This window comes from Ehrlichia japonica, from assembly GCF_000632845.1.
GTDB classification, from domain to species: domain Bacteria; phylum Pseudomonadota; class Alphaproteobacteria; order Rickettsiales; family Anaplasmataceae; genus Ehrlichia; species Ehrlichia japonica.
In genome coordinates this window covers 519,045-634,387 of sequence record NZ_CP007474.1, presented here as the reverse complement: position 1 = coordinate 634,387, position 115,343 = coordinate 519,045, and the positions used below count along the sequence as shown (strand labels likewise).

The 115,343-nt window shown below is 28.3% G+C and carries 94 protein-coding genes, 4 tRNA genes and 2 pseudogenes (2 of these 100 cut by a window edge); 39 read left to right on the top strand and 61 right to left on the bottom strand.

Going from position 1 to position 115,343, the window contains the following annotated elements:
• The 3 genes from mdh to EHF_RS02560 all read left to right on the top strand — a co-directional run.
• Window positions 1-732, top strand: partial view of a malate dehydrogenase gene (gene mdh / locus EHF_RS02565; protein WP_044194875.1) — the 3' portion only. It extends 210 nt beyond the left edge of the window; the window shows 732 of its 942 coding nt (coding positions 211-942); the start codon falls outside the window, past its left edge; its stop codon occupies window positions 730-732.
• A gap of 697 nt (window positions 733-1,429) precedes the next feature.
• Window positions 1,430-1,552 (top strand): hypothetical protein, encoded by a 123-nt coding sequence (locus EHF_RS04880; protein ID WP_269493449.1) that lies wholly within the window; start codon window positions 1,430-1,432, stop codon window positions 1,550-1,552.
• 30 nt (window positions 1,553-1,582) lie between these two features.
• Window positions 1,583-1,810, top strand: coding sequence for a hypothetical protein (locus tag EHF_RS02560; protein ID WP_044194872.1), 228 nt, complete (start codon window positions 1,583-1,585; stop codon window positions 1,808-1,810).
• A 711-nt stretch (window positions 1,811-2,521) separates the two neighbouring features.
• Here the strand turns inward: EHF_RS02560 and EHF_RS02555 are convergent.
• Window positions 2,522-2,755: a hypothetical protein gene (locus tag EHF_RS02555; protein ID WP_044194870.1), complete on the bottom strand. Its 234-nt coding sequence runs from the start codon at window positions 2,753-2,755 to the stop codon at window positions 2,522-2,524.
• A 149-nt stretch (window positions 2,756-2,904) separates the two neighbouring features.
• On the opposite strand from EHF_RS02555, the gene rpiB reads away from it, so the two are divergent.
• Window positions 2,905-3,354 carry a ribose 5-phosphate isomerase B gene (gene rpiB / locus EHF_RS02550; protein ID WP_044194867.1) on the top strand — a complete coding sequence of 150 codons (450 nt, stop codon included), beginning with the start codon at window positions 2,905-2,907 and terminating at the stop codon, window positions 3,352-3,354.
• A complete protein-coding gene (gene ubiG / locus EHF_RS02545; protein WP_044194864.1) occupies window positions 3,351-4,070 on the top strand; it encodes a bifunctional 2-polyprenyl-6-hydroxyphenol methylase/3-demethylubiquinol 3-O-methyltransferase UbiG in 720 nt (239 codons plus the stop codon). The genes rpiB and ubiG overlap by 4 nt, the downstream gene beginning before the upstream one ends.
• A gap of 157 nt (window positions 4,071-4,227) precedes the next feature.
• Here the strand turns inward: ubiG and EHF_RS02540 are convergent, their stop codons facing one another.
• From EHF_RS02540 to EHF_RS02500, 9 genes are all read right to left on the bottom strand, one after another.
• Window positions 4,228-4,629 carry a cytochrome c-type biogenesis protein gene (locus EHF_RS02540; RefSeq protein WP_044194862.1) on the bottom strand — a complete coding sequence of 134 codons (402 nt, stop codon included), beginning with the start codon at window positions 4,627-4,629 and terminating at the stop codon, window positions 4,228-4,230.
• A complete protein-coding gene (locus EHF_RS02535) occupies window positions 4,613-5,677 on the bottom strand; it encodes a hypothetical protein (RefSeq protein WP_044194859.1) in 1,065 nt (354 codons plus the stop codon). The genes EHF_RS02540 and EHF_RS02535 overlap by 17 nt, the downstream gene beginning before the upstream one ends.
• Window positions 5,678-5,688: 11 nt before the next feature.
• Entirely contained in the window at window positions 5,689-6,039 is a 351-nt protein-coding gene (locus EHF_RS02530; protein WP_044194855.1) for a ferredoxin family 2Fe-2S iron-sulfur cluster binding protein, read from the bottom strand.
• Window positions 6,040-6,064: 25 nt separating this feature from the next.
• Complete coding sequence (hscA, locus tag EHF_RS02525) at window positions 6,065-7,918, bottom strand: Fe-S protein assembly chaperone HscA (RefSeq protein ID WP_044194853.1); 1,854 nt, start codon at window positions 7,916-7,918, stop codon at window positions 6,065-6,067.
• Window positions 7,918-8,391: a Fe-S protein assembly co-chaperone HscB gene (gene hscB, locus EHF_RS02520; RefSeq protein WP_232228924.1), complete on the bottom strand. Its 474-nt coding sequence runs from the start codon at window positions 8,389-8,391 to the stop codon at window positions 7,918-7,920. Before hscB ends, hscA begins: the two co-directional genes overlap by 1 nt.
• Window positions 8,348-8,779, bottom strand: coding sequence for a HesB/IscA family protein (locus tag EHF_RS02515; protein ID WP_044194846.1), 432 nt, complete (start codon window positions 8,777-8,779; stop codon window positions 8,348-8,350). The genes hscB and EHF_RS02515 overlap by 44 nt, the downstream gene beginning before the upstream one ends.
• Before the next feature lie 28 nt (window positions 8,780-8,807).
• A complete protein-coding gene (gene iscU, locus EHF_RS02510; RefSeq protein ID WP_044194843.1) occupies window positions 8,808-9,221 on the bottom strand; it encodes a Fe-S cluster assembly scaffold IscU in 414 nt (137 codons plus the stop codon).
• A gap of 37 nt (window positions 9,222-9,258) precedes the next feature.
• Window positions 9,259-10,494 (bottom strand): IscS subfamily cysteine desulfurase, encoded by a 1,236-nt coding sequence (locus tag EHF_RS02505; RefSeq protein WP_044194839.1) that lies wholly within the window; start codon window positions 10,492-10,494, stop codon window positions 9,259-9,261.
• Between the two features lie 64 nt (window positions 10,495-10,558).
• Window positions 10,559-12,127, bottom strand: coding sequence for an aminotransferase class V-fold PLP-dependent enzyme (locus EHF_RS02500; RefSeq protein ID WP_044194837.1), 1,569 nt, complete (start codon window positions 12,125-12,127; stop codon window positions 10,559-10,561).
• Window positions 12,128-12,450: 323 nt separating this feature from the next.
• Here EHF_RS02500 and EHF_RS02495 point away from each other — a divergent pair, with 323 nt between their 5' ends.
• From EHF_RS02495 to EHF_RS02485, 3 genes are all read left to right on the top strand, one after another.
• Window positions 12,451-13,173, top strand: coding sequence for an alpha/beta hydrolase (locus tag EHF_RS02495; RefSeq protein ID WP_044194835.1), 723 nt, complete (start codon window positions 12,451-12,453; stop codon window positions 13,171-13,173).
• A 285-nt stretch (window positions 13,174-13,458) separates the two neighbouring features.
• Window positions 13,459-14,994 carry a lysine--tRNA ligase gene (locus EHF_RS02490; protein ID WP_044194832.1) on the top strand — a complete coding sequence of 512 codons (1,536 nt, stop codon included), beginning with the start codon at window positions 13,459-13,461 and terminating at the stop codon, window positions 14,992-14,994.
• A gap of 128 nt (window positions 14,995-15,122) precedes the next feature.
• Complete coding sequence (locus EHF_RS02485; RefSeq protein WP_044194829.1) at window positions 15,123-15,524, top strand: outer membrane protein assembly factor BamE; 402 nt, start codon at window positions 15,123-15,125, stop codon at window positions 15,522-15,524.
• Between the two features lie 994 nt (window positions 15,525-16,518).
• On the opposite strand, the gene truA is transcribed toward EHF_RS02485, so the two are convergent.
• A complete protein-coding gene (gene truA / locus EHF_RS02480; RefSeq protein ID WP_044194828.1) occupies window positions 16,519-17,256 on the bottom strand; it encodes a tRNA pseudouridine(38-40) synthase TruA in 738 nt (245 codons plus the stop codon).
• A gap of 10 nt (window positions 17,257-17,266) precedes the next feature.
• Window positions 17,267-18,163 carry an aspartate carbamoyltransferase catalytic subunit gene (locus tag EHF_RS02475; RefSeq protein ID WP_044194825.1) on the bottom strand — a complete coding sequence of 299 codons (897 nt, stop codon included), beginning with the start codon at window positions 18,161-18,163 and terminating at the stop codon, window positions 17,267-17,269.
• 307 nt (window positions 18,164-18,470) lie between these two features.
• On the opposite strand from EHF_RS02475, the gene gyrB reads away from it, so the two are divergent.
• The 6 genes from gyrB (at window position 18,471) to nuoE (ending at window position 26,434) form a co-directional block, all read left to right on the top strand.
• Entirely contained in the window at window positions 18,471-20,867 is a 2,397-nt protein-coding gene (gene gyrB / locus EHF_RS02470; RefSeq protein ID WP_044194822.1) for a DNA topoisomerase (ATP-hydrolyzing) subunit B, read from the top strand.
• A 222-nt stretch (window positions 20,868-21,089) separates the two neighbouring features.
• Window positions 21,090-21,308, top strand: coding sequence for a hypothetical protein (locus EHF_RS02465; RefSeq protein ID WP_044194819.1), 219 nt, complete (start codon window positions 21,090-21,092; stop codon window positions 21,306-21,308).
• A gap of 9 nt (window positions 21,309-21,317) precedes the next feature.
• A complete protein-coding gene (gene nuoG, locus EHF_RS02460) occupies window positions 21,318-23,372 on the top strand; it encodes an NADH-quinone oxidoreductase subunit NuoG (RefSeq protein ID WP_044194817.1) in 2,055 nt (684 codons plus the stop codon).
• A gap of 6 nt (window positions 23,373-23,378) precedes the next feature.
• A complete protein-coding gene (gene nuoH / locus EHF_RS02455; RefSeq protein WP_044194814.1) occupies window positions 23,379-24,482 on the top strand; it encodes an NADH-quinone oxidoreductase subunit NuoH in 1,104 nt (367 codons plus the stop codon).
• 218 nt (window positions 24,483-24,700) lie between these two features.
• Window positions 24,701-25,882 (top strand): NADH-quinone oxidoreductase subunit D, encoded by a 1,182-nt coding sequence (locus tag EHF_RS02450; protein WP_044194811.1) that lies wholly within the window; start codon window positions 24,701-24,703, stop codon window positions 25,880-25,882.
• A gap of 6 nt (window positions 25,883-25,888) precedes the next feature.
• Complete coding sequence (nuoE, locus tag EHF_RS02445) at window positions 25,889-26,434, top strand: NADH-quinone oxidoreductase subunit NuoE (protein ID WP_044194808.1); 546 nt, start codon at window positions 25,889-25,891, stop codon at window positions 26,432-26,434.
• 117 nt (window positions 26,435-26,551) lie between these two features.
• Here the strand turns inward: nuoE and EHF_RS02440 are convergent, their stop codons facing one another.
• From EHF_RS02440 to EHF_RS02420, 5 genes and pseudogenes are all read right to left on the bottom strand, one after another.
• A complete protein-coding gene (locus EHF_RS02440; protein ID WP_232228923.1) occupies window positions 26,552-27,151 on the bottom strand; it encodes a DUF3023 domain-containing protein in 600 nt (199 codons plus the stop codon).
• A 1,584-nt stretch (window positions 27,152-28,735) separates the two neighbouring features.
• Complete coding sequence (locus EHF_RS02435; RefSeq protein WP_044194804.1) at window positions 28,736-30,076, bottom strand: DUF3023 domain-containing protein; 1,341 nt, start codon at window positions 30,074-30,076, stop codon at window positions 28,736-28,738.
• A gap of 649 nt (window positions 30,077-30,725) precedes the next feature.
• Entirely contained in the window at window positions 30,726-32,135 is a 1,410-nt protein-coding gene (gene gltX / locus EHF_RS02430) for a glutamate--tRNA ligase (protein WP_044194801.1), read from the bottom strand.
• Between the two features lie 473 nt (window positions 32,136-32,608).
• A pseudogene (locus EHF_RS02425) lies at window positions 32,609-33,230 on the bottom strand (carboxyl transferase domain-containing protein); the annotation flags it as partial.
• A gap of 61 nt (window positions 33,231-33,291) precedes the next feature.
• Window positions 33,292-33,362, bottom strand: a tRNA-Thr gene (locus EHF_RS02420).
• Between the two features lie 28 nt (window positions 33,363-33,390).
• Between EHF_RS02420 and EHF_RS04875 the strand changes: the two genes are divergently transcribed.
• The 5 genes and pseudogenes from EHF_RS04875 to EHF_RS02400 all read left to right on the top strand — a co-directional run.
• Complete coding sequence (locus EHF_RS04875) at window positions 33,391-33,513, top strand: hypothetical protein (protein WP_269493448.1); 123 nt, start codon at window positions 33,391-33,393, stop codon at window positions 33,511-33,513.
• Window positions 33,497-34,078 carry a DNA-formamidopyrimidine glycosylase family protein gene (locus tag EHF_RS02415; protein WP_232228922.1) on the top strand — a complete coding sequence of 194 codons (582 nt, stop codon included), beginning with the start codon at window positions 33,497-33,499 and terminating at the stop codon, window positions 34,076-34,078. The genes EHF_RS04875 and EHF_RS02415 overlap by 17 nt, the downstream gene beginning before the upstream one ends.
• Window positions 34,079-34,986: 908 nt before the next feature.
• On the top strand, window positions 34,987-35,565 hold the full coding sequence (locus EHF_RS02410) for a hypothetical protein (RefSeq protein ID WP_044194798.1): 579 nt from the start codon (window positions 34,987-34,989) through the stop codon (window positions 35,563-35,565).
• 125 nt (window positions 35,566-35,690) lie between these two features.
• The gene (locus tag EHF_RS02405) at window positions 35,691-37,223 is read left to right on the top strand and encodes an acyl-CoA carboxylase subunit beta (RefSeq protein ID WP_044194796.1); all 1,533 of its coding nucleotides are present in this window, start codon (window positions 35,691-35,693) and stop codon (window positions 37,221-37,223) included.
• 316 nt (window positions 37,224-37,539) lie between these two features.
• Window positions 37,540-37,899, top strand: a pseudogene (locus tag EHF_RS02400) (translation initiation factor IF-2); the annotation flags it as partial.
• A gap of 633 nt (window positions 37,900-38,532) precedes the next feature.
• Here the strand turns inward: EHF_RS02400 and prfA are convergent.
• A complete protein-coding gene (gene prfA / locus EHF_RS02395) occupies window positions 38,533-39,612 on the bottom strand; it encodes a peptide chain release factor 1 (protein WP_044194790.1) in 1,080 nt (359 codons plus the stop codon).
• 162 nt (window positions 39,613-39,774) lie between these two features.
• Here prfA and yihA point away from each other — a divergent pair, with 162 nt between their 5' ends.
• The 4 genes from yihA to hemF all read left to right on the top strand — a co-directional run bounded on the left by yihA (window position 39,775) and on the right by hemF (window position 43,914).
• Window positions 39,775-40,377 carry a ribosome biogenesis GTP-binding protein YihA/YsxC gene (gene yihA / locus EHF_RS02390; RefSeq protein ID WP_044194787.1) on the top strand — a complete coding sequence of 201 codons (603 nt, stop codon included), beginning with the start codon at window positions 39,775-39,777 and terminating at the stop codon, window positions 40,375-40,377.
• The gene (argB, locus tag EHF_RS02385) at window positions 40,349-41,326 is read left to right on the top strand and encodes an acetylglutamate kinase (protein WP_044194785.1); all 978 of its coding nucleotides are present in this window, start codon (window positions 40,349-40,351) and stop codon (window positions 41,324-41,326) included. The genes yihA and argB overlap by 29 nt, the downstream gene beginning before the upstream one ends.
• Window positions 41,327-41,510: 184 nt before the next feature.
• On the top strand, window positions 41,511-42,686 hold the full coding sequence (locus EHF_RS02380; protein ID WP_044194782.1) for a porin: 1,176 nt from the start codon (window positions 41,511-41,513) through the stop codon (window positions 42,684-42,686).
• A gap of 373 nt (window positions 42,687-43,059) precedes the next feature.
• Window positions 43,060-43,914, top strand: coding sequence for an oxygen-dependent coproporphyrinogen oxidase (gene hemF / locus EHF_RS02375; protein ID WP_044194780.1), 855 nt, complete (start codon window positions 43,060-43,062; stop codon window positions 43,912-43,914).
• Between the two features lie 659 nt (window positions 43,915-44,573).
• Here the strand turns inward: hemF and miaA are convergent.
• Window positions 44,574-45,476 (bottom strand): tRNA (adenosine(37)-N6)-dimethylallyltransferase MiaA, encoded by a 903-nt coding sequence (gene miaA / locus EHF_RS02370; protein WP_044194777.1) that lies wholly within the window; start codon window positions 45,474-45,476, stop codon window positions 44,574-44,576.
• Between the two features lie 120 nt (window positions 45,477-45,596).
• Here miaA and EHF_RS02365 point away from each other — a divergent pair, with 120 nt between their 5' ends.
• The 3 genes from EHF_RS02365 to serS all read left to right on the top strand — a co-directional run bounded on the left by EHF_RS02365 (window position 45,597) and on the right by serS (window position 48,701).
• The gene (locus EHF_RS02365) at window positions 45,597-46,055 is read left to right on the top strand and encodes a hypothetical protein (RefSeq protein ID WP_044194774.1); all 459 of its coding nucleotides are present in this window, start codon (window positions 45,597-45,599) and stop codon (window positions 46,053-46,055) included.
• A 94-nt stretch (window positions 46,056-46,149) separates the two neighbouring features.
• The gene (locus EHF_RS02360; protein ID WP_044194771.1) at window positions 46,150-47,355 is read left to right on the top strand and encodes a 3-hydroxyacyl-CoA dehydrogenase; all 1,206 of its coding nucleotides are present in this window, start codon (window positions 46,150-46,152) and stop codon (window positions 47,353-47,355) included.
• 74 nt (window positions 47,356-47,429) lie between these two features.
• Window positions 47,430-48,701, top strand: a complete 1,272-nt coding sequence (gene serS / locus EHF_RS02355) for a serine--tRNA ligase (RefSeq protein WP_044194769.1) — start codon at window positions 47,430-47,432, stop codon at window positions 48,699-48,701.
• A gap of 1,193 nt (window positions 48,702-49,894) precedes the next feature.
• Here serS and EHF_RS02350 read toward each other — a convergent pair.
• Window positions 49,895-51,127 (bottom strand): dicarboxylate/amino acid:cation symporter, encoded by a 1,233-nt coding sequence (locus EHF_RS02350; protein WP_044194767.1) that lies wholly within the window; start codon window positions 51,125-51,127, stop codon window positions 49,895-49,897.
• Window positions 51,128-51,405: 278 nt separating this feature from the next.
• Between EHF_RS02350 and EHF_RS02345 the strand changes: the two genes are divergently transcribed.
• Window positions 51,406-52,095 carry a VirB8/TrbF family protein gene (locus tag EHF_RS02345; RefSeq protein WP_044194764.1) on the top strand — a complete coding sequence of 230 codons (690 nt, stop codon included), beginning with the start codon at window positions 51,406-51,408 and terminating at the stop codon, window positions 52,093-52,095.
• A gap of 598 nt (window positions 52,096-52,693) precedes the next feature.
• On the opposite strand, the gene EHF_RS02340 is transcribed toward EHF_RS02345, so the two are convergent.
• Window positions 52,694-53,248, bottom strand: a complete 555-nt coding sequence (locus EHF_RS02340) for a hypothetical protein (protein WP_044194761.1) — start codon at window positions 53,246-53,248, stop codon at window positions 52,694-52,696.
• Between the two features lie 168 nt (window positions 53,249-53,416).
• On the opposite strand from EHF_RS02340, the gene EHF_RS02335 reads away from it, so the two are divergent.
• Window positions 53,417-54,718, top strand: coding sequence for a DNA recombination protein RmuC (locus EHF_RS02335; protein WP_044194759.1), 1,302 nt, complete (start codon window positions 53,417-53,419; stop codon window positions 54,716-54,718).
• Window positions 54,719-54,827: 109 nt separating this feature from the next.
• Here EHF_RS02335 and EHF_RS02330 read toward each other — a convergent pair whose 3' ends face one another.
• The 5 genes from EHF_RS02330 to EHF_RS02310 all read right to left on the bottom strand — a co-directional run bounded on the left by EHF_RS02330 (window position 54,828) and on the right by EHF_RS02310 (window position 58,113).
• Complete coding sequence (locus tag EHF_RS02330; protein WP_044194755.1) at window positions 54,828-55,109, bottom strand: DUF2312 domain-containing protein; 282 nt, start codon at window positions 55,107-55,109, stop codon at window positions 54,828-54,830.
• Window positions 55,110-55,322: 213 nt separating this feature from the next.
• The gene (fsa, locus tag EHF_RS02325; protein ID WP_044194752.1) at window positions 55,323-55,988 is read right to left on the bottom strand and encodes a fructose-6-phosphate aldolase; all 666 of its coding nucleotides are present in this window, start codon (window positions 55,986-55,988) and stop codon (window positions 55,323-55,325) included.
• A 5-nt stretch (window positions 55,989-55,993) separates the two neighbouring features.
• The gene (locus EHF_RS02320; protein WP_044194750.1) at window positions 55,994-56,380 is read right to left on the bottom strand and encodes a F0F1 ATP synthase subunit epsilon; all 387 of its coding nucleotides are present in this window, start codon (window positions 56,378-56,380) and stop codon (window positions 55,994-55,996) included.
• Complete coding sequence (gene atpD, locus EHF_RS02315; RefSeq protein WP_044195866.1) at window positions 56,380-57,849, bottom strand: F0F1 ATP synthase subunit beta; 1,470 nt, start codon at window positions 57,847-57,849, stop codon at window positions 56,380-56,382. The genes EHF_RS02320 and atpD overlap by 1 nt, the downstream gene beginning before the upstream one ends.
• A 181-nt stretch (window positions 57,850-58,030) precedes the next feature.
• Window positions 58,031-58,113, bottom strand: a tRNA-Leu gene (locus EHF_RS02310).
• A gap of 189 nt (window positions 58,114-58,302) precedes the next feature.
• On the opposite strand from EHF_RS02310, the gene mgtE reads away from it, so the two are divergent.
• Window positions 58,303-59,673, top strand: a complete 1,371-nt coding sequence (gene mgtE, locus EHF_RS02305; RefSeq protein WP_044194747.1) for a magnesium transporter — start codon at window positions 58,303-58,305, stop codon at window positions 59,671-59,673.
• Between the two features lie 413 nt (window positions 59,674-60,086).
• Here mgtE and EHF_RS02300 read toward each other — a convergent pair whose 3' ends face one another.
• Window positions 60,087-64,400 (bottom strand): hypothetical protein, encoded by a 4,314-nt coding sequence (locus tag EHF_RS02300; protein ID WP_156928263.1) that lies wholly within the window; start codon window positions 64,398-64,400, stop codon window positions 60,087-60,089.
• Window positions 64,401-64,853: 453 nt separating this feature from the next.
• On the bottom strand, window positions 64,854-67,133 hold the full coding sequence (locus EHF_RS02295) for an AAA family ATPase (protein WP_044194741.1): 2,280 nt from the start codon (window positions 67,131-67,133) through the stop codon (window positions 64,854-64,856).
• A 159-nt stretch (window positions 67,134-67,292) separates the two neighbouring features.
• Here EHF_RS02295 and EHF_RS02290 point away from each other — a divergent pair, with 159 nt between their 5' ends.
• Window positions 67,293-67,952 (top strand): TerC family protein, encoded by a 660-nt coding sequence (locus tag EHF_RS02290; protein WP_044194738.1) that lies wholly within the window; start codon window positions 67,293-67,295, stop codon window positions 67,950-67,952.
• Window positions 67,953-67,970: 18 nt separating this feature from the next.
• On the opposite strand, the gene rbfA is transcribed toward EHF_RS02290, so the two are convergent.
• The 25 genes from rbfA to rplU all read right to left on the bottom strand — a co-directional run bounded on the left by rbfA (window position 67,971) and on the right by rplU (window position 96,115).
• Window positions 67,971-68,318: a 30S ribosome-binding factor RbfA gene (gene rbfA / locus EHF_RS02285; protein ID WP_044194737.1), complete on the bottom strand. Its 348-nt coding sequence runs from the start codon at window positions 68,316-68,318 to the stop codon at window positions 67,971-67,973.
• The gene (gene infB / locus EHF_RS02280) at window positions 68,315-70,852 is read right to left on the bottom strand and encodes a translation initiation factor IF-2 (RefSeq protein WP_052349274.1); all 2,538 of its coding nucleotides are present in this window, start codon (window positions 70,850-70,852) and stop codon (window positions 68,315-68,317) included. Before infB ends, rbfA begins: the two co-directional genes overlap by 4 nt.
• A 22-nt stretch (window positions 70,853-70,874) precedes the next feature.
• Window positions 70,875-72,428, bottom strand: a complete 1,554-nt coding sequence (gene nusA, locus EHF_RS02275; protein WP_044194734.1) for a transcription termination factor NusA — start codon at window positions 72,426-72,428, stop codon at window positions 70,875-70,877.
• Between the two features lie 166 nt (window positions 72,429-72,594).
• Window positions 72,595-75,693 carry an efflux RND transporter permease subunit gene (locus EHF_RS02270; RefSeq protein ID WP_044194732.1) on the bottom strand — a complete coding sequence of 1,033 codons (3,099 nt, stop codon included), beginning with the start codon at window positions 75,691-75,693 and terminating at the stop codon, window positions 72,595-72,597.
• 74 nt (window positions 75,694-75,767) lie between these two features.
• Window positions 75,768-76,517 (bottom strand): twin-arginine translocase subunit TatC, encoded by a 750-nt coding sequence (gene tatC / locus EHF_RS02265; protein ID WP_044194730.1) that lies wholly within the window; start codon window positions 76,515-76,517, stop codon window positions 75,768-75,770.
• A gap of 20 nt (window positions 76,518-76,537) precedes the next feature.
• Complete coding sequence (ispG, locus tag EHF_RS02260; protein ID WP_044194727.1) at window positions 76,538-77,806, bottom strand: flavodoxin-dependent (E)-4-hydroxy-3-methylbut-2-enyl-diphosphate synthase; 1,269 nt, start codon at window positions 77,804-77,806, stop codon at window positions 76,538-76,540.
• Window positions 77,807-77,915: 109 nt separating this feature from the next.
• Window positions 77,916-79,970 (bottom strand): TRP75-related protein, encoded by a 2,055-nt coding sequence (locus tag EHF_RS02255; RefSeq protein WP_044194724.1) that lies wholly within the window; start codon window positions 79,968-79,970, stop codon window positions 77,916-77,918.
• A gap of 243 nt (window positions 79,971-80,213) precedes the next feature.
• Window positions 80,214-81,377: a 1-deoxy-D-xylulose-5-phosphate reductoisomerase gene (gene dxr, locus EHF_RS02250; RefSeq protein ID WP_044194722.1), complete on the bottom strand. Its 1,164-nt coding sequence runs from the start codon at window positions 81,375-81,377 to the stop codon at window positions 80,214-80,216.
• A gap of 51 nt (window positions 81,378-81,428) precedes the next feature.
• The gene (locus tag EHF_RS02245; protein WP_044194719.1) at window positions 81,429-82,856 is read right to left on the bottom strand and encodes an NADH-quinone oxidoreductase subunit N; all 1,428 of its coding nucleotides are present in this window, start codon (window positions 82,854-82,856) and stop codon (window positions 81,429-81,431) included.
• Window positions 82,857-82,877: 21 nt separating this feature from the next.
• Window positions 82,878-84,314 carry a complex I subunit 4 family protein gene (locus tag EHF_RS02240; protein ID WP_232228975.1) on the bottom strand — a complete coding sequence of 479 codons (1,437 nt, stop codon included), beginning with the start codon at window positions 84,312-84,314 and terminating at the stop codon, window positions 82,878-82,880.
• Window positions 84,315-84,330: 16 nt separating this feature from the next.
• Window positions 84,331-86,196, bottom strand: a complete 1,866-nt coding sequence (gene nuoL, locus EHF_RS02235) for an NADH-quinone oxidoreductase subunit L (protein ID WP_044194714.1) — start codon at window positions 86,194-86,196, stop codon at window positions 84,331-84,333.
• A gap of 83 nt (window positions 86,197-86,279) precedes the next feature.
• On the bottom strand, window positions 86,280-86,606 hold the full coding sequence (gene nuoK, locus EHF_RS02230) for an NADH-quinone oxidoreductase subunit NuoK (RefSeq protein ID WP_044194712.1): 327 nt from the start codon (window positions 86,604-86,606) through the stop codon (window positions 86,280-86,282).
• Entirely contained in the window at window positions 86,590-87,192 is a 603-nt protein-coding gene (locus EHF_RS02225) for an NADH-quinone oxidoreductase subunit J (RefSeq protein ID WP_044194709.1), read from the bottom strand. Before EHF_RS02225 ends, nuoK begins: the two co-directional genes overlap by 17 nt.
• A gap of 804 nt (window positions 87,193-87,996) precedes the next feature.
• Entirely contained in the window at window positions 87,997-88,173 is a 177-nt protein-coding gene (locus tag EHF_RS04735) for a hypothetical protein (protein WP_156928262.1), read from the bottom strand.
• A 466-nt stretch (window positions 88,174-88,639) separates the two neighbouring features.
• Window positions 88,640-88,777 carry a hypothetical protein gene (locus tag EHF_RS04730; RefSeq protein ID WP_156928261.1) on the bottom strand — a complete coding sequence of 46 codons (138 nt, stop codon included), beginning with the start codon at window positions 88,775-88,777 and terminating at the stop codon, window positions 88,640-88,642.
• Window positions 88,778-89,081: 304 nt separating this feature from the next.
• Complete coding sequence (locus EHF_RS02220; protein WP_044194706.1) at window positions 89,082-89,663, bottom strand: hypothetical protein; 582 nt, start codon at window positions 89,661-89,663, stop codon at window positions 89,082-89,084.
• Window positions 89,664-89,940: 277 nt separating this feature from the next.
• Complete coding sequence (locus EHF_RS02215; protein ID WP_044194702.1) at window positions 89,941-90,525, bottom strand: hypothetical protein; 585 nt, start codon at window positions 90,523-90,525, stop codon at window positions 89,941-89,943.
• A 251-nt stretch (window positions 90,526-90,776) separates the two neighbouring features.
• A complete protein-coding gene (locus EHF_RS02210) occupies window positions 90,777-91,358 on the bottom strand; it encodes a hypothetical protein (RefSeq protein ID WP_044194699.1) in 582 nt (193 codons plus the stop codon).
• Between the two features lie 264 nt (window positions 91,359-91,622).
• Entirely contained in the window at window positions 91,623-92,207 is a 585-nt protein-coding gene (locus EHF_RS02205) for a hypothetical protein (protein WP_044194696.1), read from the bottom strand.
• 253 nt (window positions 92,208-92,460) lie between these two features.
• Complete coding sequence (locus EHF_RS02200) at window positions 92,461-93,045, bottom strand: hypothetical protein (RefSeq protein WP_044194693.1); 585 nt, start codon at window positions 93,043-93,045, stop codon at window positions 92,461-92,463.
• A 200-nt stretch (window positions 93,046-93,245) separates the two neighbouring features.
• Entirely contained in the window at window positions 93,246-93,833 is a 588-nt protein-coding gene (locus EHF_RS02195; RefSeq protein WP_044194690.1) for a hypothetical protein, read from the bottom strand.
• 224 nt (window positions 93,834-94,057) lie between these two features.
• On the bottom strand, window positions 94,058-95,320 hold the full coding sequence (nuoF, locus tag EHF_RS02190; protein WP_044194687.1) for an NADH-quinone oxidoreductase subunit NuoF: 1,263 nt from the start codon (window positions 95,318-95,320) through the stop codon (window positions 94,058-94,060).
• A gap of 125 nt (window positions 95,321-95,445) precedes the next feature.
• Window positions 95,446-95,522, bottom strand: a tRNA-Ile gene (locus EHF_RS02185).
• Window positions 95,523-95,535: 13 nt separating this feature from the next.
• Entirely contained in the window at window positions 95,536-95,802 is a 267-nt protein-coding gene (gene rpmA / locus EHF_RS02180) for a 50S ribosomal protein L27 (RefSeq protein WP_044194684.1), read from the bottom strand.
• Between the two features lie 4 nt (window positions 95,803-95,806).
• On the bottom strand, window positions 95,807-96,115 hold the full coding sequence (gene rplU, locus EHF_RS02175; RefSeq protein ID WP_044194681.1) for a 50S ribosomal protein L21: 309 nt from the start codon (window positions 96,113-96,115) through the stop codon (window positions 95,807-95,809).
• Between the two features lie 192 nt (window positions 96,116-96,307).
• On the opposite strand from rplU, the gene eno reads away from it, so the two are divergent.
• Window positions 96,308-97,573: a phosphopyruvate hydratase gene (eno, locus tag EHF_RS02170; RefSeq protein ID WP_044194678.1), complete on the top strand. Its 1,266-nt coding sequence runs from the start codon at window positions 96,308-96,310 to the stop codon at window positions 97,571-97,573.
• Window positions 97,570-98,592, top strand: coding sequence for an Obg family GTPase CgtA (cgtA, locus tag EHF_RS02165; protein ID WP_044194675.1), 1,023 nt, complete (start codon window positions 97,570-97,572; stop codon window positions 98,590-98,592). The genes eno and cgtA overlap by 4 nt, the downstream gene beginning before the upstream one ends.
• Before the next feature lie 440 nt (window positions 98,593-99,032).
• Here the strand turns inward: cgtA and rsmH are convergent, their stop codons facing one another.
• The 4 genes from rsmH to EHF_RS02145 all read right to left on the bottom strand — a co-directional run bounded on the left by rsmH (window position 99,033) and on the right by EHF_RS02145 (window position 101,903).
• A complete protein-coding gene (rsmH, locus tag EHF_RS02160; protein ID WP_044194673.1) occupies window positions 99,033-99,935 on the bottom strand; it encodes a 16S rRNA (cytosine(1402)-N(4))-methyltransferase RsmH in 903 nt (300 codons plus the stop codon).
• A gap of 260 nt (window positions 99,936-100,195) precedes the next feature.
• Window positions 100,196-100,717, bottom strand: coding sequence for a 5-formyltetrahydrofolate cyclo-ligase (locus EHF_RS02155; RefSeq protein ID WP_232228974.1), 522 nt, complete (start codon window positions 100,715-100,717; stop codon window positions 100,196-100,198).
• Between the two features lie 4 nt (window positions 100,718-100,721).
• Window positions 100,722-101,444, bottom strand: coding sequence for a 16S rRNA (uracil(1498)-N(3))-methyltransferase (locus EHF_RS02150; protein ID WP_044194670.1), 723 nt, complete (start codon window positions 101,442-101,444; stop codon window positions 100,722-100,724).
• 15 nt (window positions 101,445-101,459) lie between these two features.
• Window positions 101,460-101,903, bottom strand: a complete 444-nt coding sequence (locus EHF_RS02145) for a peroxiredoxin (RefSeq protein WP_044194665.1) — start codon at window positions 101,901-101,903, stop codon at window positions 101,460-101,462.
• 145 nt (window positions 101,904-102,048) lie between these two features.
• Between EHF_RS02145 and ileS the strand changes: the two genes are divergently transcribed.
• Window positions 102,049-105,372 (top strand): isoleucine--tRNA ligase, encoded by a 3,324-nt coding sequence (gene ileS, locus EHF_RS02140; RefSeq protein WP_044194663.1) that lies wholly within the window; start codon window positions 102,049-102,051, stop codon window positions 105,370-105,372.
• 180 nt (window positions 105,373-105,552) lie between these two features.
• Here ileS and argS read toward each other — a convergent pair whose 3' ends face one another.
• Window positions 105,553-107,283: an arginine--tRNA ligase gene (gene argS / locus EHF_RS02135; protein ID WP_044194660.1), complete on the bottom strand. Its 1,731-nt coding sequence runs from the start codon at window positions 107,281-107,283 to the stop codon at window positions 105,553-105,555.
• A 371-nt stretch (window positions 107,284-107,654) separates the two neighbouring features.
• Between argS and recO the strand changes: the two genes are divergently transcribed.
• Window positions 107,655-108,389, top strand: a complete 735-nt coding sequence (gene recO, locus EHF_RS02130; protein ID WP_044195858.1) for a DNA repair protein RecO — start codon at window positions 107,655-107,657, stop codon at window positions 108,387-108,389.
• A 243-nt stretch (window positions 108,390-108,632) separates the two neighbouring features.
• Entirely contained in the window at window positions 108,633-109,196 is a 564-nt protein-coding gene (locus tag EHF_RS02125; RefSeq protein WP_044194659.1) for a hypothetical protein, read from the top strand.
• Between the two features lie 222 nt (window positions 109,197-109,418).
• On the opposite strand, the gene EHF_RS02120 is transcribed toward EHF_RS02125, so the two are convergent.
• Window positions 109,419-109,495, bottom strand: a tRNA-Pro gene (locus tag EHF_RS02120).
• A 148-nt stretch (window positions 109,496-109,643) separates the two neighbouring features.
• Between EHF_RS02120 and EHF_RS02115 the strand changes: the two genes are divergently transcribed.
• The 3 genes from EHF_RS02115 to EHF_RS02105 all read left to right on the top strand — a co-directional run bounded on the left by EHF_RS02115 (window position 109,644) and on the right by EHF_RS02105 (window position 112,456).
• Window positions 109,644-110,282: an RlmE family RNA methyltransferase gene (locus EHF_RS02115; RefSeq protein WP_084475749.1), complete on the top strand. Its 639-nt coding sequence runs from the start codon at window positions 109,644-109,646 to the stop codon at window positions 110,280-110,282.
• Window positions 110,283-110,445: 163 nt separating this feature from the next.
• Window positions 110,446-111,948 (top strand): YifB family Mg chelatase-like AAA ATPase, encoded by a 1,503-nt coding sequence (locus EHF_RS02110; RefSeq protein WP_044194656.1) that lies wholly within the window; start codon window positions 110,446-110,448, stop codon window positions 111,946-111,948.
• Window positions 111,949-112,081: 133 nt separating this feature from the next.
• A complete protein-coding gene (locus EHF_RS02105) occupies window positions 112,082-112,456 on the top strand; it encodes a hypothetical protein (protein ID WP_052349273.1) in 375 nt (124 codons plus the stop codon).
• A gap of 274 nt (window positions 112,457-112,730) precedes the next feature.
• On the opposite strand, the gene EHF_RS02100 is transcribed toward EHF_RS02105, so the two are convergent.
• Window positions 112,731-113,567: a YihY/virulence factor BrkB family protein gene (locus tag EHF_RS02100; protein ID WP_044194654.1), complete on the bottom strand. Its 837-nt coding sequence runs from the start codon at window positions 113,565-113,567 to the stop codon at window positions 112,731-112,733.
• 160 nt (window positions 113,568-113,727) lie between these two features.
• Between EHF_RS02100 and thiL the strand changes: the two genes are divergently transcribed.
• Window positions 113,728-114,675, top strand: a complete 948-nt coding sequence (gene thiL / locus EHF_RS02095; RefSeq protein ID WP_044194650.1) for a thiamine-phosphate kinase — start codon at window positions 113,728-113,730, stop codon at window positions 114,673-114,675.
• Between the two features lie 258 nt (window positions 114,676-114,933).
• Here the strand turns inward: thiL and dnaQ are convergent, their stop codons facing one another.
• On the bottom strand, window positions 114,934-115,343 hold the 3' portion of the coding sequence (gene dnaQ, locus EHF_RS02090) for a DNA polymerase III subunit epsilon (protein WP_044194648.1). 319 nt of this gene lie beyond the right edge of the window; 410 of the gene's 729 nt are visible here — the last part of the coding sequence; its start codon lies off the right edge, out of view — the gene reads right to left on this strand; its stop codon occupies window positions 114,934-114,936.

Sequence of the window (115,343 nt, the reverse complement as noted above, 5' to 3'; positions counted from 1 at the left end):
GAAGGTGCTGATGCAATTGTTGTTACTGCTGGGATAGCTAGAAAGCCTGGTATGAGTCGTGATGATCTGATTAATACTAATGTTAATGTTATAAAAGAAGTAGCAGAAAATATTGCTAAATATGCTCCTAATGCATTTGTTGTTGTAGTTACTAATCCACTTGATGTCATGGTTTTAGCTATGTATAAGTATTCAAATTTGCCAAGTAATATGGTTGTTGGTATGGCTGGGATACTTGATGCAGCAAGGTTCTCTTATTTTATTGCAAAAGAATTGAATGTATCAGTAGATAGTGTGAATTCTTTAGTATTGGGTGGTCATGGAGATCTAATGCTTCCTTTAGTAAAATACTCATCAGTTGGTGGAATATCTATTGCTGATTTAATAAAAACCAATTTGATTACACAAGATAAAATTGATGAAATTATAGAAAGGACTAGAAAAGGTGGTGAGGAAATAGTCAGTTTGTTAAAAACAGGTTCAGCTTATTATGCTCCTGCTGAGTCTGCTTTATTGATGATTGATTCTTATTTAAATGATAGAAGGTTAGTATTATCTTGTTCCGTTTATTTAAAAGGAGAATATGGAATCTATGATTTATTTGTAGGTGTGCCTGTAATTATTGGCAAAAATGGCGTAGAAAAAATAATAGAGCTTCAACTAACTGAAGAGGAAAATAATGTATTTAATAATTCTGTTATGTTAATTAAGAAGTTAGTGAGTAATATTTAGTATTTGTTGTCGGACTTTTATCTTAATCTGTCAAAATTTTAGTTATTTCTATACTGTATCCTGTGTCTTGAATAATAAGCATATCTTTTATTATTCAAGATTATAGGTGGTAGTGTTTATTATTGTGCTATTATTAATTTTAGTTTCTCATTGTAATAGTAATTTTTATAGTGTTTACTGTTAAATTAGATAATATATTTCCTAATAAGTTTATTATCTTAATATATTAATGCTATGTCCGCATACTTTACATAGGAAAAGAGCAAAAGATTAAACCTTATAAAAGAAATAATATTGTTATATTAAGGGTAATTATTAAAAGTTTCAGAAAAGTTACGACAAAAAGTTGTTATAAAGTCCCAAAAAAAATAGCAATTAGTATAAATATTTTTCATAGACCCATATTATCAACTAAGGCTACAAGTAGTATAGGATGAATACTTTAAAGAAATTAGTTCTAGAAGTGACTTAAGTTATAAAATACTGTATTGATGTCATTTAATAATTTAATAGATGTAAAATGGTTTTCTTTATTAAATAGTATTGTATAAGATTAATAGTCTATATTCTGTTCTTATGATAATCAAATACATATACAGGTAAGTAGGTTACTTATGTAGTTGCATTGGAGAAATTTAGTAATCCATAATCATATAGTTTGTGATGTAGATTTTGTGTGTGAACGTTGGCTGCAAGTATGTTGTTAGTATGTATTGGTTTAATAATGGTTATTGATGTATTAGTAATGAAAGTGGGGCATTATAAGCCTGGAATGAGAAATTTTTATAATGCTGTAAATTGGATGGAGTTATTTATATAAATTGCAATAATATATGTTATTGAGTTTGCAATGGACATCAAAACTAAAAGATTACATACAGTTTATCAAATCAGAATTAAGGGAAGTTTTTTAATAAATATTGAAAGTGTTGGTAAAGATGGATTGGCCATTTATGAAAGATATTTTTCTATAAGTAGGATAATGGTAATGTACAAAACTTTTAACTTAAGAGTTAGAAAAGAAATAAGTGTGATATACAAACGAGGTATTAGTATCATTGTAATTAGTGAAAATTAATAATTTATTTAAAAATTTTTAAAGTTGTATTGCATGTACTATATTGCTTAAGGGAAAATTTATGAACAGTGGATGTTATTATGTATATATCTGAAATAAAGATTTTAATTATGCTTTAAAATAGAAGATTTTATTAATATATAGAGATGTGATTTATAAATCTTTTTAGATCTAATGTAATGACCTATGAGAAAGTTATGTTGACGACATGTGAAGTTCTTTAAAAGTAAAAAGTAACATGTTGCTCTTAATTTATATATCAACTTTTATGTTTAAAGAAGTAGTTAATCTAATGGTAAAGCTTAAAGGATGATATCATTATAATTAATGTAGGTCAAAAATTTCTATAAATCATTTTTTACATATAGTATATGTAATGCAACTTTAAAAAATCTTTACTTGTAAATTCATGTATTATATATCTCACTACTATGTAAATACATTGTAAAAACCTTTGTATTTTGGGATTACATAGTATACCAGAAATATATTTATATGATTGAATTTAAGAAATTTCATAAGGCATTACTATATTTTTGCTAAGTAATTAAGAGGAAATTATATTATTAACTGTTAATTCTTTTCTAAATAAAAAACAGAAATACAAATATTGTAAAAAGAAAGGATAAAATGATAAAAATATTACTATATTAAACAACTATATACAGTAAAAAAAGCTAATTACCACTACATAAATAAAGATAGGTGATACTACTCACATATAACATAATTATTGTATATCTCTAGAAATACATTTTCGTATATTTCAATTTTTTTTATAAACCTTGTTACATAATATACCATATAAGCAAATTGATCTTCTGTGATTAACCCAGACTCAAAAGCCTCTATTATATTCTTTTTGAAAGCAGATACATAAGATTTAATATTATTTAAATAAGATAAAGTACATTTTATAATGTTTCCTGAATTTTCTTTACTCATATTCCAAACAAACTTACTTAAAACTTATAGTAGATTTCTTACACCATTATCTTGAATTTGTAAAGAGAAATTTAACGTTTAAGTTGTGATTGTATTTATGATATTGACTTTTCATACTATTTCATATAGATATTAAATCATGTTGAATTATGCTAACTATGCAGAAAATTTTTATTTCTTCTGATCATGCTGGGATAGAGTTAAGATTAGTTATTAAGTTATATCTAGATGGCTTAGGTTATATAGTAGAGGATTATGGTTGCATGGAATCTAGTATTGCTGTAGATTACCCGGATTATGTACAAAATGTTGTAAATTGTGTTATTAATAATACTTTAGGGTTTGGTATTCTAATATGTGGTACAGGTATTGGAATGAGTATTGTAGCAAATCGTCACAAGAAAATTAGAGCAGCTTTGTGCTACAATGTCGAAGTAGCTAGGTTAGCGCGTGAACATAACAATGCTAATATACTGTGTCTTGGAGCTAGATATGTTAGTTATGAAGAAGCTCAGTCTATAGTTTATAAATTTCTTACTACAAAGTTTTCTGAAGGAAGACATGTACAAAGAATAGCAAAAATAGATAATTATTTATGAATCAAACAATTAATCAAGATGAGTTATCAAAGTTTTCGAAGATAGCTGATAAATGGTGGGATGAAAGTGGTCCATTCAAGGTTTTGCATAAAATACATCCTTTAAGAATAAAGTATATTGTTGATTACATAAATAAGGCTATGCCTGGAGCAGATTTTAAATCATTGTCAGTTCTTGATATTGGTTGTGGAGGTGGGTTATTATCAGAGTCTATGGCGCGTTTGGGTATGAAAGTTCTTGGTATAGATGCTAGCGAAGAAAGTATTAACATTGCTAAAGCACATGCTTTAGAGCGTGATCTATGTAATTTAAATTATTGCTGCATAGATATAGAATCTTTAATTAGTAATAAGGAAAAATATGATATTATTACTGTTATGGAGGTAATTGAGCATGTTGATAATTTATCAGTGTTTATAAATGCTATAAACAATGTATTAAGTAATAATGGGATAATATTTCTATCTACATTAAATAGAACTATGAAATCTTGGTTATATGCGATAATATGTGCTGAATATATTTTTAATTTTGTTCCGCGTAATACTCATCAATGGAATAGGTTTGTCAAACCTTCAGAAATCACAAATTTATTTTTATCTAATGGTATATTTGTAAAAGACATCATGGGAATAAATTTTGATGTAATAAGAAGAAATTGGATATTATCCAATGATATTTCTGTAAATTATATTTTAACTGCACAAAAAGTTTAGTGATTTATAAAAATCACAATAAGTAATTAAGATTATTATTTAATTTTGTTAGTTGATGTGGAGAGATATATATAATTCTAATATGTTAGTTAATAAATTTTTGGATAATCAGATTATTCTTGGTATCTAATTTAATATTAAGATATAACTACTTGAATTACCTATATTTTTTATTATATATGAGTTTCATTATTACAATTATTCCTATTCCAAAGGCAAGAGTAGGTAATATCCATAACAAGTAAGTATCTGGATGATATGGCGGCATAATAGTTATTTGATTTCCATAATAATCTCGTAATTCAGTAATTATTTGATTATCATCGTAACCATTTTGAATCTTATTGCGTATCATTAAACGCATATCATAAGCTAATTGTGATTGCGATTCATAAATGGATTCACCAGAACAGATTAAGCATCTTACTATTTTAAATAGATCAATTGCACGTAATTCCATTTTATTATTGATCAATTTCTCATCTATTGAAAAAGAGTAAGCAGAAGAAAATGATAATATTAATATAATAATGAGTATTAAATTATTTTTTATTTTCACGGCTGTTCGTAGTGTTTGTAATGATTTGTATTTTTTTTATAAATTCCTCATAAGGAACTTTTCCAATAAAAATGTTAAAAGGATTTGTTACCTTACTTATCGATAATATGATATTATCATTGTCTTTTTTTTCGGAAATTGCATATATATAATCTTGCAAAGTATCAAGTATTTTATCTTTATAATGTGATTTACCATAAAATATCTCTACTAGTTGTTGTGTGATATTTTTATAACTGCTTATTTCTATTATTAATTTTTCATTATTAATCTTACTATCTATGGATAATGGGAGTGATAATTTTCCATGAATTGAAATTAATGAATTTTTGAATGCTAACACTATACTATCTATGATAGTACCGATCTCTTTAAATTCAGTATCTGACATACTTAATGTCACTATTGCATCTTTTATATTGATGTTAATATCTGTATTACTTGTGGCACTGGCATTTATTTTATATTGTAGTATTGTTAATAAATTTTCTAAAGATTTATGTTCATCAGTTTCTATATGTAATAGATTCTTGTTTGTAATATCATTATTGTTGCAGCTTATGCCATTGTCTTCATATATCATGGATGTGAAATATGCTTTTTTTTCATTTTTATTATCTAATAATAAAAATAATAGATTTTTGGATGGTTTAACTAATAATTTAAACTTATTCAGACTACATATTGACACATTGGGTGGATCATTATTTGTGATTCTCATTGAATTTTCAAATTTTAATATAGTATTATCTAGACCTAAAAATTCTAATGTGTTGCTTAGTAAATGATATTTTAATAATAATGACGGAATAAATGTATTTAATGAAGATGAATTTATTTGTAAATTTGATGTATGTATTTTTGGAATGAAAGGGAAATTTGTAATGTGTATATCATTATTAGGTGTTGCATGGATATGTGCCAGAGATTTTGATAAAGTTGCCTTTACATGAGTTGCAATAACAAGCCAAATACCTACATATAAAGATGAAATTGATGCAATCACAACTGATGATATCACAATTAATTTTTTATTAAAGTACTTCATTTTATAACTAATTAACTATTTTTTACAAAGGATATATTACGGGTTTCGGTAGGTAAAATTACACATAATCCATCAAGTTCTTTTGTTAAAATAATTTGGCATCCAAGACGTGATGTATCTGTTAGTCCAAATGCTAAATCAAGCATATCATTTTCTTCATCAGAGATCTCATTATGTTGTTCAACTATATTATACCACTTTGGTTCGATTATTACATGACAAGTAGAGCATGCTAAAGAACCTTCACATGCACCTTCTAAATCCACATTATTTCTATGTGCTAAACTTAATAAAGTTTCTCCATCGTAAGCTTCATATGTTTTTCTGCTTCCATCTGGTGAAATAAATGTTATTAATGGCACAATACACCTCCACTTATATGTCTATTTAATTACTAATATTACAGTTATCAATGGATTTATTTAAATAAAAATCCATTCGTTTTTTTATAAAATTATATGCTTGTGTCTCAACATTGTTTATGACGTCTTTAATGTTATCAGTTTTACCATTGAGTAATATTTCTTCAGCTTCTGCAATAGCATTATTAATTGTATTAAATTCTGATTCTGATATTAAGTTTTTATCTGTAATTAGTGCATTTTTGATAAGTGTAATAATTCTTTGTCCTTCGACTTTTTGCTCAGCTATTGAACGTATATGCATATCATGATCAAAATTGCCAATAGAATCCATAATATTATTTTCTACTTCCTCCTGATCTAATTCACATGTATGATTTATACTGACGGATTGTTTTATTCCTGTAGATTTTTCTTGTGCTGAAACAGTTAATAATCCATCCATATCAACTTTAAATTCTACTATAATTTTTGCAGCACCTGCAGGTAATGGTGGTATCCCTTTGAGTTCAAATTTTGCTAAAGACTTATTATGTTCTATCATTTCTCGTTCTCCTTGACAGACATGTATTTGTATAGAGCTTTGTCCATCAATGTAAGTAGTGAATTCTTGTGTTGCAGATGCAGGTATAGGTGTATTTCGTAAGATGATTTTCTCTACAATACCACCTATTGTTTCTATGCCTAGTGAAAGTGGTAGAGCATCTATTAAGACATTTTTATTTTTTATGTGTGGGTTAGATAAGTAATGAGCTTGTAATGCAGCTCCAACTGCCACTATTTTCTCAGGATCTACATCGCAAAATACTTTATTGTGAAACATATTGTTTAGCATGTCTTTAATTATAGGCATTTTGGTACTGCCACCTACTAATATTACTTTTGCAATATTACTTATATTTAGCCCTATACTATTAATTGTTGAGGTTGTAATACTTAAGGTCTGATTTAATAAATCTGATACTATACCTTGTAACTCATTCCTGCTTACTTCGCAAGAAAAGGTTTTATCGTGAATTTTAAAATTAAAACTTCCAATATGATGTGTACTTAAATATTCTTTTGCATATTTTACGTCTGGAATTAAATTATTTAGTAATTCTTTATTGAGTAATATATCATTTATACTCTCCACTTGTTGATATTTTTTATATATAAATTTTGCAAACAGGTAATCTATATCATCACCTCCTAAATTTGTATCTCCACCAGTTGCTAATACTTGAAATACTCCTTTGTATAACTTTAGGATTGAAACATCAAATGTTCCACCTCCTAAGTCGTATATCATATATATATTATTTTCACATTCTGGCTTTCCTATGCCATATGCTAATGCTGCTGCAGTAGGTTCGTTTAAAAGACGTAATACTTCAAGATTAGCAAGATGTGCTGCATCTTTTGTGGCTTTTCTTGCTGCTTCATCAAAATATGCAGGGACTGTTATAACTACTTTTTTTACCTCTAAGTTACTACTATTTTTTACAAGTTTACATAATTGTTTAAGAATTTCCGCTGATACTTCAACTGGTGTAACACATGTACCATCTTGCTTATTTATATATATATTATTATCACCTTTATCAGTTATATGAAATGGTAGCTCTGAAGATAATTTATTAATGTCTTTAGTTGATTTTCCCATTAATCTTTTTACTGAAGAAATGGTTTGATTAGAATGGTTTTTTCCTACCTGTATTTGGTTATCAGTATAACTCACTGTCGAAGGAATAAGGGATTTGCCATTGTTATCTGAAAATATAATAACTTTACCTTCACTATCAACCATAGATATTAAAGAATTAGTAGTTCCTAAATCTATTCCAAATGCTAATGTATTTATATTGGTCTTTGGGTCTGTTATATTAATTAATTGCATTAAATAATACTCCTATCCTCTTGAATTTTTTTAAGATATTTTAGTTTCATTATCTGTTTTGCAGCTTCATCAAAATCCTCTATGGCAAAAGCATCTTCCATGGCTTTAGTAGATAATAAAATTTGGTCCTGAATGTCAATATTACTTGACTCTTGTATCTTAAATATTTCTTCTACTATATGATTTATATCGTTTTTATTGGTAGTAATTCCCTTAATTTGCAATAAGTATTCTGCTCTTTTTATATAGGATTTTAAAGTTTGGTATGCTTTGTTTATTTCTGCTATCTTATCTAATGCTAATTTTTTCTCCAACTTTAAAGAAAATAAATCTGGGTGATAGTTACTTTGTAATGCTATATAATTCTGTTCTAATATTTGCATATTGATAGAAAATTGTGGTTTTAATTTAAATAGTGAAAAATAATCTTTATACATAGAAGCTTTCTCCACATCCACATCTTCCTTTTTCATTAGGATTTTTAAATATAAAACCTGAAGATATTTTATTTTCTACATGGTCCATTTCTGTTCCATTAATAAACATCATTGCCTTTGGATCAATTAATATTGTAAAATTCTCATTTTGATATTCTGCTTTAATTTCTACATCTAATAATTTGATATCATATGCATATTCAATGTTATATTTAAATCCAAAACATCCTTTTTGTTTTACCATAATCCTAATTCCAATAGCAGTACCTTCTTTTTGTTTTATAAGCTCTCTTATTTTTTTTATAGCATTTTCTGTAATAACAATGGGGGACTTACTTGCTATTTTACTATTTATATAATACCTGATCTGTGAACTACATGAATTGTTTTCATTACTGTAAGATACAGAAGTTCCATTGCTCATATCGAAACCTTACTTTAATACTTTATATCTATTCACTTGGAGACGAAAGCTTATCTTTTTTATTTGCTTGCTTCATATTATAATCGTTTATTGCAGCTTTTACAGCATCCTCTGCAAGTAAAGAACAGTGTATCTTTACTGGAGGTAAGCTTAATTCTTTTACTAATACAGTATTTTTTAGCTGTTGTGCTTCATCTATTGTCTTACCTTTTATTAATTCTGTTGCTAAAGAACTTGCTGCAATTGCAGCTCCACATCCGAAAGTTTTGAATTTTGCATCAATGATTCTCCCGTTATCATCTACTTTTATTTGTAATTTCATTACATCTCCACAACTCGGAGCTCCTACTAATCCAGTCCCAACATTATAATCTTCTTTAGGTAAAGTACCAACATTTTTAGGATTTTTGTAATACTCTAGAAGAGATTCACTATAACTCATAACATTACCTCATAATTGTAAAAATATAATAACAAAATTAGTGTGCATCCCATTTGATATTATTAAGATCTATACCTTCTTGAACCATTTCCCATAATGGGCTCATTTCACGTAGTTTTTTTATGCTGTTAACAATAAGTTCTGCAGCATATAAAATTTCTTCTTTTGTAGTAAATCTACCTATACCAAATCTAATCGATGAATGTTCTAAATCTTTATCGATGTTTAAAGCACGTAAAACGTAAGATGGTTCTAGAGAAGCTGAAGTACAAGCAGAACCTGAACTTACTGCAAGATTATTAATTGCCATGATAGTAGATTCTCCTTCAACATAGGGGAAACTTAAATTTAAGTTTCCTGCTATGCGTTGTTCATAATCACCATTTACTACAACATATGATAAATGTTTTTTTATTTCATTATATAAAATATCACGCAATTCTCTTATTCTAGTATTCTCTTCTTCCATTACTTCTTGAGCTATATGTGCTGCTTCTCCTAACCCTACAGCTAATGGAGTAGGTATTGTTCCTGATCTCATACCGCGTTCTTGCCCACCTCCGTTGATCATGGTAGTAAGTCGTACCCGTGGTTGACGTTTACGTACGTATAGTGCTCCTATGCCCATTGGAGCATATATTTTGTGTCCTGATATACTTAAGAGATCAATGTTCATTTTATTAACATCTATTGGTATTTTACCAAAAGCTTGAGCTGCATCAGTATGAAAAAATATTCCATGTTCATGGCAAATTCTTCCTATTTCTTCAATTGGTTGAATAACACCAATTTCATTATTTACCATCATTACTGACACTAATATTGTTTTATTGGTTATAGATGATTTTAGTAAGTCTAAGTTTAAGATACCGTTTTTCTGTACATCTAAGTAAGTAACATGGAATCCTTCTGTCTCTAAGTGGCGACATGAATCTAAAACACATTTATGTTCTGTACGTACTGTAATTATATGATTTCCTTTATTTTTATAAAAGTTTGCTACTCCTTTGATTGCTAAATTATTTGATTCTGTTGCTCCCGAAGTAAATATTATCTCTTTAGCTTCAGCATTTATTAAAGATGCAACCCTTTCCCTAGCTAATTCAACAGCTGATTCAGCTTTCCATCCGAAAGAGTGACTGCGTGAATGAGGATTAGAAAATTGTTTGAAATAGGGCATCATAGCTTCCAATACCCTATCATCTGTTTTTGTTGTAGATTGATAGTCAAGAAATATAGGTAATTTAATATGTTGTTGTCCTGCTTTTTCCATGTTTATAACCTATCACTGATAATATTAATGATATAATAATCTTCTAATTTTTGCATTATTCTACCTAATTTAATTTTAGTAATTGATTATTCTGATATATTTTGTACCAGCAATTGACTATTTTTGTTACCTGAGTGTCTGTTGCATCATGACTAAGACTAATTCTGATTGAATTTTTAGCTATATTGTCATCCACTCCCATTGCAGCTAATACATGAGAACGTTCTAATGCCCCAGAAGAACAAGCAGATCCACTACCAACTGCAATATTATCAATATCAAAACTTATTATTTGTATTTCGCTATTTACGTTTGGCATTGAAATGCATGTAGTATTTGGTAACCTTCGTGCATTTTTGCCAAAAATTTGAGCTTCAGGTACTAAATTTAGTATTTCACGTTCTAGTTTATCACGTAACTTCTCAATGGTAGACATTTTTTTTACAGAATCTTCTAAATTGCTTAAAGATATAGATAATAAATAGATTGATATGACATTCTCGGTACCTGCACGCAATCCTTTTTCTTGATGTCCACCTAATATTATAGGTTTTATTTTAATTTTTTTACTATTGAAAAATAATATACCAGTTCCGGCAATACTTCCAAGTTTATGTGATGAAACTGTTAATAAATCTACTCCTAAATCTTCAATATCTATATGAATCTTTCCACATGCTTGTATAGCATCTGTATGGACTATTGCACCAAATTTATGTGATATTTCTACTATTTCTTTTATAGGTTGAATAACTCCAGTTTCATTATTTGCAGTCATTATTGATACAAGAACTTTTTCATCTTTAAATTTGCGTAGAATATCACTTAACGTATCTAAGCACACTATACCATTAGAATTTACAGGAATTAATTCTGCATTTGTAGCACAATTCATAATAGATAAGTGTTCTATAGAAGAAATTAAATGTTTATAACCAGCAGTACTATTTATTACTAAGTTATTAGCTTCTGTACCAGATGAAGTAAAGATGACATCATAATTTGTCGCGTTCAATTGATTAATGGCTATTTCTCTTGTTTTCTCTATAATGCTTTTTGTATTTTGTCCTAACTTATGTGTTGATGATGGATTATATATGTTTAGAGAAGATAGGTTGTCTAGTTGATTTTTAACCATAGGAGATATAGTTGACATTGAATTATAGTCTGCATATATGTATTGATTGATATTGCTGCTTACTGTAGATTTAAAATTATTATTGACTATATCTTCTAATGAAATGCTATTCAGATATTTTTTTATATGGTTGCCTATGTTTTCCCATAAATTATGAGTAATACATCTGGCATTATTTGATAAACATCCCATGAGATCATTTTTACACCTTGTAATTTTTACATTTTCTCCTATAGATTTAAGAATAAGGTTAAGTGTAATTAAATCCGGACTTTTGTTTAAAGAATAGCCTCCACCAGGACCTTTCGTAGAACTTATTAATTCTTGCTTTTTTAATTTTACAATAATCTGTTCAAGGTATCCTTCAGAAAGAGATTGGCTATTTGCGATATGTGACATTTTTTTTGGTTGAATGCTACCTTTTAGTGTATAATACTCTTGAGCTAGCTTTGACATAAACATAATGGCATAACGTAGCCTTGTTGTAATTAACATATTAAATTTTCCAAATCTTTACCTAGCTATTCAATTTTGTTGAAACATTGTTATGAAAGATTTTTTATTACATTCAACAATTTCTTAATGTATCATTAATATACCCTATGTCAAGTAGGTTTTTATTGATCAAAAAAATATATAGAGTTAATTATTAGTTTTTTATATGTAAATTTTTATTGTATAACTTAGCATGAGTTAAAATATTTATCTGAGGTTTTGTTTTATCATAATAAAAAACTTTGTAAAGTTGAGTTTTTTTTCTTATTATCGTATACTTGAGGTTTGTGGTTTACTAATTTTTTATTTAAGGAAGTTAATTCATGAGAGAAATATTTTTTAATGGTGCAGTTGGTAAAATTGAAGGAAAATATCATCATAATAAAACGTTAGGTGCCCCACTTGCTTTAATTTTTCATCCTCATCCTCAATATGGTGGGAATATGGATAATAAAATCGTGTACAACTTATACAACATATTTGCTAATAACGGATTCTCTGTCTTAAGGATTAATTTTCGTGGAGTAGGTAAATCGTCAGGTAATTTTGAAAAAGGTATAGGTGAATTAAGTGATGGTGCAGCAGCAGCAGATTGGTTGCAAAATAATAATATGGCTTCAGCTCCTTTTTGGGTTGCTGGTTTTTCTTTTGGAGCATGGGTTGCTATGCAATTAATGATGAGACGTCCTGAAGTTGAAGGATTTATAGCAGTATCACCACCTGCAAATAAGTATGATTTTTCATTTTTATCACCTTGTCCTGTGCCTGGATTAATCGTTCAAGGTGATCAAGACAGCATTTCTGATGAATCTGCAGTATCCCAGCTTGCTGCTAGATTAAGTAATTCCATCAGAAGTGAATATATGCAATATTACGTTATAGAGAAGGCAGATCACTTTTTTCGTGACCATATGGATAAGTTTAATGAAGTTGTTGATAGTTATATAAAATTTCGCTTGTCTGAATCTATAGATAGCCGTAGAAGAGGTGTTATACATAAGAAAATAAAACAACGTCGTGTTGTTATGCATGATGATCCAGTGTAATTATTATAATATTAGGAATCATTTTTAGTTTACATAACTACTGAAAGTTTATTAATTTCCTGTTGTTTTTAGCATGTGGGTCTTATAACGAAAAGTTATGTTTTATATTCTATAAGGGTTTTCACTAGTGTTTAGTGAATAATTTGTAAGGTATTTTAAACTACTACTATAGATTTTGTTGACTAAGTTTATTTTATATATTTGTGTAATCTTGCTATATATTTTGCTACTTCATGCATTTTGTGTTATAGATAAGTGGATTATAAGCTATCAGTTTAATATATCATGATGGGACAATACAAATTTTGGCCATTTCAAGAAGCAGAAAAAATATTAAAAAAGTTTGGGGAAAAGACGGAAATTATTTTTGAAACTGGATATGGTCCTTCAGGACTTCCTCACATTGGTACTTTTGGGGAAGTATTACGTACTACAGCAATAATGAATGCGCTACGTAAAATTTGTCCTAATATTACAACAAAAATTATAGTTGTGTCAGATGATATGGATGGGTTGCGAAAAATACCTGATAATATTCCGAATAAGGATATGATAGCTGCCCATTTGGGCAAACCTCTGACTATGATACCAGATCCTTTCTGTGCTTGTGAAAGTTATGGACATCATATGAATATGTTGTTATGTAAATTTCTTAATTTATTTAATTTTGAATATGAATTTAAAAGCGCAACAGAATGTTATAGGAGTGGTTTATACAACGAAAAATTACTCTTGCTATTAAAAAATTATGATAAGGTGATGGATGTTATGTTACCTACATTAGGTAGTGAAAGACAAAAGACTTATAGTCCATTTTTGCCAATATGTCCTAAAACTTCAAAAGTATTGCAAGTACCTATTATTGATATTGATATTGAGTTAGGTACTATTTCTTACAAAGATGAAGATGAGGAAGTTGTTCAAATCCCAGTTACAGGTGGAACATGTAAATTACAATGGAAACCAGATTGGGGGATGAGGTGGTCAGCACTTAACGTAAAATATGAAGCGCATGGTAAAGATTTGCAGCCGTCTGCAGAATTATCTAGTAAGATATGTGAAATTTTAGGTAATACTCCCCCCGTTTTATTTTGTTATGAATTATTTCTTGATAAAGAAGGCAGAAAAATTTCAAAATCAAAAGGTAATGGTATATCAATAGAGGATTGGTTATCTTATGCTCCTGCTGAAAGTTTAGCGTTGTATATATTACAAAATCCTAAAAAAGCAAAAAAGCTATATTTTGATGTTATACCGCGTTCTATGGATGATTATTTATATCTAATAGATGATTATCATAACAATGCTAGTTGTGATAATCCTGTATGGCATATTCATAATGGAAATGTACCATTAATTGATAATTTTGGATTGAGTTTTTCTTTATTGCTGAATTTAGCATCAGCTTGTAATGCTGAAAATAGTGAAGTACTATGGGGATTTATTAAGAATTATAAAGGTAATAGTAATATAGAGGATAATAAAATATTATCTCAATTAGTAGATTTTTCGGTTAAATATTATCACGATTTTGTTAAACCACATAAAATTTATAAAATTCCAGATCACGATGAAAGAATTATACTAGATGAACTAAAGAATATGCTCAATGATTTTTCAGAAAATATTACGTCTGAGGAAATACAAAGTAATGTATTTTCTTTAATGAAAAAATATTGTTTTAATGATTTGCGATCTTGTTTTCAAAGCTTCTATGAAATTCTGTTAGGACAAAGTCATGGCCCTAAGCTTGGATCTTTTATAAAATTATATGGAGTAAATAATACTGTGAATTTAATTAATCAAGCATTAAAAAGATAGATATAAGAAATATGCAAAAAGAAAAGTTTATTTTTGTTTTGAGTAACAGATTTAAAAATATATGATTTATGAAATTGACCAATTAGTGAAATTATGGTAGCTTACAGGATATTTATTTTTGAGATCTTATGCTAGCTAGAGTTATTTGTATAGCTTTATTCTTATTAAGTAGTTGTGGTACTATAGTTGTTCATCATGGCTATCCTGCTTCAGAAGTTAATTTATGGAATAGTGTAAAAACTGGGGATTTAAGTAGTCAGGTTATACAGCGTATAGGTGATCCATGCATTATTGAAGAGAATGTGTGGTATTATGTTGCTTATAGCATTCATAAAAAACGTTTTTTTTCAGCAAGAGAATATGAGTCTCTTGTTTTAAAATTAACTTTTGATCCTCAGACCAATGAAGTTATAGACGTACAAAATATTAAAGTAGATAGAAAAAGTTTAACAAAATTGTTAAGAAAGAATACATCAGTTACTGGTATACATGATAGTTTACTTCGTAAATTTGATAATAAATTAAAGTAATAAAGGTTTCTATATCTATTACGTAATTTATCTTATATTTCAATGTATCATGAGTATACACTGGGTTTTGTGATTTATATCATCTATACGTGTTTACAGTAAATTACATATTGTTGGATTATTTAGTTAATATTTCTATGGTAGTGTTTATTAGAAAAAAAATAGTGTACTAAAAAAAAAGCTGAGAGTTATCCGTTGTACTTTGCAATTTGCATATTTTTTGTTTTAAATCTGCTATTAATTAAGGATAATCAATTTAATAATATATTAAAGAATCATACTATTGCATATAGATCTTACAATCACTCTCTTGCTTTTATAAAGGAAAATTTATTTATTCTTAATGGTGTAACGTGATGAATTTATAACCCAGTTTTAGCTCAGTTCTTACTTGTATTAGATCTAAAGTAATAATATCATTTGGAATAATAAGAATTTATAAGTTATCATAATGATTCAAAGTTATTATGTACAGAACTATGTGTAGAAGTGCATCATTGTCAAATTAATAAATAAAATAATTAGATATTATAAATATTTATTATATATAAGTATACTTTTCAGTGATATATCCATGGTGTCCTTTATTAATATTTCTTACATGCTAAAAGCAGTTACTATTTAATATTAAGAATTTTATGTGTTATAAAATTCAATAACTAAGAAACAAAAAAATTAGAAGTCATCTAAGTAAGAATGATTTGAATCAACAGCTTTTAAGTTCTTCTATATTGCTTATGTATGAGTTAATAATATCATATATCTATAAATTTTTGTAATAGTTAAAAATATAAATTATCTTATAGTACATTAAATATTCTCTTTAACTATCTGTATTTATATTATTATTTAATTTAAAAATTATTAGTAAAAATATATATTTCTAGTCATCAATTAAATATTTACTTTACTATTTTACTTAAGAATTATGAATGAATTTTTATATCTGGATTTAGTTTCTTTTGAAAGTATATTTTTTGTATTATATAGAATTTTAATAATCTACTTTTACAAAATATAAACCATATGGTGGTGCTGTCATACCAGCACAAGATCTATTTTTTGCTTCTAAGATACTCTTTGTGTGTTCTGGTGGGAAGTTATTCTTTCCACATTCTACTAGCGTACCTATAATAATACGTACTTGGTTATGTAAGAATGATATAGCAGAAATATGAATATTGATGTATTCGTTATTATGAATAATTTGTAAATCATCTATTGTTTTTACTGGACTCTTGGATTGACAATGTCTTGCTCTAAAACTAGAAAAATCATGATTACCTTTTATATATTCAATAGCTTGTATCATATTTTCAATATTCAAAGGATTATGTATAAGCCATGCACGATTGTGATCTATTGTTAGTGGTGAATAACGATTTATTATTCTATATAAGTAATGACGTTTTTTTGCTGAGAACCTTGCATGGAATTTATCATCTGTTTTTTCTACGCTTAATATAGCGATTGCGTGAGGTGTTAAGTGATGATTTATTGCATTTCTTACTACATATGTATCAAAATCTCTTGTGAGATCAAAATGTGCTACTTGTCCTAAAGCATGTACACCAGCGTCAGTTCTTCCTGCAACATATACTGTAGTGTGTTGTTGTGAGAATTTGAATATTGCTTTTTCAAGAATCTCTTGAATGGAATTTGATAAATGTTTTTGTTTTTGCCATCCAATAAAATTAGAACCATTATATTCTATAACAATTTTGTATCGCATTGTTGTTCATTTAGTTATTGCATAATAAATAATGTAATATGGCTTTACGCACTGCGACACCCATTTTTACTTGTAATAAAATTACGGAATTTTTTTCTGCTACGTTATTAGAAATTTCTATTCCTTTATTTGTGGGACCTGGATGCATGACTATGACGTCCTTTTTTGTATATGATAATAATTTTTCATGATTTAGCATATATAAATGAGAGTATTCTGTTTCTGAAGGAATAACGCAATTAATAATACGTTCTTTTTGTAATCTTAATAGCATTATAACATCTGCATTGCATATTCCTTTGATTAGATTGTGGTATATGTGTGATACACCGATCAAATTGCATGATAATGTTGGAGGGGCGATTAAAGCTATATTAGCTCCATATCTAGACAATAACCTTATATTTGATCTTGCAACCCTACTATGTAATATATCTCCACATATAGATATATTTAAATTATTAATATCTTTTTTTATATAACGTATAGTACAATAGTCTATTAGTGCTTGTGTTGGATGTTCATGGTGTCCATCTCCAGCATTTATTATAGAACAGTTTGGTAAATATTCAGATATTTTTTTGATAAATTGACTATATTGTGACCTTATAACAATTAAATCAGGATTCATTGCATTTATACTTAAAATAGTATCTATAATACTTTCTCCTTTATTTATAGATGATGTATTAATATTTAAGGTGATGGAGTGTGCACCTAGTGATTTTTCTGCAATTTCAAAAGAAGATAAAGTACGTGTTGAGCTTTCAAAGAATAGGTTAATGATGACTTTTCCATTTAGAATATTGTGGTTAAGATTTTTATTATTGAAATATTGCATTGTAAGGTTAAAAATAGATTCTACATCATTAGATATTAGATTACTTATTTCTAGTAATGTCTTCATTAGATTCCTACTTTTATATAAAAATACTGTTGATTGAATTATATATTTTATACATGTTATTTATAATATTTGTATGAAATTTTTTTACAATTTGATCTTCAAGTTGTTTTATAACATGAGTGAATAGCAATATATTAGGTTAGTCAATTATTTGATATTTTAGATTAGAGATTTTTAATGTTATTACTTAAAACATGCTATATGTGCTTATCATAATATACTAAACTTATAATTAAAGACTTTTTTACTTTGTCTAAAATTTTCTACGGTATATAATACCTCGTAACTTAATTAAGTATAATTTGCTATGGATGATTATAATGCAAGTTCCATTACTGTTTTAAAAGGTCTTGATGCAGTTAGGAAAAGGCCAGGTATGTATATTGGAGATACTGATGATGGATCTGGCTTACATCATATGGTATATGAGGTTATTGATAATTCTATAGACGAAGCACTTGCTGGTTTTTGTAATAAAATAGATATTGCAATTCAAAGTGATGGATCTGTTTCTGTTATAGATAATGGTAGAGGTATACCTGTAGATGTGCATGAAGATGAAGGTATATCTGCTGCTGAAGTGATTATGACACAATTGCATGCTGGGGGTAAATTTGATCACAATAGTTATAAGGTATCAGGTGGGCTTCATGGTGTTGGAGTGTCAGTTGTAAATGCTCTTTCGAGTTGGTTAGAGTTGACTATATGGCGTAATGGTAAAGAGTATTTTATGCGTTTTGAAGATGGAGCAACTGTAAAACCATTATCTGTAGTTGGTGAAAATATAACTAAAAAGGGTACTAAAATTACTTTTTTGCCGTCTAAAAATATTTTTTCGTCTGTAAATTTTAGTTATTCGACACTAGAAAATCGTATCAGAGAGCTATCGTTCCTTAATTCTAATATTAATATAAACCTAAAGGATTTGAGAGGTACTCAAGTATTAAGTTCATCTTTTGGTTTTAAGGATAGTTCTAAAATTAGTGATACAGAAGATAGAGGGACGTCTGCTTTTGTAAAGTATCTTGATCGTAATAAGACTGCTGTGACTAAAATTGTTCATATAGAAGGGATCGTGCTTGAACATGGAATCAGCTTAGAGTTGTCAATGCATTGGAATGATTCTTATTATGAAAATATGTTATGCTTTACAAATAATATCAGACAAAAGGATGGAGGAACTCATCTTGCAGGATTTAGATCAGCTATGACACGTTGTATTAATAATTATGCTGTAAATGAAGGTTTTTTAAAAAAAGCAAAAGTAAGTATTTTGGGAGAAGATGTAAGAGAAGGCTTGACTTGTGTGTTATCAATAAAATTACCTGATCCTAAATTTTCGTCTCAAACTAAAGATAAATTAGTAAGTTCTGAAGCTAGGACAGCTGTAGAGAGTATAGTATATGAAAAGCTTACAAATATTTTTGAAACTAATCCTAAACTAGCCACTAGTATTCTAGAAAGAATAATTAGATCTGCCAAAGGAAGGGAAGCTGCTCGCAGAGCAAGAGATTTAATAAAAAGTAAAAATGGTTTTGATTTTACCATTTTACCAGGAAAATTAGCAGATTGTCAGGAGAAATCTCCAGAATTATCTGAGTTGTTTATTGTAGAAGGTAATTCTGCAGGTGGTTCTGCAAAGCAAGGGCGTGATAGGCGTTCTCAGGCTGTATTATCTTTGAAAGGAAAGATATTAAATGTAGAACGTGCAAGTTTAGATCGCATATTATCATCAGCAGAAATTGCATCATTAATTACCGCAATAGGTAGTAATATTGGTACTGAAAATTTTGATATTGAAAAAGTACGTTATCACAAAGTTATCATTATGACAGATGCAGATGTTGACGGATCACATATTAGAACTTTATTGTTGACATTCTTTTTTCGTTATATGCGTGAGATAATAGAGAAAGGCTATTTATATATTGCACAACCTCCACTTTATAGGATTACAAAACATAAGAAAGAGTTTTATATAAAAAACGATGATATGCTGCATGATTATATAATTAGTAACGCGATAAAAGACCTAACTCTTACTGGAACCAAAAGTTATTCAGGTAGTAGTCTGTCTAAAGTTTTACATCAATGTATGAATATTAGTAAAATAACAAAGTCTTATGATAGGATAATTCCTCAGAATGTTTTAGAATCGTTAATTATTTTCTTTAAGAAGCATAATTTTGATTCTGCTAGTGCGATATCTAATCATTTGAACAAGGTTTTTTGTGAATATGAGTGGAATGTTGAAATACCTAAAAAAGATGAGATAAGTATTTTCAGGTTATCCCATGGATTGGTTGATAAGTACTATATTGATGATACAATAATGAATTCAGAAGATATTCAGCGTGTTATCAATATGTGTAATGAAATTGAGGATATTTTTTATAATACGCCTATTTTATCTACAAAAGACAATAATATAAAAATAAATTCACCTACTTCTTTAGTAGATAATATTATTGAATTTGGTAAAAAGGATATGACCTTACAAAGGTTTAAGGGTTTAGGTGAGATGAATGCAGATCAGTTGTGGGATACTACATTAAATCCTGAGACAAGAACACTCCTTAAAATTAAAATAGCTGATTGTGAAGCTGCTGATTCAATATTTTCAGTACTTATGGGTGATTTTGTAGAACCAAGACGTGACTTTATCAATAATAATGCTTTAAATGTACAAAATATTGATACGTAATTACATAAATAATAATAAAAAGTGTTGATATTTCAGTAATGTAGTTTGTACTAATATTTATAATTCTATATAAATTGATAAGGTTATAGTATTTTTATAACAGTAGAAAATTAAAATAAAATAACAAATCATTAAAGATTGTAACTATATAATTTATTGACGTTGGAAACTTAAATGATAAAATGTGCTATTACTTCATGATTTTATAGCTATGGGGGTATTATGGCTAAGAAAGGGGTTAAGGTTGCAAAAACAGCAAGTAAGAATAATCCATTACAACGGAAAAAAGGTACAGCTCAAAAAATGTATAATGGTAAAACTGTAAAGCCAGTTAAATATATTAATAGAGAGTTAGGCAAAATTTTTATGGCAGGTCAATATGATAATGGTGATTTAGTGCAGGATAATAACGGTAATCCTATAGAATGGGCTAGTATGTAAAGGTAGTGCGTGGTTAAATTAGTTATAGATTCTTTAGAAATAGAAGTTGAAAATGGGATGACTGTACTTCAAGCTTGTGAGATTGCTGGAATACAGATACCACGGTTCTGTTATCATGAAAGGCTTGCTATAGCAGGTAATTGCAGAATGTGTTTAGTAGAAATTGTTGGTGGTCCACCTAAACCTGCAGCTTCTTGTGCAATGCCTGTTGCAGAGGGTATGATAGTTAAAACTAATACTGACAAGATAAAAAAAGCTAGGGAAGGGGTACTAGAATTTTTATTAATTAATCATCCTTTGGATTGTCCAATATGTGATCAAGGTGGAGAATGTGATTTACAAGATCAAACCATGCTATATGGTAGAGGTAAAAGCAGATATGAAGAAGGGAAACGTGCTGTAAAAAAGAAGAATTTTGGTCCATTGATAGAAAATACAATGACTAGATGCATACATTGTACTAGATGTGTTAGATTTTTATCAGATGTTGCTGGTAGTTATGAATTAGGTACGATTGGCCGTGGTGAAAATATGGAGATAGACACATATATCTCTAAGTGTATTACCTCAGAGCTATCTGGTAATATAATAGATCTTTGTCCAGTTGGTGCGTTAACTTCAAAACCTTATGCATTTAAAGCTAGATCTTGGGAATTACGCCATTGTGAGACAATAGATGTATTGGATGCTGTATGTAGTAATATTAGAGTTGATACGCGTGGTCTAGAAGTAATGAGGATATTACCTAGATTAAATGAAAATATAAATGAGGAATGGATATCAGATAAAGCACGTTTTTCATATGATGGTTTAAAATTACAAAGGTTAGATAAGCCATATATAAGAAAGAATGGGCATCTGTTACCTGCAACATGGGAAGAAGCATTTAATATAATTGCTAAGAAAATTAGTAATACTTCTGGGAATAAGATTGCAGCAATTTCTGGAGATTTAGCAGATTGTGAATCTATGCTGCTGTTAAAGGAACTTATGCATGAATTAGGTAGTACTAATATAGAATGTAGACAAGATGGATCAATAGTACCTACTAACAGCAGAGCTTTTTATGTGTTTAATACTGGTATATCTAATATAGAAAATGCAGATTTGTGTTTATTGATTAATACAAATATAAGACTTGAAGCACCTATAATTAACGCAAGACTGCGTAAAAGGTATTTACAAGGAGGATTTAGAGTTGCGAGTTTAGGTTTATATAATAATTTTAATTATAAAGTAGAAAATTTAGGGAATAATTGTTTAGTATTAGATGATATCTTACATGAAAGAGTTCCTTCTTTTTCTGAGTTATTAAAGTATGCAAAGAATCCTATGTTGATAATAGGACAAGATGCTCTAATTGGTGAAAATGGTAATTCTATATTTACATTAGCTGCTAAAATTGCAGAAAAATTTAACATGTTAAGAAATGATTGGAATGGATTTAATGTTTTACACAAAGCTGCTGCTAGGGTAGGTGGTTTGGATGTTGGGTTTGTTCCTAATTCTAATACTAATCTAATATCTAATATAATTAATGGTATAAGTTCTGGTGAAATAGAGGTTTTATATTTACTAGGTGCAGATGAAGTAGAAATTTCTCCTTCTGAATCTTCTTTTATTATATATCAGGGACATCATGGGGATAGGGGTGCTCAAATTGCAGATGTAATATTACCTGGTGCAGCATATACTGAAAAAAATGCAACTTATGTTAATACTGAAGGTAGAGTACAGAGAACAAATATAGCTGTTTCTCCTCCTGGTATAGCAAAAGAAGATTGGTTAATTATTAAAGAATTATCAAGATATTTAAAAGTGAATATGCAATATGATACTTTAGATTGTATTAGAGATAAATTGTCAAGATTGGGAGAGCAGTTTCGTGAAGAAAATATTGGGAATTTGATTCCTAATAAGTGGACTTCAATTAATGGAAGTATTATTTTAGAAAAGAGTAGTGTATTTATTAATAAAGATTTTAATTTCTACATGACAAATCCAATTAGTCGCGCATCTATTATAATGGCAGATTGTGTAAAAGCTTTTGCAAATAAAAATTAGGTAAATATGAGTTATTATAATATTTTTTTGGATTTTTTCAGTTATATAAGTAGTGGTATTGCGTTATTCATAAAAATAATGACAGTAATAATTTCAGTTATGATATCCGTTGCTTATTTAGTATATATAGAACGTAAAGTTCTTGCAGCAATACAGCTAAGGCAAGGTCCTAATGTTGTTGGACCTTTTGGTTTATTACAGCCTTTTGCTGATGCTGTGAAACTCATTATCAAGGAACATATTATTCCTTTTAAATCAAATAAGATATGCTTTTTTATTGCTCCAATTATTACTTTTACTTTAGCTTTATTAGGATGGGCTGTGATTCCATTTGGAGCTGATGTAATGGTGAATGATGGATATGAGGTAATAATGCCTAATGCTATTGCTAATATAAATATTGGGGTATTATATATTTTGGCTATTTCTTCTCTTGGAGTTTATGGAATTATAATAGCTGGGTGGTCAAGTAACTCTAATTATGCTTTTTTAGGTGCAATCAGATCTGCGTCACAGATGATATCATATGAGGTATCTATAGGGTTAACTATAGTCACAGTATTATTAGCAACTGGATCACTAAAATTAGGAGAGATAGTTGTAGCACGGCATAATATGCCTTATTGGATAGATTTATTGCTACTTCCGATGGCATGTATTTTTTTTATTTCAGCCTTAGCTGAAACTAATAGGCATCCTTTTGATTTGCCAGAAGCAGAGTCAGAATTGGTATCCGGATATAATGTTGAATATTCATCTATGCCATTTGCATTGTTCTTTTTAGGAGAATATGCAAATATGATATTAATTAATGCAATGGCAGTAATATTTTTTTTTGGTGGGTGGTATCCACCTTTAAACATTAGCTTTTTATATATAATTCCTGGGATTGTATGGTTTATATTGAAGATAGTGGTTTTACTATTTTGCTTTATATGGATTCGCGCTACTATTCCTAGGTATCGTTATGATCAGTTGATGGGATTGGGATGGAAAGTATTTTTACCTATATCTTTGCTGTGGGTAGTATTGGTTTCAGGTATTCTAGTATATACGGATTCATTACCTAATAAAGATACAGGTAGTAAGCAATACATACTGCATGAATAGGGTTTATAAGAGAATGGAGATAAATATCTTACTTTCATTTATTGTTCTTTTATACAATAAAGTGATTTATTGTATAAATATGTTTTTATATAAATTTTACATTTGCTTATGTAATATAAAAATTATAGTTTTTCTTTATGTTTACACTAGAAGCTTGTTCTTGACATGTCCTATGTGTGCTTACATAATCTATGGTTATATATTTAGTAATTTAGTAAATGTCTGATCAAGTCAAGATTACACCAATGACTTTAAATTTCGGTCCTCAACACCCCGCAGCTCATGGTGTAATGCGTTTAGTTTTAGAAATGGGTGGTGAAGTAATAGAAAGGATAGATCCACATATTGGGTTATTACATAGAGGGACAGAAAAGTTAATAGAATATAAAACGTATTTACAAGCTTTGCCATATTTTGATCGCCTTGATTATGTATCTCCAATGTCTCAAGAACATGCTTATTCTTTATGTGTGGAAAAATTGCTAAAATGTGAAATACCAATTAGAGCAAAGTATTTACGTGTTATTTTTTGTGAATTAACTAGAATATTAAATCACTTATTGAATATATCAAGTCAAGCGTTGGATATAGGTGCTATGACACCTTTATTATGGATGTTTGAAGAAAGAGAGAAAATTTTAGGTTTTTATGAGAGAGCGTCAGGTGCAAGATTTCATTCTGCTTATATTCGTCCTGGAGGCGTAGCAGCTGATGTACCAGATGATTTAATTGATGATATATTTAAATTCATTAAAACTTTTCCTAAGTTTATAGATGATATTGACGATTTATTAACTGAAAATAGGATTTGGAAACAACGTAATGTTGATATTGGTGTTGTATCAAAAGAACAGGCCTTAGATTGGGGTTTTTCTGGGCCAATGTTAAGGGCTTGTGGCATTCCTTGGGATTTACGTAAAAGCCAACCTTACGAAATATATGAAAATTTAGAATTTGAAGTTCCTATTGGAGAAAGAGGAGATTGTTATGATCGTTACTTAGTGAGAATGGCAGAAATCAGGCAGTCGATAAAACTACTTGAACAATGCTTATATCGTCTTCCAAGTGGTCCAGTAAAAACAGATGATAGAAAAATTGCTCCACCAAAAAGGTCAGAAATGAAAGAATCTATGGAAGCATTAATACATCATTTTAAATTATATTCAGAAGGCTATAGTGTTCCAGTGGGGGAAACTTATATAGCTGTTGAAGCTCCAAAGGGTGAATTTGGTGTATACATAGTATCTGATGGAACAAATAAACCGTATCGGTGTAGAATTAGAGCTCCTGGATTTGCTCATTTGCAAGCAATAGATATGATAGCAAGAGGTCATATGTTAGCCGACCTAACAGCTATAATTGGATCTTTAGATATAGTATTTGGAGAGATAGATAGGTAATAAGTAATGTCTAATATACGGAAAAATAGCAATACAATTTGTACTGAAGAATTTAAATTTAATAAAAAAAATCTAAAATATGCAAATGATACAATTAGCAAGTACCCTCATGATAGGAAGTCTAGTGCTGTAATGGCTTTATTACATATTGCCCAGAAACAATGTGGTGGTTTTATTCCACTATCTGCTATTAGTTATATAGCAGATTTTTTAGATATGCAGCAAATACATGTATTAGAGGTAGCAAGGTTTTATTCTATGTATAATTTATCTCCTATTGGTAAATATTTAATACAAGTATGCAGGACAACTCCTTGTTGGTTATGTGGTAGTGATAATATTTTAAGATCATGCAAAGAATTACTTAATATAGATGTTGGAGAAACAACAAGTGATAATTTATTTACTTTAAAAGAAGTAGAATGCTTAGGTGCTTGTGTTAATGCTCCTATTGTACAAATCAATGATGATTACTATGAAAAATTGACTTCTGATAAAATTAAGGATATATTAATGGAAATACAAAGAAAAGAAATTTTAATCTCAGATTAATATATTTTCAATTTTATTATATTTCGAGTATAATGAACCTTTAACTCTAATTGTTATATATTATTGATATATTATAACGTCAATAAAGACCTCTGTTTTTGCACTTAATAAGTTGTGTTAAAGCTCTAATGGTTCAATGCCTTGTGTACATGTTATATAGCTCAGTGACTTTGATACAATACTAATTTTAGGTATAAATTTAAGAGCAGGATAGTCTGTAACTGTTGAAATCATTTTTGAAGTTGTGCTTAAAGCATTGTATTCATTAAAGTGTTCAAAAAAAGCATTATTAGGTAGTATTGTATATACAACATTCCCATACTCAGATGGTGTAATAGTAGTCAATGGTTTATTATTATTGTTTAATATATTACTAATAAATTTACTAAGATTACATTCTTTTACAAAAACATAAATTTTTGCATTTAGAGTGCTTTTTTGTATTTCATTTTGTGACAGTGTTAGAAAGTTAAAATATTGTAATTGTTTTATTGTATTGATAGGATACTTAATACTTAGTACAAACAGTGAATCCCCACATGGTACTATTTTTTTTTTGCTTTTATAAGTCTTTGAAAGATATATTTTTAAGGTATTACTATTTTCTGAGGTACTCCCTATACAATAGCATTTTTTACATAAAAAGGAAAAATTATTTGCTTTTCTGCACAAATGTTGATTGACATATTTTTTGATTTCTTCCTTATATTTTAACATTTTGCATAATAATTAATTTATTAATTTACTTATTTAAAATAATACATAAAAAATAATTATATAGCAATAAATATCTTTGATATAGAATAAAATTTTGCATTTTTTACTTATTTTCCTTATTGTATTGTATATATATATATATCAATATATATAGTAATTTAAAATCTGCCGACAATTGATCAGTATCATATACTTCTAATAATTTATTTCCTTAATCATTATTTTGCAGTTGCTTTTATAATAATTTATCCATGAGAACTCTATGGATTAATCCTTAGCACAGTATAGTAAACAATAGATGCTCTCTCGTATCTGTGGTTTATATCATGTATATATCTTTAAATAATAAAAGGTATTTAACTATAACACTACCATACTTGGAAATGGGGGCTAGCTAACTAATTTTTGTTGCCTTATTTTTACAGAATATAGGTTTTGACATCATATACTAGAAATATAAAGAATCTTTTAGTAAGTGTGTTCTTTTTTTTAGTGCAAACATATAGTCATTATTAGATGCTAGTATACTTTTAATAAAAACAAGAAGTAACTTATATAATTGTTTTGTAGGATATTCTCTATATAAAATCTTAAATAAGCAAAATTCATAAGCTCATATAAAATAGAATATATAATATCATTGAAAGTTACTACTTTCTGTATAGCAAAACACGTGTGCTACCCCTTAGTATTTCCTCATACTTATTGGAGAGCTATATAATCCCAATTATTTTACATAAAACTTTATATTTCTAGAATTTATTAACTAAAAAAAAATCACTATATTTCCTCAACAGGAGTAATATAAAGTTGTATCTGATAGTGCATGAAGTGTAGCAATACACCACCTTTTACCATAATAGATAATTAATGTATTTTTCTGTTCTCCTGAAAAAATATTATTGTCGTATATATTGTTTAATTCACTAAAATAATTTTTCTTTTTACCGAATATACTAGGATAAATATATCCTTATTTTTTATGTGATAATTTGGAAAATGTGTACAACAACTATCATTTTTTATTAGAGCAAATTAACCCATGATTTTGATAAAGATAAAAAATTACCTTTTAGTTAAAGCTATATGTTATTTCCTTGATGATGAAAGTTAATATATATTGTAATTGTTGCATCAAGGATTTTAATACTTACTATAAACAGGGAACCCCAACATGGTACTACTTTTTTTTTTATTATAAGTCTTTGAAAGATATATTTATAAAGTATTACCATCTTCTGTGGTATTTTACATATACAATAACATTTTTCATATAAAAAGAAAGATTATCTGCTTTTTTATATAAGTATTGATGACAGATTTTTTGATTCCTTTTCTATATACATACTTGTAAATTAACTATAGATCATTTATGATATTCATCATAGATGAGCTTTATGATTTTAATACCAGTAATAACATTATTAGCATGATATACTTGTTAAACATATACTTAATTAACAAAATATTATATGCTTAACCAGCTAAAATAGTATTTAGCATTATACTATTAATGCTAGTTTTTATTGAACACTGCTAAGGTATACTTGTACACTACTATGCGCACTACTACTTGTATTTTTTTTATTTATTCATATGGCTAACACCACTTTGATAATGAGTACTAGTACCCATAACACAGGACGGCATTTCTTCATCTATATTGTCGTGATAAATAACATCTGCTATATCTAGTTCTCGTAAAGCTTCTTTCAATCTACCTTCCTCAAGATTAGCAGGTAAGTGCTTGGATTGAGTATTATAAGGCTCAACATATATAATTTTACAACTACAGAATGGTTTGTGTGAGCCTTTTCTTGTATTTCTACAGTCACAAATAAAATTAGTAATATTATCACCGGTTACCAAGCAGTATATCATAAGCTTTGTTACATTATGTTCTATGTCTGATAAAGCAGTATCACGGATATAAGTACAATGTTGTACAGCTTGAGTTGATACGTGTGCTCTTACTAAGAATAAACTATTTCCATCTGGGTGTATTTTATTTTTAGCATGCAATATGCCACTATTATATACCTGTAAACTTCCATTACAAGTATTACCTATACAGATTACTTTTTTAATATCTATATTCTTTCCAAGTAGGCATGATACAGTTTGACATAATGTTTTGTTGCTGGCTCTCTCCAGATCATCTATATCTTGCGCTAGAGAGAGGAAATCCCGATGTCTTGCCGCCTGTACAACTTGTTGTACCTTTTCATAATTTCTTTTTTCCATCTCTAACTGTTTTTCAGCTTCCCCAGAGTATACATATACTGGATTAAAATGCTGTAAACATTTGGTAAGTCTATCCCTTTCAACAAAAAAAGGTATCTCCTCTGATGGTGAACACATAATAATACAGACAACTGAAGAATACCAAAATGGGTGAAACTCTGCTCTTGCATTTCTACAGCCGCGTACAAATTTTTTAACATTATGAGATTGTACTAAGCAATATACCATACATTGTACCATAGAGCCTGTTACAGGGTAATTATCTCTAATCTGACTATCACTTCTAAGATAACTAGAGGATACTCTACACGTTACTAAGAATAGAGATAATCCTTCTGGAATTACTTTATCTGTACCATCAGGATTTCTTCTATCAGTATATATTGTTAAACTTCCACCTGCTTGAGTATTACCTATACATATTACATCTTCCACCTTTAGATCATGCCTACCTGCCGTGCACAGAGCTTTACGTAAAGCTGCTTCACTCTCTAACTCTTTAAATTCCAACTGACTCAGTAGAGTCTCTATATCTGGTGTAGAAGGGCCTGGTGAAGCTTCTTCTACAACAAGTCCACCTTGTGCACCAGTAACAACTTCTGATTTTTTGCTAGTTCTTTCGTTAAGTTGTTTGGAACTTTCACCCCTGCCTTTGATTGCTTGTTGTAATTTTGAAAACATCTTATATAAACCACTGAATAACACACATAGTTAAGTATATGGTACTATAAAAATAGTTGTATATCAAGTAAATTGTTATTAATTTATCTATTATGGTTATTATAACAATATACATTTTAAGTTAATTTGTATATTTTTACTTACATCTTAGATTGGTTTGTATTTCACATAATTATATGCTTTTTCTTATTTCCTTGTATTATATTTTAGCATTTTGCTGAAAAAAAAGGACTACAGCATAATGAAGAAATTTTTCTTATATATTTTTCATTATTAATGATATATCACTTAATAGCTTATCATATTTATAAAACTAGTTTCTTATTTTTAGATTTATGATAATTAGTATCATTACAATTTTTTTGTAAGTGACATTATTACTTTCATCTTTTTTAATATGTATTTTCATCTGGCATATTTAGTAGTACATAATTAGATATAATTGTAGATTGAAAACCTTTCTTTATTATACTGCTAATATCGTTGATTTTGTTGTTAATAATATTACTGTCATATCTTTTGATGATTTCATTTTTTGCATTACACTAAGATTGTAGGATATTCTGAATAATTATGAAATTTTTTCGAAAGCTAAACACTAGTGTTTAAAAATTTTGAATTGCTTTCTACTAATGGTAGAATGAAAAAGTTACTTTATGTTTTGCACATATTTTATGCGTTGCAAACATTCTTTTTGTTGAAAATTAATCATAATTTCAATAATACTTGGAGCATTCATTCTTCCAATAATAGATGCACGCAAGCAATGATAAATAGTACTAATTTTTATATTCAAATTTTGTGAAATATTTTTTATCGTTGATGTTAATACACTGTTATTCCATTCGTTTTCTGGAATTTTTGATAGGTCGTCATATAAAATGGAAAATATATGCTTGTAATCCTTTATAGTAGCACTGGATTCTTGATCAATACAAATTGGGATATCTTCAACATAAAATAAGGATTCATTGGCTAGATTTACTAAACTTTTTGTCCTTTTCTTCAATTCATTTAACCCTTTTAATAGATATTCTTTTTTTTCTTTATTTATTGCATATCCTTTTTTTTCTTCTATGATTGGAATGATCATATTAAGAATTACTTTATCCTCAGTTATATTAATGTAATGATTATTTAGAAATTCAAGTTTTTTGTTATCTAGTCTTGCTGGAGATTGTCCAATGCCCTCTATAGAAAACCACCTTATTGCCTGATCTGAAGTAATAATTTCATCATTGTTATGACTCCATCCCATCCTTAATAAATAATTAAATATTGCTTCTGGTAATATACCTAAGTTTTTATATTCATGTATACCAATTGCTTGCTGTCTTTTAGATAACTTATTGCCATTTTCATCATGTATCAATGGAATATGAGCAAATTTAGGTGGATTCCATTCCAATGCGTTATATATTAATAATTGGCGTGCTGTATTTGTTAAATGATCTGTTCCTCTAATAATGTGAGTAATGTTCATGTCATGATCATCTACAACTACAGATAGAAGATAGGTTGGGGTATTATCAGAACGTAATAAAATCATATCGTCTAACTGTGTATTACTTACCGTAATGTTACCATATACTTCATCGTTAAATGATGTCATACCGTCAGTGGGACTTTTTAATCTAATAACTCTAGTGAGATTATTACTTGGTGGATTTTTATTTTTCCATCTGCAATTGTGTTTATAATATAAACCCTTTTTACTGAATTCTTCTTTTTCTTTACTTACTTCTTCTTCAGAACAATAACAATAATATGCTTTATTATTTAATATTAGTTGATTTGCAATTTCAACATGCCTTGATATATTTTTTGATTGTAATATTATTTCTCCATCATAAGGAATCTTTAACCAAGACATTGCGTTAATAATGGAGTCTATAAGTTCTTGAGATGATCTTTTCTTGTCAGTGTCTTCAATGCGTAATAAAAATTTACCATTATTACGTTTAGCATATAACCAATTAAATAAAGCTGTTCTTGCACCTCCTAAATGTAGATGTCCAGTTGGTGATGGAGCAAATCGAGTTATTACGTTATGTGACATAAAAACAATAGAATCTTATAAAAACTAGAATTGTTTTATATTTCAATGTTTTTGTAAAGCAATTATATGCAGATACATCATAAATTAACATATATAGTAACATATGACAAAGTCACCATTTTGAAATTCTCTATACTATTTGTAAATTGTAGGTTTTTAAGATTAGTGATATTATATGTTATATTTATTAGAAGAAGTGTGCAATACACATTATAAACCTAATTATATAAAACTATTACAATTCTTAAATTGATAAATTTTAAAAGAAGGAAAATAATAAAATATTTTTAATCTTAGAAACAATGCTATTGATAAATCTTTTGTAAATTTAGTATGTGATACTTATCTGTGATAATATGTTACCTATATTGATAATAAATTTATTAGTTAGAGTATTATATAAATAGTTAGTATCAAATTTTAAAAATTCTATATAAAGTCCTGTATGAAAAGCAGGAATTAGACTTATTAATAAAATCTGGTTTTATTTCATAAAATAGTCTCTCATCATACACTTTTTCTAATAATTCATACATATTATATAGAGTAGAATTATTTTTAGGTATTAATGTATTCAAAGATAAATCTTCTGTATTTACAATATCTGCAATTGATTGAGATTTTAATGACTCCATATTGTTAGATGGAATAAAATTCGTAAGTTTACGAACTTGTAATAATGCTTCAATTTTATTGTGGAATACCAGATCTGCGATACCAGTTTTACTAACATGCACTTTTGCTCCACCAAGATCTTCCTGAGTAACTTCTTCATATATAACTTTTTTTATTATATCTGGCCCTGTTACAAATATGTAAGAAGTATTACGCACCATAAAAATAAAATCAGTCAACGCCAGGAGAATAAACTGCTCCACCTGCGCAAGGCCCCATAATTAAAGATATTTGCGGGACTACACCAGATAGGTTAGCATTGCGTTGAAAGATTTCTCCATAGCCAGATAATGAATCTACACCTTCTTGTATTCTTGCTCCTCCTGAATCATTAATGTCAATTATGGGAATTCCTAATGTAGCAGCTTTATCCATAATATTGCATATCTTCTTAGCATTTGATTCACTAAGCAATCCCCCAATACATCATGCAATTATAATGTTTACAATTTTATAAAAAAATATATGCTTAATAAGTGGGTGCCGTTACCAAGAATCGAACTTAGGTACCATCATTACCAATGATGTGCTTTTCCACTAAGCTATAACGGCTTAATTAAGTTTATTTTATTTTTTTATTATGAATAAGTCAAAAAAAATTAAAAATACAAATAAAACTAAAACTTTATCTAATGCATTAAAAGCTAATCTACTTCGTAGGAAGCATAAGCAACGTCAAATGAAAGATGCCAGAACTACCTGAAGTAGAAATAATTTGTAGAACATTATCTACTGAAATTTTAAACAAAACTATATTAAATATAGAAATCAATAGATATGATTTACGTATACCAGTTACACGGGATCTATGTGATATCGCTATAGATAATTCTATATCTCAAATAACCCGGAAGGGTAAATATATTATTTTAATGCTCAGCAATCAGTATTACATAATTATACATTTAGGTATGAGTGGCAATTTGATTTGTAATGAGAATTATATTAAACAAAAAGAACATAATCAGATAATTTTTTATCTTAGTGATAATAAATTACTTACTTTTAATGACCCAAGAAGATTTGGAATAGTGATATCATTAAATTATAATCAATATACAGAATTTTTTAAAGATTTTGGTATTGATGCACTATCTGGCGAGTTTAATACTGATTATTTGTATAGTACTGTTCATAAAAAGTGTACTATAAAATCTTTATTGATGAATAACAAATTTGTTATTGGTATAGGTAATATATATTCTACGGAAAGTCTTTTTCTTGCAGGAATATCACCTAATAGACTTGTAAAAATTTATCAATTGTAGAATGCAATAGCATTATTGATAAGATTAAAAATATTTTATTATTTTCAATAGAAAATGGTGGATCAAGTATCAAGGATTATGTATCACCACTTGGAATACGAGGAACATTTCAGAATCATTTTTTAGTATATAACAGAGCAAAAAAGCGATGTTATAAGTGCAGTAATTTTATTTCAGTAACAAGTAAAAATGGTAGAAGTACTTTTTTTTGCTCATACTGTCAGTTGTAATCATTATTTTTATTCTTAATAAATGCTGTTTTTGCTAGTAAAACATAGTACTTTATAACAGTGGTTCTAAAAAATAGAATGCAGTGTTACACTAGTCAAATAATGTATATAATTAATATGTTATAAAGTGCAAGGAATTAACGAAAAAATTGAAATATTACATATGCAGGTGATTCTAAGAAAGAATATTATGCCATGTTATAAACATATTTCTAAATAACAAAAAAATGAAAAACATTCTTAAGCAGATTGTCAAAATATATGACATAATCCTCAATAAGAGCGTTATAAATATATATGTATGATTTTAATAGACAAGAATATTATTGAGTATATTTCGTCATGAACGTGCAATGTTAAAAAGTGCCTTAATAGATATGAAGAAAATATTGTACTGAAAAACAGTAAATATATATCAGTGTATCTTAATTATTAATCTTAATAGTAAAGTAACACATAGTAGTTAAATTATAAAAAAAGGCATGTTTTTTGTAGATAGGGATCTATATATGAATTTATTTAGATAGTAAGAACAGGATCACTAGGCATATTCAATAGGTTATTTTCAAATAAAACTTAATATTAAAATATTGATTATTTATATTAAAAAATTATATAGCTTTTTTATTATATTACGGCATAATCTATAGAATAATATTTGATATTTTGTGGTAGATTATGAGATCATTGATTTTTTTAGCAGATAAAAATGGCAATGCGTACTTATCTGATATGGATTTATATAAGCGCGAAGATGGCAAATTTAAGACAGACAATCCATATCTTAAAAGTTTAATATATGATCCTGAAGAGGATTTATGTACCGGTTTAGCAAATTATAATCCATATTTATATGAAGCAAGGTTTGATCGATATTGCACTATTAAAGCTAAACAATGTTTGAATGAAATTGTGATACTTCAAGGTATTGATCAACACTCCAACGAAGTATTTTTAGCTATGTCACTGGCTAAAAATGAATTTAGCTCTTTTTTAACACGTATCGAAAGTACTCCAGTATTTTATGTGAATTCAGAGAATTGTCTTGATGGAGGGTTAGTTGAAGGCCGTAGTATCAGGGAATTATTTTATAATTTGAAGACTAATGTGAGTTTTATACCTGAAGTTAATAAAGAAAAAGTTCATACACATTTGGGTTTCTTTAATGAAGATAGTAAAATGTTTGATACTGTATACTGTGTTGGGGAATTATCTAGTGTAAGCGTTACAGGATTAGGGAGTATGAAATTACTTTAACCAATATCTTAGATCATGTTCTATTTGTAAAATCTTAGTTACAAAAAGTACAAAACTTACATGTTTGATATAAATCGTGAAATGTGATAAGAGTATTCTAATATTTTTATTTCTTTTTGGATGTTATGAATTTTATAGGGTTACAAGATTTAAACAATAGGAAGTTAAAATCATATAACGGTGGTGGTTTATCTAGGATAGAAAAGCAACATCTTAAAGGTAAATTAACAGCAAGAGAAAGGTTAACTGTTTTACTAGACGATAATTCTTTTGAAGAATATGGAGCATTTGTAGAACATAGGTCCGTAAATTTTTCTATGGATAAATCTAAAATACCCGGAGATGGAGTAGTTGTAGGATATGGAACTATCAATGGCAGAAAAGTGTGTATTTATTCTCAAGATTTTACTGTCTTTGGAGGATCGCTTAGCGAATCAAATGCTAAGAAAATATGCAATGTTATGGATAAAGCTGCTACATTAGGAATTCCCATAATTGGCATTAATGATTCAGGAGGAGCAAGAATACAAGAAGGTGTAGATTCATTATCTGGCTATGGAGAAATTTTTCAACGTAATGCTAACCTATCTGGTGTAGTCCCACAAATATCTTTAATTATGGGGCCTTGCGCAGGTGGAGCAGTTTATTCTCCTGCGTTAACTGATTTTATTTTTATGGTGCGTAATACTTCTTACATGTTTGTAACAGGACCAGATGTAATAAAAAAAGTTACATATGAAGAAGTTACTCAGGAAGATCTTGGTGGAGCAAAAGTGCATGCTAGTAAAACTGGTATCGCAGATCTGGTATTCCACAATGAAATTGAAGCATTATTACAAGTTCGTAAATTTATGAATTTTATTCCATCTAACAATATGGAGTCATTAAAATCTCAATCAATTGCAGATATTGTAAATACAGAAGATTTATCTTTGAATACATTAATACCTAAAAATAATTCTACTCCATATAATATGTATGAATTATTAGAAAAAGTGTGTGATGAAAGACTATTTTATGAAATAAAACCAGATTTTGCACGTAATATCATTATAGGATTTGGCAAAATAGGTGGGTATAATGTAGGATTAATAGCAAATCAACCATTGTATTTAGCTGGATGTTTAGATATTGATGCCTCAAGAAAAGGAGCAAGATTTATACGTTTTTGTGATGCTTTTAATATTCCTATTATCACTTTTATTGATGTTCCAGGGTTCATGCCAGGCGTAAATCAAGAACATGCTGGCATTATAACACATGGGGCCAAATTATTATACGCATATGCAGAAGCTACTGTACCAAAAATTAGTGTGATAGTACGTAAAGCTTATGGAGGAGCATATATAGTAATGAATTCTAAGCATTTATGTGGTGATATTAATTATGCTTGGCAAGATGCTGAAATTGCAGTTATGGGTGCTGAAGGAGCAGTTGAAATAATATTTAGAAATGAAAAAGATAAAGATAAAATACAACATATTATTGATGAATATCGTACTAAAATAGTCAATCCCTATGTAGCAGCTTCTAGAGGGTACATTGACGATATTATTGTGCCATCACGTACAAGAGAACATTTATTTAAATCTTTGCAATTTTTGGAAAAAAAGAAAATATATAAAATTATGCGTAAGCATGATAATTTGCCTTTATAAGGTAAAATAATAATTTTCACATCTAATAACTTTTTTGTAATGTAAATTTCAGTTTAATTTTTCTTTTTTAAAAAATCTAATACACATTATTCTATATACTTTTTGTTATAACTATATAGTTTTTTATCACCAGACCTTCAATTGCTTAAATGAAATTGTACAAGAATGATAATTTTGAGTAATTATGCATTACTTTATTACCAAGATTAATAATTATGATAAACACTATTAAATGATATTGATATGTCTTTGCTATTTTTCAGTACAGCATTTTTCAATCTATTAGGGTACTTTTTGATATTTGCATGTCCATGATAAAATAAAGGCTGTTTATCATACTAGGGCATCTGAAGTACTCATAGAATCAAAGGTTGATAAAAATTGTGGGAGAGTAGTAGCAACTTTAGTAGAACAGAAAGGGATTTTGAAATATATTATTGTAAAGTATGTAATATGTTTAAATAGTGATGAAAGTAGTGAAAAGGTTGCTATTCCGTCAATGCCGGTGAAAGTTTTAGGATTAAATAATGTACCTAATTCTGGAGCTAGTTTTATTGCTGTAGATTCTGAAAAGCAGGTACTAATTAATTATAAGGCAGAATTATTTTATACAGAATTAGAAGCAATTGCTAAACCAAAAATGGATGCTAATAATATATTAACTTACAATAAGATTTACGTAATAGTATTCTTGCATATTAAAATCATACATTAATTATAACGTTAGAAACATCTCTTTATAATATTAATTATTACTAGGATAAGAATCTTAAAGAGCTATATTAAGTAGCACTATAATGGCACAGTTGTATATGTTATGATTTTAACCAGGATAAGCAGACTTAGCAGAAATAACAAGTAATCTCAAAAATTACTCATTAATTAAAAAGTTGGCCAAAAAAGAAGAATTTTATGAATAACAAAAATAACTACCTAATTAAGCATAAATTCAATAAATTAGATTTACATCACCACATTATTATAATGTAGTTTATAAATTCTTGATTATATATATTTTTAGAGCATTCAGTAAGATCAACTACTACTTAATTATTTAAGATCGCAAAAAGTTTCCATATTGATAGAGTAGAACCATTTAATGTATGCACAAATTACTAATTTTAATGTTATTAATTATAGTAATATATTTAATATTCATTCTATATGTTTGATAAATCTTATAATTTTAAAATTAGGGATTTCTCTATATTTGATGATATCCACATTTCAGTATTGTGTATACCTTGTGAAAATCTTATATCATTACTACATAATTACTATACATGGTATTATTTAAAAAAAGTTCTAATTAAATATTTAAATTCCTTAACTTATTCGCTTCATCTTCAGCTATTAATGCCTCAATAAACTCATCTAAATTTCCCTCTTTCATTATATCATCTAACCTATACAATGTAAGATTTATCCTATGGTCTGTAATTCTAGATTGAGGAAAATTATAAGTCCTTATACGTTCAGAACGGTCTCCTGACCCTATTTGACTCTTTCTCATTTGTGAAATTTCTGCATCTCTTTTTTGTTTTTCAAGATTATAGAGTCTTGCTCTTAATACTTTAAGAGCTTTGCTTTTATTCTTATGCTGAGATTTTTCATCTTGCTGTATAACAACAATGCCACTTGGTATATGTGTAATACGTACAGCACTATCAGTAGTATTTACAGATTGTCCTCCTGGACCACTTGACCGATACACATCTATCCTTAAATCTTTCTCATCTATTTTTAAATCTACTTCCTCAATTTCTGGTAAAACTGCCACTGTAGCAGCTGAAGTATGAAGTCTTCCAGAAGATTCAGTTTCTGGTACTCTTTGTACTCTATGCACTCCAGATTCAAATTTCAATCTTGCAAAAACATTAGACCCACTTATACACAATGATACTTCCTTATGTCCACCTATACCGGTTGAAGATGAGTTAATTTGTTCAAATTTCCAATTTTTCTGTTCAGCATATTTCGTATACATTCTATATAAATCAGTAACAAATAAGGCAGCTTCTTCTCCTCCTGTACCTGCTCTAATTTCTAAAATAGCATTACGTGCATCATCCTTATCTTTTGGAAGTAAAGATAGTTTTAATTTATGCTTAACTTTAGGTAATTGTTTCTGCCGTTCATAGAATTCTTCTTTAGCTAAATTTTTTAATTCATGATCAGTTTCTGGATTATTTATAAGTTCTTCTAAATCTAGTATATCTTTTTGTAGAATGTTATATTGATCTATTACTGACATTATAGGTGATAATTCTGAATATTCTTTTGAAGCTGTAACAAAAGAATCTACACTTAATTGACTCGGATCTTCCAACATACTTTTTAATTTGTAAAACTTTTGAGACAATTCTTCTAAACTACTATCAAAGCTCATAGCTTTGTCACCGTTCAATTAATAATTTTTTCAAAACATCCATCTTTTAGTAGATAATATCATTTGTAATATTAATATGCAAAATTTTTTTCTTTAAATTTCTATATGTGATACTATTGAAGAATAGTTTTTTAATATTTTTATAATTAACTACCTAACTAAATGAAGCTAAAAGCCATAATGTCAAAGTGTGAATTTATAATAGGAGCTACTCACATAAAGTCATTACCTAACTTTTCAATACCAGAGGTTGCAATTGCTGGTAGGTCAAATGTAGGTAAATCTAGCTTAATTAATGCAATAACAAATAATAAAAGAAATGCTAGAATATCTTCTAAGCCAGGATGCACAAAACAAATTAATTTTTATCTAATTAATAAAGATTTTATGATATTAGTTGATTTACCAGGTTACGGATATTCTAAGGCAAATAAAACTACTATTAACAATTATCTCTGTCTGATGGAATATTATTTATTAAATAGTAAAAATTTGTTAAAAGTTATATTACTTATAGATGCTAAAGTTGGTTTTAAAGAGATAGATTTAGATTTTATCAACTGGCTTGAGTTACATCAAATATCTTATCAATTAGTATTAACAAAAATTGATAAAATACCAAAAAAAATACTTGATGTTAATATAAATTATATTAAAAATCTTAATTTGGATTTTATTATGTATCCAGTCATCAGTGCTAGTAGCCAGTGTAAACAAGGAATAGAGGAGTTGATTTATGAAATTGCACAATGTATTAAAAAGTAATAAAGAAGACGTTGTACCAAACATTGAGCAATTTGGAGGAAACGCTGACTGGTTTAATACAGCTAAAGTTTTATCAGAGTCTTTACCGTATATACAACAGTTTTCTGGTGAAACATTTGTCATTAAATATGGTGGATCTGCTATGAAAGATAGAAAATTAGCAGAAAGTTTTGCTCATGATATTGTATTATTAAAACAACTTGGCATCAATCCAATAGTTGTTCATGGAGGAGGAAACAAGATCAATGAGTTTTTAGAAAAGATAAACAAGAAAAGTACATTTGTTAATGGACTAAGAGTTACTGATATTGAAACTTTAGAAATCGTAGAAATGGTGTTATGTGGTTTAGTAAATAAAGATATTACACAACTAATAAACAAAGCTGGAGGTAATGCTATTGGTTTATGTGGTAAAGATGCTAATTTAATAGAGGCAAAAAAAATCTGCTACACTTATAGAGAAAATCAGTCAAATAACGTAGAAAAAATACTAGATATGGGTTTTGTTGGAGAACCTCATGAGGTTAATACAGACTTATTATTTTTTATGGAAGAATCAGATTTTATTCCAGTAATAGCTCCCGTATGTAGTGGTGAAAATGATCTTACATATAATGTTAATGCTGATTTAGTAGCTGGTGCACTTGCAAATGCTCTTGCTGCTGCTAAATTAATTATTTTAACAAATGTACCTGGAGTTACTGATATTAATGGTAATTTATTATCTGAAATATCGGTAAGTGATGCAGAAAATTTAATTGAGAAAGGTATTGTAAATGCAGGTATGATTCCTAAATTACAAACTTGTATCAAGGTAGTGAAAGAAGGTTATGGTTCAGCTCACATAATAGATGGCAGAGTACCACACGTATTATTATTAGAATTATTTACTGTACATGGAACTGGTACTATGGTACTAAGTACAGAGATGCATAATCTAAAAGGATGAAATATTAATATAAAATAAGAGTATATATATTGATTCTAATATTGCAGCTGAGTATAACATGTACAGAAACCATATATATAAAGCATAAAGTATAATTTTTTATCAAAAGTCTTGATTCCTTCAATTATAGATGTTACTCTGCACTTAATACGTTTATTGATACCTGTTATGTGAGGTAAATTTAGTGTGTAAAAAAAAGCTGTATATATCTGTTGTATCTTCTCTAATATTATTTATAAATCAAGCGATAGCTGATGATTTTGCACTAAGTGGTAAGTTGAATCTACAATACGGTTTTAATAGTGATGATTTTTTAAAAGTCTCATTTACTGCAGTTCCTACTTTAGAGTACTCATATCATATTAATGATTATTTTTCTGTTGGGCCTTTTATAAAATTAAGCGCAAACCTTGTAGACAATACTATAGATAATCCTGGTAATACAAAGAATTCTATATTAGATATCAATAGCAATACGAGGGAAGCATATATTTTTCTTAAATCTCGTAATGCTGGAAGTTTAAAAATAGGACGAACAGGTCCTGTTTCCCAAAGAATGAAGCTTTCATCTTCAAATATATCAGTAGCTTCAGGTGGTGTTACTGGAAGTTGGTTACAATATTCTTCTTATAGTTGCAATACAGAAAATACAGTTTTATGCGTACCAAATTTGTATGTTGCTTGTCATGGGTCTTCTATTCCAGTTATTAGCTATTATTCTCCACAAATTAAAGGGGTAGAGTTTGGTTTGAGCTATATTCCCAAAGATAAACCTAAAAATATTAATGATACCAATGGTAATAATGCAAAACTTTACCATATATATGACAATATTGTTAGTATGGGAGTTAAGTATCAAAATCAATTATTTTCTAAGGTAGATTATTCCATATCTGGAGTTATTGAACATGCTAATACATTACCTTCAGGAGATAAGTATAATGATTTACTATCTTATGGTGTCGGTTTTTCATTTAAGTATAAGAATATCATTTTTGTAGGATCATACGCTAATCTTGGTAATTCCGGCAAAAAAGAGATTTTAATAAGTAACGGTACTAGTACAACCAACACTTATAAAATAATTGATAGTAGGTTTTATGATTTGGGAATAAAAGTTGAGAATGATAAGTTCGATATCAGTTTTAGTTACTTTTACGGAGCTAAGGATGTTATAAATAATTCTTCCGTAACAAATAATTCTGAAACGCACTCGCTATCTGCATGTGCATTAGGCATAGAGAAACTATTAGCTAATAAAATGACCGTCTATGCTGATATTGTTTTCTTTGATATTGATCTACTTAGCACTAGTAAATCTGGTTATGTTGGGTTAATAGGTACAAAACTAAGTTTTTAAAAAACTAAATGTGTTGGTACATTCACTACTATAGGGTATTAAGTGTTTATGGGTATATTATATTGAGTACAGAGTTTTTCAATATTATAGACATTTATGAAACGTAAAAATTATACTTGATTTAAATTTAGTGGGTATAGTAAAATAATAACTATTTCAAGTTAAGCAATGATAAAATATCTGTAGCTTTATGACAAAATTTTGACATTGAGGTAATTAGTGATTACATTGTAAATGGTTGTCGTATTACGGAGTCCATTAGGACATAAAATTCAAATATTAGATGAAATTTAATCAGTTGTTTTCAATATACTATTATTTTTTGTTCCTTGGAATAACAGTCTACTATATTATAAGTTTGGTATTTTTTTTTATGGAAGAAAAGAAAAAAAAGGCAGTTGCTTGGTTTAAAACATTACAAAATCAGCTCCTATCTAAGTTTATATCAATAGAAGAACAGTTCTCATCTTCTATCCCGCAAATAGATCATAAAGACTGGAAAAGACCTGGAGGGGGAGGCGGACATTCTATAGTAATACATGGTAAAGTCTTTGAAAAAGCTGGAATAAATGTTTCAGAAGTATACGGGAATATGGAAAAAACTCATGAATTATTTAATGTTATAAATCCTTCTGAACCATTAAATATTCCTGTAGGAGAAAATAAAAAATTTTGGGCAAGTGGAATTTCTGTTGTTGCACATATGTGTTCTCCATTAATACCAGCTATACATATGAATACTAGATTTATTTATATGTCAGACAAAAGTTGGTTTGGAGGTGGAGTAGATTTGACTCCTATATATGAAAATAAAGAAGATCAGGAGTTTTTTCATGATAATTTACGTAAAATGTGTGATCAGTATAACAAACAATATTATAAAAAATTCAAACAACAATGTGACGATTATTTTTTTTTACATCATAGAAAAGAACCACGTGGTATAGGTGGTATATTTTATGATGATATAAATTCAGGAAACTGGGAAGCTGATTTTGAATATACTCAAGCAGTAGGTAAATTTTTATTAGATATCTACCCAATCATCATAAAAAGAAATTTAAATAAATTATGGACTGCAGAAGAACGCGAATATCAATTATTTAAACGTGGAAGATATGTGGAGTTTAATTTGATTTATGATCGAGGTACAAGATTTGGTTTATTAACAAACGGCAACCCTGATGCAATCATGATGTCTATGCCTCCTGTAGTAAAATGGAAGTAAATTTCTGCCATATGGTTACTCAATAATTATAAAAAGAAATTTCATTTCTTCAAAATTTTTCATCTTCTCCTATAGAAGTATTCAACAATCCATTAATATTAAATTCTTATATGTTTATGTACATCATTTGTATTCCTATAGCACTGTCACTTCATATTAAGCAGTCAACTAATTTTCTATATTTTTTAGCTTACACTAAAGAATACTCTCAAAAGAGTGAATATTAATAAAAAGTAAGTTTAGTTTTTATTACCACCAATGCATTATCTGTTGTATCATTATATATAAAATTCATAACTTCTAACTTATAACATAATAGTTTGATTTTATAAATTGTGATATTTTATTAACTTCATATTTACATATTTCTAATTACATTAATAACTGTTCATCATCTATTCTTCCTATAAAAGAAGACAACATTAGACTGAAATTCTTGTAGCACATCAGATGTAGGAAGCAAAGCTATATAAATCGTTACAATTTGATATAATTTAAACGTATTAATCTTCTAAAGAGTGATAATATATTAAACCCAAAGATTAATGTGATAGACTAAATAACACATATTATAATATATCACTTTCACATAGCTTTTAAATTTTACCAGCGAAAATATTTTTTTAATTAAATATGCACTCTATTGAACAAACTATACCTTAAATATAACCATTTTGTATAGATTCTAACAACTGACCTTGAGATTCATAAAATGATGCATTTCGGAACTGATGCTTAAACCACGTGTATTGACGTTTAGCATAATGCCTAGTATTTTTTTGTGCTATTTCTATTGCTTGATCAATACTGATCTTATTTTGTAAATACTGGATTATTTCTGGAACACCATGCGCTTTCATTGCAGGAAAATGCGCAGGTACATTCAATGATAATAAATTTTCTACTTCTTCTATTACAGATACATTTATCATATCAATAAAGCGTTTGTTTATTTTTTTATATACCTCATCTCGTGGTGGCATAAGGACACAAAGTTTAAAATTTTTAAATATAGGCTCACAAGATGTATTCTTTTTCCATACAAATATGGAAGTTCCTGTCTGCTCTATTACTTCATATGCTCTTAATAATTGATGTAAATTATTTTGATGTAAACATTTTGCCATAGGATCTCTATCTATCAATAATGCATAAAACTCTTTATTTCCTAGAGCTTCAAACAGCTTTTTTGTTTTATATCTTATACTATCTTCTATCTTAGGAATTTTCGACAACCCATATATTATACTATTGATATACATTCCACTGCCTCCAGTTATAATTGGCAGTTTTTTTTCTTGCATGATAGATGATATTTCTTTTTTTAAATCTTCTATCCATAACCCTACAGAATATTGCTGTGTTACTGATATGTACCCGTATAACTTATGTTTTACAGAATTATCATTCAAGTTTGGCTGATCTGTAATTATAGGAATCTCTCGATATATCTGCTTTGAATCACAGTTTACAATAACTCCATTATTATCTTGCGCTATTTTCATAGATATCTTAGACTTACCTGATGCTGTAGGTCCAGTAATAATTAATATATTATTCATGTTGTGTATGCATAATTAAATTAATCGTTAAGTAATATATAAATATACTAAAAGTGTAGTACATAATAAAGAACTACTTATTTTTACAATACATAATTTTATTAAGTTAGGTGCAAGCAAATGGGTGATGAGATAAGTAAAGATTCAAAATTTACTAAGCAGTTTGCTGCTAATAGGAAAAGTCAAAGTGGAGGTTTTACCGAAAAGTATAAAAATCCTAATGCTTTACCTAATAAATCGGCAAAATTTTCCACTGCAGTACAAGATAAGAGAGAGAAAGAAGTTCCTTTTTCTGAGTCAAAGAATGTGTTAAGAAAAAGCAAGTTAAATAACAAAAATTTCGCAGAATCTACTAAAAAAAGTAGGTTAGATTGTCTATTTCTTGTACGAGGAAAAGATAATGGAAGATCTGCTTGGCATTATGTATTGGTAGATAAGCACAAAAGAGAAATGTTTCTTGCTAAAAGTAGATCAGGTTCTATAGATGTTGCTTTATATGGACAAATATTATATTCTGGCTGGGGAGAAAATCCTCCGGAGGATATCGTCAAAAAAATTGAAGATGAATTTGGCGTATAATTAGTTATATATCTTTACTTTATCAATTATTTTGCTAAATTCTTGATAGATATTTATTGAGATTTATGACTAAAAAAGAAGGGCTTTAATTCAGATGCAAAAGGTAGCAGTTGTAAATTTTAAGAAAATCGATAACAGTGCTCTTATTACCTACATGGCAAAGTGTAATATTTCAGTTATTTTAATAAACTTAGATAGCAATGGTAATAATTTTCAAAATCAAGTAAAAAATGTAAGTTTAAATGATAATTTATCATGTCTTAAAGATGTAAAGTGGGTGATTAATATTGATTCTGAAAAATCAGAAGAAAATTACAATTTAATATATAATGTATATAATAAAATATTACCTTACCTTAGTAATAATATTATTATATCAGCCACCTCAAATTTTTTCTTAGATGTTGTGAGTAAAATACCATGTAATATATCCTGCAAATTTACAGTAGTATCCTTTTTTTATTATACTAATAAAATCAAATTGATAGAATGTGCTTACCATAATAGTCTTAAAGATAAAGGCATTGAAGTATTAAGCAGTCGTTTTCCTAATTTAATTATATGTAATAATATCCCAGGACTTATATTGGACAGAATATTTTCATTTTGGTTAATAATTTCGTTAATAGGAGCTTATAAATTCAGTATCAATGTAGAAGAAGCAGATTTTATTATAAGTAATCAATACATGGGAATACCACATGGAGCTTTCAATTTATTAGATGAAATAGGATTAGATAATTTTATATCTAGAATAAAATACTTAGTAAAACATCTACCAAATGACGATTATTTATGTAAGTTATATGATGCTATACCTACAGTAATATTACAAATGATTTCTGATGGATATATTGGCTCTATGAGCAAAATTGGTGGTGGATTCTATCGTCTTTATGAATCACATTATGGCAACAGTAATCAGGTTATAGATTTACATACTGGTTTATATAGGAAACCATGTATTATTAATTACGAATTTAGAAGTATTCAAAACTTATTTGATGTTCAAAATAAATATGGGCAATTTATGTGCTATATATGGTCTAATACTTTAATATATGTTTCATCTTTAATTCCAAAATTATCTTCTAATATATCAGTAATTGATAAAGCCATAAAACTAGCATATAACTGGAAGTATGGTCCATTTGAAATTATAGACCTACTTAATCACTCAATTGATAACAAGCTTTTTGATTCTGTTGAATATAACAATTTGCCACAGATTTTATCTATTAGAAAAAGAATGTATAATGATAAAAGACAATGCCTCAGTATAGACGGGACTTACCTTTAACATAGAAATTTTTTGTGTTTTTTTAATATAACCACGTATAAGATATAGAATATTATAGTAATTTATTGAACTTTATGCATGATGTAGATTTTATAAAACAGAATCCAGAATTATTTGACAATGCAATGCAAGCTCGAAATTTTGAAAAAGTTGCTCAAAAAATTATAGAACTGGATACAAAAAAAAAACATTTATTAACTCAATTATATTCTTTACAAAAAGAACGTAATCAAGTTACTCAAGAAATTGAAAAACTAAAAAGAGATAATATCCAGTGTAATACACAAATAGAATTGTCAAAAGATATAACAAAGAAAATAAACAATATTAACAATATGATAAGAGAAGATTCTCAATTAATTGATCTTCTTAATGTATTACCAAACATACCAGATGATAGAGTACCTATTGGAAAAGATGAAAGTAGTAACGTTGAGCTTAGAAGATATGGAAACAAAACAAATTTTGATTTTTCAATAAAGACTCATTATGAGTTAGGAGAAAATTTAAATCTAATGGATTTTAAACAAGCTGCAAGACTTTCTGGATCAAGGTTTGTAATACTTAAACACCAGCTTGCACAGCTAGATCGTGCTTTAACTAATTTTATGTTAGATATTCACACCAAGGAATTCGGTTATTCAGAAATATCTCATCCAATATTAGTACATGAATCCGCTATGTATGGAGTAGGACAATTGCCAAAATTTGCTAACGATTCTTTTAAAACAACAGAAAATTTTCGACTTATACCAACTAGTGAAGTAGTACTTACTAATTTAGTATCAAATATGAATATTAATGCATGTGATTTACCTATCAGATTTACTGCTTGTTCTCCATGTTTTAGGTCAGAAGCAGGAAGTGCTGGTAGAGATACAAGGGGCATGATGCGACAACATCAATTTAACAAAGTAGAATTAGTTAGTATCACAACTGAAGAACAATCAGCATTAGAATTGGAACGGATGACACAAGTTGCTGAAGAAATTTTAAAACGATTGGAACTGCCATATAGAGTAATGATGTTGTGTACTGGAGATATGGGTTTTTCAGCAAGTGTAACGTATGATATTGAAGTGTGGATACCAAGTCAGAATCAATATAGGGAAATTTCTAGTTGCTCAAATTGTAAAGCTTTTCAAGCACGTAGAATGAATACCAAATATACGACTATAAGTAATAATATTAAGATTAGTAAATTTGTACATACATTAAACGGCTCAGCTTTAGCAGTAGGAAGAACCATTATTGCAATTTTAGAAAATTATCAAAACAGAGATGGTTCTATAACAATACCATATGTTTTGAGGAAATATATGGATAATCAAGAAGTTATAAAATAACTATAGTGGACAGGATCTTGAAAAATAATGCAATTCCAAGTTTACAAGAAAGGTTATGATAAAAATTATAGTTATTTTATAAATTATCAGATAAACAATTTTCCTTGTTTCTTAACTATCGCTTCTTCCACTGATATTTCGATTATGGTAAGCCTTCGATAATCATTGTAATTTCAATAGAATATACAGTAATTTAATCTTATTCACCAAAAAGCCTAAAACGTAAAAGTAGATGTAATAAGTGCTATTCATTTTTTAAGAATATATAAAATAACGCTTACCACTACTTCAAGAAGTTTATTTCATACAAGAAACTGTATAATACCTTTAAAGATATATTATAATTTCATATTACCATTTCAATGAGGAGTACCAAAATACCTCAAATTAATTATTACATAAAAAATGAAAAAAACACCATTAATAACTAGCACCTTTATAATCAAACAATACTAATTAATATACAAATCAAATATAGTTCATATGATATAACTAATTTTAACAAGAACTGGTTATTATTGTTAAAAACTCTAAATTTTATACTTAAGGATGTCAGAATAAACATTTGAAAATATCTTCAAAAATTAATCTGAGTAATAAAATTTGTAGATATGATAAATATATTACGAGGTAGTTCTGAGCAAAAAAAGACGATCTCGTCGTATTCCGCAGTTCTAATCTGCTTTATTTAGCTTTTTTAAGTAGTCACAGCAGCATAACTCTCCTTATATAAATATTATATCATCAGAATCTGTCGTGTTCCAGTAAGCTATTTTAAAAATATTAATTTGATGAAAATGCAAAGTTCTAGATATTTCTTTCACGTTACTTTCTTATGACATATTAGGTGTTTGTGAAATGATATCCGAGACTACTACAAAATCAGGAGTTATTATTTGTAGCAATCAAAACCAGAGTAAAAATGCCTCTATTATTTCTTGTATTTTAAAAGTTATTAAAAAATATTTTTACTCCAAGTTTTAACTAGCTTATTAGTAACGTTTTTTCTATTACATCAACAATTTCTGGATTAGCAAATCTAATTACTTATTTTTAGCAGCAAAAAAAATATAATCATATTTATAAGTGTGATGAGGTAGGTATCAACACTTCAGTCATCCTTAATTGTAAAATAAATCAAAACAAATATTACTTAAATGTGCTTTACAAAATTCTTAGAAGATTCATCTATTTCATTTATCATCATTATTTATTAATTCTTTATCTTCTTTAGTAAGGAGCATATTTTCTTTATATACTATTTGAGTAATACATACATCTGACCATACGTTAATTGCAGTTTCAAACATATCTATTATTGTATATATAGGTAATATAACTCCCATAATACTTAAAGGTACTTTCATCGATATGAGATAACTCATAGCCATAAAGTAACAGCCCATTGGAACTCCAGCATTGCCAATAGCTGCCCCAGTAGCTAAAAATACCCATAAAAACATTTCACCAATAGAAAATGTATATTCATTCATTTCCGATACAAAAAATACTGTAATTAGTATGAAAGCAGCGCATGCATTCATATTAATAGTTGTACAAACTGGTAATATAAAAGACGATATTTTTTTTGGAATATTTAAGTGATCTTGCGTACAGCGAATAGTAGTCGGTAAAGTAGCTGTAGAAGATTTTGAAAAAAAAGCTATAGTTAAAGCTGGAAAAACACCACGAAATGTTTTTATTACAGAAATCTTTTTTAATTTTAGCAATAACGGCAATACTATGAATGCTTGTATAAAATTTGCTATCATAATACACAGTAAATACTTTAAAATACTTGATATATTATATCCTTCTTTTAGATTATATAATAATATAGTAATAAATGACCATAATGCTATAGGCATTAGCTTTAGAATAAGTTTTGCTATTTCTAAAAATGTATCAAAGAGAGCATCAAAAATTTTATGAAGCAATTTGCGCTTGTTTTTATCAGGTAATAATAGCAGTGCTCCTCCTATAAGAAATGCAAGTATAACACATCCAATTACATTATTATCTAAAAATACTTTAATAAAATTATAAGGCAATATAGAGATCAAATATGACAAATAATCTGGAGCATTAAGCTCATTAGTACTTAACATATTATGTATAAGCTCTTTTTTTGATGGATCAATTAATAAATATGTAATAAGAGCTATAGTAGCTGCAATAATTGTAGTAGATATGGTATAAAATATGGTTTTCTTTATTAAAATTTTTATTTCTATCAAATTTGCTAATCCAGAAATTGTTGATGCAATAGAAAAAAATACTACTGGTAAGCTAATTAGCTTAAGTAAATTAATAAAAATATCTCCAAATACTTTAGCAGATTCAATTATCCACGATTGATCCATATAATATGAAATTATAGCAAAAATGATAGGAATCAAAATTTTAAAACCAAATTTATGAATCATAAAATACAAAAATAAAATACAATGCACATATGCTAATACACATTAGTATTTGATAATAGATGTTTTTTTATAAAATTTTCTATTTAATTAGGTAGAAAAAATTAAAATTACACAAATCTATTATAATATTTGGAATAGGGCATTATATATATTTTAACTGTACACCGTTACTATAAATTTTATAAACATTTTTATAGTAATTAAGCAAATTTGATAGTATCACTACTTTCATAGTAATGTTTATATATATTATATTTGTATATTTTATGTAGAGTTTTATGAATCAGAACCAGAGTAATAATGATAGATATATTGGAAGCAATAAATATTTTCAAGATGCATTCAATTGGTACTGTAGTCGTTATTTATTATGTGTAACTGAAAGAGCTTGGTTGATTGTAATATCACTTGTTATATCTTCTATGTTATTAATACTGGTACTTAATATATTTTCATATTTTCCATTAAAAACAGAGTTTTTCTTTATCAAATATACCGATCATTACACTGATGAATTTTCTGTGATAAAAAAGCTAAGCACTAATAATGAAGATAGCGAGGAGACAATACTATCACAATATCTTGTTGCACAATATGTTAAAAAATATGAATCATACTTGCATAATGATTTAGATAATCAATTTAATTTTATAAAAAATAATTCTTCAAGGAAAATATACTTAAGATTTAAGGATATGATAGCTTCTAAGCATTATACTGATAATTCACAGCATAAAAGAATATCCATTAAAACAATAATACATAATGTTAAAGTTTTATCAAAAGATTTTACTTCTTTAAATAATGCTATTGTTACTTTTAAAACACAAGTTGCGATAAATGGAATAGCATCACATTTGCAGTCTCACAGAGTATTAGTCACTTTTTCTCTATCTAGTATTAAAATGGCTGCATCAGGCATTATGCCATTAGAATTTATTGTACATGATTATAAAAAATTAGATTAAGAATAAAAATAACATAATTTCTAGTATAACATTATTATTTTCCATAATAATTATTATGTAATTTAATTTTTGAATACTAAAAAATATAAACAATATACAAAAATATTCTGCTTATGATATTTAAGTATCATAAAATAGTAAATCCCATACATACTTTAATGCATTGTAAAGTGTTGACTCAAACTTTATTATAAACCTATCAAATTATGTATGGGGTTTTTACGAGTCTGTTTATATAAGCATTACATAATACTAAAATTATTACTAATATAGAAAAAAATCTTACCCTGTGATAAAAGCATATTTTTTTAGTAAGTTACTTGCATCAAAATGATCTTAATATACAAGATTCACAATCACAGCACTGCACAAATCTCATGAAAATAATATTTGTATTTACTTAAAAATTAAAAACTAAGTAAGTCATTTTGACTAGTCAGTAATATATATAGCAAATGTATTGATTAAAAATATGCTTTAGACGACAATACCGACACCCCTATAGTAGATAATTGAAGTTATTTAACAAAAGACATACTACTAAAAATTAACAGATTCCTAAAATAATAGCTATCAAAAATTCAAATAATAGACTTTTCTAATTGTTAATCCTACTATAAGCTCCTCCTTGCATAGGAATGACTTCCACAATATTTTGTATTAACTTTCTCCAAGAAGTCAGTGGAAAAGTTATACTATTAAGCTGAGGATCATCACTATCTTTACATATATCTTTAAGATCTTTTTTTAGCTTAGATAAAGTCATTTTACCCTGACCAGAACATATTATTTCACCATAATCTTGTATATCATCTATATGAAGAATTATTCCTATAGGATTACCGGTTTTTTCTGCATTAACAATAATTGAAGTCTGAGTTAAAAAATCTACTACTTTAGATTCTTTTACTAATATACACTTCCATACTTTAATATTTTCTTCTTCACCTTTCATGAAAAATATATAACGTGGTATAACCTGTTGTTTATAATGAAAAGGAACTGGTTCATCTCGTAAAAAAATTAACTTATTATCTATTGTAACAATGCCCATACATACAGATTTATAGAACCATACATAATCTATGTATGTGGTCACTCTATTTAAAAGCTGAGATTTATCAACATTTACACCATTTATATGAAATATCATGTTATACCATTGTTAATTAATAATGCAGGTATTATATATTAATATTTTTATAAAAAAAGTAAAAATTTTAGTAAATTTTTCATAATAAAGTTTCACCCACAAGCATAAATCATAGAATAATTATTCTTTTTATTGTATTTATATAAAAACCATGAACATAAAAAAACTATGATAATAATTCTTATATGCGTTTTGGAAGGGTTATTAATAGCTTTAATTAGTTATTTTATTGCATTGAAATGTAGAATATCAAAGCCTGATTATCAAATCCTTAGTATGCTTAAAAATGGCTTAGAAAACCAAGTAAAGAGATTAGAATATGAAAATAATCACTTAAAAAGTAAAAACGATGAATTTTCTAGTAAATTGCAAAATATGCAAAATAAGATTACAGAGTTAGAATTCGAAAAAAAGACTTTACACAATACGCTTGACTTATATAAAAATGAATTTACAACAATTGATGAGAAATATAAACTATGTTTTGAAAATTTAGCAAATCGTATTTTTGATGAAAAAACAGATAAATTCAATAAAATATCTCTAGAAAATTTAAGTAGAATATTAAATCCGTTACAAGAGCATATTAATTTATTTAAAAAGAAAGTTGATGATTCATTTAATGTACATAATAAAGAACAATTCTTATTAAAACAAGAAATTCAGAGGATTATACTTGCAAATGAAAAAATCACTTTACAAGCTGAGAACTTAGCTGATGTTTTGAAAGGAAATGTCAAAATTCAAGGCAACTGGGGAGAAATGATACTAGAAAAAATATTAGAGAGTTCTGGTTTAAGGAAAAACCAAGATTATATTCTACATGGTACTGGTATGGATTTGCAAGATAGTGAAGGTAAGAAACAACAACCCGATGCCATTATTAATTTACCAGAAAACAAACATTTAATTGTTGATTCAAAAGTCTCTTTAATTCACTATGAAAAATATTTTTCAACAAAATCAGAGGAATCAAGAAATACCCTTCTTAAACAATTTATAACATCTATAAGGGTACATGTTAATGTACTATCAAATAAAAAATATCAAAACATAGAAAAATTAAAAACACCAGATTTTGTATTGATGTTTATTCCTATAGAAGGTGCATATACCCTTGCAATGCAGGAAGATATTATGCTGCATAACTATGCATGGAATAAAAAAATAGTCATAGTATGTCCATCAACGTTATTTGCTACTTTAAGGACAGTTGAATCTGTTTGGAGATTAGAGCGCCAGAATCGTAATACTATGGAAATAGCACGTCAAGGTGGCGCATTATATGATAAGATTGTAGGATTTATGTCTGATATGCAAAAACTTGGAAAACAAATGAATGTTTTAAGTAGTGTATATAGTGATGCAATGAAAAAATTATCAGAAGGACATGGTAATATTTTATCACGTACTGAAAATCTAAAACATTTAGGTATTAAAACTTCAAAAAAAATACTAGAAGATGTATGATATTTTCATGCCTTCTTTTATATAAATCCCATGTATAGTAATGTTGTCTTTAAATTCTTCATAAAACAGAAATAATAAAAACAATCTCTTCCTTTGTAGAAAAATAAACTTACTCATCAATTTCAATTAATATTCCAAGTGCTCTTTTATAAGTCATTAAGAGCATCTCATGTTCTTCTCTATCATCATTGCTCATCTTTCTCAATTTTACTATTTGTCTCATTACTTTAGCGTTGAATCCATTACTATTTGCTTCATTATATATTTTCCTAATATATTGACTTATCTCTTCTTTTTCAGATTCCAGTTTTTCAATTCTTTCTATATAACGTTTTAAATTTTCAATAACTACATTATCTTTATCTTTTGAACTAAGATTAGAAAGGGACATGCTATTTTCTCATGTTTATATATAAAGCAGTATATCATAAATCTAGTAAACATAAACCATCAAAATCATGATATTTTATTATAAACATGAATAATTATAATTTTCTACAATGCTATAAAAAAGCCGATGTACAGCTACCTACAAATGTTACATACCTTTTTAATATAATACCTACAAAAAGATATCAAAAATTTTACATTTTAAACTTTTTCCCTAAGAAGAAAATATTTTTTTCCCAGACGTGTTCCAACTTTGTAAAAAATCCTCAAGACCTTTATCAGTAAGAGGATGTATAAACATTTGCTTAAAAATAGATGGAGGAACTGTAACTATATCAGCACCTATTTCTGCAGCCTGTATAACGTGTGTAACACTACGTATAGATGCTACAAGAATTTTAGTATTAAACGCATTATAGTTAGTATAAATGTTATGTATAGCTTCAATTAGCTGCATTCCCGATTGTCCAATATCATCTATTCTTCCCACAAAAGGAGATATAAAATAAGCTCCAGCCTTTGCTGCTAAAATTGCTTGAGATGCAGAAAAGCAAAGAGTTATATTAACTTTTATATTATATTCATAAGATAAAATTTTACACGCAATTAACCCATCATAAGTTAAAGGCAGTTTTACTACAATGTTATCAGCAATTTTAGATATTTCTAAACCTTCTTTAATCATATCTTTATAGGATGTAGATATGACCTCAATACTAACCGGGCCTGTGATTAATGAACAGATCTTTAAAATCAAATCATGACACTCTAAATTTGATTTTGATAATAATAATGGATTAGTTGTAATACCATCTATTAAACCAGTAATGCTAAATTCTTTTAAAAAATCTATATCTACAGTATCAAGAAATATTTTCATAAGATCTAATTTATTATTTTGTTTATAAAAGTTAAATGCCTTTCTGCCATTTTAAGTAACATTTTATCACTTATAGAATTTAATATTTTTTCTATATCTTCCTTATACCCTTTAAGCATAACAGTATTAACATCACAAGCATTAATGAACTGATTTGCTATAATTTTACAATTATATGGATCCACCCTTAATATAGGATTTAATACATAAAATATACTAACACCTGTATCAATCTTTAACTTAACAAGACCAGAACACAATTCTATAATAAATTTTTCATGTCCAGGCAATATTACAAATTCTCCATCTACAACATATGACGTAATAGATAGAACATTAGATATATCTAAAAAAGCATCTGGGGTAATAAATTCAACAGAGAGATACTTCATTAAACTTTACCTTCTTTTTGAAGCAATTCCGCTTTTTTTATAACATCGTCTATACTACCAACCATATAAAATGCAGCTTCAGGTAGATGATCATATTTACCTTCCACTAATCCCTTAAAACTTGAGATAGTATCTTCAATAGACACAAACTTACCAGGAGCACCCGTAAATACTTCTGCAACATGAAAAGGCTGTGACAAAAATTTTTGAATCTTTCTTGCTCTTGCAACTATAAGCTTATCTTCCTCAGAAAGCTCATCCATACCAAGAATTGCAATGATATCCTGCAACGATTTATACGTCTGTAATATACGTTGTACCTCCTTAGCAACTTCATAGTGTTCTTGACCTACAACATCAACAGATAATGCTTGAGAAGCTGAGTCTAAAGGATCAACAGCTGGATATATCCCTAATTCAGATATTTGTCTTGACAAAACAGTTGTTGAATCAAGATGAGCAAAAGAAGCAGCAGGAGCAGGATCTGTCAAATCATCCGCTGGTACATATATTGCTTGTACAGAAGTAATAGATCCATTATTAGTAGAAGTAATTCTTTCCTGCATTGCACCCATTTCAGCTGCTAACGTTGGTTGATAACCAACAGCAGACGGTATTCTACCTAATAATGCTGAAATTTCTGATCCAGATTGAGTAAACCTAAAAATATTATCTACAAAAAATAGAACATCCTGGCCTTCAGCATCTCTAAAATATTCAGCCATAGTCAAAGCTGATAATGCAACTCTTAATCTGGCTCCAGGAGGCTCATTCATTTGGCCATATACTAAAACTGCCTGCGACTGATCTTTTTCCGTTAAGTTTATCACCCCAGATTCTATCATCTCATGATAAAGATCATTGCCTTCACGTGTACGCTCCCCAACTCCAGCAAAAACTGATACTCCTTTATGTGCCTTTGCAATGTTATGTATTAATTCCATAATCAATACAGTTTTACCTACCCCAGCACCACCAAATAAACCAACTTTTCCACCTTTAAGATATGGAGCAAGTAAGTCTATTACTTTAATTCCAGTTACCAATACTTCAGTTGCAATTTTTTGATCAGTAAGCTTAGGACTTTCTGAGTATATCGGTTTAATAATATAACTTGATTCTTCTAATGGACCACACTCATCTATTGTATTACCTAATACATCAAAAACTCGACCTAATGTCCCACGACCTACAGGAACTGATATAGGAGCACCAGTATCAATAAATTTATCATTTCTAGATAAACCATCAGTTCCATCAAGTGCTATACACCTTACAATACTATCACTAATATGTTGAGATACTTCAAGAATTAATTTTTTTCCGTTATAAACCTCCTTACTTTTTAATGCATTAAGTATTTTTGGTATTTTACCATTAGCAAATTTTACATCTACAACTGCCGTCATAACACGAACTACCAACCCAACATTTTCACTCAATGCATCAATAACTTGTGTATCTTTCATACTATTCTTACTTTTGCTATTCTTAACATTACCTTTTGCTTTACTAGCTAAACTTGACATCTTATACCTTACAATAAAAAACCAGCAAGGGAAATCCCCCCTTTTTAAACTATTATTAAAAACTCACCAGTATTGTAATAAAATAAAAAAAACTTGCAACAACTAACAATTTATTTTTAAGTACCCCTAGCCGGACTTGAACCAGCACATTCTTTCGAACAGTAGATTTTGAGTCTACCGCGTCTACCATTCCGCCATAGGGGCTAAAAATATTAAATACCATATATAAATTTTAATTTTTAGTCAACGATTAGATTGAAGGAATATTACCTTGAAAACTAAATATTTATTATTAACATTAAAAATGTATTTAAAATTTATTCATATAACCTATATACTTGTTGTTGATAATTTTTTGTATTATTCGTCAATAATCTTAAGGACTATATTACTATGTATACACAGGAAAGTAGCCATACTTTACACTATATATTAGATGAAAAAACTAGTAACTCTTTAACTGAAGCACTAGAAACACAAAATTACCCAATAATAGAAGAAATAATTAATAAGTCAGATAATGTACAACTTGCATATTTCTTATTAACTTCAACATATCAACATCGTAAAGAATTTTTAAATAATATAAATGGTAATCTAGTTAAAGATATTCTTATTCACCTTGTTCCAGATCTACGCCAAGAAATAATTAAAATTTTAGGAATAAAAAAAGTAGCATCTTTAATATCTCAACTAAGTACAGAAGATATAGTCACAATTATTGAAGATCTTGATAAAGAAAGTCAGATAAATATTTTAAATGTATTACCAGAAAGTAATAAAATTCACGTTAACGAATTATTATCATATCCGGAAGAAAGTGCTGGTAGATTAATGCATAAAGATATCATTATTGCCCCAGAGTACTGGACCATAAGTCAGTTATTAACTTTTTTAAAGCAAAATAACAAATTAAATAAAGAATTTTATGAAATTTTTATTGTAGATCCTAAGTTAAATCCTATAGGATATTTAAGGTTAGACAATATAATCTGCTCAAACAGTACTCAGATCGTAAGAAACCTTATGAAAACTGATATAAAAATTATAAAATCGCACACTACACAAGAAGAAGTCGCAGAAATTTTTAGAAAATATTCTTTACTATCAGCTCCAGTCATAAATAAAGACGGCAGAATCATAGGATCGATAATAGTACACGATATATTAAATGTAATACATCAAGAAGCTGAAAAAGATGTTTTACATTTAGGGATGGTATCTAATAATGATATTAACTCTCCTCTTTTAAAAACCGTTGTTAAAAGATTGCCATGGCTAATCATAAATCTACTTACAGCTACGATTAGTTCAATGATTATAGGAATATTTAGCAATACTTTGCAACATTTTATAGCATTATCAGTAATAATGCCAATCATTGCATCTATGAGTGGTAATGCAGGACTACAAGCTTTAACCGTCACAATCAGGGCTTTATCTACTAAACAACTTACTAATAGAAATGCTCAGAGATTACTTTTTAAAGAATTATTTGTAGGACTTGTTAATGGTTTAATATTAGCAATTGTATCTTCTATAGCACTCATGTTAAGAGGCCAACATATCAACATTCAAATACTAGCAGGAACTTCAATGATAATTACCTTTTCGATAGCAACATTTTTAGGTACAGCCATACCAATGATATTGAATCTTTTTAAAATTGATCCAGCTATATCTTCCTCTATTATCATATGTGCTACAAGTGATACCTTGTCTTTTCTAATTTTTTTAGGAATGGCTACAATGTTTTTATTATAAATAATATCCTGTTATATCTTATATAAAAATATATATAACACTTTGGTTTATTATGTTTGCATAAGGAATTTACTAATAAGAAAATATATGAATAGATTTATAATTTGCTCCAGTATTACTCTTCCTTTAATCACCTTTTTAAAAAGTGCTAATTATCATGAAAGAGATAGTATTAATGCAATACATAATTTATACCATAATATCTTATCAACAATGAATACAAGTATATAATGGAAAACCTTTAGGTGAACCAAGAGTCATCATTAAAAAATGATATCAAGAAACCTACAGTATAATAAAAAGTAAGTTGAATACAAAATTCTAATACAACTTATAAAATCAATTCTAGCACACTGTATCAGAATAGAAAATTATTCTATAAAATAAACTTTAATCTCAACATACATTCGTTATTATATACTAACAGTAGCCATTTCATGTTGGGATCTATTTTCAGAAGAACATAGGATAGCACTGGGCTGCTGTATACTATCATCAATTTCTCTTAGATATTGAACATTACTTCCATCTATAGAATTATCCATAAATTTTTTAATCACTTTATATAATTGTAATCTACGAGCATGTGACATTTGTTGTTCTTTATAGATACCTGTCTGGTCTTCTAACCTATTCATGTCTTCTCTATGCATTAATGCTACCATTACATTACTTGAACAGGCTACTTTTGCTCTTACATCATCTTCTAAAATCTTCATCAGATCATCACATATAATTCCATTATCTATAAGCTTTCTCTTTATCAATCTCACATTAATTAAATCTCGAGGATAATATATTGATTGATCTAGTAACCTTTGCACACTTCTACTTACTTCTTCATTAACTGCTGCTCTTGATTCTAAAACCAGCATTTCTTGCTGATGTATTTGATCGTTTAAGTTTGCAATCATATGCCCTTCCACATAAAATTTCTTTTCAATTATATGATAATTTAATAAGTTAATAAATGATAAGAAATGAGTGACATATGTATTCAATCCTAATTTTTCTTCACAGTTTTTACTTCGTGATAATACATCTGATAGCATATTAGATAAATCACAATTTTCTAAAAAGATATCTTTCAAACTTTCATATATTTCTTGAATTTTTTGCTCAGCATCAGGTATCATTATTATATTGTCTTGTCGTAATATGCTTTGTAAATCTTCAAGACTACTTTTTATTTTTGAATATAATGTTGTCATTTTTCTACATTCATCCGCTGTAAACCCTTTATCTTCATGCAAAAGATACGGATTATCCACAGTGTCAGTGTATGTTACGATAATATCATCTACAAACTTATTCAGTTTATCTTGATATTGACTGAGTTCTTTATCTTTAGTTTTACAAATACATGTTTTCAATTGGGAAAAAGTTTCATTCATATCATCTAATGATGCAATATTCTTTAAATTTTTACACAGTCTTATTTCTTTCTCAGTTAAACCATCTGATAAACGGTCTAATAATTCATTAATTATTTCTTCAGTATTATTATCCTCTTTTTCCAATTCTAAAACATAACCTTGTAATTCTCTTAATTTACCAAAATTCTCAAGTTCTTCAGATATAAAACTATCGGCTGTTATTGATAAATTAGAATTATCATCTAAAGACTTCAGTGTTTCATTTATTAATTCTATAAATGAAGTCTCATTACATTTTTTAGTATCTATAACTCCTCGTATCATATATACAGTTTCTTTATATAACTTAACAAATTTTGTCCGCAAGCATTCTAGTACATTAAAAAAATTAGATAAATCATCAAGTACACTCAATTTCTCTTTAACACTCAACTGATATCCAATACTCATTAATTTTCTAGCCAGTGTAAGTGATGTACTATCTAATTCGGATCTTTCAATCTGTTTTGCTTGCAATTCATTTGATAATTTAGAAATATTCTTTAAACCACTAACTATACGTTCAACATAATGCTTTTCATCATCTGAAAAATCCATATGATTTTCTAACTTAGATAATAAATCATTAAACTCCTTCTTCTCTATATAACATAAAAGTTCTGATATATTTTCCTTATGGCTAGCATCATATAATAAGCCAGATAGTACTCCAACAAACTCCTTTATTTGATTCATTACATTTGTATCTTCTTCTATTATCAACAGCTCATTAACCTGATCTATTATTTCATCAATCTCATTTTTTAGTCTAAGTAATTCAGATTCTATTTTATCACTTTTTAGAAACACTACTTGCAATTCGTTTGTTACAGGAAGACGTGATTTTCTTTCTTCTTGAATTTCCTTTTTTAAATTTAACAAATTTAATAATTGATTATTCACTGAAAAATCTTCTTGCAAGCAGCATAAACTATTTATTAGTTTTCTTACTTTTTGTTCTGGAATTTTGTCATCATCAGACAATAATTCTGATACCACCTCTATTGAACTGATAACAGAATTAATTTCCTTTATGTGCTCACTAAACATTAACTGCTCATTCTGATCATTCAGGAATATTAATTCCTTTTTTAATCCTTCTAACCTATCAACAAAATCAATTTTTATTCCTTCAGATAGAAATCTTACAACATTTGAATCCATTAATATTTCATTTCTTTTATCTTTAAAGACACTCAAACATTCATTAAGAGATTGCTGTTTTATCATGAGTTGATCTGTCATTCTGCTATTAAGTATGCTAAAATCTATTTTTTTTGTAGATAACAATTCCAAAAGTTTTACTGAGTCTTCTTGTCGACTTAATTCATCTAGAAAACCATTTCTCTCACCTTCTGGAATATCTAATAAATCTAAATAAGATGATCCATCCTTTATTAGAAAAGTTGCCTCACTTAATTTTTGTAATCTATTCAATAAAGAGTCAATATATGTGTATTTGGAGCCTAATGCTCCTAGTTGCTCATATAATATATAACTGTGTTGTATACTTTTTTCTAGATTACCCCAACATGAGTTTATTTTATATATATCAAGTAATTTTAATTGAGCTTCTTCAATCTTATTGTGATTTTGCTCTAAAAACCGATATCTTGTATACAGAATGTCATACACCTTTTGCAAACCCGGCAACCCTTTACTTAGCAAATCTGCATGCACAATATTATTATCTTTTTCCAGTATTCTTTCTTGCTCAGAAAACGCTGTTTGTGCACTTTCTAATAAATCAACATAACATTTTAAATTATCATATAACGAATATAATAGAACATTTCCTGTAGGATCATCCAGGTCAAACATAAATTTTTTAACTATATCTTGCATATATTGTAATGATTTTAATGATTTTATTTGATCTTCCTCTTCCTGAAATAACCGTTCACATAAACATAGAATTTGCTGCTTTATATCTGATAAAGATTTTCCTTCAAATTCTAAACTGAAAGACCTACCTCTGAAATGCAAGTCTAATGACGCTTGCACTTGAATAACTTTTTGAGACATATTAGCTGGTAAATGCACTAAAATATGATCCTTAACTTCACTAAATTTTGATCTAAGATAAGACACAATTTGATCTATTTCTGCGTAAGGACCATCTTCTGAACTCAGTTTCTGCTTTTTTTGAATCAAATTTTCTAATTCTTCTTTTGCTCGAATTAAATTAATAACCTTTCTACTTATCAATGATGCTTGAGGTAATTCAGATTGCATATTATCAATGGCTGTCACTTCAACTGTGTTTAATGAATCTAATTCTTCTACTATCTCTTGCATAACTGAATTACCACATAGCGTTATCCTATCAATCTCACTTCTTGGTGGTTGCATGCTTATTGAGTTTTTAAATTGATCAATAGTACTTCCCATACCCATTCTTCTATAAAAAGTAACCATACTTGAATATTCTGCATCTAAAAACCTCCCTAACGAATGTTTGGCTTTTTTTAGACTATTAATACATCCATCATAGTATATATAACGTAAAACTGATTTGTTTATCCAATAGTTAATACCGACATACGTACATAAATCAGATTTCGATTTATTAAATAAAGATATTTCAGTCTTTAAAACTACCTGACAATCAAAATCATATACCCTTTGACAATATTGAACAAATGACACTTGATGATCTGTTTGTAAACTTCCAATTGCACTCAATAAAGCACTTGCTGATTTAAAAATATATGTTATAGATGGTACACAATTAATATAAATCATTGCAGAGCTTAAATTAGGCTCAAATTGATTAGAAATCAAACTAGAATCAACTTTAAACTCACTTAAGTAAGAACAAAAACGATTATGTGAATATCTTTCATATTTAATATGTTTTATAAAACTATCCTGTGCATATTTGACATCTTCACCATATTTCCAATTCTGCATATTGAATTGATCTACTAAACTATTTGATTGTTGCAATATCTCTATTTGCCTCTTTTGCATAGTTTCCAAATGCTTTATCTCCCTATCATATTCTTCTAAAATTGACTGATTTTGTTGTGTTCCTACAGTACAGTCAATAGAAAGATCTTCAAGCGCTGACTTCTTTAATTTTAATAATTGTTTTATAGATTGTTCAAAATCTTCATTTAACTCAACCTGAGGTAATTCTACTTTTTCCTCATGCTCTTTTCTAAATAAATCTCTTAATAATTTAACTCTAGATTGATAGTTATCACATAAACGTTTACAGCCAAAAGCTAAAATAACAGTTACTAAAAATGAAGCTAGAAGCCCTGTTACCAAGTTACCAATAGCAGTATCTTTCTTGAAAAATACCATAGCTAAATATGCCACTAAAAGCATCAGTAACATAAAAAACGCAATATAACTTATAGTTAAGTTATATTTAGATAATCTCTTATTAAAGTTTAACATCTTTGGGTTGTTTTTAAATAAATTAACTGAATACTAACATCTATTATTTTACTAATCAAGAATAAATATTAAATTTTTAATATCATAAGTTTACTGTTTCTAATAAATTAAAAAATAATATATTTATTATTTAAAATATAAATTAACCAATATAGTTACTAATATTTCCATTCACACATTAAGTAAAATAATTATTAATAGCTCTATCAAAGCTATTATGATAGATTTTTAGCAGTTAAATATTTGTATATCTAATACAACTGACCACATAATAATCTTTAGAAAAATAGCGTATATAAAATATACACCGTTTTATATATCTATTTGATATTTAATTAATGTTATTGATATATAAAATTATGTTTCCGCACAACAAAAATCATACACCAATTTATTAGTATTAATATCAAGTTTAATCTTTACATTTCCACCATTAAATAATCTGCCAAACAATATTTCCTCTGCTAGATATTTTCTAACTTTTTTAGAAATAATATTCTCTATATTTCTTACACCATAAGCATCACTATAACCAGATCGTGCAAAATACATTAACACATCATCAGCTACATCTATATGAACATTTTTCTTTGCTAACTGTTCTTTAAGCTGAAAGATAAATTTCTTTACTACAAGCAACATGACCTCTTGATTCAAAGATGAAAATGAAATTACAGCATCTAATCTATTACGAAATTCTGGACTAAAGATCTTTTCAATTGCTTTTTCGTTATCCCCATGGTTAAAATTTCTATTTCTAACAAAACCCATAGAATTTCTATTTAATTCAAAAGCACCAGCATTAGTTGTTAATATAATCACTACATTATGAAAATTCACCTTTTTTCCATAAGTATCAGTAACACATCCATAATCCATTATTTGTAGTAATATATTGTATATATCACTGTGAGCCTTTTCTATTTCATCAAGTAACAATACACTATACTGATGTCTTGAAATAGAATCAGTCAATAATCCTCCTTGATCATATCCTACATATCCTGGAGGAGATCCTATAATTTTAGAAACGGCATGAGATTCCATATATTCAGACATATCAAATCTTATCAATTTCATACCCATATGGTTTGCTAATTGTTTTGCCAATTCAGTTTTACCTACCCCAGTTGGCCCAGAAAATAAATAACTTGCTAAAGGTTTGTTATAATTTCTAAGTCCTGCTTTAGCAATCTTAATTGAATCTACAAGATGAGAAATTGCAAAATCTTGACCAAATATATTTTTTTTAAGATTTTTTTCTAAATTTTTTATTCTATCTAAGTCATTAAACGATAAATTACTACATGGTATCTCAGTAATTCTAGAAATTATATGTTCAATATCACTTCCAGTAATAATTCTATTGCCAGTATTATGTAACTTACAATATACTCCAGCCTCATCTATAACATCTACAGCTTTATCTGGAAGCATCTTTCCTGAAATATATCTATCTGATAACTCTGCAGCATATTTAATTGCTTGATTAGTATATCTAACTTGGTGATGTGATTCATAATAAGACTTTATTCCATCTAATATCCTTAATGTTTCACTAACTGAGGACTCTTCAACATTAATTTTTTGATACCTTCTAGCTAATGCTCTATCCTTTTCAAAATTATTATTATATTCCTTATAGGTAGTAGCACCTATACATCTCAATGTTCCTCTAGCTAAAGCAGGTTTCAGCAAATTACTTGCATCAAGTGACCCACCACTAGTAGATCCAGCTCCAACAATTGTATGAATTTCATCAATAAATAATATTGCATTTTCCTTTGCTTCTATTGCCTTAATTACAGATTTTATTCTTTCCTCAAAATCTCCACGATAGCGTGTTCCAGCTAATAATGCACCTATATCTAAAGAATATATTACCATTCTCTTTAATTGTTCTGGCACATCACCTTCTATAATTTTTAATGCTAATCCTTCTACAATTGCAGTCTTACCAACACCTGGATCACCAACATATAATGGATTATTTTTTCTCCTCCTTAATAGAACTTCCATTGTTCTATCTAATTCATATGACCTTCCTATTACATAATCTATTTTCCCTTTTTTTGCCGCTTCATTTAAATTTACACAATAACTATCCAAAGTTTCATTGTCTTTTAATATATCTTTATTTACATTACTTGCTGATTTACCATAATCGCTATATTTTACAAACTCTTGATCTACGTTGAATTCTCCAGCATATAAATTATTATTAGAAGTATAATTTAGAACATCCAAGTATTTTATGTTTTGTTCATGTAAAAAACATGCACTATAAGAATCCTTTTCTGATAAAATCTCAGCAAGAATATTTGCACCTGTTACTTCATTTTTACCAGAAGTATGAGCATGTATAATGGCTCTATGTATTAATCGTTCAAAAATAGCAGTAGGCTTAACTTCTGAAATACCTTTATCAATTAAAGTCGGTATTTCATACCTTAGAAAATTTATAATTGTAATCTTCAGTTTATCAATTGATACACGAAAAGCATAAAAAACACGTCTTGCATCTATGTCATCAGTTAAAGCTAATAAAAGATGCTCTAAAGTAGCATATTCATGATGAAAATCAAATGCAATTGATAGTGCTTTATGTAAACTAGCTTCTAGATTTTTTGATAACACTAATATCCCCAGTTCATAATTAAAAAAACTCTATCACCTAAGAATTAAAAATAAGTTGAAAATAAAAATACAAGCACTGTAGAATCAATAATATTCAATAGATTTTTAATATTATATGCATTAAATAATATAACTAACCATTCTAGAAGAATATCAGATATGGAAAATTATATTATTCAATTTCTAACATTGTTAATACTAGAGGTAATTTTAGGAGTAGATAATATAATTTTTATTTCACTTGCTGTTACAAAAATATCACCTGCATTACGTAATAAGGCAAAATATATAGGATTATCACTGGCACTGATAATGCGTATTGTTATACTATATGGAGCATCAGCCATACTAGCACTAAATAACCCCATTATTTCATTATTACAACTTAACCTCTCCCCAAATAATTTATTTATGATATTTGGAGGAGCATTTTTAATTTATCAGAGTTTATCTGAAATACGGCATGATATTTTCAATAAAAATGACAAAATCAATAATTTAAAATCAAATTTCTATCTCGTAATATTACAAATAATAATAGTAGATTTAATATTTTCTATAGACTCAATACTAACTGCTATAGGCATTACACATAATATTTTTATTATTCAAATAGTCTTTGTTATTTCTATCATATTTACAATTTTCTTTTCAAATTACATTATAAAAGCAATCACTACACATAGTAATATAAAAACTATAGCTGTCATATTTGTATTACTATTAGGTGTAATCTTAGTATTAGATGGAATACATATTAAGATATCACACAACTACCCCTATTTTATGTTTGCTTTTCCTATAATTACCGGGGAATAATTATAATAATAATGACACTTACTGGGATTCTAGTATTTGATTTATTCTAACTAAATTATCAAAACAATGATCTAATTTAAAATACAACCTAGGTATATATCTAAGGTCTACATAAGAAAATATCTCTTTTCTAATAAAATAAGATGAATCATTCAATTTTTGTATAATATCCTCTTTGTTTGAACAATTTTGAGGAACTACAATAAAAACAGTAGCATTTCTTATATCATTACTTACTTCCACTTTAGATACAGTTACTAAATGACTACTAACTAAGTAAATATCTTGCATCAATACTTTAGATACGGCTCTATTCAACACTGAAGCAACTTTTAAATTTCTAAAATTCTCAGATTTATAAATCATTTAATAACTCTAATTTCTTCTACTATTTCTAATACATGAATTATATCACTTTCTGGATATACTTCTTTTGTATAGTCCAACAAGATACCGCACTCAAATCCAGCAGTAACTTCTTTCACATCATCTTTAAAACGACGTAAGACCTTAATTTTTCCTTCATGAATAACATTACCATTACGGAGCAATTTAACTGACGCACCTTTCTTAACTAATCCATTTGTTACGTAACATCCAAGTACACTTCCTGCACTTCCAGAAGAAAATGCTTTCCTTATAGATAAAGTACCAACTTGTACTTCTTGCTGTAATGGCTTTAACATACTACTTAATATTTTTTTTACATCATCAATTATGTCATATATAACTGAATAATGCCTTATTTCAATACACTTTTGCTTTGCCAATTCTTTTACTTGCGTATCCGCTTTTACATTAAAAGCTAAAATTATAGAATTTGATGTCTCGGCTAATAAAACATCCGATTTCGTAATATTCCCTACACCTTTATATAAAACATTCAACTTTATATCTTCATGACCTATTTTACTAACTGAGTAGCATATTGCCTCAACAGACCCCATAACATCACATTTCAAAATCACATTTAATTCATCAATTTTATTGCCAATTAATATACTATTAGCATCCATTTTTGGCTTAGCATTTGCTTCTAATTCTGCATTAAATAATTCTTGCCTATAATTAATTAATTCACGTGCCTGCTTTTCAGAATCTACAACAATAAAACTAGCTCCAGAATTAGGTACATTATTTAATCCTAAAACCTTCACCGGCATTGACGGAATAGCAACCTTTTCACTTCTTCCATCACTATTAAACATATTACGTACTTTACCATATGAATTATGACCAACAACAATAATATCACCAGCTTTCAAAGTTCCTTTCTGTACTATTAAAGTTGCTATTACTCCACAATTTTTATCAATCTTTGACTCTATAACTACCCCAGATGCCCTAGTATTATAAACAGCTTTTAATTCTAATAGCTCTGCTATTAATAATATACTCGACTTTAATTGATCTAAATTTATCTTTTCTTTAGCAGACACAGGAACAACAATAACATCCCCTCCTAAACTTTCTGCTATTACCCCATAATTAAGTAAACTATTAGTAATTTTATCGATATTAGCATCGTGCTTATCAATTTTATTAACTGCAACTATCATTGCTACATTAGCTGCCTTTACATGATTAATTGATTCAATAGTCTGAGGCATAATACCATCATCAGCTGCAACAACTAATACTACTATATCAGTAACATTAGTACCACATGCTCTCATGGCAGTAAATGCTTCATGACCTGGTGTATCAATAAAAGTAATTCTTTTGTCACCATCAAGCATTATCTGATATGCACCTATATGTTGTGTAATGCCTTTAAATTCTCCATCCGCAACATTTGATTTACGTATAGCATCAAGCAATGAAGTCTTTCCATGATCTACATGTCCCATAACAGTTACAACAGGTGCTCTAGGAAGCAATTTTTCATCATTACCATCAGAATATAAATCTTCTTCTAATTTACCATCATTTACCAACTTAAAAGTATGGCCAAAAGCTTCCACAATTATAGAAGCTTGATCTGAATCTAAAAAATCTGTTGGCTTAACATCACGCTTTCCCATTTGAAACAACATATTCTGCACATCTTTTATTCTTTCAGACATATTACTCGCTAATTCTTGTAAAGTAATTCTTTTTTGTATTAGAACTTTGCGGGTAATCTTATTCTTTGTAGAGTTAACTGAACGATTTTTCTTACTTTTATGCACTTGAATGATATGTTTATTATTATCCTCTAATTCTTCTTCTATTACTAATTTTACATGCTTACTATACATGCTATTAGAAACTACTTTCTTAGGATTTCCTTTCTTTTCTTCATGTTCTTTCTCAAATTTCTTAAGCTTTTTCTCTTCAATACCCTTAGACTGTAATAAATCACTTATATTACTATCTTCAACTTGTTCCTGCTTACCTTCAACAATATTTAAAGACATTGAATCAGCATTATTATTACTTTCTTCAAGTACTTGTTCTATGTCTTCTTTTTCAACTTTTTCAGCAGCTTCTTCCTCAACAGTAACAGCATTACTGCCATCTCCTTCAGTACATACTGACTCTGTTACTTCAACACCAATAACTTCTTCTTTCTTAAGAATTTTATCATCAATTGTATCCTCTTTTTTCTCATAGACACTAGCATTTTGCAAAGCATTCATACGAGAAATTTGTTCTTGTATAGTTAATGAATTATTATGTTCACTACCTTGATAAGCATTACCATTTTGCAATATTACGGAAGCTTGTTCAAGATTATCAATATCTTTTCTCTTTTTACTTTTACGAACTTCTACAGTAGTTACAGACTTCTTTAAGGCAAATTTTGTACCCTGTTGTATATTCGAAGATAGTTTTAACTTATCACTAAGTTTGAGTGTTGTACGTTCAGTTTTACCTGACATCAACCCACCACCTACAACACCTTTAGACTCATTCATAGACAACTACCCAAAACAAAAGTTATAACCATCCTATTTTTTTACGAGACTCTAATATAACAGAGTCTACTTGATCTTTAGTCAATGTAATATCAGGAATAATATCGAAAAATTCATCTGTACATAACCCAGCAACATCTTCAAGACTTTTAATACCATTTTTAGATAACGCTATAATGTCACTTGGTCTTAAAAATGGTAGCATAGTAACATCTTTATCAACAGACAAACTATCTAAAATCTGCTTCATCTCAGCATCTTTACGCATTAAATAATCAGCTGCTCTATTCTTTAACTCTTCTGCAATTTCTTCATTAAACCCATCTATCGCAGAAATATCATTAATAGATGCTTGATCTATATCTTCAATACTAACAAACCCTTCAGTAAATAACAATTGTCCTATTATCTCCTCAACATCTAATCCCTCAACAAATATTTTTGAACCTGCACTTAATTCTTTTGCTTTTCTACTAGATTCAGTCTCATCTCCTATTACATCTATTTTCCACCCAACTAATTCAGATGCCAATCTAATATTCTGTCCATACCTACCAATTGCTAAACTTAATTGATTTTCAGGAATGATCAACTCTACTTTCTCTTTATCTTCATCAATAATGACTTTTAAAACCTCTGCAGGAGCTATAGCATTAACTATAAATTTAGCAAGTTCTGGAGAATATAAAATTACATCAATCTTTTCTCCATGTAATTCAGAAATAATACTTTGAATTCTCACACCCCTAGCACCAACACATGCACCTACTGGATCAATATTTTTATCAGAAGAAAAAACTGCAACCTTTGACCTTGAACCTGGATCCCTAGCTATTGCTTTAATTGTAACTATCCCATCATATATTTCTGGTATCTCTTGCTTGAACAATTGCTCCATAAAGCCTTTACTAATTCTTGAGAGAAATATCTGAGGTCCTGAATTTTCTTTTCGCACATCCTCTATATGAGCTTTTACTCTATCACCAACACGAAACACCTCACCTTTTATTAAATTTGAAGCTGATAAATAACCTTCATTACCATTTAAATCTACAATAACATTATTATATTCTATACGTTTAGCAGTGCCATAAACAATATCACCTATACGGTCTTTAAAATCTTCATATTGCTTTTTACGTTCTTCTGAAATAATAACTTGAGCAATCTTCTGCTTTGCAATTTTAGCAGAACTATAATCAAGATCAATAACAGGAAGAGGTTCCAACATTATATCACCAACTTCAACGTTCTTATCAATTTGCTTAGCTTCTGCTAAAGTAATTAATTTATATTTGCTTATATCAGAAGAATCTATTTCATTTTCCTTGCTTTCAGGAATAATAATATCACCATTATCATTAATAACTAGTACTTGCCTGTAAGTGGCTACTACACCAGTTTTTCTATCTACTGTGACTTTAATCTTACAATTTCCATATCTACTGCGACTAGTTAATTGAATGGCCTCCTCTATAGCCCTGATTATTACATCTAAATTTAAGCCTTTTTGATCAGCAATATCCTTAGCCACCCTTATTAATTCTAAGTTATCAAAATTTTGTAGATTAACCATAAAAACCCTTAGTAAAAACCTATGTACAAAAAACTAAGATTTAGTGCACCTGATTATTAAAAAATGACATATATTCAGATAAAACCGCGGTAGCAGTTTATATTATAACTACTATTTAAGTCAAGTAATTTCTCCCAACAGTAAACTTACTATATATACTGCAAATTTATCTAGTAGTTTTATCATATTTTCCAATCATAAGCAACGCGGGAGTAAAAAATAAGGTAATAGCAGTAGCTAAACATAATCCAGTAGCTATGGTATAAGATAACTCGAACCAAAGTTGACTTGATGGCGAATTATAAATAATTTGTCGATTAATAAAATCACAACTTATATGCAATATCATAGGAACTAATCCTATAATCCCAGTAACAACTGTCAATAATATTGGCCTAACTCTAGACAAAGCTGCTCTCATTATAGCATCTTTTTTACTACATGTAGTCTTCATATTAATATAAAATGCATCAAGAAGCAAAATATTATTATTTACTATTACCCCAGCCAGAACAATAACACCTACTCCTCCCATAACTACAGAAAAAACATGGCCTGTAATGAAAAATCCAAAAAATATACAAGTAGTTGACAAGAAAATAGCTGTTATAATAATTAATGTATCATAAATACTATTAAATTCAGTAATTAGAATCAGCATAATAAGTATTGTTACAATAAAAAATGCTTTTATTAAGAACCCTTGCGATTCTTCTTGATCCTTTATCTCTCCTTTTACTTCAACTGACACTTCTGGATCAAAATTATCTTTAAATTTTTGATTCAAAAAATTTATCATTCTCTTCAACAAATACCCTTCAGACAAATCAGCCACTACACTAACTGTTCTCATACCATTAATATGATTTATTCCACCCTCCTTACGTTGAGCTTTATGAATAATAAAATCACTGACAGCAGTATATCCGTGTGAAGTACTGACAAATAAATTACCTAATGTATTTAAATTACGATATTCCTTAGGAAACCTCATAATAATATCTACTTCATCATTAACATTATCTGGATGATAACTATTTAATAATATTCCTTCAGCTATCATTTTTATAAATTTGCCCATTATAGAAATATCAACACCAGATTTTATTGCTTTGTTTTTATCAATACTAACTTTCCATTCTATTTCTAAGGATGATCTATTATCCGTAATATTCTCAAATCCTAAAGAATTATTCATAATAGATATTACCTTATTAGTCATATCATTAAGTTTAGTTATATCATATGAGCTAATATCAATGCGTATTGGCTTGCCAATTACTGGCTTCATTTTTTCCTCTGTAATATTTACAATGATACCTTTTACATCTTGTAACTTACTTTTTATTTCGCTTAATATTTTTTCAGATTTCCTACGAACAGACCATTTTTTTAATTCTATTTGAATTTTCCCAATAATATTATCTACATCTAATGAATAATCAAATAAACCAGCCTTTATATAAATAAATTTTATATCACATATATCAGAAATTCTTTGCTCAATTTCTTGTAATATATCACTTCTTTCATGAACAGATAAATTATTACTTGCTCTTATAGTAATAAGTATTCTTTCTGAGTCAATACTTGGAAAAAACTCTATACCTGGACCAATTATAAAATATCCCAATGTAGAGACAAGTAAAATACTAACTATTACACAAATAAATTTTTTAGGATAATCAAGTACACTACTTAAAATTTTACTATAACCTTTAGTAAATTTTCCTAAATGTATAAAATTACCAGTACTCACTGCTACAATCTTTGCTACGCTTTTTTTATCAGTTACCGATGGCGTTCCAATAATAGCACCTAAAACTGGAATAAAAATCAAAGCCATAATCCACGAACCACTTAAAGTCGTAATTAATGCAATAGGAATATACTTCATAAATTCACCAGTAGTTCCAGGCCAAAATAACAATGGAATATACACCACTAATTTTGTTAAAGTAGCCGATGCAACTGGCCAAAACATATCATATGCAGCTTGCTTAAAGGCTTCTACCTTATTTAACCCACTAATCATTTTCCTATCTGCATATTCAGTAATAACTATGGCATCATCAACAAGCATTCCAACAGCCATAATTAAGGAAAATAAAATCACTATATTCAATGTATATCCTAGTAAATACATAATGATAATACCAAATAAAAAAGATCCTGGTATTGATATAGCAACTAATAACGCAGTCTTAATTCCCATAAATATCATCATAATGATCACAACTAGTAAAACTGACATCAAAATAGAATTTTGTAATTCATTTAAAATATCCGATATCTCTCCTGATTCATCTTGGAGATAAACAACTGATAAGTTTTTTGGCAATATATCCCCTAAATTATTTATAAGTTCTTTTACTTGAGATATAGTTTCAATAATATTTTTACCTGTTTGTTTCGATACCTCTAATACTAAACATGGATGATTATTTACTCGAACAAATTCTTTGTTATTTTGATAAATTGGTTTTATAGTAGCAATATCGCCTACAGTGACAACAGAATATCCATCCGTTTTTATTGGTATATTCATGATATCTTGTATATTTTTTAGAATACCTGGTAAATGTAATGTATACTTACCAACCATAGAATCCAAATTTCCAGCATTTACAAATTGATTATTATTTAATACAGCCATTATTACATCTTGTACTTGTAAGTTATAACTATTAATAACATCAGGAGAAATATTTATCTCAACAACATCTTTACCATTTCCAATAATTTTTACACTTTCTACATTAGGTAAACTTTCCAATCTAGATTGTAAATTATTTGCAATTTTAGATAATGTTCTATTAGGCAAATCACCAATTAAAGCTATACTTAATACTGGAAATAAACTGAAATTTTCTTCACTTATTATAGGAAAAGTTGCCTCTTGAGGCAATTTAGCACGTATTATATCTATTTTCGATCTTACATTTTCCAAAGCTTCTTTATGGTTAAACCCTACATTAAATTCCAATATTACATTTGCATAGCCGCTTTTAGCTATTGAGATAATTCTGTTAACACCTTTAATAGACTTAATTTCTCGTTCAATAGGATATACTAAAAACTTTTCTACATCTTCAGATGACATTCCTTGTAAACTAGTATGAATAGACAAAATAGGTTTTTTTATTTCAGGATTTTTTTCTTTAGGAATATAAAAATAGGAATAACAACCAAATATCAATATAATTACTAATAGAAATATTGATACTCTATTCCTTTGTAAGAATATTTCAGCAATCTTTCTCATTACTTAAGCCACTACAAATTAATTAGCTCACAATACCATGACATATAAACAACATTTTTACAAGTAACACAATATTATTTGTTACGTTCAATATACCTACAAGCTAGTATTGATGCTTCATATAATAACAACATTGGTATTGCTAATCCTATTTGGCTTAATACATCAGGTGGTGTTAGTATAGCAGCAAGAATAAAAATAACTACAATTGCAACTCTTCGCTTTCGTACTAAACCTTTCGCAGATACTATGCCAATCCTGGACATTAACGTTAAAAATATAGGAATTTGAAATGCTACTCCAAATGCAAACATTAGGTGTAAGACTAAATCTAGATACTCGCTTACTGATGGCATAAATTCTATTGGCACACCCATTGAAGCATCTCTGTTTTCAAATGCAATAAAAAATCTCCAAGCTAAAGGAAATATATAATAGTATACCATTGCAGCTCCAAGAATAAAAAGCACTGGGGTTGATATTAAGTAGGGTAACAACACTAATTTTTCCTTCTTGTATAACCCTGGAGCTAAAAACATATAAAACTGCCATGCAAAGACAGGAAAAGAACATAATAAAGCAGCCATAGTAGCAACTTTTAAATATACAAAAAAAGCTTCTGTTAAATCAGTGTATATTAAAGAAAATTCAGGATTAGTACCTTCTAAATCTATTAGAGGAATTAATAAAAAGTTATATATCCTTTCAGAAAAGAAATAACATACACCAAACATGATACAAAAAAATATAACACAAAAAAATATTCTATATCTCAATTCCTCAAAATGCTTAAAAAACAACATTTCACCAGTTGTGGATTCCATTATATAAACTACCTTCCTTATTATTGATAATAGACATTAACATAATTCTCAATTATTGATGTAAATTGCTCAAAAATATTATCACCTTCTAAAGTACATAACTTTTCTCCATTTTGATACACTGCAGCCACAGGTCTTTCACCATGACCAGGAAGGCTAATTCCTAAATTTGCATGTTTACTTTCACCAGGACCATTCACTATACAACCCATAACTGCTACAGCCATATTTTCAGATCCAGGATTAGTACTTCTCCATACCGGCATACGCTCTGCAATATAATCATTTACATCCTTAGATAATTGATGAAAATATTTAGGGTTAGTTCTATTACAACCTGGACATGAAGTCACTTGTGCAGTAAAATTCCTTAATCCTATACTTTGCAAAATTTCTTGACACAACTTAACTTCAGTACTTCTTGGTTCTCCTGGCCGCTGAGTCAGCGAAACACGTATAGTATCTCCTATCCCATTTAGTAATAGATAAGATATCCCTGCGGCACTACTAACCATTCCTTTTGTACCAGATCCTGCCTCTGTTAACCCTAAATGTAATGGATAATCACATACATTTGACAACACAGTATAAACAGGAATCAAATCTTGTATTTTACTTGTTTTACAAGATATAACTATCTTATTTTTAGGTAAACCAATTTCTTCTGCACGTTTAGCACTTGTTATCGCAGAAATTACTAATGCCTTCTGTAAAATTATATAATCTGGTTTAGGATTACTAAGTAATGCATTATCATTCATTAATTTTGAAGCTAAATATTTATCTAAACTTCCCCAATTCACACCTATTCTAATAGGGATATCATACTTTATTGCAAACTCGATAATATCTTCAAAATTCTTATCTCGCTTATTCCCAAACCCAACATTTCCTGGATTAATACGTATTTTTCCTAAAGCAGCTGCACATTCCGGATATTCCCTTACTAATCTAGCAATTTCATATTGCCCACATCCTATTATCATTTTAGCACTAAAGCCATGATCTACTAATACATCCCTCATATAAGGAATATTTTTCATAGCTTGTTCTGAATTAACTGCAACTCTTACCAACTCAGACCCAGCTTGCGCTAATTCTAAAACCTCATGTGCATCTTTATGTACATCTCCAGATCCACCTAATGCCATAGATTGTACTACTACAGGGTTATTACCACCAATTATGATATCACCAACTTTTACTTCATAAGTTACTTTACTTTTCTTTAAGATATAGCCAAACAACTCCTCTTCATTTAAAATTCTACTTACAACATCATACTGCATACTACAATACAATCTTACACATAAAACCAGAATTATACATAGCTAAAGCCAATAAATCTACTAATTTCTCCAAATTTTACACACTCTACTCCTCATAGTATGCCATACCTTAATCATTATAGTAATAAGTAATACTGTAATCTTCATCATATTCTTTCATCCCTTCAATACGTTGTAATAATACGTAATCTTTCTCTTCTTCAGACATTATACCGTCATTACCAATATTAACTTGACCATTGTGCTCAGATACTTCAGCATTCTCTTGATCATTTTTATTTTCTGCTTTTTGTAATTCTTCTGTAGTATCATTTTGATCTTTATTTTGCTCTTTTAAAAATGACAAAAAGTGTACAGCTTTATAATTATTTTTTTGTTCACTCCCCTCAGAAATTAGCTTAGCAGGCTCTAGGTCATGTCTTGATTGAGATAGCACAGGTTCTTCATCATTATCAATATTATCTTTATGATTTTCTGAATTACCATTGGAATTTCTGTCTTTATTATTTTCTACTTTTGAAAATTTCAATAATGAACGCAACCCTTTGTCTTTTTTATCAGCCTGATTGTCACCATTATCATTCAAATTATCAGCCATACTCTCAGTTATTAGAGGGTTAACTTCATTTTTATCTTTAATATCTTGTAACTTACTCTTATCTTCAGTTTTAGCTACTGGAAATTTAATTTCATTTTTATCTTTAACATCTTGTAATTTACTCTTATCTTCAGTTTTAGCTACTGGAAGTTTAACTTCATTTTCATCTTTAACATCTTGTAACTTACTCTTATCTTCAGTTTTAGCTACTGGAAGTTTAATTTCATTTTTATCTTTAATATCTTGTAACTTACTCTTATCTTCAGTTTTAGCTACTGGAAGTTTAATTTCATTTTTATCTTTAATATCTTGTAACTTACTCTTATCTTCAGTTTTAGCTACTGGAAGTTTAATTTCATTTTTATCTTTAACATTTTGTAACTTACTCTTATCTTCAGTTTTAGCTACTGGAAGTTTAACTTCATTTTTATCTTTAACATCTTGTAACTTACTCTTATCTTCAGTTTTAGCTACTGGAAGTTTAATTTCATTTTTATCTTTAACATCTTGTAACTTACTCTTATCTTCAGTTTTAGCTACTGGAAGTTTAATTTCATTTTTATCTTTAACACTTTGTAACTTACTCTTATCTTCAGTTTTAGCTACTGGAAGTTTAACTTCATTTTTATCTTTAACACTTTGTAACTTACTCTTATCTTCAGTTTCAGCTACTGGAAGTTTAATTTCATTTTTATCTTTAACATCTTGTAACTTACTCTTATCTTCAGTTTTAGCTACTGAAAGTTTTACTTCATTTTTATCTTTAATATCTTGTAACTTACTCTTATCTTCAGTTTTAGCTACTGGAAGTTTAATTTCATTTTTATCTTTAACATCTTGTAACTTACTCTTATCTTCAGTTTTAGCTACTGAAAGTTTTACTTCATTTTTATCTTTAATATCTTGTAACTTACTCTTATCTTCAGTTTTAGCTACTGGAAGTTTAATTTCATTTTTATCTTTAACATCTTGTAACTTACTCTTATCTTCAGTTTTAGCTACTGAAAGTTTTACTTCATTTTTATCTTTAATATCTTGTAACTTACTCTTATCTTCAGTTTTAGCTACTGGAAGTTTAACTTCATTTTTATCTTTAACATCTTGTAATTTACTATTATCTTCAGTTTTAGCTACTGGAAGTTTAACTTCATTTTTATCTTTAACATTTTGAGCATGTATACCGTCATCATCTTCTGTAGGATCAACAAATTTAGCACCTGCTACGTCAACCAAATTGATGCCATTACTATCTATCATAAAATCATGATCCCCTTTTTTCAAAGGAGCTTCATATTCTTTATTATCCACTCGCACTTTCGGTTTTCCCCTGCGTTTTGTAGTAACATTCTTACTATTTTTATCAATGCCTGAGACCAATGCATCTCTATGTTCTTTATAAATTGAGTAATCACGAGCAAATTCCACATTACTATCAAAAGCTTCACCATCAGGATTATAAATTGGAGAATATTTCTTGCTAAACTGATATCTACTCTTATTTGAACATGAAATAACAAAACAGAAAATTAATACCAATAATATATTCAAGATATTACGTCTAAACATTTAACACCTACAAGACATGTTCTTACTTTAAGGTATTTATACCAAATACACTATGTTAAGTAAATGCATTATTTAATAAAATTAAAACAATATATCATTATTTAAAGAAAATTAACTTTTAATAATTAATATTCTCTATTTTTTATTAAATATTATTAAACCTTAACAACACTACTTATACAAATTAACAAAAAGACTCCAAAACCAATTCGCAATATATTATTAAATAAACATTCTAATATATTAACGCAATTTATCAACAATATTACTTGCTACCCTTCTAGTTACTGCATCACAATCAAGAATACTTGATAGAGAATTAATACGACCATAATTAACTAAGTTTAATGTTTCATAGAGTACACTTATAATATCAAGAAACCCTATTTTCTTATTCAAGAAAGCATCAACAGCAACTTCATTCGCAGCATTTAAAATAATGCTATTAGCAGGAACATTAGATGTTTTTAATACCTCAAACCCTAATTTTATACCAGGAAACTTATAAACATCAGGTTTTATAAAAGTCAACTGATTATATAATGCTAAATTCAGTTTTCTACACAAAACAGATGACCTATCTGGCCAAGATAATGTATACATAATTGGAATTTTCATATCTGGTACAGACATAACAGCAATAGATGTACCATCTATATAAGATACTATCCCATGCACTACAGATTCAGGATGTATAATTATATCTAGTTTTTCAGCTTTTATTGAAAAAAAATAATAAGCCTCTATAACTTCAAGAGACTTATTGATCATAGTTGCACTATCAACAGATATTTTTTTCCCCATCTTCCAAATAGGATGCTTAACTGTATCCTGAACTGTCACGTTTTTCATTTGATTATAATCCATTGATAATAATGGACCACCAGATGCAGTTAAAGTAACTTTTTCCAAATCCCTTTTATCATTATTAGAAAATATCTGATGTATAGCATTGTGTTCTGAATCTACAGGAATAATATTAACATCCTTTTCTTTTGCTAAACTAAGTAATAATGTTCCTCCACAAACTATACTTTCTTTGTTTGCTAATGCAATAACTTTAACATTCGAATTAATTAAATAAGTCATCGGTATAAGCGCTGCTATTCCTACAATAGCCATCATTGCATAATCTACATTTAAAGATGTAGCCATAACCATCCCAGAATCTCCAGCACTAACTTTAATATTAGTACCAACCAATAAATCTTTTAATTCTTGATACAAATCAACATCAGCAATAACAACTCTTTCTGCATTAACTAACTTAGCCTGAAATGCTAATAACTGAACATTTGATTTTGCAACTAATACCTTTACTTGATATTTATCGAGATCAGCAAATATTATATCAATAATCATCTGACCAATAGCACCAGTTGAGCCAAATATTGAAATTGTTTTCACACGTTTTAATATTGAATAAATTCAGTATATTATATATCGAATATTCAGACATTATCCATTAAAAAAATTAAAATGTAGAAAATAACTTATAATACGCCTTACATCACCAACAAATACAAAAAATATAAAATTAATTAATACTGTAAACAATAGGACAACAGATAATTTCTTATTCACTACTGATACAGCATAGGAAGTATCATTTAAATCATCAAAATACATTATCTTAATAATTCTCAGGTAGTAATAACATGAAACAACACTTACAAGAGCAAAAGTTATTGCAATTTTTATAAAACCATTCTCTATTAAATTTGACAATATATCATACTTAGCAAAAAATCCAGCCAAAGGTGGTATTCCAGCCATGGATAACATAGTTACAGCAATACAAAATGCTATTACTGGAGAGGTAGTATGTAATCCTTTTAAATTCAATACATTACAATTATCATCACGATACTGTATCAAAACAGAAAAAAGCCCTATGTTCATAATAATATATAACAATAAATACATTATCACAGCTGTATTACTAGCCAAAGTATTCATTGCTAATGCAATTAGCATATACCCCATATGTCCAATAGCAGCATATGAAAATAATCTTTTTAAATTACTTTGCCTCATTGCCCCAAATGCTGAAACAAATATAGATAATACAGATACACATATCACTATATGTTGCCAATCTTTAGATAAAGTAGGCAATACTTCATTTAATATTCTAATCAATAATAGTATAAATGTACTTTTTGGTACTATAGAAAAAAACGCTGTCATAACAGTCGAAGTACCCTGATAAACATCAGGAACCCACATATGAAATGGAGCTACTGATAATTTAAAAAATATACTAATTAAAATAAACACCATACCTAAAATAGAACCTAAAGGTATATTTTCGCTATGAGAAAAGAAATTGTATAATTCATAGAAACCAACTTCTGTTGTATAACCATATAACATAGAAATTCCATATAGCATTATACAAGAAGATAGTGCACTTAATACAAAATATTTTATACCTGATTCAGAAGACCTAATTGCACTTTTATCAAAACATGTTAATGCATATAAAGTTATACTTTGTATTTCAAATGATAAATAAAAAGAAAGTAGATTATTTGCAGAAATTAAGGTAATTAAGCCAAAAACTGCAAGTAAAATCATTATCGAAAACTCATAACAATACTCCCTACCAGATGCTAACATCATAAATAGAACACTACTGCTAGAAAATAAAATTACAATTTTTGCAATAGAAATATATAAATCAGACTTTAAAAGCCCATCAAAAATTAGCCGTGGCTCAATCTCTAAATTAATTAGAACAACACCAATAGTTATCAGTGAAGCAATCAATGAAAAAACATGTATAACTCTTTTATTTAGTACAATCCCTAACAATAAGAAAATTAAAGATGAACTAACTAAAAAAATTTCTGGTATTATATAAACAAAATTATTCCAATACATAATAAACAATCTCAAATGCTACTAAAGTATAAAGTTTCTTAAAGACAACTGCTCTATGAATGGAGTTAAGCATTTTAATAAGATATAATAAGGATATAATCCAAATAATAATATAAAAGCAGCTAACACTATTAAAATAAATAACTCATCCTTATTAAGATTACAATTAATTAAATCACAATTTGGTACACCCCAGATTACTCTTTTACATAAGAACAACATATATAAAGCACCTAATACAACTCCAATAGCAATAAAAACTGAGAATAATTTAGAGTAATAAAAAACCCCTAGTATAGACAAAAATTCTCCTATAAAACCTGAAGTACCAGGTAAAGCAATTGAAGCCATTGAAAAAAATATAAACATAACAGAAAATTTAGGCATTATTTTTGCTAATCCACCATATCTTGCTATCTCTAAAGTATGAGTACGATTATAAAGTATACCAACACAAATAAACAACGCTGCAGATACTAATCCATGGCTCACCATCTGAAATACAGCTCCTGATATCCCATATTTATTAAAAGAAAATATTCCAGCAGTAACAAACCCCATATGAGCTATTGAAGAATATGCTATTAATTTTTTAATATTAGTTTGAACAAACGATATCAATGAAGCATAAATTACAGCTACAATACTTAATATTATTACAAAATTTGAAAAATATACACTAGCTTCTGGCAACATAGGGAGAGAAAATCTTAGCAATGCATATGTACCAACTTTAATTAGAATACCAGCCAATAAAACAGATCCTACTGTAGGAGCCTGAACATGAGCATCAGGTAACCAAGTATGAAAAGGTATAATAGGTATTTTTATTGCAAATGAAATAAAAAATGCAACCCATACCCATTTCTGTGCTGTCAGATTTAAATAATTTGATAAAATATAAGTTAACTGCCCTATATCACTTACTTTACCAGAAAAGAAATATATATACAGTATTGCTATCAAGAATAATAAAGAACCAAGTAAAGTATATAAAAATAGTTTAAACGTAGCATATATCCTGTCTTCATGTCCCCACATTCCTATAATAAAAAACATTGGAATTAGAACAGATTCAAAAAATATATAAAACATCACTATATCAAGTGAAGCAAACACTCCTATAGTTAACCCCTCTAGTAACAATAATAAAGCAAGAAACATACGCGAATTTCTCAACTGCATATTACATAAAGTGAAGATAACAGATAATAAAAACAAAAAAGTTGTCAATAATAGAAGCGGTAAAGACAATCCATCTATACCCAATACAAAACCTGGAGCTAGATTATGTATAAATTGAAAACCCTTATATAAATAATCAAACTTTACAGCTACAATAATATTTATAAAGAATGAAGCCCCAGCACATAACAAAGAAGTTATCTTTGCAATTACATCTGCCTTAAAATTATTAACTGCTAATAAGCATGACCCTAATATTGGCAATAAAATCATCAAAAATAGCATTACTTTAAAATCTTATATTATTATAAATTAACCACGTGATAATACTTATCAAACCTAATAGCATAATAAATGCATAATCGAAAACAAAACCAGTTTGTATCTTAACACTACCCTTTGAGCAAGAATCTACCAATTTAGTAATACCACCTAACCCAAAATAATCAATAATTTTTTTATCAATTACTCTAGAAAAGAAATTAGCTATAAATTTAATAGGTATTATAAATACAAGATTATATAATTCATCAAAATACCACTTATTATATAGAAATTTAAATAACTGGTTAAAATACAAATTACTATAACAATTACAAAAATATTTTAAGTAAGCACATACTATTCCAAGCATACTTAAAAATAATGGTAATATCTTTACAAACAACCCAACTTCTACATGTTCATGTACTTTTATACTATTTTTCCAAAATGCAGCATCATTAATTAATAATAAATTTTGTCCCCACATACCAGAAAATATAGAACCTATAGCTAACACTAATAGAGGCAAAAGCATAATTTTTCCTGATTCATGTATTGGATCATTTTTTGAGTTGATTCTATGAAAAACTAATATAATCAATCTCCAAGAATAAAAAGCTGTTAAAAATGCAACCAAATTACATATTATAAAGGCAATTGTACTAACGTGATAGCTACTTTCGATAATCAAATCTTTTGAATAAAAGCCAGCAAAAGGGAAAATACCTGCTAATGCTAAAGACCCTATCCAAGTCAACACATATGTAAATGGTAGTTGACGCCAAGAAATACATATCTTATGAATGTCTTGTTCATGTGTAGCATGTATTATATTACCAGCACATAAAAACAACAGTGCTTTAAAAAAAGCATGAGTCATCAAATGAAATACAGCAACACTATATATTGACAAACCACATGCAATAAACATATACCCTAACTGACTACAAGTAGAATATGCTATTATCTTCTTTATATCACTCTGCACAATAGCAACAGTCGCAGCAAATAAACAGGTACATGTGCCAACAATCAAGATAACACCGCGTGCCATTGCTGACGCTTCAAACAATGGAGAACATCTAACAACAAGAAATACTCCTGCTGTTACCATAGTTGCAGCATGAATTAATGCTGAAGCAGGAGTAGGACCTTCCATTGCATCAGGCAACCATGTATGTAAACCAATTTGTGCAGACTTACCCATACATCCAATAAAAAGTAACAAGCATATCACATCTAAATAAGGTACTGAATAACCAAAAAAATCAATTACACCTTCAATATATGTTGAATCAAGCATGTTGAATACTTTACTGAACTCTAAGGATCCAAATACCCAAAATACTGCTATAATTCCTAATATAAAAAAAAAATCACCTATTCTATTCATAATAAATGCTTTCATTGCTGCTTTAGTAGCTGAAGCTTTATCAAACCAAAAACCAATCAATAAATAAGAACATAACCCGACACCTTCCCAACCAAAAAAAAGTTGAACAAAATTATCACTTGTTACTAAAATTAACATAAAGAATGTAAATAATGATACATAAGATAAAAATCTAGATACACCTATATCGTGAAACATATAACCTATCGAATAAATATGCACCACCGCTGACACTGTATTAACTATTATCAGCATAATCATGCTTAATGAATCTATATACAATGACCAGTTAACCTTTAACTTATATAAGTCAATCCATGGAAATAAAGTAATAACATAACTATCTTTAAAATCAAAAAATAAGTACCACGATAACAATGATGCACAAACCACTAAAGAAGTGGTAAATAACTGAGAAATTAACCTATTATTTATCATATTACCAAAAATAGAACCTATTAAAGGCAAAAAAACACATAATAGCTCAACCTTAATCATAAACCTGATCCTTAATTAATTGATCATAAATCAATTAAAATAACTAATTATAATTAGTCAATAAATACTATAGAAAAACTTCTTTATTCTTTCATTTTATTAGCTGTTTCAATATCAATATTTCCACAATTTCTAAAATATACTACAATAATAGCTAAACCCACTGCAGACTCTGCAGCAGCCACTGTTAATATAAACATGACAAAGACTTGTCCTAAAATATTATCAAGATACACCGAGAAAGCAGTAAAATTGATATTAATTGCCAATAACATCAGTTCTATTGATAAAAGAATAGTAATGATGTTTTTGCGATTAATAAAAATTCCAGACACACCAATAGTAAATAAAATTGCACTTAAAATAAGGAAATGATTTAAAGTAATACCAGCATCAGTTAGAATTTTCATAATCCACTCCTTCTCGTACTTTAACATTTACATATTTTATAGTAGATGATCTATTAACTTGAACATCTATATTTTGTCTACGTACATTGTTGCTCTTAGTGCGTAAAGTTAATACTAAAGATCCGATTATTGATATTAAAAGTAATATCCCAGATAAATGAAATATATACATATACTTTGTATATATTAAATTACCAATAGCAACAACATTACTTACATAAGGAACAGATCCCATTACCAACTCAGTTGTTGCAGATTGTTTAATAATAAATACTATATTAATAAATAATATCATCCCACATAATAATCCTATAGCAAGATATTTTGTAAATCCACTTTTAAACCTCGAATAGTTTATATCTAACATCATAACTACAAATAAAAACAGTACAGCTACAGCTCCTACATATACTATTATAACTAGCATTGCTATCAACTCTGCACCCAACAAAATAAATAATGTACTAGATATGAAAAACGTTAAAATTAAACATAGCACAGAATAAACAGGATTTGATACACAAACTACAGCTATAGCTGACAATATTATCAACGCTGCAAAAAAATGAAACAAAAAATAAATCATTATATTTATATCTGTTAATAATTAACAAATTCAATAAAAGAGTATAACTATATATAATACTCAAGTAAATTATTATTACAGCTGAAACATATAAGTCAATAAGTATTACTAAATGACCAAGTATACTATAAAATTTATAATATAAATAACATGATTTTTAAAAACAGTAAATTTAATTAAGCAAAAACCTACTTACATAAGCAATATCTTATATGCTTATAAATCACTAAATTTTAATAAAAACCTCATGCAACAGGATTTGATATATTTTCTAAGTTATATACATACTTATACATTGAACATATTACAAGTAAAATTTTATTTTAAATATTATCTTTAACTAATTTAATTACAGCTAAAAATTACTACAATAAAAGACATTAATATTAGTAAGCTTTAGAAGTTTATAACATTAATTTTAGATGATTTTAGCTTCTTCATTAATATTACAAACTCACTTAAACATATGTTGTAATATTGAGTATGAAATAATCCCCGCTATCATTAAAAAAACTCAACATATATGTACGAGGTAGATTTCTTGTATAATAAAATCTCAGACAGGACTTACTCTTGTTAAATAATGCAATCGTATACTCTTCTAAGTTAGTACTATTGCCTAGATGAATTTTTCCACACATCAAGATATCTTTCTTAGTAAATACTAATCCATTTGCTTTCAAGTCACGCAAAAAATTAAATTTAACTCTAATAGTTAGATAAAATTTTCGTCCCTCTTTATTCTCACCAAATAAAAAGTAATATTCTGATTTTAAATCTTACACTACTTACAATACAACATTTTTAAAACATTGTTTGATGCATGGACATAAATATAGCATTTTCAGAAGAAGGTAGACCAATTCTACCATCAAAATCAGTATTTACTACATAGTAAGCTCCACGGAACTTATCATAACGACACTTCCTCTCAGAAATTAAAGCAGGATATCCATCGAAAAATAACAATATTAGCCGCATATAATTTTAATTTTTTTAATAAAAAAATATTGATTATTATCATATGATGGTAATTATTTTTAATAAAATGTACAAAGTATTATATTAATTTTTATAACATATTTAGTATGATTTATTACTAAATCAATTCTAATATTACTCAACTTTATTTTGCAAATTCATTGAAAAAGAACTATTTCTTTTACACTAAAAAATTCCATTATACATGAAATGCCCTACAAATAATATTAGACAAAATGACGAATAACTCATCTTGCGTTTAGATTAGTTATAACACGTTGTATTAATAATTATGTTATAAATGAGGGATTAAAAAAAAAACAAGAGTAAGCACTTTGGAAAAAGAGAAGGCTTGACTTATGTACTATTAATCTTATCTTAAACTAAGAAATTGTTCTGTAATACTTAATATATTAAGAATATGATATTAATATCAACGTTTTAAGTTTTGTTACCTGACTAATTTTTACCAAAAAAATACTATGGCTACAAGACGATTGATTACGACAGTAAAATCTGTACTTCTTACCGATACAATAAGTGATAAAAATGATCTTCTTGAGAATTTCCTAATTCCATTCACATTAGCATCTGCTGTATACATCCCTAAGCTTTTATCATACTTTACTGAAATTTAGTTAATAAAAGGTGTACCATTTGTAAACAGTAATAATACTAAGTACATACCAATTAACAACCATTACATTTTATTATATGACAATTAGCAAAATTATCCAAAAACACACAATATAATATTACAACTCATCCAGTAAAAAATATTTACCAATAAGATTATATTGACATATAAATTAGATAAAATAATTGCATATATACAACATTAAACAGATAAATTTCTTAGATTAGAATCAAAAACCACCTATTGATAAAAATGACTCCACAGCACAAACTTACTGTAATCCCATAGTAAATTCTACATTCTGACTTACTTCATCCACTTGTACAAGCTCCAAAACTGTACTTTGATATGATTGATGAAAAGAAACACCAGTATCATCAATATAAGTAAAACGATATATACGGACATGTGGAGCATCAGATGTTATATTGACTCTACCCTTAACCTGATCAAACAAGAGTACAGTTTTCTCTGTCAGTGATAGATCTGGCATAAAATTTAATCCACATCCTAAAAAAACGTTCTGATTTAACGTCATACCTTCTTTAAGCAGAGTAAATGTCAGATTAGATGGACACATAAAAACTAGATGTACAAGTTCGCCTGCTGGATTCTTACCATATAAAAACACCAAAGATAAGTTTAAGTTTTCATTATATACAACATGATACTCAGAAAAATTTGTCCGGTATAGACGCTCATAAAACAGACTACCTGTGACAGGCACTGCTATTTGCATATTCAAATCATGATTTTCTGTATAACAGTAACCTGACATCTTGTTATAGCAAACGATTTTTTCAGGCAACAAAATAAGTTCCGCTCTTACACTAGATAATAATATTAAGCGCATATAACTACAACCAACTAACCATTATAACTATACGACAACCAGCAAATCTCAAAAACACACAGTATAATATTAAAGCTAATCTACTAAAAATATTTACCAACAAATCACATTAATATACAAATTGAATAAAGCAATTGCATATGTACAACATTAAACAGGTAAGTTTTTTAAGCCAAAATCAAAATTACTTATTGATAAAATTTATTTTCATAAATATAGCTATGACTTTTTCTAACTTATTACATACATCTTTACATAATGACTCTACAGCATAAATTTAATAAAATTTCATACGAAATACTTGATTACCACTTACTGAATCCACATCTACAGTCCTCAAGGATGTAGTTGCATATTCCGTACAAAATACACAACCTTTACTATTAAAATAAGTAAACTGATTTATAGAGCTTACTGGGTTTGTGGCACTTATATTAATCAGATTCTTAACCTGAGTAAACAAGTACTTAGTTTTCTCTTCCGGTGATGAATTTGACATTGAATGATCAACTATTCCAGCTGATATAAAATTAGTGTCATCTAATAATGAACCTTGCTGAAACATAGTAGGCATAGAACCAACTGGATGCAAGAAAATTAGATATACAGAATTTCCTGATGGATTATGACCATAGAGAAATACTATATTTTCTGCTACTTTAGGATTATTTACAATACAATAATCAGTAAATTTTGACCGGTATAGCATAGGAGCAAAATTGGTATCCATGTTAGGATTAATAAGTGCATCCACACTAGGATCCCCTGTATAACAAAAATTTAACGATTTATCATAATTACACCTTCTGGAAGGTAACAGAAGCGCCGCTGAAACCCCATAAGATAATAATATTAAGTCCATATAACACCATTGTTACATTTCACTGTATTAAACACCAGCAAAAAATCTAAAAACACACAATATAAATTATAGCACCCATTTAGTAAAAAAATACTTATCAATAGGACCATATTAATATAAAAATTAGATAGAACAATTGAATATATACAATATTAAATAAATAAATTTTTTAGATAAAAATCAAAACTATTTATTTACAAAACTTGCTTTCATAAATTTTTATAAATCTTTAACTTTACAGCATAAATTTACTAAAATTTCATACAAAATAATCGAGTATTACTTGCTTGATCTACAACTACATTATTCACGACTGTAGTTTTATAGTCTGTATGAAATAACTCACCGTTACTATTAAAATAACTAAACTGATTCAGACAACTTGCTGGGTTTTTGGTAACGACATTAAGATAACTATTAACATTAGCAAACAAGAGCTTAGTTTTCTCTTCCAGTGATAAAGCTAACATTGACTGATCACCCATTCCAGCTAATATCAAATTACTGCTATTTAATACTAAACCTTGCTGAAACAGACTAGGCATAAGACCAACTGGATGCACGAAAACTAGATATACAGGCTTGCCTGATAGATTATTACCATATAAAAATACTATATTTTCTCCTAGTTTAGCATTAGTTACAATACAATATTCACTAAATTTTGCCCGCCATAGAGTCTTAGCAAAATTAGATTCAACGTCAGGATTAATAAGACTATCCACATCAGGATTCCCTGTATAACACAAACCTAACGATTTATCATAACGAACCACTTTGTCATGTAACAAAGCCACGTATGAATTCCCATAAGACAACAATGTTAACTGCATATAACCTCATTATTATGTTTTCATTGTATTAATATATTAATATGAAATTAAAAAAAATACACAATATAAAAATTAATAATATCCATCTAGTAAGAAATATTTATTAATAATATCATTAATATAAAAATTAGATAAAACAGTTGAATATATACAACATTAAATAAATAAATTTTTTAGATAAAAATCAAAACTATTTACTTACAAAACTTACTTTTATAAATAGAATTACAACTTTTTATAAATCTTTAACTTTACAGCATAAATTTACTGCAATTTCATAGAAAATACTTGAGTACCACTTGCTTGACACACAATTGCATTTCTCAAGACTGCAGTTTTATATTCTTCATGAAATAACTCACCTTGACTATTAAAAAAATCAAACCGATTCAAATAGCTTGTTGAGTTTCTGCGAGATACATCAAGCATACCAGTAATATTAGCAAACAAGTCCTTAGTTTTCTCTTCCGGTGATAAAGTTAACATTGACTCATCAAACTCTCCACATGATACTAAATTAATGTCATTTAATATTAAACCTTGCTGACACAGCCTACGTATATGAGCAACTGGATACAAGCAAATTATATATACAGGCCTACCTGATAAATTATTACCATAAAGAAACACCACATCCTCTTCTATTTTAGTATTACTTACAATACAATATTCATTAAATTTTGCCCGCCATAGAGTCTTAGCAAACTCAGATTCAACGTCAGGATTAATAAGACTATCGACATCAGGATTCACTGTATAATACAAACCTAACGATTTATCATAACGAACCACTTTGTCAGGTAACAAAGCCAAGCGTGAATTCCCATAAGACAACAATGTTAACTGCATATAACCTCATTATTATATTTTCATTATATTAATATGAAATTAAAAATATACAATATAAAAATTAATAATATCCATCTAGTAAGAAATATTTATTAATAATATCATTAATATAAAAATTAGATAAAACAGTTGAATATATACAATATTAAACAAATAAATTTTTTAGATAAAAATCAAAACTATTTATTTACAAAACTTACTTTCATAAATAGAGTTAAAACTTTTTATAAATCTTTAACTTTACAGCATAAATTTACTGCAATTTCATAGAAAATACTTGAGTACCACTTGCTTGACACACAATTGCATTTCTCAAGACTGAAGTTTTATATTCTTCATGAAATAACTCACCTTGACTATTAAAAAAATCAAACCGATTCATATAGCTTGTTGAGTTTCTGCAAGATACATCAAGCACATCAGTAATAGTAGGAAACAAGGCCTTAGTTTTCTCTTCCAGTGATAAAGTTAACATTGATTCATCAACCTCTCCATGTGATATTAAATTAATCTCACCTAATATTACACCTCGCTGACACAGATTACGTATATGAGCAACTGGATGCACGAAAACTAGATATACAGGCTTGCCTGATAAACTATTACCATAAAGAAAGATCACATTCTGGTTTATTTTAGTGTTAGTTACCATACAATATTCACTAAATTTTGCCCGCCATAGAGTCTTAGCAAACTCAGATTCAACGTCAGGATTAATAAGACTATCCACATCAGGATTCCCTGTATAACACAAACCTAACGATTTATCATAACGAACCACTTTGTCAGGTAACAAAGCCAAGTATAAATTCCCATAAGACAATAATCTTAACTGCATATAACCTCATTATTATATTTTCATTGTATTTAATATATTAATATAAAAGTTAATAATATCTATCTAGTAAGAAATATTGAATATATACAATACTAAATAAATAAATTTTTTAGATAAAAATTAAAACTATTTATTTACAAAACTTACTTTCATAAATAGAGTTAAAACTTTTTATAAATCTTTAACTTTACAGCATAAATTTACTGCAATTTCATAGAAAATATTTGAATACCACTTGCTTGATCCATAATTGCATCTCTCAAGACTGCAGTTTTATAGTCTGTATGAAATAACTCACCTTGACTATTAAAAAAATCAAACCGAGTCAAATAGTTTGCTGATTTTCTGCTAAATATATCAATCACACCAGCAACATAAGTAGCAAACAAGACCTTAGTTTTCTCTTCCGGTGATAAAGTTAACATTGACTCATCAACCTCTCCACGTGATATTAAATTACTGTGACCTAATATTAAACCTTGCTGACACAGCCTACGTATATGAGCAACTGGATGCAAGAAAATTATATATACAGGCCTGCCTGATAAATTATTACCATAAAGAAATATCACATCCTCTTCTATTTTAGTATTAGTTACAACACAATATTCATTAAATTTTGCCCGCCATAGAGTCTTAGCAAAATCATAATCAACGTTAGGATCAATAAGACTATCCACATCAGGATTCCCTGTATAACACAAACCTAACGATTTATCATAACGAACCACTTTGTCAGGTAACAAAGCCAAGCGTGAATTACTATAAGACAACAATGTTAACTGCATATCACCTCATTAATATATTAATATATTAATATATTAATATGAAATTAAAAAGTACACAATATAAAAATTAATAATATCCATCTAGTAAGAAATATTTATTAATAATATCATTAATATAAAAATTAGATAAAACAGTTGAATATATATAACATTAAACAGATAAATTTTTTTAAGTAAAAATCAAAACCACAATTATAAAACACTAAATTAATTTAGCTTTATTATTAACTTTTTATCCGATCTTCAACTACATCCCTAAAATGTCTAATCAACCCTTGTATAGGCCAAGCTGCAGCATCACCAAGAGCACATATAGTATGCCCTTCTATCTGATGTGTAATATTTAATAATAAATCAATGCTTTCAGGCGTAGCATCACCCCTTAGTATTTTTCTCATGATTCTCCACATCCAACCAGTACCTTCTCGACATGGTGTACATTGTCCACAAGATTCATGCATATAAAAATGCGATAATCTTTCTATAGCCGCTACTAGATCTGTTGATTTATCCATCACTATTAAACCCGCGGTACCTAACCCTGATTGTACAGCCCTCAAAGAATCAAAATCCATAGTTACAGTATCACAAATAGATTTTGGAAGCATTGGTACTGATGAACCACCAGGTATTACTGCTAATAAGTTATCCCATCCTCCACGAACACCTCCAGCATATCTTTCTATAAGTTCCTTCATGGGAATCCCTAATTCCTCTTCTACATTACACGGATTATTAACATGTCCTGATATACAAAAAATCTTAGTACCAGTATTATTTTCTCTCCCAAGAGATGCAAACCAATCACTACCTCTTCTCATGATCTCACTAACAGTTGCAATAGTTTCAACGTTATTAATAGTAGTAGGACAGCCATATAACCCTATTGCAGCTGGAAAAGGAGGCTTCAACCTTGGCATACCTTTTCTTCCCTCTAATGATTCAAGCTGAGCAGTTTCCTCACCACAAATATATGCTCCAGCTCCTCTATGAATAAAGATATCTAAATCATATCCAGAATTACACGCATTTTTTCCTATTAAATTAGCTTTATATGCTTCATCTAAAGCCTTAGACAATACTAAATATTCATTGTAAAATTCACCACGAATATAAACATAAGCTGCAGTCACATTCATTGCAAATCCAGCTATCAATATTCCTTCAATAAGCCTATGTGGATCATACCTTAATATATCACGATCTTTACATGTACCAGGTTCTGATTCATCCGCATTAACTATTAAATATGCTGCTTGGCCTTCCTTTCTAGTTTTTGGCATAAAGCCCCACTTTAAACCTGTAGAAAATCCTGCCCCACCTCTACCACGTAATCCTGATTTCTTTACCTCTTGAATAATATATTCAGGACCCAGATTCAATATTTCTAAGATATTACTCCAAATACCTCTACTTTTTGCAGACCTTAAAAACGGAGAATACTGACCATTAAGATTAGTAAATACTCTATCACTATCTTTTAACATAAAGCTTTTACAATATTAGAAATTATTAATAAGCTGACAACAATCGGCACAAAACATGGTCATACTAAAACATTACATAATCCCTAAAAACACAAACATATTCATTGGAAAAACATGGCTATAATTGGTGGGCCTGGGAAGAGTTGAACTTCCGACCTCACGCTTATCAGGCGTGCGCTCTAACCACCTGAGCTACAAACCCCAAAAAAGCTATATTAAGAAGCAGAATTAGCTTCTAGTACATCAACAAACATCTTGTTAAGTACTCCTCTCCTAAAATATACAAAACCTGAAACCTTAGAAAAAATAGTATGATCTTTTCCCATTCCAACATTCTTACCAGGATGATATTTTGTTCCTCTTTGACGTATGATAATATTACCAGGAATTACTTTTTCACTCCCAAACTTTTTTACCCCTAATCTTCTACCTCTCGAGTCCCGACCGTTACCGGAGCTACCACCAGATTTTTTCGTAGCCATACTTCTACTCCATATTATTAATTTTAGTAACACGTAAAACAGTCATGTACTGCCTATGACCATTTTTCCTTCTATAATTCTTACGACGTTTTTTCTTAAACACTATTATTTTATCATTTCTACGTTGCTCAAGAACTGATGCTGTGACAGTTACATTCTGTGCAAAAATCATATTGTGATTTACATCAGTTAACGCAATCACCTTACTCAGAGTAACCTCCTCCCCTACAGAAGCATTTAATTTTTCTATTTTTATAACATCTTGCTCTCGTACTTTATATTGCTTACCACCAGTTTCAACAATAGCATACATAATATATCTCTTAACGTTTAAATCAATTATTATTTTTAGTAATTCTGCTCAATATAATACAATATGTCAATAACATTGTTACTCTTTTAAACACAAGTCAACATTGAGAATAAATTTACATTTTATATAAAAGCTATTACTATCTTTTTTGAAGTTTTTCAATGTATCATTAAAAAACAAAAAGGTAATGCTGTGTTTAATGTACCAATTAATAAAATACTAGCTAGACAAATTTTAGATAGCAGAGGATATCCTACTATTGAAGTAGAAATTATATTATCAAATAATATAAAAGCAAAAGCTTGTGTACCTTCAGGAGCTTCAGTAGGAAAATTTGAAGCCGTAGAATTACGAGATAATGATAAAAATTCTTACAATGGATATGGAGTAACAAAAGCAGTTAATTTAATTAATTCAGAAATTGCCCCACAAATCATAAATATGAATACGTTAAATCAAGAAAAAATAGATAACGCATTAATTGAAATAGATGGAACAGATAATAAATCAAGAATTGGAGCAAATTCAACACTTGCAATATCATTAGCAATCGCAAAGGCTGCAGCTTTAACATTAAATATTCCTTTATATCAATACTTAGGAGGAATTACAGCAAAAGTTCTTCCCACTCCACTTATTAATGTCATTAATGGTGGAATGCACGCAGATAATAATTTAGATTTTCAAGAGTTTATGATTATCCCAAATGGAGCTGATAAATTTGAAGATGCAATAAGAATGTCAGCTGAAGTGTTTTTTCAATTAAAACAAATTCTTAAATTCAAACAATTAAATACTAACGTAGGAGATGAAGGAGGATTTGCTCCAAACATAAAAACAAATATTGAAGTATTTGAAATCATTATAGATGCTGTAGAAAAGTCAGGATATAAAATGTATGAAGATTTCTCATTAGGATTAGATGTTGCTGCCTCTACATTTTATAAAGATCAGAAATATAAATTTGCAGATTACGAATTAAGTACTCAAGAATTAGTAGAATATTATAAAAACATAACCTCACAATACCCTATTATATCAATTGAAGACCCAATAGCAGAAGAAGATATAAACGGATGGAAATTGATAACACAAGAATTAGGTAATAAAATACAAATAGTAGGAGATGATCTATTCGTAACTAATTGTAAATTAATTCAAAATGGAATTAATAATAACATGGCAAATGCAGTATTAATAAAACCAAATCAAATTGGTACACTAACTGAAACTTTCAATGCTATAAGACTTGCTCAAAAAAATAATTATAATGTAATAATATCTCATAGATCAGGTGAAACAGAAGATACTACAATTTCTCATATAGCTGTTGCAACAAACTGCGGACAAATTAAAACTGGTTCTCTATCTAGATCTGAACGTTTAGCAAAATACAATGAATTATTATATATAGAAAAGTTATTAGACATTTCATCAATCTACTATGGAGCATTATGAGCTTTATTGATGAAGCAAAAGTATATTTAAAAGCAGGAAATGGCGGAAATGGTTGTAGTAGTTTTCGTCGTGAAAAATTTATTGAATTTGGCGGACCTGACGGTGGAAATGGAGGTAATGGTGGAAATATCATCTTTGCCACAAGTAATCATATTAACACGTTACTATATTTTAGATATAAACAACATATAAAAGCAGAAAATGGAAATCCAGGTTCTGGTAAAAAGAAATCTGGACCATCTGGAAAAGATATTATCATAAAAGTTCCTATAGGAACTCAACTATATGATGAAGATGGAATATTAATCGCCGACCTTAATTCAGAGAATCAAAAATTTATAGCAGCATATGGTGGTAAAGGTGGAACAGGGAATGCTAACTATAAAACATCTACTAATAGAGCACCTAGACATTTTACTCTTGGAGAAGCAGGAGAAGAAAAATACATTATATTAAAGTTAAAAATCATTTCAGATGTAGGAATCATAGGATTACCTAATGCAGGAAAGTCAAGCTTTTTAGCTTCATGCACTCATTCAAAAACAAAAATTGCTGATTATCCGTTTACAACCTTAGAACCACATTTAGGAGTGGCTTTTATTGACAATAGAGAATTAGTGTTAGCTGATATACCGGGATTAATCCCTGGAGCACATCTAGGATACGGCATAGGTGACAAATTTTTAAAACACATTGAAAGATGTTCTATATTATTACACATCATAGATTGTACCTCAAATAACATTATCGATTCATATGAATGCATTAGAAAAGAACTAATACTTTACAATAAAGAGCTGGCTGATAAAATAGAATTTATAGTATTAAATAAAAGCGATTTATTAGATAAAAAAGAAATTAAGAAAAAAAAGCAATTATTATCACAGCACACACAAAAAGAAATATTTGTATCATCGATAAAAGACAACCGCTACACTATTCTAGCTACTTTAATTCAATACATAAATAAAAATAACGATAATGCTGAACCATATATATATGATCCATTTAATATATGATATATATTTGTCTTTAAAAAGCTAAAAAACAATATATTAAATATTATACTTAAACCATTTTTTATACAATTGATATGCTATACCAAAATTATATAATCTAATAAAAAATAAAATTCACTAGTTTAGTATTAATTAAAAAAGCAAGTTTAGTGCCTCGATACTAAAAATTTTATAAAACACTAAATCCAGAAAGATGCTCTTGTAATTAAAAAATACAAATTTAATAATACATATAATAAAAGCATCACCTAGATACATATCTTTTTTACTAAATTCAAAAAAATACTAATATATCAATTATATCAACCCATAACTGAAACTAAAATTTTATATATTTAACTACAAGATGTTATATTGATAGTCATATTGGAAATATAAACTTAAGAAACCTCTCAAAAAGCATATTATAAATCTACAACTTGATTAATCTAAAAAGTACATTATATTTTTAATATAGCTCTCAACTTTGCAGATCTAGACCTAGGATTTTTTAATGTTTCCTCAGAACTTGGTCGTAGTACTTTCTTATTAATTAATTGAAATTTCATATTTAACTTTGATGAAGTTATACTATTTCCATTACACAATGATTTAAATATTACTTTTACAATTCTATCCTCCAAAGAATGAAAAGAAACTACTACTATTTTTCCACCTGGATTCAATAAATCAGCAGAATCAGTTATCCCCTGTTCTAATTCTTCCAATTCTTTATTAACCCATATCCTAATTGCCTGAAACGTCCTTGTTGCAGGATCAATACTATGGTTTTTACTACGTGATATTACAGATCTAACTATAAATGCAAGCTCACCTGTAGTTTTTATTGCTTTCTTTTTCCTTGATTCAACAATAGCTTTTGCTATTCTACGAGAGTATTTTTCACCTCCATATTGGTATATAACATCAGCTATCTCTGCTTCAGAAGCTGTATTCACAAACATTGACGCATCAATACTACTCATAGAAGTACTCATCCTCATATCAAGAGGTCCATCTTTAGAAAAAGAAAAACCACGATTAGCATTTTCTAATTGCATAGAAGAAACCCCTATGTCAAATACTATCCCATCAACTCTTTCCAATTGAGCTTTATGTAAAATTTGTTTTATTTTACTGAACTTATTAACATAAAAATGTATTCTGCCTGGAAAATCATGAACTAATTTCTCATAGAAAACATTAGTATATTCATCTTGATCAATAGCATAGACCTGACAATCCGCAAATCCCAAAATCGCTCTAGTATATCCTCCCGCTCCAAATGTTGCATCAACATATATTTTCCCATCTTGAGGATCTAATATGTCTAACATTTCTTTTAATAAAACTGGAGTATGCATATATAAACTTTTCATTCGAATAACAACCACTCAACCTTTTAACATAAGAGATGTTTTTATCACATATATTCGCTTCATTATTAACTATAATACACTGTATATCTCATAAAAAAAAACAATTTACAAACCAAAATATTAAAAGAAAACGCAAAAATTGCATATACTAATACACGTATAAATTATAAATCAAAGCTCAATATGTTAATAACAATTTTTAGATAAATTGATATTCAATAACAAGGTCTTAAGCAGCTATAATATTACATGTGCTTATAAATTTTCTTTTCTGTAATCACTATATCTAAAATTTCATCATGACTTTCAATAGGTATTACATCACACAACTGTATATCGTACGCAACTCCTATAACTTTACAAGTCGGTCTTAACTTAGAAATGGTACTGTCATAATATCCACCTCCAAAACCCAATCTATTCAAACATTTATCAAATGCAATAAGAGGTACTATTAAGATATTTGGAATAACAGAATTAACTGTATTCCATTGATGAAATAATAATATTTTACTATTTTGATTTATTACAGGAACTGCCACGACATGCTTTTGCTGCATTAAATGATTCATTAATGGTAATACATCAATTTCACCATCTATAGGGATATATCCAGAAATTATAGATGTTTCTTCTATTATTACATTATTAATATAATTTTGTAACAAAGAATAAGACGCCTCTTTTTTACCTTGTACTTCCTTTCTTAATTTCCTATATTTTTCACGCAATTCGGTTTTCCTATCGCTAATACCTTTAATAATCATAACACTATAACATACCATAATATTCATTTACATAAGCTAGCGCACTAACAACTGCTGTATCAACTCTTAATATTGTTGTACCTAAAGATAAACCATCACAAAAACTATATGCAAAATTCAATTCATCATTTGAAAAACCACCTTCTGGCCCTATAATGACATAAATATTATTTTTGTTTTTTAGAATTTCTGATGGGTAATCACCTTTACCTGTTTCATCGCAAATTATAAAATTGTTATCACTAGTCTTCAAATTTTTTAAATCAGTAAAATTAATAGGAGAAGCAATATATGGAATATCAAGCCTTCCACATTGTTCAGCAGCTTCAATAGACCACTTTCTGCATTTATCTAAATTTATATTACTCGTTGCTATATGTTTTGTATAAATAGGCTGCATAAATGTTACTCCCATCTCTGTAGCTTGTCTAATTACATTTTGTAACACAGTGTTTTTTACAATGGAAAAACATAATGTTAAATCTTTAGTTATAATTTGCTCTCTAACCAGTTTATTTACTCTAATTTTAGTATTATTAGACAATTCAAATACTTCACCTATCCATTCTCCATCCCGACCATTAAATAGCTTTATCTTATCAAATCTTGTAGCTCGCATTACATGACATATATAGTGAGAAGCAAGATTATCCAAGGTTATAATCGAACATTTTCTAAGAGTACAAGTTACATATAATCTAATGTTTAACTTCCTTTCTTTTTGCATCACTAATTCAGTAACTTACATTATCTCCCTTATTATCTCAAGAACGTTCTCAACATGTCCAGCAACTTTTACATTCCGCCAAATTTTTCTTATTTTTCCATGTTTATCTATTAGAAATGTAGAACGGTCTATACCCATATAAGATTTTCCAAACATATTCTTTTCCACCCAAACACCATATTGCTCTGATAACTCAGAATTTTCATCAGATATCAGTTCGAATAACAGACTATGCTTCTTCTTAAAATTCTCATGAGATTTCTCATTATCCTTAGACACACCAATTATAACGGTACTTAAATCAGCAAAATCATTCATTGCTTCTTGAAAATCTTTTGCCTCTCTCGTACAACCAGGAGTATCATCTTTTGGATAAAAGTATAATACTATATTCTTATTACCTTTATAGGTATCAAGATTCTTAAAATATGGTGCATCATCTCCTATTTCCACTGTCATAAGCTCCTCAATATGAATTAATTTTTTAAAACAATGCTATGAATATTAACAAGAGTCAATAATTTTTACATATTTTAATAGAACTGTGATTGCAGCTTGAATAAATATGTGTATAGTAAAACATCTATACTAAATAATAAACACTATGACAGAATATTACTCACAATCAATAGGAGAACCCAATTTCCCATCAATAGAAGAAGATATATTAAAATTTTGGAAAGAAAATAATATTTTCAAAAAATCTGTAGATAATCGAGACGAAAACAAAAGATTTATATTTTATGATGGACCACCATTTGCAAATGGATTGCCTCATTACGGGCATTTGCTCACTGGATTTATTAAAGATACTGTAGCTCGTTATAAAACAATGGCAGGATTCAAAGTTGAGAGAAGATTTGGGTGGGATTGCCATGGATTACCCGCTGAAATGTTATCAGAAAAAGAATTAGGAATATCAGGAAAGTTAGCAATTGAAAAATTTGGTATAGAAAAATTTAACAACCATTGCCGGAACTCTGTAATGAAATTTTCAAAAGAATGGCAACAATATGTAGACAGACAAGCACGATGGGTAGATTTTGAAAATGACTACAAAACCATGGATTTACCTTTTATGGAATCAATAATGTGGTCATTCCATGAATTATGGAACAAGGGATTAATATATGAATCCATAAAAATAGTACCATATAGTTGGGCATGTCAAACACCATTATCAAACTTTGAAACTAGGATGGACAATGCATACAGACAAAAAACAAGTAAAACTGTGACCGTAGCATTCGAATTATTAGAAAATCCTAAATTTCTCATAATAGAAAATATTAAAACCTATAAAATATTAGTTTGGACTACTACTCCATGGACTTTACCTTGTAACCTTGCTTTAGCTATAAGCGAAAATATTAAATACTGTGGAGCTATTGTCAATCAAGAGATGTTTATTTTTGCTGAAGGATATTTAAAAATCTTTCAAGAGCATTGCAAAAAAAATAAAGTAGAATACCAATTATATAGCAAAAATATTTCGTATATTAATTTAGAAAATTTGCATTATAAACCTCTATTTGAATATTTCATTGACGTTGAAAATGCATTTAAAATTCTAACAGCAGACTTTGTAGTAGAAGGAGAAGGCACTGGAATAGTACATATTGCCCCAGGGTTCGGAGAAGATGACTTTATCTTGTGTCAAAAGCAAGGCATTCCAAATGTTGATAGAGGTACGTCTAATTTATTATCAATCATTTGTCCTATAGATGACGGAGCAAAGTTTACTGATAAGATTTCAGATTTTGCAAACATGCATGTATTTGATACAAATGATCAAATTATTACTATATTAAAACAAAAAAATTTTTATTTTAAGACAGATCAATATTTACATAATTACCCACACTGTTGGCGTACAGATACTCCACTAATATATAGAGCAATGTCATCTTGGTACGTTGAAGTTACAAAAATAAAAAACAGGATGCTAGAACTTAACAAAACCATAAATTGGATTCCTTATCACATACGCAGCGGACAATTTGGCAAATGGATTGAAAACGCTAAAGATTGGGCAATATCCCGTAATAGATTTTGGGGCACTCCTTTGCCAGTCTGGAAATCAGACAATCCTAATTACCCAAGAATCGATGTATATGGGTCAATAAAAAAAGTATTTGACAATGTAAGAGCACTAGAAGAAGACTTTGATATATCATGTATAAACAATTTACACCGTCCATATATCGATAATTTAGTACGCCCTAATCCAGATGATCCAACTGGAAAATCAATGATGAGACGTGTTAATGACGTATTTGATTGCTGGTTTGAATCTGGATCAATGCCTTATGCACAACTGCATTATCCATTTGAAAACAAAGAATTCTTCAAGAACTATTTACCAGCAGACTTTATTACTGAATATATAGCACAAACCAGAGGATGGTTTTACACATTATTTATATTATCCACAGCATTATTTGATAAGCCTCCATTTACAAATTGCATATGTCATGGCGTAGTATTAGATACTCAAGGACAAAAATTATCTAAAAGACTTAATAATTATGCTGATCCAATGGAACTATTTAAGCAATATGGCTCAGATGCCATGCGATTCCTAATGTTATCACATACAGTATCCTACGGTGGAGATCTATTACTAGACAAAGACGGAGTAATGGTAAGAGACGTACTCCGTAATGTGATAAAACCAATATGGAATAGTTATAATTTCTTTACTATTTATGCAAATATAGACAAAATAAAAGCAGAAATTATTATAGATCTCAATGGAGTAAATAACATTATGGATAGATACATAATATGTGAATGTATCAGTACTATACAGTCCATATTTAATGCTATGGAAGAATTAGATAAATCTTCTAATAATTTTGGATATAACATAAAATTAGCATGTAGCAACATCACTCAGTTTTTTGAAATATTAAACAATTGGTATATTAGAAGATGTAGAACCCGATTTTGGTCATCAGAAATCAATCAAGATAAAATAGATGCTTATAATACATTATATACCGTTATATATTACATAATAAAAATTTCTGCCCCATTTCTACCTATCATTACTGAGGCAATCTGGCAAAAACTAAACTTCCAAAAGGAAGAGTCTGTACATTTATCATCACTGCCAAATATGAGCAATTTCATATTGAATGATAAAGATCAACAAAATACCCAATACATGAAGCTAACAATAAGTATATGTAATTATGTGTTATCTATCAGAAATATCCATAACATTAGAGTTAGACAACCTCTTAATAAAATTGTTATATACAGTTACAATTGCCCGGATTTACTTAATTTGCCTATAGAATACCAAAATATTTTATTAGAAGAAATAAATGTAAAAAGCATATTATTCAAATCTGATATATCTGATGTAGCATCGTTTCAATTAAAGTTAAATTTCCCAGAACTTGGAAAAAGAATACCCGATAAAGTCAAATCCTTAATATCTTTACTAAAAAATAATAAGTGGGAAATACTAGAAAATAACCAATTACTTCTTGGTACAAAAGAAGCAGAACATTATATCATAAATAATAACGAATATACTTTAACTATCAAAATTCACAATGACTTTGCATGCACTATTAATTTAGATCAAAAATTACTTGGTATAGTGTTACTAGATCATGAACTTTCTGATGATTTAATAATGGAAGGTATCGCAAGAGATATAGTAAGACTAATACAACACTCTAGAAAAGATAATAAATTCAATATCTCTGATAAAATTGACGTCATCATACATACAAAAGATAATATAGTACAAGAATCTATTAAGATGTGGTCTCAATATATAATTCAACAAACTTTATCTATGTCATTGGCTACGTGCAAAGAGCTTACAGATATTCAAAACATTACAGAATACTATAAAAATACAATGAAAGACAGGGAGGTGTCTGTGTTTTTAAAAAAATCACAGATTTAAACCTATGATCACAAATTAGCTACAAACTTGTATTATCAGATATTTTAACACAACCTTATACAATAATACATTTTACTACAATTGTAATACATTGAGGTTTTTATAAAATACACTCTATTATAAATAGTAACCTTTATGTAATCAATATATCTTTAAAAAGATATATAACCCCTATCACAATCAGTGCATTTCTTTCAAGGGAAGTATAGAAAATATTTTTAAACCACTACTAATAATGTACGCAACAGATTTAGCTAAATATATTCTTGCAGATGTAAGGTTAATATCATTATCTACAATAAAACGTCGGTTTGCATTCTTATTTCCGTAACCCCACAACACATGAAATGCTTCTGCAACTTCTATTAAGTAAAAAGTTATCCTATGTGGCTCTGCGGTCTTTGCAGATATTTCAACTACGTGCGGCCATTTTGCTAATAACTTAATCAATAGCATTTCTTCTTTTGAAGATAATACAGAAAAATCTGTATCCTCTATTTCTAAAATGTTTGGAACATTGCGCATTAATGAATAAACACGGGCATGAGCATATTGTACATAAAATATTGGATTATCTTTAGATTGTTCAACAACTTTAACAAAATCAAAATCCAAAACTACATCACTCTTACGAGTCAGCATTATAAATCTGACTACATCTCTACCTACCTCTTCCACAACATCTCTTATACTTAGAAACTCACCAGATCTTTTCGACATCTTGACTTGCATACCATCATCAAGGAAATTTACAATATTATGTAACTTTATATCTATAGTAGCATTATTATTACTTAATGCCTTCACTGCAGCTTTTAATCTTTTTACATAACCAATATGATCAGATCCTAATTCTAAAATCATATGCTGAAAACCACGTGATATCTTATCAAAATGATATGCTATATCACTTGCAAAATAAGTCCAACTACCATCAACTTTCTGTAAAGCTCTATCTACATCGTCTCCAAAATCAGTAGACTTAAACAACATTTGTGTTCTAGGCTTCCAATTTTGATTCTCCATCCCTTTTGGGTGATCCAAAACCCCATAGTATATCAATTGTTTATCTTCTAAGAGTCTCACACATTTTTCTATAACATTATTTTTTAATAACTCTGCCTCCGAGGTAAACACATCATGCTTAATTCCCAATAATGCAAGGTCTTCCTTTATAAGATTCATAAGGTATTTGAGAGATACATCACGTATAATCTCCATCTTATTACTAGAGCTCATCTCTAATAAATCTGTACCATATTTTTCATATAGAAGCTGTCCTATTTTTTTTAAATACAATCCTGGATATAATCCACTACTTATCACAATATCCTGACCTGCAGCTTCTTTATATCTCAAATATACAGACTCAACCAATACATCTATTTGCGTACCAGCATCATTAATATAATATTCTCTAACAACTTGATATCCTACCTTTTCCAATAAATTTGCTAATACATCACCAAATATAGCACCACGAGCATGTCCAACATGCATCGGGCCAGTAGGATTAGCAGAAACAAATTCTACATTAACTTTCTGTCCGTTTCCTATATTAACATTAGCAAAATCCTCTTTTAACATGTTAATAGAAACTATAATTTCATACCAAATACAAAAAGAAATATTAAAATTAATAAAACCTGGCTTTACAATACTGATATTAGATATTTCCTTAATATTAGAAAATTCACACAGCAAAATTTCTGCTATATCTAGTGGATTTTTTTTTACATGATTACCTAAAATTAAAGCTGCATTGGTATATAAATCTCCATGATCATGATTATTAGGATAATCGACTATTAACTTACTTAATAGAATATCATCTATTACTATTAATTTCTTATCGTTTAATATATGCAATTTTTCTATTATACAATTTCTAATGGTATTAATTAAGTTCATTTATAGTAATCTCTCATAATTTTCATTGTATTATACAGTTTTCCATCAATATTGAAAAGAAGCCAATACAATATTTATTAATTTATAATGTTTATAATTAAATACCTATCAAATAATTTATTAATAATATAAAAAAATGATTTACTACAAATATTAGTAATAATAGACAAATTATTTTATATTTTTATACTAATTGAGATATAATTTATAAAACCAGCTCAATATCAACATTAAATCTTAATTACACACACAATATTTAGCAGCAATCAAGTAAAACAATTACTGCCTAATACACAAGCAACATATATATATTTTCCAATTTTATTTTCATTGTATGATAGTATATCAGCTACTATAAAATGAGTTTTAGTGTGAGGTGGCAAGACCAAGGAATAGTAATTGCAATAAGAAAATATGGTGATGATCAAATCATAATTTCCATATTCACTCAAAAACATGGCTTAAAAAAAGGATTAGCAAAGTACCTAAAAAAAACAACTCACAGATTACAAATAGGAGATTACGTCAACGTAACATGGAGCTCAAGATTAATAAGTAATCTAGGCTATTTTAAATATGAATTAATTAAATCCACTTTATACCACTATATACAGGATAATCTCAAAACAATGTGTATAGCTTTTTTGACTTTTACACTAGATCAAGTATTACCAGAGAATGAAGAAAATTATGCCATTTATAATTGTTTAGATATTTTTATCAATTCAATACAAATTAAGGATATTAACTGGCAGACAAAATATCTTAGATTAGAATTAACTCTACTATCAGAACTAGGATTCGGATTAGATCTATCACGATGTACTGTAAATAATACAAATGAGAATTTAACTTTTATTTCTCCAAAAACTGGAAAAGCAATATCGAAAATTGTTGGATTACCGTATAAAAAAAATCTATTACCCTTACCACGATTATTACATGACGTGTATAATAACTGTGCATACAAATTCTCTAAAACAGAGTTCAAATCAAGCTTAAATGTATTAGGATATTTTTTTAAAAAACACTTTCTTATAAAACAAAACACAATTTTAATAAAATATAGAGAAGAAATAATAAAACTTATAGATTTACAAGATTAAACAATGTCTTTGATTTTTATCAACTAATCCAAAATATTCATTTATTGATTGTTACGAACAATAACTCACCAATACCTTATATATATTACATAAGATATTAATCCTACAGTAAAATTTCATTTTTTACATATTAATAAATAACAATCACCTAGTTTCATTAAATTCAAGCAATACATATTTAAAAATATATTTACAATTATACAATATAATATAGATTATCATATTTTATACAGTAATTAATTTATGGAAGGAAATGAAGGCGGTGGAATAAATGTATCCGCACTACAGTCTTACCTACATCAACAACATGCCAGTAGTGGCCATGGAGAAGAAGAAGAAAATGCACTTTCTATTTTTGTATTTCTTGCTTGGTTTTACAAAAATGTACCATGTTTCCTCGATAGCACCACTGGGAATATAATTGTTTCAGTTACATGCTTAGGAGCACAATTACCAACTACAGTAGCATTTGGATCTGAAATGAGAAAAAATATCTTTGGATTACCAAAACTGCTACCAGAACCACAACCAGAAGGTGCTTCTGGCGAAGGTGGCGGGGGTGAAGCTGCAACAGCTGCCAGTGGAGAAAATGATGGAGACGGCATACACGCTACACATCATGATAACCCATATGATCATGATGACTATCCTCATGCTAACCAAGAAGTTGCTGATGCTGCAGGTCATGGACTAGATAATGTAGATCATAATCCACTACAACAAGAACCTGAATATCATCACGATCGTTCTCCTAGTCCTAGTCCTACTACATCTCAACAAAGTCAGTATGATCATAATTTTCATTGATCTCAAAGAGAATAATGCCATAATATGTATAATTTATCTTATCTAAATATAGTTTATGATCTAGTAGTGATATTATGTAATTTCCTAAAGATTATGCCATTATAAGCAGGTAACTTCATTACAGCATATATATAATGCTACCATATAATCAAAGCACAAACTAGAAGCTCTTCAGAATGTATAAAATGATTTAAGTTTTACGATTAAAGCATAACATACTAATGGTCGGAGCGGAGAGATTTGAACTCTCGACCACTTGGTCCCAAACCAAGTACGCTACCAGGCTGCGCCACGCTCCGTAAAGGATCACACGTAATCGTATCAAAAATATAAATTATATCAATAAAATAATTCTTGTCATTAAACAAAAATAATTTATCATATTACTTTAATATAATAAATGTAAATTATATATCTACTATTGTAAAAACTGCTAAAGGACGTAAGATTTCCTCTACACGGTGGTTGCATAGACAACTAAATGATCCTTATGTTTCACTAGCAAAAAAGCATGGTTACAGGTCTAGATCTGCATTTAAGTTGATAGAAATAGACAATAAGTTTTCTATATTTAAAAAAGGACAATACGTATTAGACCTCGGGTCATCTCCTGGTGGGTGGTCACAGGTTGCAGTTCAGAAGGTATTACATAGTAATAATAATTCAGTATTTGCCGTTGACATCCAAGACATGGATAGGATTTCTAATGTGATATTCATTCAGTGTGATATTATTAATGATATAGAGCTCTTAAATACTAAATTTCATGATAAAAAATTCGATGTAATATTGTCTGATATGGCACCAAAGGCCTGTGGAAATAAACAAGTTGATCATGCTAATATCATTAATTTATGTGAAATATCTCTTGACATTACTATAAAATTTGCACGTGAAAATGGGGTATTTATTACTAAAATCTTACAAGGAGAATATGAAAAAGAATTCTACCAATCAATGAAAGCTCATTTTAAATATGTAAAGTACTTTAAGCCAAAAGCAAGCAGAAAAGATTCATCAGAAATATATCTAGTAGGATTAGGATTTATAAAACATTCACAATATATTCAAACAGAGAAAATATAATTAACATTACATAAATCAACAAGCTGTAATACTTCAAAAAATATATTTTACTACAAATATAAAAAACTACTTTACATAAATAATAATAAGTAAGATATTTTATAAAATTTATAAAAAAATTAATAAATTTTTTATTTATAGTAATATATTAGTTAAATATCCTATGATAGCACGAGTTCAGACTATAGCATTTTGCGGAATAAACACAATAAATGTTGATGTACAAATACACGTTGCAAGAGGTATACCTGCATTTAATATTGTTGGATTACCAGATAAGACAATTGCTGAATCTCGTGAGCGTATTAGAGCTGCTTTAAACTCAATCAATATATCATTACCAACACAAAGAATCACCATAAACTTATCTCCTGCAGATTTGTTTAAAGAAGGAAGTCATTATGATTTACCTATTGCTATAGGACTATTAATGATTATCGGAACAATACCAAAAATTAATGATTTACCATATATTGTACTAGGAGAGTTATCGTTAGATGGTTCAATCATTTCAGTTTCAGGAGTATTACCAGCTGCTATAAGTGCCCAGAAGCAAAAAATTGGTATAATATGTCCACATAATAACGGAGCAGAAGCATCATTAATTAGAGATACTTTAATATTATCTCCTAAGCATCTTATATCATTGATTAACTATTTTAATAAAAATGAACCTATACCTGTTTCAAACGATAAATTATCTATAGAAAATCCAAAATATTTAGATATGAAAGATATCAAAGGACAATTTGTAGCAAAAAGAGCTTTAGAAATTGCTGCAGCTGGAGGTCATAACATATTAATGGTAGGTCCTCCAGGTACTGGGAAATCAATGTTAGCACAAAGATTGCCTGGAATATTACCAGATTTAACTTATGATGAAATAATAGAAATAAATAGCATAACAAGTATTATAAAAAAATCTAATAAATCAATATCAGTAATGCGCCCTTTCCGGGATCCTCATAGTTCATTATCCATAGCAGCCATGGTAGGAGGTGGAAAAAATGCAAAACCAGGAGAAATTACACTAGCACACCAAGGCATATTATTCTTAGATGAGCTACCAGAATTTTCAAGATCAGTACTAGATTCTTTAAGACAACCATTAGAAAATAAAGAGATCCTTATATCTAGAGCAAACATTCATATAAAATACCCAGCAAATTTTCAACTAATCACAGCAATGAATCCCTGTAGATGCGGTTATTTTGGTGATCCATCAAAATCTTGTTCTAAAGCTCCTAAATGTGCTATTGAATATCAAAGCAAAATTTCTGGTCCATTAAATGATAGAATCGATATACACATAGAAGTACCATATATAAATATGCTATCACACAACAATTATAGAAAAATAGAAAGCTCAAAAACAATAAAAGAACGTGTTATTCTTGCAAAAAAATTACAAAAAAATCGTCATGGGAAATTTTTCAATAATATAACGATATCAGAAGATACAATAACAAAATTTTTCACTCCAGATAAATCTGGTATACAACTCCTCAAATCTGTATTACAAGAGAAAAATACCTCTGCCAGGGAATACACAAAAATTCTCAAAGTTGCTAGGACTATCGCTGATTTATCTCTACAAGATCTTATATCATATGATCATATTGCAGAATCTTTATCTTACACTCAACAAAAACACATAAAAAGATAAATTTATTATCAAATAATACTAAATATATATATATATATATTAATATACTCAATAAAAATTAATAATATTTCTTGATTAAAATTAAATATTTATTTAATATTAAATAAATATTTAATTTTTTAAGGCAATAATTATGATACACAGTGGTAATCAAAAACATTCTATGAATAATACACTACTTACTACAGGAGCTATATTGTCTACTACAGTAGCACTGGTTTCTGCACTTACTACAATATATTCTGGAATAAATCTTGCGTTAGATCTAGACATACCTGGTATTCCTAAAACATCAGTGAATATTTTCTTTGCATCATTTGTTACTTTTATGGCAAGTACACTATTACTCATAGGCGCCTCAATAACAGGTAAATACTTTGAAGTACTACAGAACAAAGATGTATCTCAAAAACATAATAGTGATAATGATACTGTCTTACCAAACGCATCATTATTAACAACAAAATCACCAGAGCAAGCAGAACAAACAGGCATCCAAGAAAAATAGGGAACGCAAAATATCATTACAGTAGAGATGATCCAGAGTAGAAATATCGTCAAAGTGTTACTTAATGGTATTCATTAAAGTAAGATAAGGTAGAGTTAATAGTTAACAAGGTGGATATTACATGTGTATTCTTACATTCATACGAGTTGAGTATTACGTACCCTGTCTACTAATTCATGGAATATCTTCCATCTCTATTTTCGAGTACGGGATTATATGAGTTATGTATAATTCCGTACAAACTTTTTAGTAAAGTAAATATGCAGTTTAAGTATTATATGAACGTGTTTTTTAGCCTATAGTTTAATTCCGCTCCATATATAAAAAATATACTCAAAATATAGAAAAATAGTAACGATGCAATAATGCTAGCTAAGCTACCGTATATTATGTTTAATTGATGGAAGGTTTTTATATACCAAGTAAAAACAAACGATGAACATGTCCATAACAAAGTCACTAATATTGCACCTGGAATTACATTTATCAAATTCTGTTTAATATTTGGCACAATAAAATACAATAAAGTAATAGATATAAACAATACTAACTCACTGATAGCATATTTTAAATATCCCAAATCTTTATCCAATATGCCATAAATAACAGGAAGAAAAATTATACATACCATAGCAATAATTATCGTTACAGTAATCACAAGAAATTGAAAAATACTTAATAATCTACGAAAAATATAAGAAGGAGGATTAGAAACCCTATATGCTTTATTCAATATAGTCCTTATTCCTTCTACAGCAGATGAAGCAGTCCATATTGTTCCTATAACTGCCAATGTTAATAAGCTATGAGGAGGTCCTGAAATTATTTCTTGAATCCGTGGCATAAGCCCTGAAATAACTTCATTAGGGATATTATCGTTTATCAATACAATCAACTTATCATTAATACTAATATCGTATTGATTTAGTAACTGAGCTACATTTGATATTAATGCCATAAAAAAAACTAAGAAAGGAAAGATTGATAATAAGATAATAAATGATAAATAGCCTGCATGTTCTATACCATCATGCTTTATCATATCAAACATTGCATGGTATATACATTTAAATATACACTTAAAAGGATTTTTTACTTTTTTTCTTAACATATTTTCATTGCCTTTAAACAAATAATTATTAAAAATTAAAACAATAGAATTTTATCTACTTAAAATCTTAAAAGTACTAAACCTTAATACTACAAATATGTTATAACAAATAATACATTTTATTATAAAAAAGCATACACTACATATTTAAGAGAATACTATGAAAGAATTTGAGTACATTAGAAATTATATATATAAACTAGATCATGATTCATTAATAGGAGATGATGCTGCGATTATCAACTGTAAAGAAAAAAAATTACTAATAACAAAAGACATACTTATAGAAGATGTGCATTTTTTTAAGCAGTACAACCCAAATATATTAGCAAAAAAAGCTCTTAGATCAAATTTATCAGATATTGCAGCTATGGGAGCTACACCTTACGGCTATTGCTTAGGATTAGTATTACCTAATAATATTTCTGAAGATTGGTGGGAAAACTTTACTGACAGCCTAAAAGAAGAACATGAAAAATTTAACATAAAATTATTAGGAGGTGATACAACATCTCACAAACAAGATAAAATTATAATTAGCATTACAGCATTTGGCACAAGTAATGGCAATGTATTAAAAAGATCCGGAGCAAAAATTGGAGATTCTATTTATGTTAGTGGAAATATTGGAGATGCAGCACTTGGATTACTTATATACCAAAACATTATCAAAAAAAATTACTGTAATTTAAAAAATAAATATGACCTACCACAACCGAGAATTAATTTAGGAATCAGTATTAACAAAATTGCATCTTCATGTATAGATATTTCTGATGGACTAATACAAGACATTGAACACATTTGCAACTCATCTCAAGTAGGAGCATCAATATATTTAGACAAAATACCATTATCAAATGAAGCTAAAGAAATCATAGATAACACACCTCAATATATAAATAACATTTTATCTGGAGGAGATGATTATGAATTGATATTTACAATAAATCCTAAATTCTCTCACTTAATACAGGAGATATCTCGCAAAAATGAAGTAAAAATAAGCAAAATAGGGAAAATAACACCAGGACATTACGTAACACTTTATGATCACAATAGAAACATTATTACCCTAAATAATAAAGGATTTAATCATTTTACATAAACAAAACGTATATACTTATTTTTTTCCAAAAATACTTAACCTTTTCAACAATATAAGTTGATGTAAACCAAAATACTTCATTTTTTATATTAAACAATATTTACAATACATATCAAAATGACTTAGTAACTTGACTCACAATCCTTCAATAAAACAATATCTATTTTCCTTAAAAAACTTTTGTAATTCATATTTCTGATTCATGCAAAATTTTTTAAATTTCCTAAAATAGACTTTTATAAAATGTAAAAACAATACTTAATGACATGACTTAGTTTCTGTATAAAATACATTATTCCAAATAGGATTTTTTATTTTTTTCAATAGCACTTTATGCTTTTCTATCTCTTCTCCACTTATTTTATAAATTCGTGGTTTAATATAAAGATTCTCACATCCATTATTCAGATTATTAGCATTTGATATGTTATTATTACAAGCAAAATCTAGAGATCTTTGTAAACCTCCCATCAATTGCACATATACTTTCCCTAGTAGAGTTGCATCCAATAATGCACCATGAAATTTCCTGTCTTGTAGAGAAATATTAAACCTACGACACAAGGCATCTAAAGTAGACGAAACTCCAGGAAATTTTTTTCTGGCTAAAATCAGTGTATCAACAACTTGAAATTCAGAGTCATAATTTTTCTGAACTTTATCAAGTT

Excerpts from the sequence above, each read along its gene's own strand:
- hscA (WP_044194853.1), bottom strand. The coding sequence starts at position 7,918 with ATGCAATTAATTAATATAACAGACCCAAAGACCAATATAAATACATTA.
- EHF_RS02475 (WP_044194825.1), bottom strand. The coding sequence starts at position 18,163 with ATGAAGACATTACTAGAAATAAGTAATCTAATATCTAATGATGTAGAA.
- gyrB (WP_044194822.1), top strand. The coding sequence starts at position 18,471 with ATGGATGATTATAATGCAAGTTCCATTACTGTTTTAAAAGGTCTTGAT.
- EHF_RS02245 (WP_044194719.1), bottom strand. The coding sequence starts at position 82,856 with ATGTATTGGAATAATTTTGTTTATATAATACCAGAAATTTTTTTAGTT.
- rpiB (WP_044194867.1), top strand. The coding sequence starts at position 2,905 with ATGCTAACTATGCAGAAAATTTTTATTTCTTCTGATCATGCTGGGATA.
- EHF_RS02360 (WP_044194771.1), top strand. The coding sequence starts at position 46,150 with ATGCAAAAGGTAGCAGTTGTAAATTTTAAGAAAATCGATAACAGTGCT.
- infB (WP_052349274.1), bottom strand. The coding sequence starts at position 70,852 with ATGAATGAGTCTAAAGGTGTTGTAGGTGGTGGGTTGATGTCAGGTAAA.
- EHF_RS02200 (WP_044194693.1), bottom strand. The coding sequence starts at position 93,045 with ATGCAGTTAAGATTATTGTCTTATGGGAATTTATACTTGGCTTTGTTA.
- nuoK (WP_044194712.1), bottom strand. The coding sequence starts at position 86,606 with ATGAAAATTCTAACTGATGCTGGTATTACTTTAAATCATTTCCTTATT.
- hscB (WP_232228924.1), bottom strand. The coding sequence starts at position 8,391 with ATGAAAAAGGAAGATGTGGATGTGGAGAAAGCTTCTATGTATAAAGAT.
- EHF_RS02345 (WP_044194764.1), top strand. The coding sequence starts at position 51,406 with ATGAATCAGAACCAGAGTAATAATGATAGATATATTGGAAGCAATAAA.
- EHF_RS02485 (WP_044194829.1), top strand. The coding sequence starts at position 15,123 with ATGCTAGCTAGAGTTATTTGTATAGCTTTATTCTTATTAAGTAGTTGT.
- rsmH (WP_044194673.1), bottom strand. The coding sequence starts at position 99,935 with ATGCATACTCCAGTTTTATTAAAAGAAATGTTAGACATATTAGATCCT.
- ispG (WP_044194727.1), bottom strand. The coding sequence starts at position 77,806 with ATGCAGTATGATGTTGTAAGTAGAATTTTAAATGAAGAGGAGTTGTTT.
- EHF_RS02105 (WP_052349273.1), top strand. The coding sequence starts at position 112,082 with ATGATACACAGTGGTAATCAAAAACATTCTATGAATAATACACTACTT.
- tatC (WP_044194730.1), bottom strand. The coding sequence starts at position 76,517 with ATGGAATCCACAACTGGTGAAATGTTGTTTTTTAAGCATTTTGAGGAA.
- EHF_RS02555 (WP_044194870.1), bottom strand. The coding sequence starts at position 2,755 with ATGAGTAAAGAAAATTCAGGAAACATTATAAAATGTACTTTATCTTAT.
- rplU (WP_044194681.1), bottom strand. The coding sequence starts at position 96,115 with ATGTATGCTATTGTTGAAACTGGTGGTAAGCAATATAAAGTACGAGAG.
- thiL (WP_044194650.1), top strand. The coding sequence starts at position 113,728 with ATGAAAGAATTTGAGTACATTAGAAATTATATATATAAACTAGATCAT.
- EHF_RS04875 (WP_269493448.1), top strand. The coding sequence starts at position 33,391 with ATGAATAAGTCAAAAAAAATTAAAAATACAAATAAAACTAAAACTTTA.
- argS (WP_044194660.1), bottom strand. The coding sequence starts at position 107,283 with ATGAACTTAATTAATACCATTAGAAATTGTATAATAGAAAAATTGCAT.
- EHF_RS02505 (WP_044194839.1), bottom strand. The coding sequence starts at position 10,494 with ATGGAAAAAGCAGGACAACAACATATTAAATTACCTATATTTCTTGAC.
- mgtE (WP_044194747.1), top strand. The coding sequence starts at position 58,303 with ATGTATACACAGGAAAGTAGCCATACTTTACACTATATATTAGATGAA.
- EHF_RS02340 (WP_044194761.1), bottom strand. The coding sequence starts at position 53,248 with ATGATATTTCATATAAATGGTGTAAATGTTGATAAATCTCAGCTTTTA.
- yihA (WP_044194787.1), top strand. The coding sequence starts at position 39,775 with ATGAAGCTAAAAGCCATAATGTCAAAGTGTGAATTTATAATAGGAGCT.
- EHF_RS02330 (WP_044194755.1), bottom strand. The coding sequence starts at position 55,109 with ATGTCCCTTTCTAATCTTAGTTCAAAAGATAAAGATAATGTAGTTATT.
- truA (WP_044194828.1), bottom strand. The coding sequence starts at position 17,256 with ATGCGATACAAAATTGTTATAGAATATAATGGTTCTAATTTTATTGGA.
- iscU (WP_044194843.1), bottom strand. The coding sequence starts at position 9,221 with ATGAGTTATAGTGAATCTCTTCTAGAGTATTACAAAAATCCTAAAAAT.
- hemF (WP_044194780.1), top strand. The coding sequence starts at position 43,060 with ATGGAAGAAAAGAAAAAAAAGGCAGTTGCTTGGTTTAAAACATTACAA.
- EHF_RS02255 (WP_044194724.1), bottom strand. The coding sequence starts at position 79,970 with ATGTTTAGACGTAATATCTTGAATATATTATTGGTATTAATTTTCTGT.
- atpD (WP_044195866.1), bottom strand. The coding sequence starts at position 57,849 with ATGAAAGATACACAAGTTATTGATGCATTGAGTGAAAATGTTGGGTTG.
- EHF_RS02125 (WP_044194659.1), top strand. The coding sequence starts at position 108,633 with ATGGAAGGAAATGAAGGCGGTGGAATAAATGTATCCGCACTACAGTCT.
- rpmA (WP_044194684.1), bottom strand. The coding sequence starts at position 95,802 with ATGGCTACGAAAAAATCTGGTGGTAGCTCCGGTAACGGTCGGGACTCG.
- miaA (WP_044194777.1), bottom strand. The coding sequence starts at position 45,476 with ATGAATAATATATTAATTATTACTGGACCTACAGCATCAGGTAAGTCT.
- EHF_RS02210 (WP_044194699.1), bottom strand. The coding sequence starts at position 91,358 with ATGCAGTTAACATTGTTGTCTTATGGGAATTCATACGTGGCTTTGTTA.
- EHF_RS02450 (WP_044194811.1), top strand. The coding sequence starts at position 24,701 with ATGTCTGATCAAGTCAAGATTACACCAATGACTTTAAATTTCGGTCCT.
- nuoH (WP_044194814.1), top strand. The coding sequence starts at position 23,379 with ATGAGTTATTATAATATTTTTTTGGATTTTTTCAGTTATATAAGTAGT.
- EHF_RS02195 (WP_044194690.1), bottom strand. The coding sequence starts at position 93,833 with ATGCAGTTAACATTGTTGTCTTATAGTAATTCACGCTTGGCTTTGTTA.
- EHF_RS02490 (WP_044194832.1), top strand. The coding sequence starts at position 13,459 with ATGATGGGACAATACAAATTTTGGCCATTTCAAGAAGCAGAAAAAATA.
- serS (WP_044194769.1), top strand. The coding sequence starts at position 47,430 with ATGCATGATGTAGATTTTATAAAACAGAATCCAGAATTATTTGACAAT.
- EHF_RS02220 (WP_044194706.1), bottom strand. The coding sequence starts at position 89,663 with ATGCGCTTAATATTATTATCTAGTGTAAGAGCGGAACTTATTTTGTTG.
- EHF_RS02405 (WP_044194796.1), top strand. The coding sequence starts at position 35,691 with ATGAATTTTATAGGGTTACAAGATTTAAACAATAGGAAGTTAAAATCA.
- EHF_RS02515 (WP_044194846.1), bottom strand. The coding sequence starts at position 8,779 with ATGAGCAATGGAACTTCTGTATCTTACAGTAATGAAAACAATTCATGT.
- EHF_RS02205 (WP_044194696.1), bottom strand. The coding sequence starts at position 92,207 with ATGCAGTTAACATTGTTGTCTTATGGGAATTCACGCTTGGCTTTGTTA.
- EHF_RS02560 (WP_044194872.1), top strand. The coding sequence starts at position 1,583 with ATGGACATCAAAACTAAAAGATTACATACAGTTTATCAAATCAGAATT.
- EHF_RS02410 (WP_044194798.1), top strand. The coding sequence starts at position 34,987 with ATGAGATCATTGATTTTTTTAGCAGATAAAAATGGCAATGCGTACTTA.
- argB (WP_044194785.1), top strand. The coding sequence starts at position 40,349 with ATGAAATTGCACAATGTATTAAAAAGTAATAAAGAAGACGTTGTACCA.
- EHF_RS04880 (WP_269493449.1), top strand. The coding sequence starts at position 1,430 with ATGTTGTTAGTATGTATTGGTTTAATAATGGTTATTGATGTATTAGTA.
- EHF_RS04735 (WP_156928262.1), bottom strand. The coding sequence starts at position 88,173 with ATGCGGCTAATATTGTTATTTTTCGATGGATATCCTGCTTTAATTTCT.
- EHF_RS02415 (WP_232228922.1), top strand. The coding sequence starts at position 33,497 with ATGCCAGAACTACCTGAAGTAGAAATAATTTGTAGAACATTATCTACT.
- EHF_RS02240 (WP_232228975.1), bottom strand. The coding sequence starts at position 84,314 with ATGATTTTATTGCCAATATTAGGGTCATGCTTATTAGCAGTTAATAAT.
- EHF_RS02320 (WP_044194750.1), bottom strand. The coding sequence starts at position 56,380 with ATGAAGTATCTCTCTGTTGAATTTATTACCCCAGATGCTTTTTTAGAT.
- gltX (WP_044194801.1), bottom strand. The coding sequence starts at position 32,135 with ATGTCACATAACGTAATAACTCGATTTGCTCCATCACCAACTGGACAT.
- EHF_RS02270 (WP_044194732.1), bottom strand. The coding sequence starts at position 75,693 with ATGAGAAAGATTGCTGAAATATTCTTACAAAGGAATAGAGTATCAATA.
- EHF_RS02440 (WP_232228923.1), bottom strand. The coding sequence starts at position 27,151 with ATGTTAAAATATAAGGAAGAAATCAAAAAATATGTCAATCAACATTTG.
- cgtA (WP_044194675.1), top strand. The coding sequence starts at position 97,570 with ATGAGCTTTATTGATGAAGCAAAAGTATATTTAAAAGCAGGAAATGGC.
- EHF_RS02350 (WP_044194767.1), bottom strand. The coding sequence starts at position 51,127 with ATGATTCATAAATTTGGTTTTAAAATTTTGATTCCTATCATTTTTGCT.
- EHF_RS02215 (WP_044194702.1), bottom strand. The coding sequence starts at position 90,525 with ATGGACTTAATATTATTATCTTATGGGGTTTCAGCGGCGCTTCTGTTA.
- nuoF (WP_044194687.1), bottom strand. The coding sequence starts at position 95,320 with ATGTTAAAAGATAGTGATAGAGTATTTACTAATCTTAATGGTCAGTAT.
- EHF_RS04730 (WP_156928261.1), bottom strand. The coding sequence starts at position 88,777 with ATGTATACAGCAGATGCTAATGTGAATGGAATTAGGAAATTCTCAAGA.
- EHF_RS02110 (WP_044194656.1), top strand. The coding sequence starts at position 110,446 with ATGATAGCACGAGTTCAGACTATAGCATTTTGCGGAATAAACACAATA.
- EHF_RS02145 (WP_044194665.1), bottom strand. The coding sequence starts at position 101,903 with ATGACAGTGGAAATAGGAGATGATGCACCATATTTTAAGAATCTTGAT.
- fsa (WP_044194752.1), bottom strand. The coding sequence starts at position 55,988 with ATGAAAATATTTCTTGATACTGTAGATATAGATTTTTTAAAAGAATTT.
- EHF_RS02155 (WP_232228974.1), bottom strand. The coding sequence starts at position 100,717 with ATGATTATTAAAGGTATTAGCGATAGGAAAACCGAATTGCGTGAAAAA.
- ileS (WP_044194663.1), top strand. The coding sequence starts at position 102,049 with ATGACAGAATATTACTCACAATCAATAGGAGAACCCAATTTCCCATCA.
- EHF_RS02435 (WP_044194804.1), bottom strand. The coding sequence starts at position 30,076 with ATGTTTTCAAAATTACAACAAGCAATCAAAGGCAGGGGTGAAAGTTCC.
- EHF_RS02500 (WP_044194837.1), bottom strand. The coding sequence starts at position 12,127 with ATGTTAATTACAACAAGGCTACGTTATGCCATTATGTTTATGTCAAAG.
- rbfA (WP_044194737.1), bottom strand. The coding sequence starts at position 68,318 with ATGATTTATAAATCTGAGAATTTTAGAAATTTAAAAGTTGCTTCAGTG.
- EHF_RS02100 (WP_044194654.1), bottom strand. The coding sequence starts at position 113,567 with ATGTTAAGAAAAAAAGTAAAAAATCCTTTTAAGTGTATATTTAAATGT.
- EHF_RS02150 (WP_044194670.1), bottom strand. The coding sequence starts at position 101,444 with ATGCAAAAAGAAAGGAAGTTAAACATTAGATTATATGTAACTTGTACT.
- nuoE (WP_044194808.1), top strand. The coding sequence starts at position 25,889 with ATGTCTAATATACGGAAAAATAGCAATACAATTTGTACTGAAGAATTT.
- EHF_RS02290 (WP_044194738.1), top strand. The coding sequence starts at position 67,293 with ATGGAAAATTATATTATTCAATTTCTAACATTGTTAATACTAGAGGTA.
- prfA (WP_044194790.1), bottom strand. The coding sequence starts at position 39,612 with ATGAGCTTTGATAGTAGTTTAGAAGAATTGTCTCAAAAGTTTTACAAA.
- EHF_RS02465 (WP_044194819.1), top strand. The coding sequence starts at position 21,090 with ATGGCTAAGAAAGGGGTTAAGGTTGCAAAAACAGCAAGTAAGAATAAT.
- EHF_RS02495 (WP_044194835.1), top strand. The coding sequence starts at position 12,451 with ATGAGAGAAATATTTTTTAATGGTGCAGTTGGTAAAATTGAAGGAAAA.
- EHF_RS02335 (WP_044194759.1), top strand. The coding sequence starts at position 53,417 with ATGATAATAATTCTTATATGCGTTTTGGAAGGGTTATTAATAGCTTTA.
- EHF_RS02300 (WP_156928263.1), bottom strand. The coding sequence starts at position 64,400 with ATGGTATTTTTCAAGAAAGATACTGCTATTGGTAACTTGGTAACAGGG.
- EHF_RS02365 (WP_044194774.1), top strand. The coding sequence starts at position 45,597 with ATGGGTGATGAGATAAGTAAAGATTCAAAATTTACTAAGCAGTTTGCT.
- nuoL (WP_044194714.1), bottom strand. The coding sequence starts at position 86,196 with ATGATTAAGGTTGAGCTATTATGTGTTTTTTTGCCTTTAATAGGTTCT.
- nusA (WP_044194734.1), bottom strand. The coding sequence starts at position 72,428 with ATGGTTAATCTACAAAATTTTGATAACTTAGAATTAATAAGGGTGGCT.
- EHF_RS02225 (WP_044194709.1), bottom strand. The coding sequence starts at position 87,192 with ATGATTTATTTTTTGTTTCATTTTTTTGCAGCGTTGATAATATTGTCA.
- ubiG (WP_044194864.1), top strand. The coding sequence starts at position 3,351 with ATGAATCAAACAATTAATCAAGATGAGTTATCAAAGTTTTCGAAGATA.
- EHF_RS02535 (WP_044194859.1), bottom strand. The coding sequence starts at position 5,677 with ATGAAGTACTTTAATAAAAAATTAATTGTGATATCATCAGTTGTGATT.